The organism is Pseudomonas sp. G5001 (assembly GCF_013385475.1).
Lineage (GTDB): Bacteria > Pseudomonadota > Gammaproteobacteria > Pseudomonadales > Pseudomonadaceae > Aquipseudomonas.
Genome location: NZ_JACAPZ010000016.1, coordinates 65,905 through 147,492, shown reverse-complemented (window position 1 = coordinate 147,492; position 81,588 = coordinate 65,905). Strand labels below are relative to the sequence as shown.

80 protein-coding genes (1 of these 80 only partly in view) are annotated in these 81,588 nt (G+C 61.9%); 46 read left to right on the top strand and 34 right to left on the bottom strand.

Going from position 1 to position 81,588, the window contains the following annotated elements:
* Window positions 1-252 precede the first annotated feature (252 nt).
* The 4 genes from HX805_RS14885 to HX805_RS14870 all read right to left on the bottom strand — a co-directional run bounded on the left by HX805_RS14885 (window position 253) and on the right by HX805_RS14870 (window position 4,351).
* Window positions 253-1,320 (bottom strand): ABC transporter ATP-binding protein, encoded by a 1,068-nt coding sequence (locus HX805_RS14885; protein ID WP_008430152.1) that lies wholly within the window; start codon window positions 1,318-1,320, stop codon window positions 253-255.
* A gap of 5 nt (window positions 1,321-1,325) precedes the next feature.
* Window positions 1,326-2,117, bottom strand: a complete 792-nt coding sequence (locus tag HX805_RS14880) for an ABC transporter permease (RefSeq protein ID WP_008430153.1) — start codon at window positions 2,115-2,117, stop codon at window positions 1,326-1,328.
* A 28-nt stretch (window positions 2,118-2,145) separates the two neighbouring features.
* Window positions 2,146-3,081, bottom strand: a complete 936-nt coding sequence (locus HX805_RS14875; protein WP_008430156.1) for an ABC transporter permease — start codon at window positions 3,079-3,081, stop codon at window positions 2,146-2,148.
* Between the two features lie 109 nt (window positions 3,082-3,190).
* Window positions 3,191-4,351, bottom strand: a complete 1,161-nt coding sequence (locus tag HX805_RS14870) for a PotD/PotF family extracellular solute-binding protein (protein WP_177116987.1) — start codon at window positions 4,349-4,351, stop codon at window positions 3,191-3,193.
* Window positions 4,352-5,112: 761 nt separating this feature from the next.
* Between HX805_RS14870 and HX805_RS14865 the strand changes: the two genes are divergently transcribed.
* A complete protein-coding gene (locus HX805_RS14865) occupies window positions 5,113-6,204 on the top strand; it encodes a thiamine pyrophosphate-dependent enzyme (protein WP_177116986.1) in 1,092 nt (363 codons plus the stop codon).
* Here the strand turns inward: HX805_RS14865 and HX805_RS14860 are convergent.
* Window positions 6,195-7,061: a helix-turn-helix transcriptional regulator gene (locus HX805_RS14860; RefSeq protein WP_032899479.1), complete on the bottom strand. Its 867-nt coding sequence runs from the start codon at window positions 7,059-7,061 to the stop codon at window positions 6,195-6,197. The two genes, HX805_RS14865 and HX805_RS14860, sit on opposite strands and share 10 nt — an antisense overlap.
* Before the next feature lie 439 nt (window positions 7,062-7,500).
* Here HX805_RS14860 and HX805_RS14855 point away from each other — a divergent pair, with 439 nt between their 5' ends.
* The 5 genes from HX805_RS14855 to HX805_RS14835 all read left to right on the top strand — a co-directional run bounded on the left by HX805_RS14855 (window position 7,501) and on the right by HX805_RS14835 (window position 13,291).
* Complete coding sequence (locus HX805_RS14855) at window positions 7,501-8,667, top strand: Gfo/Idh/MocA family protein (protein ID WP_177116985.1); 1,167 nt, start codon at window positions 7,501-7,503, stop codon at window positions 8,665-8,667.
* A gap of 64 nt (window positions 8,668-8,731) precedes the next feature.
* Window positions 8,732-9,763: a glycoside hydrolase family 3 N-terminal domain-containing protein gene (locus HX805_RS14850; protein ID WP_177116984.1), complete on the top strand. Its 1,032-nt coding sequence runs from the start codon at window positions 8,732-8,734 to the stop codon at window positions 9,761-9,763.
* Entirely contained in the window at window positions 9,750-10,790 is a 1,041-nt protein-coding gene (locus HX805_RS14845) for a glycoside hydrolase family 3 N-terminal domain-containing protein (protein WP_134326922.1), read from the top strand. Before HX805_RS14850 ends, HX805_RS14845 begins: the two co-directional genes overlap by 14 nt.
* Window positions 10,774-11,655 (top strand): sugar phosphate isomerase/epimerase, encoded by an 882-nt coding sequence (locus HX805_RS14840; protein ID WP_134326921.1) that lies wholly within the window; start codon window positions 10,774-10,776, stop codon window positions 11,653-11,655. The genes HX805_RS14845 and HX805_RS14840 overlap by 17 nt, the downstream gene beginning before the upstream one ends.
* Before the next feature lie 49 nt (window positions 11,656-11,704).
* Complete coding sequence (locus HX805_RS14835) at window positions 11,705-13,291, top strand: GMC family oxidoreductase (protein ID WP_008436028.1); 1,587 nt, start codon at window positions 11,705-11,707, stop codon at window positions 13,289-13,291.
* A gap of 41 nt (window positions 13,292-13,332) precedes the next feature.
* Here HX805_RS14835 and HX805_RS14830 read toward each other — a convergent pair whose 3' ends face one another.
* From HX805_RS14830 to xylA, 5 genes are all read right to left on the bottom strand, one after another.
* A complete protein-coding gene (locus HX805_RS14830) occupies window positions 13,333-13,512 on the bottom strand; it encodes a hypothetical protein (protein ID WP_032899468.1) in 180 nt (59 codons plus the stop codon).
* A gap of 91 nt (window positions 13,513-13,603) precedes the next feature.
* Complete coding sequence (locus tag HX805_RS14825; RefSeq protein WP_003219656.1) at window positions 13,604-14,740, bottom strand: sugar ABC transporter permease; 1,137 nt, start codon at window positions 14,738-14,740, stop codon at window positions 13,604-13,606.
* Entirely contained in the window at window positions 14,741-16,300 is a 1,560-nt protein-coding gene (gene xylG, locus HX805_RS14820) for a D-xylose ABC transporter ATP-binding protein (RefSeq protein WP_177116983.1), read from the bottom strand.
* Between the two features lie 68 nt (window positions 16,301-16,368).
* Window positions 16,369-17,370, bottom strand: coding sequence for a D-xylose ABC transporter substrate-binding protein (gene xylF, locus HX805_RS14815; RefSeq protein WP_177028798.1), 1,002 nt, complete (start codon window positions 17,368-17,370; stop codon window positions 16,369-16,371).
* Between the two features lie 57 nt (window positions 17,371-17,427).
* Complete coding sequence (gene xylA / locus HX805_RS14810) at window positions 17,428-18,744, bottom strand: xylose isomerase (protein ID WP_003219661.1); 1,317 nt, start codon at window positions 18,742-18,744, stop codon at window positions 17,428-17,430.
* A gap of 153 nt (window positions 18,745-18,897) precedes the next feature.
* Between xylA and HX805_RS14805 the strand changes: the two genes are divergently transcribed.
* From HX805_RS14805 to HX805_RS14795, 3 genes are all read left to right on the top strand, one after another.
* Complete coding sequence (locus HX805_RS14805) at window positions 18,898-20,109, top strand: DNA-binding transcriptional regulator (RefSeq protein ID WP_003219663.1); 1,212 nt, start codon at window positions 18,898-18,900, stop codon at window positions 20,107-20,109.
* 54 nt (window positions 20,110-20,163) lie between these two features.
* Window positions 20,164-22,314 carry a phosphocholine-specific phospholipase C gene (locus HX805_RS14800; RefSeq protein WP_102369418.1) on the top strand — a complete coding sequence of 717 codons (2,151 nt, stop codon included), beginning with the start codon at window positions 20,164-20,166 and terminating at the stop codon, window positions 22,312-22,314.
* A gap of 139 nt (window positions 22,315-22,453) precedes the next feature.
* Window positions 22,454-22,729, top strand: a complete 276-nt coding sequence (locus HX805_RS14795) for a hypothetical protein (protein WP_003219667.1) — start codon at window positions 22,454-22,456, stop codon at window positions 22,727-22,729.
* Here HX805_RS14795 and HX805_RS14790 read toward each other — a convergent pair.
* Window positions 22,720-24,435 (bottom strand): amidase, encoded by a 1,716-nt coding sequence (locus HX805_RS14790; protein WP_177116982.1) that lies wholly within the window; start codon window positions 24,433-24,435, stop codon window positions 22,720-22,722. The two genes, HX805_RS14795 and HX805_RS14790, sit on opposite strands and share 10 nt — an antisense overlap.
* 152 nt (window positions 24,436-24,587) lie before the next feature.
* Between HX805_RS14790 and HX805_RS14785 the strand changes: the two genes are divergently transcribed.
* Both HX805_RS14785 and HX805_RS14780 read left to right on the top strand, forming a co-directional pair.
* Window positions 24,588-24,893 (top strand): putative quinol monooxygenase, encoded by a 306-nt coding sequence (locus HX805_RS14785; protein WP_003219672.1) that lies wholly within the window; start codon window positions 24,588-24,590, stop codon window positions 24,891-24,893.
* 86 nt (window positions 24,894-24,979) lie between these two features.
* Complete coding sequence (locus HX805_RS14780) at window positions 24,980-25,234, top strand: hypothetical protein (protein ID WP_003219674.1); 255 nt, start codon at window positions 24,980-24,982, stop codon at window positions 25,232-25,234.
* 14 nt (window positions 25,235-25,248) lie between these two features.
* On the opposite strand, the gene HX805_RS14775 is transcribed toward HX805_RS14780, so the two are convergent.
* Window positions 25,249-26,049 (bottom strand): SDR family oxidoreductase, encoded by an 801-nt coding sequence (locus HX805_RS14775; protein WP_087693038.1) that lies wholly within the window; start codon window positions 26,047-26,049, stop codon window positions 25,249-25,251.
* A 120-nt stretch (window positions 26,050-26,169) separates the two neighbouring features.
* On the opposite strand from HX805_RS14775, the gene HX805_RS14770 reads away from it, so the two are divergent.
* Window positions 26,170-26,694, top strand: coding sequence for a MarR family winged helix-turn-helix transcriptional regulator (locus HX805_RS14770; RefSeq protein WP_003219677.1), 525 nt, complete (start codon window positions 26,170-26,172; stop codon window positions 26,692-26,694).
* 74 nt (window positions 26,695-26,768) lie between these two features.
* Window positions 26,769-28,097 carry an LLM class flavin-dependent oxidoreductase gene (locus HX805_RS14765; protein ID WP_003219678.1) on the top strand — a complete coding sequence of 443 codons (1,329 nt, stop codon included), beginning with the start codon at window positions 26,769-26,771 and terminating at the stop codon, window positions 28,095-28,097.
* Window positions 28,098-28,359: 262 nt separating this feature from the next.
* Here the strand turns inward: HX805_RS14765 and HX805_RS32610 are convergent, their stop codons facing one another.
* From HX805_RS32610 to HX805_RS14750, 3 genes are read right to left on the bottom strand one after another with little or no spacing between them, the layout of a single operon-like run.
* Window positions 28,360-28,881, bottom strand: coding sequence for a hypothetical protein (locus HX805_RS32610; RefSeq protein ID WP_043225000.1), 522 nt, complete (start codon window positions 28,879-28,881; stop codon window positions 28,360-28,362).
* 60 nt (window positions 28,882-28,941) lie between these two features.
* Window positions 28,942-29,580: a helix-turn-helix domain-containing protein gene (locus HX805_RS14755; RefSeq protein WP_008436005.1), complete on the bottom strand. Its 639-nt coding sequence runs from the start codon at window positions 29,578-29,580 to the stop codon at window positions 28,942-28,944.
* Window positions 29,581-29,584: 4 nt separating this feature from the next.
* Window positions 29,585-29,743: a hypothetical protein gene (locus HX805_RS14750; RefSeq protein ID WP_003219684.1), complete on the bottom strand. Its 159-nt coding sequence runs from the start codon at window positions 29,741-29,743 to the stop codon at window positions 29,585-29,587.
* A 216-nt stretch (window positions 29,744-29,959) separates the two neighbouring features.
* On the opposite strand from HX805_RS14750, the gene HX805_RS14745 reads away from it, so the two are divergent.
* Window positions 29,960-32,107: a TonB-dependent receptor domain-containing protein gene (locus tag HX805_RS14745; RefSeq protein WP_177116981.1), complete on the top strand. Its 2,148-nt coding sequence runs from the start codon at window positions 29,960-29,962 to the stop codon at window positions 32,105-32,107.
* Between the two features lie 51 nt (window positions 32,108-32,158).
* Here HX805_RS14745 and HX805_RS14740 read toward each other — a convergent pair whose 3' ends face one another.
* Window positions 32,159-32,470, bottom strand: a complete 312-nt coding sequence (locus tag HX805_RS14740) for a hypothetical protein (protein WP_102605590.1) — start codon at window positions 32,468-32,470, stop codon at window positions 32,159-32,161.
* A 174-nt stretch (window positions 32,471-32,644) separates the two neighbouring features.
* Between HX805_RS14740 and HX805_RS14735 the strand changes: the two genes are divergently transcribed.
* From HX805_RS14735 to HX805_RS14720, 4 genes are all read left to right on the top strand, one after another.
* Window positions 32,645-33,190, top strand: a complete 546-nt coding sequence (locus HX805_RS14735) for a sigma-70 family RNA polymerase sigma factor (RefSeq protein ID WP_003219688.1) — start codon at window positions 32,645-32,647, stop codon at window positions 33,188-33,190.
* Window positions 33,187-34,131 carry a FecR family protein gene (locus tag HX805_RS14730; protein WP_008435992.1) on the top strand — a complete coding sequence of 315 codons (945 nt, stop codon included), beginning with the start codon at window positions 33,187-33,189 and terminating at the stop codon, window positions 34,129-34,131. Before HX805_RS14735 ends, HX805_RS14730 begins: the two co-directional genes overlap by 4 nt.
* An 89-nt stretch (window positions 34,132-34,220) precedes the next feature.
* Window positions 34,221-36,710 carry a TonB-dependent siderophore receptor gene (locus HX805_RS14725; RefSeq protein ID WP_177116980.1) on the top strand — a complete coding sequence of 830 codons (2,490 nt, stop codon included), beginning with the start codon at window positions 34,221-34,223 and terminating at the stop codon, window positions 36,708-36,710.
* A gap of 224 nt (window positions 36,711-36,934) precedes the next feature.
* A complete protein-coding gene (locus HX805_RS14720; RefSeq protein WP_003219694.1) occupies window positions 36,935-37,573 on the top strand; it encodes a hypothetical protein in 639 nt (212 codons plus the stop codon).
* A 62-nt stretch (window positions 37,574-37,635) separates the two neighbouring features.
* Here the strand turns inward: HX805_RS14720 and HX805_RS14715 are convergent, their stop codons facing one another.
* Complete coding sequence (locus HX805_RS14715) at window positions 37,636-38,181, bottom strand: hypothetical protein (protein WP_003219695.1); 546 nt, start codon at window positions 38,179-38,181, stop codon at window positions 37,636-37,638.
* Window positions 38,182-38,394: 213 nt separating this feature from the next.
* On the opposite strand from HX805_RS14715, the gene HX805_RS14710 reads away from it, so the two are divergent.
* Complete coding sequence (locus tag HX805_RS14710; protein WP_023658946.1) at window positions 38,395-38,724, top strand: hypothetical protein; 330 nt, start codon at window positions 38,395-38,397, stop codon at window positions 38,722-38,724.
* Window positions 38,725-38,727: 3 nt separating this feature from the next.
* Here the strand turns inward: HX805_RS14710 and HX805_RS14705 are convergent, their stop codons facing one another.
* The gene (locus tag HX805_RS14705; RefSeq protein WP_003219697.1) at window positions 38,728-39,279 is read right to left on the bottom strand and encodes a DUF4262 domain-containing protein; all 552 of its coding nucleotides are present in this window, start codon (window positions 39,277-39,279) and stop codon (window positions 38,728-38,730) included.
* A gap of 172 nt (window positions 39,280-39,451) precedes the next feature.
* Here HX805_RS14705 and HX805_RS14700 point away from each other — a divergent pair, with 172 nt between their 5' ends.
* The 4 genes from HX805_RS14700 to HX805_RS14685 all read left to right on the top strand — a co-directional run bounded on the left by HX805_RS14700 (window position 39,452) and on the right by HX805_RS14685 (window position 41,886).
* Window positions 39,452-40,147, top strand: a complete 696-nt coding sequence (locus HX805_RS14700; RefSeq protein WP_177080944.1) for a fumarylacetoacetate hydrolase family protein — start codon at window positions 39,452-39,454, stop codon at window positions 40,145-40,147.
* A gap of 36 nt (window positions 40,148-40,183) precedes the next feature.
* The gene (locus HX805_RS14695; protein ID WP_177080945.1) at window positions 40,184-41,083 is read left to right on the top strand and encodes an AraC family transcriptional regulator; all 900 of its coding nucleotides are present in this window, start codon (window positions 40,184-40,186) and stop codon (window positions 41,081-41,083) included.
* A 91-nt stretch (window positions 41,084-41,174) separates the two neighbouring features.
* Window positions 41,175-41,621 carry a GNAT family N-acetyltransferase gene (locus HX805_RS14690; RefSeq protein ID WP_003219700.1) on the top strand — a complete coding sequence of 149 codons (447 nt, stop codon included), beginning with the start codon at window positions 41,175-41,177 and terminating at the stop codon, window positions 41,619-41,621.
* Window positions 41,622-41,625: 4 nt separating this feature from the next.
* Complete coding sequence (locus tag HX805_RS14685; protein WP_003219703.1) at window positions 41,626-41,886, top strand: hypothetical protein; 261 nt, start codon at window positions 41,626-41,628, stop codon at window positions 41,884-41,886.
* A 287-nt stretch (window positions 41,887-42,173) separates the two neighbouring features.
* Here the strand turns inward: HX805_RS14685 and HX805_RS14680 are convergent, their stop codons facing one another.
* Window positions 42,174-43,118: a sensor domain-containing diguanylate cyclase gene (locus HX805_RS14680; RefSeq protein ID WP_177080946.1), complete on the bottom strand. Its 945-nt coding sequence runs from the start codon at window positions 43,116-43,118 to the stop codon at window positions 42,174-42,176.
* A 243-nt stretch (window positions 43,119-43,361) separates the two neighbouring features.
* On the opposite strand from HX805_RS14680, the gene HX805_RS14675 reads away from it, so the two are divergent.
* A complete protein-coding gene (locus tag HX805_RS14675) occupies window positions 43,362-43,610 on the top strand; it encodes a DUF1652 domain-containing protein (protein WP_008435982.1) in 249 nt (82 codons plus the stop codon).
* Between the two features lie 4 nt (window positions 43,611-43,614).
* Here HX805_RS14675 and HX805_RS14670 read toward each other — a convergent pair whose 3' ends face one another.
* The gene (locus tag HX805_RS14670) at window positions 43,615-43,758 is read right to left on the bottom strand and encodes a hypothetical protein (RefSeq protein WP_166742173.1); all 144 of its coding nucleotides are present in this window, start codon (window positions 43,756-43,758) and stop codon (window positions 43,615-43,617) included.
* 270 nt (window positions 43,759-44,028) lie between these two features.
* Between HX805_RS14670 and HX805_RS14665 the strand changes: the two genes are divergently transcribed.
* The 5 genes from HX805_RS14665 (at window position 44,029) to HX805_RS14645 (ending at window position 46,329) form a co-directional block, all read left to right on the top strand.
* Window positions 44,029-44,349 carry a YXWGXW repeat-containing protein gene (locus HX805_RS14665; RefSeq protein WP_003219711.1) on the top strand — a complete coding sequence of 107 codons (321 nt, stop codon included), beginning with the start codon at window positions 44,029-44,031 and terminating at the stop codon, window positions 44,347-44,349.
* Window positions 44,350-44,396: 47 nt separating this feature from the next.
* A complete protein-coding gene (locus HX805_RS14660; RefSeq protein WP_102607490.1) occupies window positions 44,397-44,978 on the top strand; it encodes an RNA polymerase sigma factor in 582 nt (193 codons plus the stop codon).
* Window positions 44,975-45,406 carry a hypothetical protein gene (locus tag HX805_RS14655; RefSeq protein ID WP_003219715.1) on the top strand — a complete coding sequence of 144 codons (432 nt, stop codon included), beginning with the start codon at window positions 44,975-44,977 and terminating at the stop codon, window positions 45,404-45,406. The genes HX805_RS14660 and HX805_RS14655 overlap by 4 nt, the downstream gene beginning before the upstream one ends.
* Complete coding sequence (locus tag HX805_RS14650; protein WP_003219717.1) at window positions 45,403-45,879, top strand: periplasmic heavy metal sensor; 477 nt, start codon at window positions 45,403-45,405, stop codon at window positions 45,877-45,879. The genes HX805_RS14655 and HX805_RS14650 overlap by 4 nt, the downstream gene beginning before the upstream one ends.
* A 240-nt stretch (window positions 45,880-46,119) precedes the next feature.
* The gene (locus HX805_RS14645) at window positions 46,120-46,329 is read left to right on the top strand and encodes a YXWGXW repeat-containing protein (protein WP_080673247.1); all 210 of its coding nucleotides are present in this window, start codon (window positions 46,120-46,122) and stop codon (window positions 46,327-46,329) included.
* Between the two features lie 72 nt (window positions 46,330-46,401).
* Here HX805_RS14645 and HX805_RS14640 read toward each other — a convergent pair whose 3' ends face one another.
* Window positions 46,402-47,343 carry a LysR substrate-binding domain-containing protein gene (locus HX805_RS14640; protein WP_177080947.1) on the bottom strand — a complete coding sequence of 314 codons (942 nt, stop codon included), beginning with the start codon at window positions 47,341-47,343 and terminating at the stop codon, window positions 46,402-46,404.
* Between the two features lie 118 nt (window positions 47,344-47,461).
* Here HX805_RS14640 and HX805_RS14635 point away from each other — a divergent pair, with 118 nt between their 5' ends.
* The 3 genes from HX805_RS14635 to HX805_RS14625 are packed head-to-tail and all read left to right on the top strand — an operon-like array spanning window position 47,462 to window position 49,726.
* Complete coding sequence (locus tag HX805_RS14635; RefSeq protein WP_177019750.1) at window positions 47,462-48,466, top strand: aldo/keto reductase; 1,005 nt, start codon at window positions 47,462-47,464, stop codon at window positions 48,464-48,466.
* Between the two features lie 16 nt (window positions 48,467-48,482).
* Window positions 48,483-49,280 carry an SDR family NAD(P)-dependent oxidoreductase gene (locus HX805_RS14630; RefSeq protein ID WP_003219722.1) on the top strand — a complete coding sequence of 266 codons (798 nt, stop codon included), beginning with the start codon at window positions 48,483-48,485 and terminating at the stop codon, window positions 49,278-49,280.
* A gap of 29 nt (window positions 49,281-49,309) precedes the next feature.
* A complete protein-coding gene (locus HX805_RS14625) occupies window positions 49,310-49,726 on the top strand; it encodes an SRPBCC family protein (RefSeq protein WP_177080948.1) in 417 nt (138 codons plus the stop codon).
* Window positions 49,727-49,852: 126 nt separating this feature from the next.
* Here the strand turns inward: HX805_RS14625 and HX805_RS14620 are convergent, their stop codons facing one another.
* Together HX805_RS14620 and HX805_RS14615 are read right to left on the bottom strand one after the other, a co-directional pair.
* The gene (locus HX805_RS14620) at window positions 49,853-51,250 is read right to left on the bottom strand and encodes a cell wall metabolism sensor histidine kinase WalK (RefSeq protein ID WP_008435962.1); all 1,398 of its coding nucleotides are present in this window, start codon (window positions 51,248-51,250) and stop codon (window positions 49,853-49,855) included.
* On the bottom strand, window positions 51,228-51,911 hold the full coding sequence (locus HX805_RS14615) for a response regulator transcription factor (RefSeq protein WP_003219726.1): 684 nt from the start codon (window positions 51,909-51,911) through the stop codon (window positions 51,228-51,230). The genes HX805_RS14620 and HX805_RS14615 overlap by 23 nt, the downstream gene beginning before the upstream one ends.
* Before the next feature lie 368 nt (window positions 51,912-52,279).
* Between HX805_RS14615 and HX805_RS14610 the strand changes: the two genes are divergently transcribed.
* From HX805_RS14610 to HX805_RS14590, 5 genes are all read left to right on the top strand, one after another.
* Window positions 52,280-53,185 carry a hypothetical protein gene (locus HX805_RS14610; protein ID WP_177080949.1) on the top strand — a complete coding sequence of 302 codons (906 nt, stop codon included), beginning with the start codon at window positions 52,280-52,282 and terminating at the stop codon, window positions 53,183-53,185.
* 300 nt (window positions 53,186-53,485) lie between these two features.
* Entirely contained in the window at window positions 53,486-53,830 is a 345-nt protein-coding gene (locus HX805_RS14605) for a hypothetical protein (protein ID WP_177028787.1), read from the top strand.
* Between the two features lie 96 nt (window positions 53,831-53,926).
* Entirely contained in the window at window positions 53,927-55,165 is a 1,239-nt protein-coding gene (locus tag HX805_RS14600; RefSeq protein ID WP_177080950.1) for a TolC family protein, read from the top strand.
* Window positions 55,158-56,429 (top strand): efflux RND transporter periplasmic adaptor subunit, encoded by a 1,272-nt coding sequence (locus HX805_RS14595; RefSeq protein ID WP_177080951.1) that lies wholly within the window; start codon window positions 55,158-55,160, stop codon window positions 56,427-56,429. Before HX805_RS14600 ends, HX805_RS14595 begins: the two co-directional genes overlap by 8 nt.
* Window positions 56,426-59,539, top strand: coding sequence for an efflux RND transporter permease subunit (locus HX805_RS14590; RefSeq protein WP_177080952.1), 3,114 nt, complete (start codon window positions 56,426-56,428; stop codon window positions 59,537-59,539). The genes HX805_RS14595 and HX805_RS14590 overlap by 4 nt, the downstream gene beginning before the upstream one ends.
* A 102-nt stretch (window positions 59,540-59,641) precedes the next feature.
* On the opposite strand, the gene HX805_RS14585 is transcribed toward HX805_RS14590, so the two are convergent.
* Complete coding sequence (locus tag HX805_RS14585; protein ID WP_177080953.1) at window positions 59,642-60,757, bottom strand: Gfo/Idh/MocA family protein; 1,116 nt, start codon at window positions 60,755-60,757, stop codon at window positions 59,642-59,644.
* A gap of 427 nt (window positions 60,758-61,184) precedes the next feature.
* On the opposite strand from HX805_RS14585, the gene HX805_RS14580 reads away from it, so the two are divergent.
* From HX805_RS14580 to HX805_RS14560, 5 genes are all read left to right on the top strand, one after another.
* Window positions 61,185-62,225: a YCF48-related protein gene (locus tag HX805_RS14580; protein ID WP_003211203.1), complete on the top strand. Its 1,041-nt coding sequence runs from the start codon at window positions 61,185-61,187 to the stop codon at window positions 62,223-62,225.
* Between the two features lie 15 nt (window positions 62,226-62,240).
* Complete coding sequence (locus HX805_RS14575; RefSeq protein ID WP_003211205.1) at window positions 62,241-64,616, top strand: RND family transporter; 2,376 nt, start codon at window positions 62,241-62,243, stop codon at window positions 64,614-64,616.
* Window positions 64,617-64,734: 118 nt separating this feature from the next.
* The gene (locus HX805_RS14570; protein WP_008435940.1) at window positions 64,735-65,031 is read left to right on the top strand and encodes a DUF5629 family protein; all 297 of its coding nucleotides are present in this window, start codon (window positions 64,735-64,737) and stop codon (window positions 65,029-65,031) included.
* Window positions 65,018-66,193 (top strand): lactonase family protein, encoded by a 1,176-nt coding sequence (locus HX805_RS14565; RefSeq protein WP_087694109.1) that lies wholly within the window; start codon window positions 65,018-65,020, stop codon window positions 66,191-66,193. Before HX805_RS14570 ends, HX805_RS14565 begins: the two co-directional genes overlap by 14 nt.
* A gap of 156 nt (window positions 66,194-66,349) precedes the next feature.
* Window positions 66,350-66,529 carry a hypothetical protein gene (locus tag HX805_RS14560; RefSeq protein WP_003211212.1) on the top strand — a complete coding sequence of 60 codons (180 nt, stop codon included), beginning with the start codon at window positions 66,350-66,352 and terminating at the stop codon, window positions 66,527-66,529.
* Between the two features lie 131 nt (window positions 66,530-66,660).
* On the opposite strand, the gene HX805_RS14555 is transcribed toward HX805_RS14560, so the two are convergent.
* The 4 genes from HX805_RS14555 to yegQ all read right to left on the bottom strand — a co-directional run bounded on the left by HX805_RS14555 (window position 66,661) and on the right by yegQ (window position 73,655).
* Window positions 66,661-67,254 (bottom strand): glutathione S-transferase, encoded by a 594-nt coding sequence (locus HX805_RS14555; protein ID WP_177080954.1) that lies wholly within the window; start codon window positions 67,252-67,254, stop codon window positions 66,661-66,663.
* Window positions 67,251-70,889 carry an SbcC/MukB-like Walker B domain-containing protein gene (locus HX805_RS14550; RefSeq protein ID WP_177116979.1) on the bottom strand — a complete coding sequence of 1,213 codons (3,639 nt, stop codon included), beginning with the start codon at window positions 70,887-70,889 and terminating at the stop codon, window positions 67,251-67,253. The genes HX805_RS14555 and HX805_RS14550 overlap by 4 nt, the downstream gene beginning before the upstream one ends.
* Window positions 70,886-72,127 (bottom strand): exonuclease SbcCD subunit D C-terminal domain-containing protein, encoded by a 1,242-nt coding sequence (locus HX805_RS14545; RefSeq protein ID WP_177080956.1) that lies wholly within the window; start codon window positions 72,125-72,127, stop codon window positions 70,886-70,888. Before HX805_RS14545 ends, HX805_RS14550 begins: the two co-directional genes overlap by 4 nt.
* Window positions 72,128-72,335: 208 nt before the next feature.
* Complete coding sequence (gene yegQ / locus HX805_RS14540) at window positions 72,336-73,655, bottom strand: tRNA 5-hydroxyuridine modification protein YegQ (RefSeq protein WP_008435935.1); 1,320 nt, start codon at window positions 73,653-73,655, stop codon at window positions 72,336-72,338.
* 149 nt (window positions 73,656-73,804) lie between these two features.
* Here yegQ and HX805_RS14535 point away from each other — a divergent pair, with 149 nt between their 5' ends.
* A complete protein-coding gene (locus HX805_RS14535) occupies window positions 73,805-74,866 on the top strand; it encodes an AI-2E family transporter (protein ID WP_003211223.1) in 1,062 nt (353 codons plus the stop codon).
* On the opposite strand, the gene HX805_RS14530 is transcribed toward HX805_RS14535, so the two are convergent.
* From HX805_RS14530 to HX805_RS14520, 3 genes are all read right to left on the bottom strand, one after another.
* Entirely contained in the window at window positions 74,863-75,042 is a 180-nt protein-coding gene (locus HX805_RS14530) for a hypothetical protein (RefSeq protein WP_003211225.1), read from the bottom strand. The two genes, HX805_RS14535 and HX805_RS14530, sit on opposite strands and share 4 nt — an antisense overlap.
* A 103-nt stretch (window positions 75,043-75,145) precedes the next feature.
* Window positions 75,146-75,340, bottom strand: a complete 195-nt coding sequence (locus HX805_RS14525) for a hypothetical protein (protein WP_003211226.1) — start codon at window positions 75,338-75,340, stop codon at window positions 75,146-75,148.
* 232 nt (window positions 75,341-75,572) lie between these two features.
* Window positions 75,573-75,926, bottom strand: a complete 354-nt coding sequence (locus HX805_RS14520; protein ID WP_008435927.1) for a hypothetical protein — start codon at window positions 75,924-75,926, stop codon at window positions 75,573-75,575.
* 241 nt (window positions 75,927-76,167) lie between these two features.
* On the opposite strand from HX805_RS14520, the gene HX805_RS14515 reads away from it, so the two are divergent.
* A complete protein-coding gene (locus tag HX805_RS14515; protein ID WP_003211230.1) occupies window positions 76,168-76,986 on the top strand; it encodes a shikimate 5-dehydrogenase in 819 nt (272 codons plus the stop codon).
* A 166-nt stretch (window positions 76,987-77,152) separates the two neighbouring features.
* Here HX805_RS14515 and HX805_RS14510 read toward each other — a convergent pair whose 3' ends face one another.
* The gene (locus tag HX805_RS14510) at window positions 77,153-77,800 is read right to left on the bottom strand and encodes a YceH family protein (protein WP_003211232.1); all 648 of its coding nucleotides are present in this window, start codon (window positions 77,798-77,800) and stop codon (window positions 77,153-77,155) included.
* 126 nt (window positions 77,801-77,926) lie between these two features.
* On the opposite strand from HX805_RS14510, the gene HX805_RS14505 reads away from it, so the two are divergent.
* Window positions 77,927-78,436 (top strand): DUF1993 family protein, encoded by a 510-nt coding sequence (locus HX805_RS14505; protein WP_003211233.1) that lies wholly within the window; start codon window positions 77,927-77,929, stop codon window positions 78,434-78,436.
* Between the two features lie 70 nt (window positions 78,437-78,506).
* On the opposite strand, the gene sstT is transcribed toward HX805_RS14505, so the two are convergent.
* A complete protein-coding gene (gene sstT, locus HX805_RS14500; RefSeq protein ID WP_003211235.1) occupies window positions 78,507-79,727 on the bottom strand; it encodes a serine/threonine transporter SstT in 1,221 nt (406 codons plus the stop codon).
* 214 nt (window positions 79,728-79,941) lie between these two features.
* Between sstT and HX805_RS14495 the strand changes: the two genes are divergently transcribed.
* Complete coding sequence (locus HX805_RS14495) at window positions 79,942-81,096, top strand: MFS transporter (protein WP_177116978.1); 1,155 nt, start codon at window positions 79,942-79,944, stop codon at window positions 81,094-81,096.
* Between the two features lie 4 nt (window positions 81,097-81,100).
* Here the strand turns inward: HX805_RS14495 and nhaR are convergent, their stop codons facing one another.
* Window positions 81,101-81,588, bottom strand: the 3' portion of a protein-coding gene (gene nhaR / locus HX805_RS14490; protein WP_003211241.1) for a transcriptional activator NhaR. 415 nt of this gene lie beyond the right edge of the window; only the last 488 of its 903 coding nucleotides appear in the window; its start codon lies off the right edge, out of view; its stop codon occupies window positions 81,101-81,103.

Sequence of the window (81,588 nt, the reverse complement as noted above, 5' to 3'; positions counted from 1 at the left end):
CGGAGTGAGGGAACGCCGAGCCTAGGCGAGGCGCCGACAGGCGGGGCAGAGCCCTAATGAGATGGTCAGCCCGGCACGGGCCCCCGGTAAATCTAGACTTACCGGAGGGCCCACTTCCCGCTCAATAAAACCGACCATTACTCTCTTCCCCCCGGGCAAAAAAAACGCCAGACCAGCCTCCCGTGAAAGAGCGCATGATCCAGCGTAAAAATGAACCTCGGCTGCTTCAGCCAGGCCCCATGTTCAACCCCTTCAGACCGGAATCACCACAAAGCTTTCCGGTTTGCAGGTCAACGCCACGTTCGTACCCGGCGGCAGTGCGTGGCTGCCGGGAGTCGGCAGTTGCTGGCATTTGAGATCAAGCGTGCCACCGGCCACCTCCACGCGGTAGATCACCCGATTACCGATAAACGAAGTGTCCTTGACCTTCCCGGCAAACGCACCGTCGGCCAGTGCGGCGCCCAGAGCCGGCTCAAGGCCGATGGTTTCAGGCCGGATCGACACATTCACCGGCCCTGCACCCACGCCGCTTTTAGCGGTGTGGGCATAACGCCCAAACGGCAACTCGACCACGCCACCGAGCCCATACGTGCCGTTGACGATATTGGTATCGCCGAAAAACCTGGCGGCAAACAACGTGCGCGGCGACCAATACATCTCCTGCGGCCCGCCGATCTGCTCGATGCCACCCTTGTTCAGCAATACCACACGGTCCGACAAGATCATCGCTTCGTCCTGGTCGTGAGTCACATACACAAACGTGGTGGAAGTCTCTTCGTGGATGCGCTTGATCTCGTTAAGCATGTGATGGCGAATCTTCAGGTCCAGGGCCGCCAGCGGCTCGTCCAGCAGCAACACCGCCGGGCGATTCACCAGCGCGCGGGCCAGGGCCACACGTTGCGCCTGCCCGCCACTGAGCTCGGAGATCCAGCGGCTCTTGAAGCTTTCCAGTTGCACCAGTTCCAGCGCCTTGTTCACTTCACGCTTGATCTCATCCTTGGGCTTCTTCTTCAAACGCAACCCGAAGGCCACGTTGTCGAACACGTCCAGGTGCGGGAACAGCGCGTACTTCTGGAACACCATATTCACCGGGCGGTGTTCAGGCGCCAGGGCGGTGGAGTCCTTGCCGTCGATCACCACTTTGCCGGTGGTGGGCTCTTCGAAGCCGGCAATGATCCGCATCAGGGTGGTCTTGCCGCAGCCACTGGGGCCGAGCAGGGTCAGGATCTCGTTGCGTTTTACCGTGAGGTCGACTTTGCCCAGGGCAGTGAGGTTGCCGTAGCTCTTGGAAATTCCGGTCAGTTCAATACTGTTGGTCATGGTGATTACTCTGCAGTTTCAGCACGTTCAAGTTCGAGGCGGCGACGACGCAAGGTCATGACCAGGCCGGCAATGGCGATGATGGCGATGGTCACCACCAGCATGAATACCGAGGCGGCATTGATGGTGGGGCTGACGGCGCGGCGCATCATCGAAAGAATCATGAGGGGCAGCGTGGTGTCGCTGCCGGTGACGAACACGGTGATCAGGAATTCATCCATCGACAGCGCCACCGCGAGGATCGCGGCGCCGGCGATGGTTGGCCCGATGATCGGCAGCGTCACCAGCCAGAACGCTTTGAGGGGCGAGGCGCCGAGGTCACGCGCGGCCTCCTCGAACGACAGGTCGAAATACTCCAGCCGTGAGCGCACCGACTCCACGAAGAACGGAAAGGTGAACAGGGTGTGGCCGATGATCACCGTCAGCAGCGAGCGGGGCAGGCCGACCAGTGAGAAGAAAATCACCAGTGCAATCCCCAAAAATAAACCGGGCAAGGCGATGGGGGCGAAGTTCATGAACGCGAACACCGCTTTCACCCGGCCTTTCATGCGCATCAGCGCCAGGGCCGAGAACGTGCCCAGCAGCGTGGTGAGAATCGCCGAACCGGCGGCGACGATCGCACTGTTGGTCAGGGCTGTCATGAAGTCTGAACTGCTGAACAGCGCCTCGTACCAGCGCGTGGAAAAACCCTCGAACGGGAACGACAGCGAGGCGGACGAGTGAAAGCTGAACAGCGCGATAATCGCGATGGGCGCGTAGAGGAACAACATGTAGACGTAAGTGAATAACCGGATCATGGCGAGTTACCTTTTTTATGAGCGGCAGTCAGTCGTGGTAACGCTTGCCGGGTGCCAGGTTGGCTGCGCGCAACACCCCCAGCAGCAACGCGTACACCAGCATGAACACGATCAACAGCAGATAAGCCATCGCCGCACCGAGTGGCCAGTTACCTACCGAGCGGAACTGGTTGGCGATCACCAGCCCGGTGGTCATCGCATCCCGGCCGCCCAGCAGTTGCGGGGTGACGTAGTCGCTGGCGGCCAGCACGAAGGTGAACATGAAGGAGCTGACGATGCTCTTGTGGGCCATCGGCATGATCACCCGCCACAGAATGGTGACACCGCCGGCGCCCAGGTCGGCAGCGGCCTCCAGGTAGTCCTTCTTGATGTCCCGCAGGCCCGACACCAGCAGCAACAGAGTGAAAGGCAGCATGATGTGCACCAGGGTCAGCACCACGGCGAACTTGCTGAACACCAGCCACTCCAGCGGCTGGTCGATCAGGCCGAAGTGCAGCAGGGTGGAGTTGATCACGCCGTTGGTGCCCAGGATCGAGCGCCATGCGTAGACCCGTACCAGGTAACTGGAAAACCACGACACCAACGCCAGGTACAACACGGCGTTGGAGCGTGTGCGGTACACGATGTAATAGGCCACCGGCGCACTGATCACGGTGGAGAGCAGGGCGGTCCAGAAGCCGTTTTGCAGGGCGATCCACAGCGAGTCATAAAACCCGCTGGCGCTCAGGGCCTTGGCATAGTTGGCCAGGGTGGCGGCGGGCTCCATGCTGAAGGTCTTGGCGGTCCAGAAACTGGCAATCAGCAACAGTGCCGACGGAACCAGAAAGAACACCACCAGAAACAGCAACGGCGGCGACGCCAGCCAATACCCGCTGAGGGTTCTCTTATCCATCTTCACGTGTTTACCGACCCTTGAATCGCCGTCGTCCAGGGGCATGGACTCGGTGTTGTTGACTACGGTCATGATGAGGTTGCCTTTGCGTTTTTATTCGAGAGTCAGGGCGCGTTGACCCGTGGGGCGCGTGTTGATGAACACCCACCCCACGGTTGCCAGCGCCGGCGTGCCAAGCGCTCTAGAACGAGCCTTTGAAGTTCGCCCACTGATCGATCCATTCCGCATAGGTCACATACTTTTCGGAGCTCAGGGGCGGTTGGCCATAGAGTTTGGATTTCTCGAAGAAGCTGTCGAGGTTCGCGTAGTCAAAGGTGTTTCTCAGGTCCTCCGGCAGCAGCGGCACGGCCTTGGGGTTGACCACGCCGGAGAACATCGTGGTTGCCATCTTGGCCTGGGTATCGGGCTCCAGGGTCTTGTTGATGAACTCCAGGGCCAGGGGAATATCCTTGGCGGTTTTCGGGATGAACAACGCATCGCACCACAGCGCTGCGCCTTCGCTGGGCACCGACAGGGCAGTGGTCACGCCACGCTTGATGGTTTCGCTCGGGGTGTTGGCGGAGGCCGAGAACACCGCGTCCACTTCACCCGATACCAGCAGCGATACCGCGTCACCCGACGAGGCCGCGAACACGCGGCACTGATCACGGTACGGCTTGAGTTTTTCAAAGGCGTCGTTGAATTCGGCGCGGGTCAGGTTGGGGTACTTGTCGCCGTAGCCGGCGATAGTTGCGATCAGCGACCAGTTCGAGGTGCCGTCATCGACAAAGGTCAACTTGCCCTTGAGCTTGGGGTCCAGCAGGTCGGTGTATTGGGTGGGCTTTTTGACGTTCTTGGGGTTGTAGATGATGGTGTTCATCCCCCACAGCAACGGGATGCCCCATTGCTTGCCGTTCCAGTACCAACGGCTGCCCTTGTAGAACAGCGCGAGGGTATTGTCGGCGGAATAGTTGGGGATCTTCGTGGTGTCGATGGCCTTGAGCAGGCCCATTTCCTGATAGATCTTTTCGTAGCCCAAGGCGTACATGGTCAGGTCGAGCTGCACTGGATCGGAGCCTGCCAGCCGGGCGGTGATGTCGTCCTGGTTGCTGGCATAACTGGAGCGCACGGTAACGTTGCGTTGCTTGCGCCAGTCGGCGAGTTCGGCGTCGCCGGTTTCGCCTTCCCAGCCGAGGATTTCCAGGTGCCCGGTGGTGGCGGCAAATGCGCTGGGCACGAACGAGCCGAGGTACAAGCCTGCGGCAGAGGCGGCAGCGCCCAGCAGGAACGAGCGTCGTTTCAAGCTGAGGGAATTGAAGTCAATGCCGGTCAAACCATAACCCGTCTCTATTTCTTTTTTCATTTCGAGTTCCTGCCTGGGTGGTGGGTGCAAATGTTGAGCGACTTGCAAGGCATGGGCCTGGTGTCGATGCCAGGTGCGTCCTTTTGTATGCAGTCAGTTGGATCGGCAGTGTTATGGCCAGCATTGATTCCATGCTGCTGGGGAGGGTGGTAAGGCCTCCACTGTTCCGATTGACTCTTCCTTGGCGGGGCGACGCACGCTTATTCCGGGCTGCAGGGTGTTGCGGGCCTGAAGCGGTGCGCCCAGCGCTTGATAGGCTCGGCTTGTTGTTTTCATGGGTTGAGTATTGAGCGGGGAGGCGGGGGGCTCAATTTCGCAGGGGGGTTAAAAGCGACGCACTCTGACGCATTGGAGTGACCTAAGCGGCGCACGTGGGGGCCCAGGGGTTTCTGGGGGGGGATCCGTAGCAAGAGCACGGCGGCCTGAAAGCCGACCTGCAGGTTAGAAACCAGAGCAAAAGCAGAGCGGCTTTTCTGTAGGCGCTGGCTTGCCTGCGATGCAGACAACTCGGTACATCAGACACACCTGGGCGATGCCATCGCAGGCAAGCCAGCTCCCACATTTGACCGTGCCCGCTTTAGCTTTTGATTTGGCTTCTAACACTCAAGCCGGCCTGTAGGCCGCTGTGCTGTAGTGAGCCCCAATATCTGCGTCAATCTGCGTCTCTTTTACCCAAGGTGCGAAATTGAGCCCACCCCGCACCAGGCGAATACTCCAAGCCTGATCCCGGCCCAGACGCCGCGCATTCGCTGGAGTATCGAGTGAAATTCACAGGTGGCCAAATCATCGCCAAGGCACTCAAGGCCAACAGTGTCGACTACGTAGCCGGGCCCCCGGGCGACGGCGCCCGGGCCCTGGTGGAAGCGCTGCTGACCCCGGGCACCGACATCCCCTTTATCCACGTCATCCAGGCCCACAGCGCCGTGCACCTCGCCGACGGCTACTACCGTGCGTGCGGTCGCCCCATGGCCGTCGTACTCACGGGCCCCCTGGGCATCCCCTCAGCCCTGGGAGCCCTCGCCACCGCGCACCAGGACGCCTGCGCGCTGCTGGTCATCAGTAACGCCCAGCCCGAAACGATAGCCGCCAACGTCATGAAAGATCACGCGACGGTTTCGACACTACAACAGCTACCCCAAGCCCTGCGCCAAGCCTTCGACACCATGCTGAGCGCCCATCCCGGCCCTGTCAGCCTGTCCATTGACGACGCCCTCCAAGGCGCCTCCACCAACGCCAGCCTGCAACCCGCCACCCTGCGTGCAGAACCCCAACCCACCCCGCGTAAAATCAGCGTACTGCGCGAAGGCCGCGCCTCATCCTCCGTGCTGGAAAACGACGCCATCCTCGTCTTCGGTAGCGGCCCCACCCAGCCCATGGCCCGCAAGATGTTCCCGGTGCATTACCCCGGCAGGCACTTGTGCGCCGGCAACCCCGCCACCCTCGGCTGGGCCGTCCCGGCGGCTATCGGCGCCAAGCTCGCCATGCCCGCCCGCCAGGTGGTCTGTGCGGTGGGCAGCCGGGATTTCCTGCAGTCGATGCAAGAGATGGCCGTGTGCGTGATGCACAGCATTCCGGTGGTATTCCTGGTCTTCAACAGCAACGGTGACGAAGCCCTGGGCGACGTACAGACGTCGCCCATCGAGCAGCACCGGGCCGGTGAATTCAACCTGCCGGATGGCAAACCCTATGCCCCGGACTTCGCCGGCATCGCCCGAAACTTCGGCCTTGAAGCCTGGCGCGTCGAACACGCGTCACAACTCAGCGCGACCCTCGTCAAAGCCCTCAACAGCAAGGGCCCGTCGCTGGTTGAAATGATGACGGCACGCCAGCCCCTGCAGGTCCCTCAGTCCTGACCGCCCCAGACAATGGTGGCGTTGTCGCCGGTCATGTATTCACGTACGTCCAGCGGGATCGACTGGTCGCTGGGCAACAGCACCGTTGCATTGCGCAAGTGATGCTTGCGGATCTTGCCCTTGTCCACCAGTCCCAGCGCCATGCGCGTGGAGAAGGGCTGGCGGAACGAGGACGACGCCACACCCGTCACCAACCCGTAGAGAAAACGGATCGGCCGACGATGCTGCGGCGTCAGGATCGAGAACGTCATTTCGTTACGTTGCTTGCCTTCGAAATCCACCATGAACAGGCGATCGCCCAGCAGCAGGCAGAACCCGTGGTAGGTGAATGAATACCCGATCTTGCCGCTGCCATCGCGCAGCGGAAAGCGCTCGACGGTGACGTACTGCACCATCGAGTCGGCGCGGTACAGGCAGGTGACCGAACGCAGGATCCGGCCCTTGTAGATCGATGAATTGTGGTAGCGGTAATACACCCCCAGATAGTCTTCGAGCACGTCAGCCGACTGCTTGGCCAGCGGCAGGAAATGATTGAACTGCTCCGAAGCCCGCAAGCCGGTCGGCAGTTCGTTTTCATAGCCTTCATAGAACTTCTTGAACTCGGCGGGCGGGCGGAAGAGGTCTTCGGCTTCCATCATGAAATAGCGGCCGATCTTTTGCAGAATCTTCTGCGACGGCACGTGCTGGCCCACCAGGTACTTGTTGAACTGCTGGCGGTTCACATCAACTTTGCGGCACATGTCGGCCACCGACCGGCAGGACTCCACCAGCGTGCTCAGATTCTTTTGCACATTGGCCTGCAAGTCGCTGCGCGCCTGCTGTCGCTCGGGGTGGGAGGTGGCGGCGGCTAATGACAGGGGCGATGAATCCGGGCGGCTGGGCATTATTATCTCGATGTACTTGGCTGGGTTAAGGCGCCAGTTATTAAAGTTATAGCGCAGTTATCGAATAACCTTGGGCATAACCGTAATAACCGTTTAAGCGTTTGAAACTTCCGATCATTACCAAAGCATCTTTCATGCCGTTTGTTTAAGTTCAAACATGAAGTTTGAGCATAACTGAATGCGTCAGATTGTAAGCGCTTTTGCTGAAGGTTCGGCGCCAGTGCGTTGTGGTTTTCACGGGTCAATCGTGACGGTGGCGGTCCGCCCAGTAACACATTCGATAGCGACGGGTAACACCCCGTGCTGCGCAGGAGTGCTTCAGTCCGCGTCAGGTATCGCCAAGGGTGCGAAATGGTGGAAACACCGGTCACCCCTGATACTCGGGCCAATGCTTTTTGCGGAGGATTGGGCGATGGCAAGGTTGACCGGCGACATTCCCGGAAAGAGGCGACTCAAGGTCGGCATGGTCGGCGGCGGGCAGGGCGCTTACTTCGCCAGTTACCACCGCGCCGCGATGCGCCTGTGTAATCGCTTCGATATCGTCGCCGGCGCATTCTCTGCCGACGCAGATAAATGCCGCGAGGCGGGCGCAGCGCTCACTATTGAACCCGAACGTATCTACTTGTCGTTCGAGGACATGGCGGCCGCCGAGTCTCGCCGCCCCGACCCGATCGAGGCGGTGGTTATCGTGACGCCCAACCACTTGCACTTCGAACCGTGCCGGTTGTTCCTGGAGGCGGGCATCCCGGTGATCTGCGACAAGCCCCTGGTCAACCACCCTGACGAAGCCCGTGAGTTGGCGAGCCTTGCCGAGCGCCATGGGACATTTTTTGCGCTGACCTACACCTACCAGGGCTACCCGATGGTCAGGGACGCCCGCAGTCGCATCCAGGCCGGCGAGCTGGGTGAGCTGCGCTTCCTGTACGTCGAATACCTGCTGGAGTGGCTAGCCCCCGGCGTGTCCGGCTTGAGCAATAGCCTGGCGTGGCGCGGTGACCCGCAAAAGGCCGGCCCCACCGGCGCGCTGGGAGACGTCGGCACCCACGCCTTCAACCTGTTGGAGTTTCTGTCCGGGCAGCGCTGCACCCAGCTCAACGCCAAGTTGACCAGCGTGGTGCCGGGTTGGGGCCTGGACGATACCTGCGTGGTGCAACTGGAATTCGACGGCGGCGTGGATGGATTGTTGTGGGCCAGTTTCGCCGCGCCCGGGCATCGCAACGGCTTGCGCTTCAAGGTCGTCGGCAGCCTGGCTTCGCTCGAATGGTGCCAGGAGTCACCGGAAACCCTGTTGTTCACGCCCACTGACGCTGCAGACCGCATCTATCGGCGAGGCCAGTCCGACAACAGGCCGCAGACGCTGACGTTCACCAGCTTGCCGGCGGGCAATACCGAAGGTTATCTGGAAGCGCTGGCCGTGCTGTACGCCGACTTCGCCGAGGCCCTGGACGCCGGGGCGCAATGGCGCACAGCGACCAGCGTCCCGTTGCCGGATATTCACGAAGGCGTGCGCGGGGTGTTGTTGTCCCAGGCCAGCCTCGAATCCCACCAGCAGCGGGCCTGGGTGCCTTTCCCGCGGTAATTGATTTCATGCGTGGCACCGCTGCGCATCCAACGACTCACCCAAACGCTGTTGAGGAAAAACAATGTCAAGCGAACTGCATCGCGCCGCGTATTCGGTACTGCTTCCCGCATTCGGGGATTTGCACCTGGACGACAATGTGCGCCGTTACCTGAGCCGTGGTGGTGTGTCCCTGTTGCTTGGGGAAACCCGGGATGAATACGTGGGCCGAGGCATGAGCCCGGCGCGCAAGGCGGCCGAGTCCAAAGCTGATTTCAACAGTATCGTCAAGGAAGCCACGGCGCTGGCGGGCTCTGCGGTGCTGATCGCGGTAGACCAGGAACTCGGCGGAATCGAACGCCTGCACCAACTGGTCCCGGCGGTCGCCACCCGGGCGCAGCTCCAGGACCTCGGCGCCGAGGACCTCGAGCAACGTTGCTTCGAGATGGCCGCCGCGGCCCGCGGGCTGGGTGTGAATCTGTTCCTGGCGCCCATCGTGGACGTGGTCACCGGCGTCAATCCATGGCTGCACAACCGGCACCTGGGCGCGGATCCAGTGGAAGTCAGCCGAGTGTCCTGCGCGTTTATCCGCGGGGTGCAGCGCGCGGGTGTGATCGCCACTGCCAAGCACTTTCCCGGGCACTACGTCACCGAGCACGATCCGGCCATTGCCGAAGCCACCGTGCCGGGGCCGCTGGAATTGCTGCATGACAATCTTGAAGTGTTCAAGCAGGTCATCGCCTCCGGCGTAAAAGCCGTCATGCCTGGCCCGGCGGTGTTTCCTGCGATTGATGCGCAGCAGTCGGCGTCCACCTCGTCGAAGGTCATCGGCGTACTGCGTGACACCCTCGGCTTCGAAGGCCTGATCATTTCCGATGACCTGGACGCCGTGTCGATCCTGCGCGGCAACACCATCCCCGATACCGCCGTAGCCTCCCTGGTGGCCGGTGCGCACCTGTTGCTGGTGTCCAGCGAGTCAGGCCTGGACAGCATCGCCGAGGCGATTGTCGCCGCCGTCCACGAAGGCACCCTGGACCGCCAGGTTCTGTTGGACGCCGCTGCCAAGGTTCGTCAACTGGCAATTGCCACCCAGGAAACCAGCCATGAGCGCGAATGACCGCAAGGCCTACGGCGTGCTGTTCCCGGTATTGCTGGACGTGCAGATGACGGATGACGTGCGTCGGTTCCTCGGCAATGGCGGGCGCAGCCTGTTGTTTGGCGAGACGGGAGAGGAATACGTCAGCGGAAAAATGAGCGCCAGCCGCCTGCAAACCGAAACCCTGGACATCTGGCAGCGTTTTACCGGCACGGCCACCGAACTGGGTGGGCCGCTGCTGCTGGCAGCCGATGCCGACATCTCCGCCGTGCACCGCTTGCAAGGGGTGACCCCGGCGCTGCCGGAGCCCGATGTGGCCCGGGCGATGGATTGTGCGGCGCTGGAACAGGCGTGCTTCAAGGTCGCCACCGCCGCGCGGGCGACCGGGGTCAACCTGCTGCTGTCGCCGACGGCGGATGTGGTCGGCGGCCGTAATGTGTGGCTGGCGGGGCGCACGCTGTCGGGCGATGTCCACCAGACGGCGGCGATGGTCGGTGCGTATGTGCGCGGCGTGCGGCGGGCCGGGATGGCCAGCACCCTGAAGCACTTCCCCGGGCACCCGGTGCTGTTTCAGCAGCCGTCGACTGAAACGGCGGTGGTCAGCGAGTCCATGCAGCAACTGCGGGCCTTCTGGCCCGGGTTTCAGGCCGGGATCGACGCTGGCGCCGATGCGGTGATGATGGGCCCGGCGATATTCGCTGCGTGCACACCGCCCACGGCAGCCTCGGTGTCGCCTGAATTGATCGGCGTGTTGCGCCAGGAGTTGGGCTTCAAGGGGCTGGTCATGACCATCGACCTCGATCACCGCTCAATCATCGGCCAGATGTCCCTCGGCGAGGTCGCAGTGGCCGCGCTGAATGCCGGGGCCGACTTATTACTGATTTCCGCAAAGGCTATGCCCCACGTGCCGCAGATCGTTCGGGCGATTGTCGCCGCCGTCGCCGAGGGCCTCTTGCCCCAGGCACGGCTGGACGCCGCGGCGTTGGCCGTTGGTGCCTTGGCTGATCGCTGTTCAACCGTAGGAGCGCCATATGGCAACCCAAAATAACGTCCTCGCCCTGCATTCCACCGTTGCGAAACACTCGACCCTGGCGATGGATATCGACATCGCCCGGACGCTGGGTTTTGACGCGCTGGAGATCAACAGCGGCAAGCTGGAAGCGTATCTGCAGGCCGGCTATACCGAGTCGGAGCTTCAAACACTGCTCAAGCATGTGCCCGTCACCGGCATCGGCTACCTGCGGGATATCGAACGCCAGGGCGCCGAGCGCGAGGACCTGTTCAAGGAAGCCCGGCGGCTATTTGAGCTGGCCAATCTGGTGGGCGCCAAAGGCGTGCAAGTCCTCACCGGTCCGATCAATGTACAGGCGGTGATTGATTTTCAGGCGACCGGCAAGAGCCTGCATTACTCAGGCTTGCTGGGCCTGGATCAGGCCGAACAGTACGCCCGCACGGCAAGCAACCTGGCGGAGTTGGCCGATGTGGCCCGGCAATACGGTCTGCTGCTCTACCTCGAAGCCTTGTCCTGGACGCCACTCAACACCCTGGATCACCAACTGCAGTTGATTGAACGCACCGGGCGCAGCAACGTGAAGATGGTGATCGACTATTGGCATTGCTTTACCAGCGGCGTGACCCCTGCGGACGTCGCCCGGCTCGACAAGGACGTGATCTACGGCGTGCATGTCTGCGACTCACTGGCCTTCGAAGGCGGTATTCCGAATGAGGAAGTGCTGCGCGATGTGCCCACCGGCAGCGGCGTGCTCGACCTGGTCGAGTGGACCGCCGCGGTAAAGGCCACCGGTTACGCCGGGTGGTGGAGTTGTGAGTTGTTCTGCAAAAAACAGCAGCAGCAGAACAGCTACGCCGTCGCCCAACAATTGAAGACGCTGTTAACCGGCCTGGTCGGTTGATAACGCGCGTTTCGACACTGGCTGAATACTAAAAAGATCTGAGGTTGTCATGGTGGATTTCATCGTAATCGGGGGCGGCTCCACGGGCTGCACAGTCGCATCGCGCCTGAGTGAGGATGCGGGAGCGTCGGTGGTGCTGTTCGAGGAAGGCCCGCGGGATCGCAGCCCTTACATCCATATTCCCGGCGCCTACTACAAGACCGCCCAGGGCCCGCTGCTCAAGCGTTATGCGTGGGAGCCGACCGAGGACCAGCACCGCAGCGAAACGCCGACCATGGTCCAGGCCAGCGTGCTCGGGGGCGGCAGCTCGGTGAATGCGATGATTTATATCCGTGGCGTGCCCGCCGACTACGACGGTTGGGCCGAACAGGGCGCCGCCGGGTGGTCGTATAAAGACGTGTTGCCGTACTTCAAAAAGGCCGAGGACAACGAGCGGTTCTGCAACGAGGTGCACGGTGTCGGCGGGCCGCTGGGGGTGTCGGACCCGATCAATATCCACCCCTTGACCAAAGTCTGGCTGCGGGCCTGCCAGCAGTTTGGATTGCCCTATAACGAAGATTTCAACTCGGGCCAGCCCGAGGGCTGCGGGCTGTACCAGATCACCGCCAAAAACGGCTTTCGCAGCAGTGCCGCCGTGGCCTACCTGGCGCCGGCCAAGTCGCGCAAGAACCTGACGGTGAAGACCGGCTGCCGGGTGCTGCGTATCCTGATGCAAGGCAACAAGGCCGTCGGCATCGAATACCTGGAGAAGGGCGTGCGCCAGGTGATGCACGCCGACAAGGAAATCATCCTGTCCTGCGGCGCCATCAACTCACCCCGATTGCTGATGTTGTCGGGGATCGGGCCCGCTGAGCAACTGGAAAAACACGGGATCAAAGTGGTTCAGGATTTGCCCGGTGTAGGGCAGAACCTGCAGGACCATATCGAAATTTCACTGGTGTATGAGCTGACCGGCCCCCACAGCTACGACAAGTACAAAAAACCCTGGTGGAAGCTTATGGCGGGGTTGCAGTACGCGTTGTTCCGGCAAGGCCCGGCGGCGTCCAACCTGATTGAAGGCGGGGCGTTCTGGTGGGGCGACAAGACGGCGGTGCATCCGGATATCCAGTATTTCATGGTGGTGGGCGCGGGCATCGAGGAGGGTGTGGATTCGGTGCCCGGCGGCAATGGCTGCACGTTGAACCTGGGGCAGATACGGCCAAGGTCCAGGGGCTATGTGGAGCTTTACTCCGCCGACCCGATGTCCCCGCCGCGCATCGTGCCCAACTACTTTTCCGATCCGTACGACATTGAAAGCCTGGTGGACGGTTGCCTTGTGGGCGAACAGATCATGGCCCAGGCGGCCTTCAAACCCTACGTGGCTCGTCGGCATGTACCGGAACCCACCGTGCGTTCGCGCGAAGCGATGAAGCGGTTTTGCCATCAGGAAGCCCACGCCGCACTGCATCCATCCGGCACCTGTCGCATGGGTGTGGATGAGCGGGCAGTGGTGGGGCCGGACCTCAAGGTGCATGGCATCGAAGGGCTGCGGGTGGCCGATGCGTCGATCATGCCGACCCTGATTTCAGGCAACCCCAACTCGGTGTGCATCATGATCGGCGAAAAAGCTGCCGACATGATCCGGACCGCCCGATAGGGTTGCCCGGGCGGTAACACCGGCCTCTTTTTGGGGCAGGCTCAGGCGCCGATCAACCACAGCGCGAAACAGCTGCCGAGGGCCAGCAGCCCAAGGGCGATGCCAAGCTTTGCCTGCAGTTCAAGGGGCATTGCCCTAGGGTCCGGATGTTTGTCCATGGAATCAACGGACTGTACGCGGCCGTTGATCATCTGAGCGGTTGCAAAGAACAAACTGTGCATGGCATGTGCCTCGTGGGTCGTTTCTGCTCAAGTCGAGGCCGATATCGGCCGCCTGCTGGTCAAGAGCAAGCTCCATGCCATTGCCCCAACCTCAGCGACGCCCCGTCCGCGTACTCACATCCACCCACACCGCCAGCACCAGGATGCTGCCCTTGACGATCATCTGCCAGTAGCTGTCCACGTCGAGCATCGACATGCCGTTGTCCAGGCTGCTGATCACCAGTGCGCCGAGCAGGGCGCCGTACACCGTGCCCGAACCGCCGCGCATCGATGTACCGCCGATAAAGCACGCCGCGATAGCATCCAGTTCGCCCATGTTGCCCGCCGAAGGTGAACCCGCCGCCAGGCGCGCGGTGTTGACCAGCCCGGCAAGGGCGCACATCACGCCCATGATCCCGAAGATCCACAGTTTGACCGCCTGCACGTTGATCCCCGACAGGCGTGTGGCTTCCATGTTGCTGCCCACCGAGTAGATGCGCCGGCCAAAGACGGTCTGGCTGGTGACGTAACTGAACACCCCCAGCAGCACCAGCAGAAGCAGCACCGGCACGGGAATGCCGTCGTAGCTGTTGAGGGTGTAGACGAAGCCGGCCAGCACGAAACCGATCAACACCACGCGCACGCTGTCGCGCAGCATCGACGGCAGCGCCAAGCCGTGCAGGGCGCGGTTGTGGCGTTGGCGCCAGGTCAGGAATATCGCCAGCCCGAACAGCAACACGCCGAGAATCACCCCGACCACCGTCGGCAGGTAACCCTGGCCGATGTACACCAGTTGTGGCGAAACCGGTGCAATCGTGGTGCCGCCGGTAATGCCCAGCAGCACCCCGCGAAACGCGAGCATGCCGCCCAGGCCGACGATGAAGGAGGGGATGCGCAGGTACGCGGTCATGTAGCCGTTGCCCAGGCCAATCAGCAAGCCACAGAGGGCGACGATGGCCAGGTTCAGCGGCAGGGGAATGTGATAAACCACATCCAGGATCGCCGCGACGCCGCCGAGCAAACCGAGCATCGAGCCCACCGACAGGTCGATCTCGCCGCTGATGATCACCAGCACCATGCCGCAGGCCAGGATGCCGGTAATGGACATCTGCCGCAGCAGGTTCGACAGGTTGCGCGGGGTCAGGAAACCGCCTTCGGTCTGCCAGCTGAAAAACACCCAGATCAGCACCACGGCGATCAACAGGGCGAGCATTTTGTAGCGGGTGAAGAGCTGTTTGACCTGGTTCATTTACGCGGACTTCCGATCATTATTATTGTCATGCCCGTTCGGTTGGCTGAGGGCGGCGGCGAGCACCTGTTCCTGGGTCAGGCCCTGGTTGATGAAGTCGCCGCGCAACTGGCCCTCGCCGATCACCAGCACCCGGTCGGAGACCCCCAGCACCTCGGCCAGCTCCGAGGACACCATGATGATCGACACGCCTTCGGCCGCCAGCGCGCCCATCAATTTGTAGATCTCATATTTGGCGCCCACGTCCACGCCACGGGTCGGTTCGTCGAGGATCAGCACCCGGGGTTTGGTCAGGAGCATCTTGGCCAGTACGGCCTTCTGCTGGTTGCCGCCGGACAGGCTGGTGATCGGCAGGAACGGGTTCGCCGTCTTCAGGTGCATGCGCTTGATTTCCTGCTCGATGCTGCCCAGTTCCGCCTCGGCATCGATGCGCGTCAGGTGCGAGAAACGGTCCAGCACCGCCAGGGTGATGTTTTGCCCAACGCCCAGGTCCGGGACGATGCCCTGGCGCTTGCGGTCTTCCGGGACCATGCACAGCCCGGCGCGAATCGACTTCAGCGGCGTGCGTGTATCAATCGGTTTGCCATCCAGCCACACCTCGCCTTGGTAGCGCCCGGGGTAGCTGCCGAACAGCGCCGAGACCAGTTCCGTGCGGCCGGCGCCCACCAGCCCGGCGATGCCGAGGATTTCGCCACGGCGCAGGCTGAACGAGACATTGTCCACCCGCTTGCGGCTCGGGTTATCGACGTCGTGGCAGGTGATGTTGCGCGCCTCAAACAGCACCTCGCCGACCGCATGGGGTTCGGTGGGGTAGAGGTTGCTCATCTCACGGCCGACCATCTGCGTGATGATGCGCGACACGTCCATCTCGGCCATGGCCGTGGTCGCGATGTGTTTGCCGTCGCGGATCACCGCGATGGTGTCGCAGATGGCCGAGACCTCATCGAGCTTGTGGGAGATGTACACGCAGGCGACGCCCTTGGCCTTGAGCCCACGGATGATGTCCAGCAGCACCTCGATTTCCGAGCGGGTCAGCGCCGAGGAGGGTTCGTCGAGGATCAGCAGGCGCGCCTGCTTGTTCAGGGCCTTGGCGATTTCCACCAGTTGCTGGTAGCCGCCGCCGTATTGCGAAACGGGCAGGGCGACGTTCATGTCCGGCACTTTCAGCTCGCGCATCAGGGCTTCGGCACGGTGCATCATGGCGGGGTAGTTCATGCGCCCGCCGGGCAGTGTCAGTTCGTGGCCCATGAAGATGTTTTCGGCCACCGAGAGGTCGGGTACCAGGGTCAGTTCCTGGTGGATGATCACGATGCCGCAGGCTTCGGTTTCGGCGATGGAGTGGGCGCGCAACGGCTGGCCGTCCCAAAGGATTTCACCGTCCCAGGTGTCATGGGGATACACCGCCGACAGCACTTTCATCAGGGTCGATTTGCCGGCGCCGTTCTCGCCGCACAACCCTACGCATTCCCCGGGTTTTACCTTGATGTCGATGCCATTCAGGGCTTTGACGCCGCCGAAGGTCTTGACGATGTTGTTCATTTCCAGCAGGTAGTCGGACATGGCGGGCACTCATTCCACAGCGAAAAGGCAGGAGCGGCCTCAAACCGCCCCTGCAGTGAGCCGTACGCTTACTGCCCGGCGATTTGCGCTTTGGTGTAGAACCCGTCTTCTTCCAGCACGTTGACGTTGTCCTTGGTCAACGCGGTCGGCTTGAGCAGGATGCTCGACACCTGCTTGCTGCCGTTGTCGTACTGCGAGTTGTAGGCCGGTTTCTCGTCACGCACCAGTTGCACCGAGAGCTTGGCCGCCTCGGACGCCAGCAGCTTCAGGGGCTTGTAGACGGTCATGGTCTGGGTGCCGGCGATCACGCGCTTGATCGCGGCCAGGTCGGCATCCTGGCCCGAGACCGGCACCTTGCCCGCGAGTTTTTGTGCCGCCAGGGCCTGGATCGCGCCGCCGGCGGTGGCGTCGTTGGAGGCGACGATGCCGTCGATCTTGTTGCTGTTGGCGGTCAGGGCGTTTTCGACAATGCTCAGGGCTTCGGTGGGGTTCCATTCCTTGACCCATTGCTGGCCGACAATCTTGATGTCGCCCTTGTCGATCGAAGGCTGCAGCACCTTCATCTGGCCCTGGCGCAGGATCTTCGCGTTGTTGTCGGTAGGTGCGCCGCCCAGCAGGAAGTAATTGCCTTTAGGCTGCGCGCTCAACACGCCCTGGGCCTGCATCTCGCCGACCTTTTCGTTATCGAAGGAGATGTAGGCGTCGATATCGGCATTCAAAATCAGCCGGTCGTAGGACAGCACTTTCACCCCGGCTTTCTTGGCCTCGGCCACCACGTTGTTCAGCACCGTGGCATTGAACGGCACGATCACAATCACGTCGACGCCCCGGGAGATCAGGTTTTCGATCTGCGAGATCTGCCGTTGCTCGTTGGCGTCCGCCGACTGCACGTAGACCTTGGCCCCCAGTTGCTCGGCGGCGGCGGTGAAATAATCGCGGTCGCGGGCCCAGCGTTCAAGGCGCAGGTCGTCGATGGAAAAGCCGATTTTCGGGTGGGCCGCGTCAGCCATGACCGAGTTGGAAAGCAGTGCCAGAACGCTGGTGAGCAAGACGGTTTTCAGGTGTTTCATGATGGTGAGTCCCTTTTATTGTTGTTTAGACGCACTGCTGGACCTGGAGCGTAGCGGTCATGGGTAGATAAAGCGATTCACTACGCCTTCGAGCATCTCCTGGCGGCCACTCACAGCTTGTGGGTTCAGTTGGTGGCTGAAGGCATGCTCGGCCAGCGACGCCAGGCTGAAGTCGCCGCCAAGCACGGCACGCCCGAAGGATTGGTCCCAGCCGGCATACCGCTGGGCCTTGAACTGTTCGAGGGCGTCGTTCTGCACCATGGCGGCGGCACGTTCCAGGGACAGCGCCAGCACGTCCATTGCGGCCACGTGGCCATGGAACAGGTCAACTTCGTCGAGGCTTTGGCGGCGTACCTTGGAGTCGAAGTTGTAGCCACCTCCCTTGAAGCCACCGGCCTTGAGTACCTCGTAGGTGACCAGGGTCAGCTCCTCGACGCTGTTGGGGAACTGGTCGGTGTCCCAGCCGTTCTGCGGGTCGCCACGGTTGGCGTCGATGCTGCCGAAAATCCCCAGGGATGCGGCGGTGGCGATCTCATGGTGAAAGCTGTGGCCGGCGAGGGTGGCATGGTTGGCCTCGATGTTGACCTTGATCTCTTTCTCCAGGCCGAACTGATGCAGGAAGCCAAACACGGTGGCGCTGTCGTAGTCGTATTGGTGCTTGGTGGGCTCCTGTGGCTTGGGCTCGATAAACAGCTCGCCGGTGAAGCCGATCTTGTATTTGTGTTCGACCACCATGCGCATGAACCGCCCGAGTTGCTCGCGCTCGCGCTTGAGGTCGGTATTGAGCAGGGTCTCGTAGCCTTCGCGGCCGCCCCACAACACATAGCTGGAGCCCTTGAGACGGTGGGTGGCATTCATCGCGCTGAACACCTGGGCCGCCGCATAGGCAAACACTTCCGGGTTCGGGTTACTGGCGGCGCCGGCGGCAAAGCGCGGGTTGCTGAAGCAGTTGGCAGTGCCCCACAGCAGCCGGATACCGGTCTGTTCCTGATGGCCTTCGAGCTGGTCGACCATTCGCGCAAAGTTGTCGCGGTACTCCGCCAGGCTTGCGCCTTCTGGGGCCACGTCGGTGTCGTGGAAGCTGTAGTAGTCGATGCCCAGCTTGGAGAAAAACTCGAACGCCGCTTCGGCCTTGCCGCGTGCCACTTGCAGGGCTTCCCCCGGTTGCTGCCAGGGCCGCTGGAAGGTGCCGGAGCCGAACATGTCACTGCCGGGCCAGACGAAGTTGTGCCAGTAACACGCGGCCATCCGCAGGTGCTCGCGCATCGGTTTGCCGAGGATCAGCTTGTTTGCATCGTAGTGCCGGAAGGCCAGGGGAGAGTCGCTATCGGGGCCTTCATAGAGGATTTTTTCGACCGCGGGAAAGTAGGGCATCGCCAGATCCTTGTTGTTATGAGTGCACGTTAACCTTGCCTCGATACTAGCAACGGCCCCCGGCCAACCGATTATGAAAATCACCAGAGCGGGGTTCGATTTTGAGTGGTTTTGCGCGCATAGTGGCGCGACATATCGCATGGAGCCGCCCCTGTGAAAACTGTCCCGCCTGTGCACCGGATTGCCCTGCTGTTCAATGGCAACAAGATCTACGATCGCGGCATCATCACCGGGATCGGCAACTACCTGAGCAGTACGCGGGTGTCGTGGGATCTGTTCCTGGAAGAGGACTTCGTCTGCCGGCTCAAGGGTATCGAGCGCTGGCATGGCGACGGGATCATTGCCGACTTCGACGACCCGGCGATGGGCCCCGCGTTGGCGGGTGTGCATGTGCCGGTGGTGGCGGTGGGCGGGTCTTATGAGGATGAGCGGGCTTACCCACGGCATACTCCGTATGTGGCCACTGACAATTTTGCTTTGATCAAGCTGGCCTATGAACACCTGATCGAAGCCGGGCTGACGCGCTTTGCCTGTTTCAGCCTGCCTGAAGCCGATATCAACCGTTGGGCCCAGGAGCGCGAAAAAGCCTTCCGCCGCCTGCTGGAGCGCGATGGCTTGCCGGTGGAGGTGTATCGCGGGCTCGGCACCAGCGCGCCGCTGTGGGACTCGGCGGTGGAGCAACAAATTGCCTGGTTGCACAGCCTGCCCAAACCCATCGGCATCATCGCGGTCAGCGACGCCCGTGCCCGCCAGTTGCTGCAGGCCTGCCTCACCGCCGGCATCCCGGTGCCGGAGCAAGTGGCACTGATCGGCATCGACAACGACCCCTTGACCCGCACCCTGACCCGTGTACCGCTGAGCTCGGTGATCCAGGGCACTGAAAAAATGGGCCGCACCGCCGCGCGCCTGCTGCACCAGATGCTGCACGGCATGCCTTCGGCAGGCAGCCAGATCCTGGTGCCGCCGGAAGCGGTCAACGTGCAGACCTCAAGCCTGCACCAACCCCTCGGCCATCCCTACGTGATGCAGGCGCTGCATTTCATTCGCCAGTACGCCTGCCAGGGCATCAAGACCGCCCAGGTCGCCAACTACGTCGGCGTGTCGCGGTCGTCCCTGGAAGCGCATTTTCGCAGTGAACTGAACCGCAGCGTCCACGATGAAATCCTGCGCTTCAAACTCGCGGCTGCGGTTTCCAGCCTGGAAAATACCAGGGCCGCGATTGCGGATATTGCCTATGACTGCGGGTTCAAATCCGCCCAGTACCTGCACACGGTGTTCAAGCGCGAGTTCGGGTGTACGCCGAGGGAGTACCAGGTGGGGCAGGTCGAGCGCGATTCGAGCGATGTCATTTCTTTGTCGCCTTGAGTCCCTATTTTGTCCTGAGCTTCGCTCCAGAACTTCAAGGGATTGAATCGTCTTATGCCGACTCTTACACGCAGAACGTTGTTGCAAGCAGCTGCCATCGGATCCGCCTACACCCTGTTGCCCGACTCCATTCGCCAGGCCCTGGCGATCCCCGCCAACAACCGCACCGGCACCCTCATGGACGTCGAACATGTGGTGATCCTGATGCAGGAAAACCGCTCCTTCGATCACTACTTCGGCACCTTGCCGGGTGTGCGCGGGTTCAGTGACCGCTTCACCATTCCACTGCCGGGCGGGCACCGGGTGTGGGAGCAGCAGGGCGTTGGGCGGCGGATCCTGCCCTATCACCTGGACAGCTCCCGTGGCAACGCGCAGCGGGTCAGCGGCACGCCGCATTCCTGGGTCGACGAGCACGCCGCCTGGAGCAGCGGCCGGATGAACGCCTGGCCAACGTTCAAGACACCCACCTCGATGGGTTACTACCGTGAGCAGGAAGTGCCGTTCCAGTTCGCCCTGGCCAACACCTTTACCCTGTGCGACGCCTACCACTGTTCGGTACACGCAGGTACCAATCCCAATCGGCTGTTCCACTGGACCGGCACCAACGGCCCGACCGGTGCAAATGTGGCGGCGGTGGTCAACGAATGGGACGGCCCCGGCGCGGTGGGCGTGGGCTACACCTGGAAAACCTATCCCGAGCGCCTGGAAGAAGCGGGTGTGAGCTGGAAGGTTTACCAGTACCTGCCGGATAACTTTGGCGACAACCCCTTGGCCGGGTTTCGCCAGTTTCGTGCGGCCAGCGTCGCGGCCGGCAACCCCGCCGTGCCACCGAAAGACTTCAAGGATTTTGTGCCCTACAGCGATCAACTGAACGCCCGCGTGCCGTTGTATAAAGGCAATGGCAACACCCTGCCGGCGGTCAGCGGCAGCGACCTGGAATCGATCATCCAGGGCTTTCGCAAGGACGTGAACGACGGGCGCCTGCCACAGGTGAGCTGGCTGGTGGCGCCGGCCGATTACTCCGAACACCCCGGGCCTTCCAGCCCGGTGCAAGGCGGCTGGTTCACCCAGGAAATACTCAAGGCACTGACCGCCAACCCGGACGTGTGGAGCAAGACCGTGCTGCTGGTCAACTACGATGAAAACGACGGTTTCTTCGACCACGTGCCGTCGCCGTCAGCCCCGTCCAAACGCCTGGACGGCAGCTTTGCCGGAAAGTCCACGGTGAAGTTCGACAGCGAGATCTTCACCCACCCGGCACCGCCCGGTTCAAGCCAGCAACCCGCGCCGGACGGCGGGGTGTACGGCCCCGGGCCGCGAGTGCCAATGCTGGTGCTGTCGCCGTGGAGCCGTGGTGGCTGGGTCAATTCCCAGGCGTTTGATCACACCTCCGTGCTGCAGTTTCTGGAGAAGCGTTTCCACGTGCGCGAACCCAATATCAGCGCCTGGCGCCGGGCGGTGTGCGGCGACCTCACCTCGGCCTTCAACTTCGTCAACCCCAACACCGAGACCCTGCCGCCGCTGCACACCATCAGCCGCCAGGCCGCCGACTCCCTGCGTCAACGCCAGGAGCAACTGCCCCAGGTCGCCCTGCCGACGGTGGGCCAGCAACAGGCGCCTTTCCAGGCGCGAATGGCGCGGCCATCCCGGGCGCTGCCGTACCAATTGAACGTTGAAGGCTCGGTTGACCGTCGCGCCAGTTCGGTGAGCCTGGACTTCTTCAACAATGGCGAACAGGGCGTGGTGTTCCACGTCTACGACCGCCTGCACCTGGACGAGGTACCGCGCCGCTACACGGTGGAAGCCGGCAAACACCTCAGTGACACCTGGCAAGTGGCGGGCGCCTACAAGCTCTGGCTGTTGGGGCCGAATGGGTTCCACCGTTCGTTCAAGGGGCACCTGCAGCGTCGCGAGCCGGAGTTATCCCTGGCGTATCACGGCGACACCTTGCTGCTGACCCTGGTCAACCCCGGCAAGCGTGCGGCCTCAATCACCATCGAGCGTTGCCCTTACACCAAGCAGGGGCCGTGGCTGCTGGAGATTGCGGGCGGCAGTACCGTGCAACGAACGTTCTCCTGCCAGCCGAATGGGGGCTGGTATGACTTCAAGCTACGTGACGAGCATGGCTGGGTTCGGCGGGTGGCGGGGCGGATCGAGACGGGGGCGCATAGCATCAGTGATCCGTTGATGGGCAAGCGTGTGTGAAAGGCTGTTGATCTGCGGGGTGATTTCGTGGGCTTTTTCCCTGTTTTGTGTAGGAGCAGGGCTTTCTCCCCATGCAGCGCTTGAAACGCCACCCCTCTGGGCCATAGCCTCACGCTTTTCCTGACACTGAGGCCCGGCATTGGGTAAGCGAAAAACGGTTTGGCCCACGGAGCGGGAAGTTCGACTGCGCTTTATCCTGCTGGCAATCATTGAAACGGCCTGTATTCGAGGCGTTCCCCTCGAACGCCTGCTGCTTTCATACATACTGTTGCGCAACAAGCCGACCCAGGAGCAACTTTGGGAGGCCATCAGCGATTGCCTGCTCCTCGATGAGATGCGTGGCTTTCGATTTGAACCCGGGTCGGAAGCCGATCGGTTGATGCGCAAGATCAGCAGCGAAATCAATCAGTCCTGACGAGCCACCAGCGCCGGCGTGCGCGGCGGCACCAGGCGCTTGCTGCCCGTCGACTCATAGGCCGATGCCAATCGCAGCAGCGCCGAATCGTCATACGCCCGGCCGGCAAATGTCAGCCCCACCGGCATGCCGATGTCGGCCATGACGCCCATGGGCACCGTCACTGTCGGCACGCCCAAATGGCGGATGGCGAGGTTGCCGTTGGCGACCCACACTCCGTTGCTCCAGGCGATATCCGCCGACGCGGGATTCACATCCGCATCCGCCGGACCTACGTCGGCGACTGTCGGAAAAATCACCGCATCCAGCCCCAGGTTATCCATCCAGTCTTCAAGGTCGATGCGTCGTGTCTGTTCCAGGCCGCGCAGGCCGTCGGGCACGGTGCTGATCTTGTCCCACGGCGTGATGCCGCGCTCGGCCATGCGCACGTATTCGTCCATGCCGGCGGCCAGGTCGTCTTCGCGGTTGGGCAGGGTGCCGGGGTCGTGGGGGAAGATCTTCGGGCCGTCGACATCCGCCAGGCGGTTCAGCGCAGGGTCGCCATTGGCCCGCAGGAAATCATCGAACGCCCAGGCCGACAGTTCCCACAATTCATCGTGGAGGAATTCCTTGGACACCAGGCCTCGGGTAAACACTTTCGGTGCGCCCGGGCGATCGCCTTCGCAATTGGAGACCAGCGGGAAATCCACCTCGACCACTTCTGCGCCGGCGGCTTCAAGTGCCTTGCGCGCAGCTTCCCAGAGCTCGATCACCGAGGCCCGGGTTTTGATTGGCTGGCCAGTAGGGCCGCCGATTCCCGGGGCGTCGCTGGTGCCTGCCTCGGGGTCGGCGTTGATGTACATGCGCGGCACGCCGAAGCGTTTGCCGGCGAGTGCATCGCCGGTCGCGGCCAGGTCTGCGTAGGATTGCGGGCGTACCGAGGCGACGCCGGGGATCGGCACCCAGGGTTGCATCCGCCACAGGTCGCCGCGTGTGTCGGGGTCTTCTGCGACCACGACGTCGAGCACTTCAAGCAGGTCGGCCATGGTCCGGGCGTAAGGCACGACCACGTCCATGGTCGGGGTCAGCGGCCAGTTGCCGCGCACCGAGATCACGCCACGGGACGGGGTGTAGGCACACAGGCCATTGTTGGACGCCGGGCCGCGCCCGCTGGACCAGGTTTCTTCCGCCAGGCCAAACGCCGCGAAGCTCGCCGCAGTGGCCGTGCCGGCGCCGTTGGAGGAGCCCGAGGCGAACGGTGCGGTGAGGTAGTCGGCGTTGTACGGGCTCTCGGCCCGGCCATATACGCCGCGCTGCATGCCGCCGTTGGCCATCGGCGGCATGTTGGTCTTGCCCAGGCAAATGGCGCCTGTTGCCCGCAGTCGCTCGATGGTGAACGCATCGCGGTAGGCAACCAGGTTCGCGAAAGCCGGGCTGCCGGAAGCGGCGGTGAGGCCCTTGACCAGGTAGCTGTCTTTGGCCGTGTAGGGAATGCCGTCGAGCGGGCCCAGGGTTGTGCCGCTGGTCCGGCGTGCGTCGGATGCCCGGGCTTCCTCCAGCGCTTGCGGGTTGCGCACCACCACCGCGTTGAGCGCGGTGGCAGTCGTGGGGGCGTCGTAGGCGTCGATCCTGGCGAGGTAAGCCTCGACCAGTTCAACCGCCGTGGTCTGGCCGGATTCGAGCGCAGTGCGCAGCTGGGCAATGGAAACTTCGGTTACTTCGATCACGTGGTTATCGCCGGGTGCAGAAAAGGGGGAGGGCTTGAGTGCTGACTCAATCCAATCAGTGAAAGTAGCTTACTGATAGATTTTTCATAGCGCCAGAGAATGGCATCCCTTACTGTGGCGCCTCAATTTCCTTATCGATAACGGTGCTGTTTATGTCCGATGAAGTGCGGCTTGTCGTCATCATCAATACCCAGCCTGGCCGGGGTGCGGACCAGTTGGCGGCCTTTGCCGGGCTCGCTCCGCTGGTCCGGGCCGAAGCCGGTTGCATCCAGTACGACCTGCATCCGGTCGAGGGCAACAGCGACAGTTTTGTGTTGATCGAGACGTGGGCTTCAAAGGCGGCGCTCAAGGATCACCACGCAGCGCCGCACATGCTGGAAGCCGCGAAGCACAACCCGACATTCCGTGCGGGCCCCTCCAACGTATTGGTGCTGGAACCTGCCGTCCAGGCACGTTGACTTCAACCCGGCAGCTCAAGGGGTTATCATTGCCCCTTCATTTTTTGCTGCCCGGAAAGATTTCGATGTTGTTTACAAGGACTGTCATGGCGAGCGCACTGCTCGCCGTTCTGGCCACCCAGGCCCACGCGTCCAGCCTGGACCTGACCTACGAGGCACCTGTCCTCAGCGCTGTACCGCTCACGCCGCAGGCTGAGCCCAAGCCGCGCTTTCCGGTCAAAAGCCTTGCGCCGGTGACCGTGGAAAACAGCTGCACCGGCCGCGAGTGCACCTACGAAGGCGACATCAGCCTGCCCCGTGAGGAGCAGACTGTGCGGCGCATTTCCATCGGTATTCAATAAAGCCGGCTGGCGCCTCAGACAATCCCATACCGGGGCGCCGGCTTGCCTGTTTGCGTGGCCGCAAACAACGCACCACGCGCCGCATCATAGGTCTCCCACAACGAACCATCGGCCACCGACGGCCAGGTGATCGTCTCACCCTGATCCAGCCCGGCCAGTGCCGCGTCCACCAGGTTTTCGGTGGTCATGACCGACTCCTGTTCCAGGGCGGAAAGCGGAATGCCCGACGCGTCCCAGATCTCGGTAGCGGTGGCTGCCGGCAACACGATCTGCACCTTCACCCCGGTTTCCGCCAGTTCCGATTGCAAGCCACGGCTGAATGCCAGGACATAGCTCTTGGTGCCGCTGTACACCGAGCTGACCGGCAGCGAGTGCACGCCCAACACCGATGCCACGTTGATGATCAAACCTTCATTGCGCACCAGCATGCCCGGCAGCGCCGCGTGGGTCAGGCGGGTGAGGGCGGTGATGTTCAGGGCGATCTGGGTCGTGGAATCCTCGACCGAGGATTGAGCCAGCGGATGCAGGCGGGCCAGGCCGGCGTTATTCACCAGCACCTGGATCGCCGGGTTGCCGGCGAGCAGGCTTTCAACACGGGCCAGGTCCGCGGGGTTTACCAGGTCGGCGCCGATGGTCTGGACCTCGCGCCCGTAGGCTTGAGTGATCTTCGCCGCCAGGGCTTCGAGGCGGTCTTCACGACGGGCGACCAGGATCAAGTCGTAGCCACGGGCTGCCAATCGGTCGGCATACACGGCGCCAATACCTGAAGAAGCACCCGTGATCAGGGCAATTTTTGTGGAAGCAGGGATCGACATGAACGGCTCCAATAGATGAGTACTCAACCAATATTGTTGAGGGCTCAAGTTATAGGCTTGGCGTTTGTCCTTGTCAATGGTTTAGTACTCAATCATTCTACCGGCATGGAGGATCTGAAAATGCCAACACACAAGACTGACAAGCCTGATGCCCGTGCCGACCTTTTGAGCCTGCTGGGGGACGTGGCGTGCACCAACAACGCACTGCGCCGTGCCGCCCGGCGGCTGGGCCAACTGTATGACGAAGCGCTGGCGCCGATTGGCCTGAAGGCTACGCAGGTCGGCTTGCTGGGTGAAATCGCCCGGTGGGCGGCGGTGGATGAGCAGGCAGGGCCGACGTTGCAGGAGCTGGCCGGACGCCTGGCGATCCTGATGTCGGCGCTGACCCATGCGATGAAGCCGCTGGTGCGCGACGGGATTGTCGAGCTGCGCCCGGATGCCCTGGACAAGCGCACCAAACGCTGCGTGCTCACGCCCAAGGGCGAAGCGCTGTTCAGTGAGGCGCTGGTGTATTGGGCGGCGGCCAATAACCGGGTAGAGGAGGTGCTGGGGCATGATTCGGCCGCGCAGCTGCGGGGCATGGCAGACCATGTCGCCTCCGAAGAATTTCTGGCGGACTACAACAGCCGATCCGCGCAGGCATAAGTCAGATCCTTTGGTTATTAGACAGACGCCGTTCGCCCATCCGATGCTGGGCCCCTCTCGATCAGGGGCTTTCCATGACCACTCAACGCCAACTGAAGCTGGGCGCGTTCATGCGTCCGGTCAGCATCCACACCGGCGCCTGGCGCTATCCCGGCGCTTACCGTGACGCCAACTTCAACTTCACGCACCTCAAGCAGTTTGCCCAAACCCTGGAGAAAGCGCGTTTCGATGCGTTCTTCATGGCCGACCACCTCGCCCTGCTCAACATGCCTATCGACGCGTTGAAGCGCAGCCACACCGCCACCTCCTTCGAACCGTTCACCTTATTGTCGGCCCTGAGCCAGGCCACCGAGCACATCGGCCTGGTAGCCACGGCCTCGACCACCTACGACGAACCGTTCCACATTGCCCGGCGCTTTGCGTCCCTGGATCATTTGAGCAACGGCCGCGCCGGCTGGAATATCGTCACCACTGCCAACCCGGATGCGGCGCAGAATTTCGGTCTGGAGCAGGCCTATGCCCACGACGAGCGCTACGCCCGTGCGCGGGAGTTCTACGATGTGGTCACCGGGCTCTGGGACAGTTGGGCCGATGATGCCTTCATCCGCGATGCCGACAGCGGTGTGTACTTCGACCCCGACAAGCTGCACACCCTCAATCACCAGGGCCGCTACCTCAATGTGCGCGGCCCGCTGCACATTGCCCGCCCGGTGCAGGGCTGGCCGGTGATCGTGCAGGCCGGCGCCTCGGAGCCCGGCCGGCAATTGGCGGCAGAAACCGCCGAGGTGATCTTCGTGGCGCCCGGCACGCTCGAGGAAGGGCGTAAATTCTATGCCGATATCAAGCGCCGGATGCTGGCGGTGGGGCGGCATCCCGACCATCTGAAGATCTTGCCCGGGGCGTTTGTGGTGGTCGGCGATACGCTGGAAGATGCGCGGCGGATTCGTGCGCATCTCGACAGCCTGGTGCATTACGAAAGTGCGATTGCCTCGCTGTCGATCGCGCTGGGTACCGACGCGACGAAGTTTGATCCCGACCAATACCTCCCGGCGATTCCCCAAACCAACGCCAGCCAGAGCTCCCGCGAACGGGTACTGGCGCTGGCTGATCGCGAACAGTTGACGGTGCGCCAATTGGCCCAGCGTCTTGGCGGTTATGCAGGTCTCTCGTTTGTCGGCACCGCCCACAGTATTGCCGATGAGATGCAGCAGTGGCTGGAAGAAGAGGGCAGCGATGGCTTCAACATCATGTTCCCGTGGCTGCCGGGCGGGCTCGATGACTTTGTGGCCAGGGTGGTGCCCGAGTTGCAGGGGCGCGGGATCTTCCGGCGCGAGTACGAAGGCTCTACCCTGCGGGAAAACCTCGGACTGCCGCGTCCGGCGAACCGCTTCTTCGCCGAATGAGCGGGTATTTCTACCGTGGTTAGATCGTTTATTTCCTTCTGATTGGGGGCCATTCCCCAATCGCATATCCATCGCGCCGGTTTGGCCCTGATAGCGGAGCCGGCCGGCGTGATCACGCCAAAGCATCTGTCATCGCGGAATTATCCGCTGCCGCGCCCCGGGAAATCCCCATGCAGCGTCTATTCCTGCTGCTGGGCCAGCGTCTTGCGCCGTTGTGCGGCCTCTCTAGAATCGGCCCCAGAACTTACTCATTTCCTGTCGATTACGGAGTTTCGAAGATGATGAACGCCATGCAGATGCCAATGAACAACGCGATGCCGATGATGCCGATGATGGGCATGCCGATGATGATGGCAACCATGACCTGCAAGATGACCGAAGAGGCCATGATGTGCACCATGAAGCCGGCCGCGGGCATGGACATGGCGATGTTCAAGAATAACGCCGAAATGATGGCGATGATGATGAACTGCGGCATGCCGATGATGATGCAGTGCGCCAACATGTCGATGATGTGCATGTCTGAAGACGGCATGGCGATGATGAACAGCATGTCGACCATGAACATGCCGATGATGATGCCGATGGGCATGCCTATGCCGATGATGAAGTGCGTCATGGAATGCAAGATGGAAGCCGACTGCATGACCTGCAAGATGATGCCGATGCCTGGCATGAGCATGGACATGATGAACAACTGCTGCATGCTGATGATGAAGATGATGAACGACTGCGCCATGCCGATGATGATGAGCTGCAACGGCATGCCGATGATGTGCTGCACCTGCTGATTGGTTTGGCGTGAAATCAAAAAGCCCCGGCGTGTGCCGGGGCTTTTTGCGTTTCAGTCCAGGCGTTCCGGGTAGGTGATCACCAGGAACGCCACCGCCTCACTGTCTGCGGGGTTGCGGTAGCGGTGGGGCTGGTCGGCGTAGAACAGGATCGAATCACCGGTGGACAGCAGGTAGCGTTCCTCGTTGACGCTGACTTCCAGCACGCCCTGGGCCACCACCAGGTTTTCCTGGATGCCGGGCCCGTGACCTTCTGAAATCTCCTCGCCGAGGGCCTTCAGGCGTATCTCGTAGAACTCCGACTGGCGCGCCATATCGTAGGGAAACAGCGCCCGGCTGATGAAGCTGCCATCGGCACTCACCAGGCGTTTGCTTTGTTGCGCCGGCAGCAGCTCAACCCCTTCGAACGCTCGATTTTCCAGGAACGCCGCCACCGACACTTTCAAGCCTTTGGCGATCTTGCACAGCACCTTGATCGACGGCACGCTGCGCCCGGACTCGATCTGCGCAAGCATCGCCCGGCTTACGCCGCAGTTGCGCGCCAGGGCATCCAGCGACAGGTAGCGTTTACTGCGCAGGCGCTGCAGGTTCTGCGCGACGCACTGGCCGATGGCGTCATCGTCGCCGCTGTTACAGTCCTTGGGTTTGGTGGGGAGGTCGGGCACTTCGGGTATCGCGTGCAGGAAATTCATCGCCTCACGCCCGGCGGGTATCGCTGGACGTGGTGACGTGTGCGGTAAACAGCGCGACCCCGGCCCGTGCCGCATACATCGCCCACATCAGTTCAGCCGCTGCGCGAGCCTGGCGGCGTTTGCGGTGGAGGGTGAAATCGATGACGGTGGCGGATGTTTGCATGACGTAAATCTCTGGGGACTCAATGGCTCTACAGTAATCGGTGCCGCTTATTTCCATAAATACTGAGTTTGCATTTGGTAATTCTATTTTGGACTTAACACCAATGGGGGCCTGTGCGTTCATCAATGGTGACCCGCCGCGCTTCACGGGCTTCCCACCACAGACCTTGTGCCGGACCGAGCCCGTCGCAAAAACGAATTCCAAGGATTTACCCCCATGCCCCCCGCGTTTCCGTTCACCTCCCGAAAAGCCTGGCCCTTGCTGGGCTTTGGCGCCGCCCTGAGCTTCAGCCCGGTTTCCCAGGCTGACGACACATTGCAACTGGCACCCGTCGAAGTCAGCAGCGCCGAACTCAGCGCCGACGAACTGGCCGAGGTCCAGCTCAAGAGCGTGCCCGGCGCTACCAACTACATCGACATGGGCAGCGTCGATCAGGGGCGGGTGAGCACCAACGAGGACGTATTCAAGTACCAGGCCGGTGTTTATGCCAAGGCGGCAAACAACGAAGGGGTGAAGCTTTCGATCCGTGGCTCGGGTATCAACCGGGGCCCAGGCGCCCACGCTTCCGGCCTGTATGAAACCTTCGACGGCCTGCCACTGACCGGCCCGGGTGGCACGCCCTACGAACTCAAGGACCCGTTGTGGCTCAGCCGCGTTGAAGTGCTGCGTGGCGCCAACGGTTTTGACCAGGGCGCATTGGCCCTGGGTGGGGCAGTCAATTACGTGACCCACACCGGCTACGACGCGCCCAGGCTGCAAGTACGCTACGAAGCCGGCAGCCATGGCTACGGCCAGCGGGAGATCAGTTCGGGCCAGGTGCTGGGGGATGCCGACTACTACATCAGCCTCACCGACTCGCAATACGACGGTTTCCAGGACCACAGCGCCGGCAGCGGCAAGGGCATCGCGGCCAACTTCGGCTACCGCTTCAACCCCGACCTGGAAACCCGCTTCTACTTTCGCTACCGCGAAACTGACAACGATTCCCCCGGCAAACTGACCCGCGACCAGATCAGCCACGACCCGCGCGCCGCCGCCAGCCTCAACGTGGCGCGAGACTCGAAACGCACGCAACCGGGCTCGACCTGGATCGCCAACAAAACCACCCTGCACCTGGACGACAACGCCCGGGTCGAGGTCGGGCTGGCGTATCACGATTATCCGATGGACCTGCGCGAGGGCACCAATCGTCTCAAGGTTGCCTACACCGACGTCAGCGGCACCCTGAATTACATCCGCCAGGACACATTGTTCGGGCGTGACAGCAAGACCACCCTCGGCCTGCGCACCACCCAGGCGATGCCGAACAACGGCGGCTCGGAGTTCGTGCGGATCCCCACCGGCAATACGGCGGGCTACGCGCCCGGCACCAGGACCCGCGACTACAGCTACCTGGGTTCGGACAGCGTGCTGCATATCGGCAATGACCTGGAACTGCTGTCGGACCTGTGGCTGACCACCGGGCTGGCGGCGATCTACACCCGTCGTGAAACCGAAGTCAGCTACCCGCAGACCCACACACCCGTCAGCCAGCACGATTGGGATTACGCACCAAGGGTTGGCCTGCGCTACGACTTCAGCCCCCAATTGCAGGTGTACGGCAACCTGAGTCGCTCGGTGGAACCGCCCCATGCGTGGTCGATGATCTGGGGCTCCAACAAGTACTTCCCCGTGGGCAGCGGCCCGGCCAGCGGTTTGCAGCGTGAAGGGGTGAAGCTGAAAAACCAGACCGCCACCACCCTGGAAGTCGGCGGTCGCGGTGAAGCGTGGTTCGGTCAGTGGGACCTGGCGCTGTACCGCTCCGAGGTGCGCCACGAACTGCTCAGCGTCGAAACCCAGGCCGCGACGTCCACCACGTCCGCAATAATCGCCGAATCCAACGCCAGCCCAACCGTGCACCAAGGCCTGGAGCTGAGCCTGATCAGCCCGCTGTGGGACGGTGGCCGCACGGGCCAGCTCGCCCTGCGCCAGGCCTACACCTACAGCGACTTCCACTACCGCAACGACGACCGCTTCGGCGACAACACCTTGCCCGGCATCCCCAGGCACTACTACCAGGCGCAATTGCGCTACAGCCACCCGAGCGGTTTCTACACCAGCCTCAATGGCGAACATTCATCGCGGGTCGCGGTGGACTACGCCAACTCCTACTACGCGGCGGCCTACACACTGCTCGGCGCGACGCTCGGGTACGACGCGCCGAAGCACGACTGGCAAGCCTGGGTCGACCTGCGCAACCTGACCAACCGGCGTTACGCGAACACGGTCACGCCGGGTTATGACGACAAGGGGCTGGACGTGGCGCGGTCGACGCCGGGGGATGGCATGGGGGTTTACACCGGGGTTTCCTGGAACTGGCGTTAATCCGTAAAGTGTTTGATGTTGGCAGTGGGTGATTGCGGGCAAAGCGTACGTTCAGCGAACGAAGGCTGCATGCACCAGGCGCTGCAGCTGCGTTCGCTCCCACAGGCTCATCAGATCGAGCGGATTGGTGCCGTAACGTTGCCAGGTGTCCAGTGAACCTTGCCTGTTATCCGGTGCAATACAGCGCAGGCAGCACTCCAGAGCCGTCCCGCAGGTTGACAGCGTGACCTGCCAGCCGTCGATGTCGACAACCATTTGCTCGTCGCTGGAGCTGACGGGTTTCAGCGTTCGAACCTCTAATGCCACGTCCTTGAGCAGTTGATAGGCCTCGCGGGTGGAGACCGTGTTGGCGAAGGTTGTCATGCGTGATGTCCTTGTATGAGTCGCAGAAGTGTCGCGTGCGCACTGGTCGCTTTCAAGGTGGGCACAGCAAGTCGCAGATTCGTTGCAAGCCATCACTCCATCCTTGCTCCCCCTTCGTTTTACTGTCATCGTTCGCGCAATTGGTAATCTTTCTTGTTTGAGAAATTTTTGCGCATGCATGACTTTCCTGTAGCTGATGGTGATATAGCCCGTCGCCAGCAGACCATCACCACCCTCTACAGCGACCATCATTCCTGGTTGCACGGTTGGCTGCGCAAGAAACTCGGCTGCTCGCAACATGCCGCCGACCTGGCCCACGACGCGTTTATCCGCATCCTGCTGCTGGCCGACCCCCATACCATCAAGGAACCCCGCGCCTTCCTGGCCACCACGGCGGGGCGCTTGATGATCGATGGCGCGCGTCGGCGGCGCATCGAAAAGGCCTACATGGAAGCCCTGGCGATCCAGAGCGAAGATGCCGGCATGCCGGACCCGGCGGCGATTCATGTGGCACTGCAGGCCCTGGAACGCATTGCCGAAATGCTCATCGGCCTGCCCGCCAAGGCCCGCGAGGCATTCCTGCTCAGTCGCCTCGACGGGCTGACCTACAGCGAAATCGCCGAACAACTGCAGGTGTCTTCCAGCACCGTGAAGAACTACATCTCCAGTGCGTTGGTGCATTGCTATCACACCCTGCACGGGGCGGACCCGCTGTCGTGAGTTCCGAGCAGATCATCAGTGAAGCCGCCCGCTGGCTGACGTTGTTGCACGACGACCACGTGACCGAGGCCGACCGCGCGGCCTTCGAGAAATGGTGCCAGGCCGATCCACGGCATGCCGTCGCCATCGAGCGCATGCGCAGCCTGTGGGGCAGCCTCGACGAGTTGCCCGCTGCCCCGGCGCGCATGGCCCTGAACCGTGCATTTGCCCCACAGAAAACAAGGTTCGCCGCCCGTAGCACCCAGGCCGTCGCGCTGTTGGGTGTGTTGCTGTGCGGCTGGGCCGGGATTGAGCGCCTGCCGGTGTGGATGGCCGACCAACGCACCAGCGTGGGCGAACGGCGCCAGGTGGCACTGACCGACGGCAGCCAGGTGCAGCTCAACAGCAACTCGGCACTGGACGTGAAGTTTGACGGCCACCAACGGGTGATCGAACTGTTGCAGGGCGAGATGTGGGTCGAGGTGGCCAAGGACGCGCAACGGCCGTTCGTGGTGCACACCGACCAGGGCACGGCCACGGCGTTGGGCACGCGGTTCCTGGTGCGCAAGGCCGAGGATGGCGCGACCGTGGTCACCGTGATCGAGTCCACCGTGGCCGTCAAAGGCACCGTTGCGGGCGACGTGAAAGTGCCGGCGGGGCAGAAGTCCACGCTCCAGGACGGCCGTGCCGGCACCCCACAACCCATCGGCAACGCCGACCCGGACGCCTGGACCCGTGGTTTGCTCAAGGTCGACGACCAACCCCTGAGCGAGGTCCTGCAAACCCTCGCCGGTTACCGCCATGGGCTGGTGCGCTTTGATCCGCAGGCGCTGCAAGGGATGCGCGTGTCCGGGGTATTCAAGCTCGACGACACCGGCGCGGCCCTGGCGTCACTGGCGGATAACCTGCCGATCAAGGTCGAGTACTTCACCGATTTGGTGGTGGTGATCAAGCCGCTGTAAAAAGTCTGAATAAAAACTGCTCTCATTCATACCCGATTTTCCGACATGGCCGTCATGACTAATAGAACCCCCATTTCCCAGGACTTCTCATGTCGCGCCTTGCTCGTCCTTTACAGCCATTGACCCTTTCAGTGGCGATGGCGTTTGCCGCCGTACCCCTGCTGACCGTTCAAGCGTCCTACGCGGCTGAAAGCGCTGCGTTCTCCATTCCCGCCGGTGACCTGAGCCAGGCCCTCAACAGCCTCGCCGAACAGGCGGGCCTGGTATTGGCCTTTGATTCGAGCCTGACCCGTGGCAAACACAGCAATGGCCTGAACGGGCAATACAATACCGACGCCGCCCTGGCCCAAGTGTTGGCCGGCAGCGGCCTGCAAGCCCTGAAGATCGCCGACGACCGCTACCGTCTCGAAGCCATCCCGCACACCGATGGCGCCATGGAGTTGCAGGCCACCACCATCAGCGGCGCGTACCAGTCGGAAAGCCCCACCGGCCCGGTGTCTGGCTACGTGGCCACCCGCAGCCTGTCGGGCACCAAGACCGACACCGCACTGATCGAAACCCCGCAGTCGATCTCAGTGGTCACCAAAGACCAGATGCGCGCGCAGAACGCCGAGAGCCTCAACCAGATCCTGCGCTACAGCGCTGCCGTGATCCCGGAAACCCGTGGCTCCACCGCCTCGCGCCTCGACCAGTTGACCATCCGTGGCTTTGCCCCGGCGACCTACCTCGACGGCCTGCGCATGCCGTCGAGCCGGGATGCCTTGCCGCAAAAAGACGCCTTCGACCTGGAGCGCGTCGAAGTGCTGCGCGGGCCGGCGTCGGTGCTGTACGGGCAGGGCACCCCCAGCGGGGTGATCAACATGGTCAGCAAACGCCCGCTGGACACACCGTTCCATGAAGTCGGCGTCGAGTACGGGACCTTCAACAAGAAGCGCACGACCTTTGACTTGAGTGGCCCGCTGGACGATCAAGGCGTGTATTCCTACCGCGTTGCCGGCCTGTTCGACGATGCCGACGGGCAGATCGAGCACACCGAAACCCGTCGCCAGTCCCTGTCCAGCGCCTTCACCTGGCGACCGGACGAGAATACCTCGCTGACCTTGCTCGGGCACTTCCAGAAGGACCCCAAGGGCGCGTCCTACGGCTCGATGCCAGCCTGGGGCTCGGTGCTGCACAGCCCGACGGGGCGCAAGATCGACGTGGATTTCTACGACGGCGAGAAAAACTTCGAGAAGAGCGACCGCGAGTATTACTCCATCGGCTACGCCTTCGAACATCACTTCAACGATGTCTGGACCTTGCGCCAGAATGCGCGCTACCTGCGCAGCGAAGGGCAATACCGCAGCCTCTACAGCAACTACCTGGAGAGCGATTACCGCACCATCCGCCGCTCGACCATCGCCAGCGACGTGAACATCGACGCCTATGCCCTCGACAACCAGTTGCAGGCCAAATTCGACACCGGGCCGTTGCAGCACACCGTGCTGATGGGCGCCGACTACCAGAACACCAGCACCGACACCAAGTCGGGCAGCGGCGTGTACACGGCAGGGCCTACGCTGGATATTTTCGACCCGGTCTACGGCGCGGCCGTGCCGGTGCCGGCGTACACCAGCGACGCCACCTCGCGCAGCGAGCAAACGGGGGTGTACCTGCAAGAGCAGATGAAGTGGGACAAATGGGTGCTGTTGATGGGCGGGCGTTATGACTGGGCCAGCACCGACAACAGTACCCTGGCGATGACCACCCAGAAAAAGACCAAGTCGTCCCAGGACAGCAAGGCCTTCACCGGCCGCCTGGGCCTGGTCTACCTGTTCGATAACGGCCTGGCGCCGTATGTCAGCTACTCGGAATCCTTCCAGCCGCAATCCGGCACGGGCTACGGCGGTTCGACGTTCCAGCCGACCGAGGGCAAGCAGACGGAAATCGGCATCAAGTACCAGCCGCCGGGCAGCAACAGCTTCATCACGGCTGCCATTTTCGACCTGCGCCAGACCAACGTACCGACGCTGGACCCGGACGCTTCCCACCTGTGCAACGGCTCGCGCTGCCAGATTCAGGACGGTGAAGTGCAATCCCGCGGGTTTGAACTGGAAGGCAAGGCCAGCCTGAACGACAACCTGGATATCACTGCGGCCTATGCCTACCTGGATAACCGCATCAGCAAATCCAACAACACCGTGCGTTATGCGCCCATCAGCGACATCGGTGTCGGCCCGGCCATTGCGGCCGAAGGCACCACCACCTACGCGGTGCCGCGTCATACCGCGTCGGCCTGGGCGGATTACACCCTGCACGACGGCACGCTGAAGGGCTTCGGCGTGGGGGCCGGTGCGCGCTATGTCGGTTCTTCCTGGGGCGATACCGCCAACACCCTGAAGGTGCCGGGCTACACCTTGTTCGATGCAGCGGTGCACTACGACATCCCGCACATCAATCGTCAGGGTGACAACCTGCGCCTGGCAGTGAACGCCACCAACCTGGCGAATAAAGAGTACGTCGCGTCCTGCTATTCCTACTCGTGGTGCTGGTATGGCTCACAGCGTACCGTGCAGGCCAGTGCGACCTATCAGTGGTAAACACCCATTTACTGTAGGAGCGAGCTTGCTCGCGAAGAACCTGAGAGCAGCGCGCTAAGCCAGACACGCTGCGTTATCGTTAACGATTTTCGCGAGCAAGCTCGCTCCTACAGTGATCGTCAGTATTTTATGGGAGGTGGCCTTTTAACATCGCCGCCCACTCTTTATCATCCGCCCCCAGCAACTCCGGCCATGGAGACGCTCCATTCACTAAGGAAGTCGTAATGCACATTGGAAAAATGCTGGGGTTGGCCCTGATCACGTTGTCGATGGGCGGCTGCGCCAGCTTCACGAAAGACGAAGTGGCACCCGTCACGCTGCCATCGAAGGCCAGCTACGCCAACAAACCGAACGTCTACGTAGACTTCAAGTTCTACCAGGGCGAGCCGACAAATGCCGCCGCGGCCGAAGTCCCACAAGCGCGTGAGATGCTCAAGCCACAGCTGCAGAAAGTCCTGACTGACTCCGGCCTGTTTGGTCGCGTGACCCTGGATGAGTTCCAGAAGCAGCCAGGCGATTACAGCCTGCGCCTGAAGGTCTACAACCATCCACCGGGTGGCGGCCAACTGGTACTGGCCTTTATCAGCGGCTTTACCTTCACCATCATTCCGGCGCTGGGGACTGATCAGTACACCATGAAGCTGGAATCGGTGGACGCACAAGGCCAGGCACTGAGCACCGGCTCCAACCACGACTCGATCAATACCTGGATGGGCATCTGGTTCATCCCGTTGATGGCCAATACGCCGAAAGACGCGGTGACCGATACCTTCACCCGCCAGGTCAATGCCCTGCTCAAGCAAATGGTCGACGGTAATAACCTGAAGTATTCGGCGCTGGATGCCGGCGTGCCACGGGCGTGACACGTAACTGAACGTTTGAAACAGCTGCGAGGGCAGGGTGGCCGATCCTCGCAGCCCAGGCCTTACTTAAGCGCCTTGATGAACAACGGGTCGCTGTACAGCGACTTGAGCAAATCCCGCACCATCGGGTTGTAGGCGTTGGCGGCATTCGGGATCGCAATGAACCCGAAGAACGAACTGGGCCAGGTGTGATTCACTTCCTTGGTCGCGTCGTACACCACGTCATTGCCCTTGAGCAGGGTAAACCGCGCGGCCAGGGTGCCGTTGCCGGAGCCCATGCCTGCCGACAGCGAATTCTTCACCACCAGCACTTGCAGATGACGTTCTGCTTGCGGGTTCAGCAGGCCTGCCAGTTGCAGTTCCTGGGTGATTGCAGCCTGGATATGCGCCGGGATGCTGCCACTGGGCGAGCGGATCGGGTTGGCACGTACAGACAACGAGCCTTCGCCCGACGCGGCCGTCACCTGGGCATTGCTGACGGGTTGCAGCGGCGCTGCCTGCTTGAGGACCTGGACGTTATCGAAGTTCGGCTCGTATTGCGTCATGGTGACGCCGCAGCCTTGCAACAGCAGCGCGAGCAATGGGGTCAACAGTAGAAGCTTTTTCACGGCGTTTCCTTGCGTGAGTGTGGGAGAGCGCCGCGATTATCGTCAGGCAATGGGCCATCGGCAACCAATAGTGGCAAAATGCCTGAATGGCAACGCTGTTACTCGGTTCGGTTTCAGGTCGGAAAATTCACCGATAAGGCAATTTGCTGGCCCCTTTGTAACAAAATCCTCGCCAAAATCACTTTTATTTTCAGGTGGTTAGGCGGGATGCAAATGCGCAATGTTGGAATCATGCTGATCGCCTGTTCCCTGGCGGGTGGGGCGGTTTCGGTTGAGGCACGGGAGCTGCGGGACAACGACAAGTACATGTGCAGTTGGGGGGCTGGCACCGCCGCCCGGGCCCAGGAATTGAAGCTGTCGGGCGTCTCGCTGTACGCCGCGCGGCAGAAGCTGAAGACCTACCAGTTCAAGAAACCCTGGATGCACATGATGGCCATGGGCATCACCGAACAGACCTACGACAGCCGTTCGCGGGTCAAGCCCGAGGTGATTCGCCAGAGTTTTTATCAGGACTGTTTGCGCTACAAGCTGGCGCGTAAATAACCCTTATTTATCCAGCAGCAATTGGAGCCTTGAGAACGACTGGTCGTAGTTGGGCTCCCACGGAAAGCGCCCTTGTTTGTCCGGCCAGACCATTTGCAACGCAGGGAAATCAGCTTTGATCGAGGCGTAGAACCAGCCGGCATAACCGAGGTACTCGCGGTAGTGCCTGCGGTCTACAGGAATGAAGGCGATGCGCATGCCTTCGGCAATATCGTCATAGGGCTTGTAGGTTTCATAGGCGGCTTTTGCACCGGCAAAGCGGATCGCGGCGATGTTCAGCAACTGCTGGGCAATCTGCGGGGGCAGCCCGAATACGATGATTTCCGGTTGGCCGAAGTTGGCGTAGAACCCCAGGGAGTAGGCGAACGAAGGCTCACCGTCTTCAGCCCGCACATGCACATGGTGCCAGCCGATCTTCTTGATATCCGCCAACACCTTCTCGTCATATTCCGAATCTGCCTTGGGCAACTGGAATCCCGGAAGCGGGGCCTTGGCTGAAGTGTTCATCGAGAACAATGAGGCGGCGAAGAGGGCGACGGCGCGAATGATGTTCATCAGAGTCCTTTCTGCGGGATCAGGGGTTGAAAGCGCGATGAGGCTAGCAGTGTTGGGTTCGCTCGGCAAAGTGACCGATGCACCGCCCAGTACAAAATCTGCGTAAGCCTGTCCAACTTCGCCCCGGAGCCCGTCCGCATACTGGCCCCAGGTAATCGAAGAGGCACATGCCATGACCCGCTACGTCATCACCCCCAACGAAACCCCGTCCCTTGCCATCCTCGGCGACGACGCCCGCTTCCCGCTGCGCCGGGTGTTCTGTGTCGGGCGCAACTACAGCGAACATGCCCGCGAAATGGGCCACGACCCCGACCGCGAGCCGCCGTTCTTTTTCATGAAACCGGCGGATGCCGTGGTGCCTGCCGAGGGCGTGATCGCCTATCCGCCATTGACCGCCGACCTGCACCATGAAGTCGAGTTGGTGGTGGCCATCGGCAAGGGCGGCGTGGACATCGCCCCGGAAGATGCGTTTGCGCATATCTGGGGTTACGGTTTGGGCATCGACCTGACCCGCCGCGACCTCCAGGCCCAGGCGAAAAAGCTGTCGCGGCCGTGGGAATGGGCCAAGGCCTTCGATGAATCGGCACCCTGCACCCCGTTGCAGCCGGTGAGTGCCGTCGGCCATCCGGTCAGCGGGCGTATCTGGCTCAAGGTCAATGGCGAGCAACGCCAAGTGGGCGATCTGGCAGACCAGATCTGGTCGGTCAGCGAGGTGATCAGCCACGCGTCCAAATCGGTGGCATTGAAGGCCGGCGACCTGATCTTCACCGGCACCCCGGCGGGCGTCGGCGCCTTGCAACCGGGCGATGTGGTGACCGCCGGGATCGACGGCCTGGCGGAGCTGAGCTTCACCCTCGGCCAGGGTTGACGCTACAGTGGTGCCCAGGCCCTCCGAGAAGTACGTATGCCCGGCACCAGCATCACCACCTATGGCATGGAACAACGCAGCGACCGCTCTGACTTCTACATCCGCGACAAGCGGGGCAGGGCGGCGCTGACCAGTCCCCATCGCCACGAATACTTCCAGATCCAGATCAACCTGGGTGGCGACACCGTGCAGCACATCGGCGGTGCGGTGCGCCCGTTCCCGAAAAAGGCCCTGGCCTTTATCCTGCCCCATCGCCTGCACGTGATTCCCCATCCCGACGACGGCGACTTCATGCTGATCAATTTCAGCCAGGGTTTTTTCCTGCCGCAACTGACCTGCGACCCGCTGGACCTGGAAGACATCCCCATCGGCCAGGCGCCGGAGCTGTCGCCGTTCCGCTTCCAGGAGCAGTTGGACTTCATCCTCGACGACGCGGCCTTCGAAGAAGTCAAAACCTGGCTGGAACACATGCGCACCCTGGACGCCCACCGCAGCTTCGGCGCCCGGGAGCGGCTCAAGGGTTACCTGTTCCAGTTGATCGGGCTGGTGTGCCAACAGTACGCCGAACCGCTCCAGGCGTTCGCCGCCAACAACGCCACCCGGCGTGGGCGCAAGGATGCCCTGGCCCGGGTGCAAGGCTACATCCGCGAGCATTTGCACGAGCCGTCGCTGAACCTGACGGATGCAGCGGCGGCGGCGTTCCTGTCGCCCAACTACCTGACCCACCTGTTGCGCAAGGAAACCGGCAAACCCTTCTCCCAGTTGGTGCTCGACCGGCGCATGCAACTGGCGCGCACGCTGCTGCTCAACAGCCCGCAGATGATCGGCGCGATTGCGCACCGTTGCGGGTTTACCGACGAGGCGTATTTTTCCCGGTGTTTCCGCAAGGCCCACGGGCTGGCGCCGGGGCAGTTCAGGCGGCGTGAGCAGGATTAACGCGCAATCCGGCTGACTGTTTTACAAATCCACCACAACCGATGTGTTTCAATTTACATACAATTGAGCGTCTCATCGGGAGGCGGTGCACATGGGTTCGGTTATACGGTTGGCAACTCCGGGCGATATCAATGCCATTTTCGACATTCGCACCGCTGTGGTGCAGAACCACTTAAGCCGCGAGCAGATGGCTGAGCTGGGCATTACCCCGCAAGTCGTCGCCGACAGCATGCGCGAGGCGCCTTGCGTATGGCTTGCCGAACTGGACGGCAGGCCTGTCGCGTTTGCAATGGTTGATCTTGCCGAAGGCGAGGTGTTCGCCCTGTTTGTATTGCCGTCTCACGAGAACCTTGGGTTGGGCCGCCAATTGATGGCAGTGGCCGAGGCCGCGCTGTTCGAGCACCACGACACGCTCTTCCTGATCACGGATGGGCGGGATCAGATCCGTGCCAACGGTTTTTACCAGCGGCTTGGCTGGGCAGTGGTCGACACGGCCGAGGGCGACGATGTTCGCTATCAGAAACACAAGGTGCAATGAGTGTATGAGTGAGCTGGAACCCCCTCAATCCAATGCCTTGCGCTATTTTGGCGTCGGCGTTCTATGTGTCGCGGTGTTGTTGGGGACTTATTTCGTTCGGCTCAATGCCCAGGTCGACCGGCAGCGGGAAGAGGCGGCGGAGCGCCTGGCGTTATGCCGCCAGGCGGCGAGTGTTTCGCGCGCCACGCCCCAGGACGAACTTGTGTTGGTGGATCCGTGCAAACACCTGTATCAGCACTATTTGAAGAAGCCCACGCACTTTTAATCAATAACCTTATTTTTATCGCGGAATTAAACAGCGAAGTTTGTTTAACGATGCACTGTTATTGCACCAAAAAGTGGCATTTCCAATAATCGGATCCATTAAAAAAGTGTGGTTATTGAATGACTTAGCGCTGTTTTAATCCGACGAAAGGTTGAAAATTATCTTGTTACAAGTTTTCCCGCTGGGTAATATAGCCGGGCGTTCACCTCCCACGGTTTATGCATTTTTAAATCCCAAGTTTCCATCAGCTACTTGGGATTTTTTTTGCCCGCGATTCGGCTTTTGTGTCAATCCGCCACGTTGGCAAACTCTGCACGCATCCGGCCATTGCGCTTGGCCTGGTACAGCAACTTGTCGACGGCTTCGACAAAGGCCAGCGCCGCGCCGCCCGGCGTTACCGTGCAAGTGCCTACGCCCAGGCTCAGTGTCAGCAGGTCCGACACCGCCGAGTGCTCATGCGCGATCTGCTGCTGGCGGATCAAGTGCAGGCAGCGTTCGGCCACGCGCCGTGCCGACTCGGCATCGGTTTCCGGCAGCAGCCACACAAATTCCTCACCGCCGATGCGCGCAATGAAGTCCCGTGGCCGGTTGGCCGCTTGCGACAGCGTGCGTGCCACCTGGCGCAGGCATTCGTCGCCCTTGATATGCCCATAGAGGTCGTTGTACTGCTTGAAATAGTCGATATCCAACAGGATCAACGTCAGCGGCAACTGGCTGCGCTGGGCGCTGGTCCATTCCCGCGCCAGCACGGTGTCGAACATGCGCCGGTTGGCGATGCCGGTGAGGCCGTCCTGGAACGAATACTCCTCCAGCTGCTTCTGCAGGCGAATCAGGTGTTCTTCGGTCTTCTTGCGCTCGCTGATGTCGAACATGAAGCCGATCAGCGCCTGCACCTCGCCGTCCTTGCGCTCCACGTGCACCACGTCGCGAATCCACACGTACTCACCGCTGGCGGTCAGCGCCCGGTAATCGGCTTCATGATCGACCCCGGCGCGGGACTGCGAGACGCAGAAGTTGACTACGTATTCGCGGTCATCCGGGTGCATGCGTTCCACCCAGTCGTCCACGGTGGCCCAGCTCTGTGGCGTCCAGCCCAGCAGCGCCTCGATTTGCGGGCCGATGTAGCTGAAGGTCATGGTCGGCCAGTCGATGCGCCAGGGGATGGCCTTGGTCGATTCCAGCAACGTCTTGTACACAGCACTGTCGGGTTCGATCAAAGGTTCGATACTCATGCGGGGTGCTCTCGGTGTCGGAAAAAACCAGAGCATCTGGCCATCATCGCCAGGAAGCAAGCCCTTCGCGTGGCATCGGATAAGAGGGGGGCTGTGTGGTTTTTCTGGCGTCAGCCGGCCAGCGGTTTTAGCCGAAATGCGCACCAAGTATCACTTTTGAATTAATTCCCGGGCAGTTTGAAAAAGCTCATCTACCCTAGACGGATCACGTGCTCCGAGCCCCGTACAGGGAAGGGTGCCCGCATGATTTCGATCGCCGAGTTTCGCCACATCATGGAGTCGGGCTTCCTGCCCCTCGCCTGTGACTGCTCATTGAACAGCGACGGTTCGCTGCGCATCAACATCTTCGACCCGGCCTCCGGGCGCGTCGACCTGCTGCTGCCCCGTGTGTCGCCCCAGGGTCTGGACAGCATCCGTTCCATCTCAAACCTGATTGGCGAACTGCGCACCGAGATCAAGGCCGGGCGCAGGGGGTTTGCAGCGGTCAGTTAGCGGATCAGGAGATCGCTTGTGCCGTCGGGGTAGTCACTACCCCGTAACCGCGCCAGCAGCAATGCTCGCGGTGCCCCGGCAGGAACACGCAGCCGCCAAGGTTCATGAGCAGGACGGCGGCAACCAGCAGTGAAATTCGACGAGACATGGTGATTTCCTCAAGGTGATGGGCGTCGCCAACCAACAGAACGCGCCTGTCGATTACCAACGGTTAACCCTTGAACGCGGCCACATGGATAATTCCGTCGCGGCCTTTCAACAATTTCATCAACTCCCCGCAAACCCTGGGCAATACTGGCCCTGCCTGCCGTCCTGAGCGGTCGCGATAAAAAGTTCTTTTTGTTGCGACGGATTTTCGGACACCTGCCGTTCAACCCTACAACTGCGATCACTGGCGATCGCCGATGAAGGAGTTGTCATGAGACTTGCACGACCGCTGGCCAAATTACGTTATGCCCTGTTGATCCCGCTGGCACTGGCCGCCCTGGTCAGCACGCCGACGTTTGCCCAGACCGAAGTGATCATCCGCGAAGCGCCACCGCCGATGCGCGTCGAGGCCGTTCCCGTCGAACGCCCTGGCTATGTGTGGGATCGCGGGCACTGGCGCTACGAAGGGCGCGGTTATGCCTGGGTACCGGGCCACTGGCAGCCGGTGATGCGCAACGCCCGTTGGGAACCTGGCCACTGGGAATCGCGCGGCCCCAACTGGTACTGGAGAGAAGGGCACTGGATCCGCTGAGCATTCCGTCAACCTGACCCTTAGCCACCGGACCGAGACTTGCCCTATTGAAAGACACTGATCCGGACGTTGAGCTGTTGGCCCGCATCGGTAACAACGAACCGGCGGCCATCAACGAAATGGTGACGCGCAAACTGCCGCGTTTGCTCGCGCTCGCCAGTCGGATCCTCGGGGATGCCGACGAGGCCAGGGACGTGGCCCAGGAAAGCTTTCTGCGTATCTGGCGCCAGGCTGCAAGCTGGCGCAGTGGCGAAGCGCGTTTCGACACCTGGCTGCACCGCGTGGCACTCAACCTGTGCCACGACCATTTGCGTCGGCGCAAGGAGCGCCCGTTGCGCGATGAGGAGGCGATGAGCGAGGTGGTCGACACAGCGCCTGCGCCCGATGAACAGCTGGAAGCGGCCGCCCGCAGTGAGCACATGGCGGCGGCGTTAGCGTCGCTGCCTGATCGCCAGCGTGAGGCGATTGTGTTGCAGTATTACCAAGAGCTGTCGAATATCGACGCCGCGGCGCTGATGAACATCAGCGTCGAGGCACTGGAGAGCTTGCTGTCACGGGCCCGGCGCAACCTGCGCAGTTACCTTGACGACACACCCGGGCCCGCCCGCCCAGGAAGGGGAAAACCATGACGCCTGAACGATTTGCCCAATTGGCCGAGGCTTACGGCGGCCACTTGCACCGTTGGCCGCGCGCCGAACAGGCCGAGGCCCAGGCCCTGCTGGACGCAGGCGATGCCAGCCTCCTTGAGGTGCTGCATCAGGCGCGATGGCTCGACGGCCAGCTGGACGGCTATCAACTGGCACCCGTCGACCCGGCGCTGGCGCGGCAGATTCGCCAATCGTTTCCCCAGCGCCAGTCCTTCTGGGCGCGCTACGCCGGCTGGCTGTCGCCGGCCGGTTTTGTTGGCGTGGGCATCGCCGGGGTCGCCGCCGGAATCCTGGTGGCATCGTTGAGCGTGCCGTTGCCCATGCTTGGCCCTGAAGTACTGCCGAGTGTCTTCGACCAGGGCGACGCCGAAGTCGTCTTCACCGTCAACGCCGAGGAAAGCGAGCAATGACCCCGTCACCCAAGTACCTGAAGCCGCTGCTGGTTGTGTCGGTGTTGTTCAACGTGTTTTTGATCGGCGGGGTCGGCGGAGGCTTGTACCACTGGTTGGCGAACACCAAGCCCGCCGAGGCGGTGGTGAACCAGCATGGCCTGCGCCAGGCGATGGTCAAGCTGCCGCCGGAACGGCGCAAGGAACTGCGCCAGTTGTTGCGCCAGAACCGCGCCGACAGCCAGCCGCTGGTGCTGGCCGGGCGTGAGGCGCGGCTGGACGTGATCAAGCAACTGGAGGCGCCGACTCTCGACCGTGAGGCGTTGGTGACGGATTTGGGCAAGGCCCGGGAGGCGGACATGGCGCTCAGGGCGCTGGTGGACAACACCCTGGCGCAGTTCGCCAGCACCTTGCCCCGGGATGAGCGCCAGCGGTTGGTGGAGGCGTTGTATATGAAGGGGCAGGCGAAGGGCAAGGTCGCCAAGAGCCACTGATGATGATCGTTCCCACGCTCTGCGTGGGAATGCCGCCCCGGACGCTCTGCGTCCAGTTGGCGATGCAAGGTTCAAGTCTTAAGCAGTGGTGACGCGGAGCGTCACGGGATGCGTTCCCACGCAGAGCGTGGGAACGAGCATTAATGACCGAGACGGGCGACGGATTTTCCCGGTTGGCGGCGTTTAACCCGGGTAGGCCCGCCACTCAGGCGAAGGCCAATCTCATTGGGGAACCGTGCCATGTCCCGCCTATTCAAAGCTACGCTGGCCGCCACGTTGATGGCGGCTGCGTTGTCCGGTTGTATTGTCGAGCCTGTTCATCCGCGGCGTCCGCCGCCTTTGGTCGAGGTGGTGCCGGTGGCGCCGGCGCCAGGGTATCAGTGGGTGCGGGGGCACTATCGCTGGGGGAACGGGCAGTGGTTATGGGTGCCGGGGCATTGGCGGTACTGATCCACCACACGTTCAACTGCGACACCAAAACCCTGTGGGAGCTGGCTTGCCTGCGATGGCATCACCGCGGTCTTACTGACAGACCGAGGTGCCTGCATCGCGGGTAAGCCCGGCTCCCACAGGTGACAGGGGCTCTGTCAGGACTTTCCTGAACGTCTCCACCAGCGGCCGCAGATTGATCCGATGCCACGCCGCCCACAGCGGCGTGGTGTAGGTCAGCCACGGCAGTTCTCGCAGCACAACGCCCGGCGGTGCATTGCGGCTCAAGCCCTTTTGCACCATCGCGACACCCAGCCCCGACGCCACCAATCCCAACGCGGTAAACGGCTCGCTGGCTTCCATCGGAATCTGCGGGGTAAACCCTGCCCGAATGCACGCCGCGACAAAGTCATCCGCCGGGTTTGCACCCGCTTTGCGCTGCACGCCAATCCATTGCTGCTCGGCCAGATGCTCAGGCAGCAACTCGCTGACGCTGGCCAGCGGATGCTGCTCGGGCAGCGCCAGCAGCATCGGATCGTCCAGCACTTGCAATGCAATCAGGTCCGGGTCATCCGCCGCCGGTGGTTCACCCACCAGAGCGATATCCAGGCTGCGTTGGCGCAGGCCTTCCAGTTGCTCGATGGAGGGCAGGTTGTACAGGGCGATATGCACGTTGGGCCGCGCGTCACGCAGTACCTTCAGGCCGTTGGGCAGCACCCCCGCGTGCATGGCGTTTTCGATGTAGCCGATGCACAGTCCGCCTTCTTCGCCTTTACCCAATCGCCGGCCCAATGACTCCAGGCGGTTGGCGTGGGTCAGCAGCGCCTTGGTTTCGGCGAGGAACGTCTGGCCGTCGCGGGTCAGGCGGATGCGCTGTTGGCTGCGCTCGAACAGGGTCAGGCCCAAGCGTTCTTCCAATTGGGCAATCTGCCGGCTCAGGGGCGATTGGGAGATGTGCAACCGTTCGGCAGCACGCCCCACGTGTTCTTCTTCAGCGACTACAACGAAGTAGCGCAATTGGCGGAAGTCGATCATGTCAGACCTTAAGGGACTCAAGTTGGTCGCAGTATGTCTTGGACGGTCCGATCTCTGCAATCTACGATCTGCTCAACGGTCAACACAGCGACCTTGAACAATCTTGAGGATTTACCCCATGAGCTTGAAAGACAAACTGCCCGGCGTGCTGGGTTTTGGCACCGCCCCCTTGGGCAACATGTTCCGTGCGATTCCTGAAGAGGAGGCGCAAGCCACCGTTGAAGCGGCCTGGAACCAGGGCGTGCGTTACTTCGACACCGCACCGTTCTACGGCTCGGGCCTCTCTGAAATCCGCCTGGGCCAGGCCCTGTCCAAGTACAACCGTGACGACTATGTGCTCAGCACCAAGGTCGGCCGGGTGATCCTGGATGAAGTGGAAGAAAGCGCCCGCGACCTCGGCGAGAAAAGCGGCGTGTTTGAACATGGCCGGCCGAATAAGATGGTCAACGACTACAGCGCCGATGCCACCCTGCGCTCCATCGAAGACAGCCTCAACCGCCTCCAAACCGACCGCCTCGACATCGTGTGGATTCACGACATCGCCCAGGACTTCTACGGTGATCAATGGCTGGACTACTTCAATCAGGCGCGCACCGGTGCTTTCAAAGTACTGACCCGCCTGCGTGAAGAAGGCGTGATCAAGGCCTGGGGCCTGGGCGTCAATCGGGTCGAGCCTTGCGAGTTGACCCTGGACCTGGCCGAAGCCCAGCCCGACGGTTTCCTGCTTGCCGGTCGCTACACCTTGCTCGACCATGAACGCGCCTTGCAGCGCTTGATGGAGGCAGCCCAGGCGCAGAACGTCGAGATCGTGGTCGGTGGCCCTTACAGCTCCGGGATCCTGGCGGGCGGCGCACATTTTGAGTACCAGAAAGCCAGCCCGGCGATCATCAGCAAGGTCGAGCAGATCAAGGCGATTGCCGCGGCCCATGGCGTGAGTGTGAAAGCCGCTGCACTGCAATTCTCCCTGGCTCACCCGGCAGTGGCCGCAGTGATTCCGGGTGCCAGTCGTCCGGGGCGCATTGCTGAAGACGTCGCGGCGTTGTCAGAGAAGATTCCCGCAGCCTTTTGGCAGGCCCTGCGCGAGGCACGATTGATTTCGGCCCGTGCACCGCTGCCGCTCTAACCACAGGAACGCGAACATGAAAATTGATATCAGTGGCAAAGTCGCAATCGTCAGTGGCAGCACCGCCGGCATAGGCCTGGGCATCAGCCAGGCGCTGGCGCAATCCGGCGCTACGGTGGTGGTGATCGGGCGTGAATCGGGCAAGGTCGACGAGGCGCTGGCGACCATTCGCCAGGCCGTGCCCGGCGCGGATCTGCGTGGGCTGGTGGCGGACCTCGGTACGGCCGAGGGCGCTGAAAAGCTGTTCGCCGCCGAGCCGCGCGCCGACATCCTGGTGAACAACCTCGGGATCTTCAACGACGTCGATTTCTTCGACGCCCCCGACAGCGAGTGGACGCGTTTCTACGAGGTCAACGTGATCTCCGGTGTGCGTTTGTCGCGGCATTACACGCCGGGCATGGTCGAGCAGGGCTGGGGCCGGGTGATCTTTGTGTCGTCGGAATCCGGGGTGGCAACGCCGGCTGACATGATCAATTACGGCGTGACCAAAAGCGCCAACCTGGCGGTGTCCCATGGCTTGGCCAAACGCCTGGCGGGCACCGGGGTGACGGTCAATGCGATCCTGCCGGGGCCGACCTTTACCGATGGCCTGGAGCACATGCTCAAGGACGCCGTGGCCAAGTCCGGGCGCAGTGCGCGGGACGAGGCGGATGTGTTTGTGCGCAATGCGCGGCCGACGTCGATCATCCAGCGCGCAGCGAATGTGGATGAAGTGGCGAATCTGGTGGCGTACATTGCTTCACCGTTGTCCTCTGCCACCACCGGTGCCGCGTTGCGGGTCGACGGCGGTGTTGTCGACAGCATGGCGATCTGATTTTTCTTGAATGGTTTGGAGTGTTAATCGTGGCAAAAGCATCTGCTGTTATTGAAATCCCGGTTTCGGCCGAACAGGTTTGGCAATTGGTCGGCGGCTTCAATTCGCTGCCGGACTGGCTGCCCTTTATCGTCAAGAGCGAGCCGAGTGAAGGCGGGCGCGTGCGTCATCTGCAAACGGCGGATGGTGGTGTGGTGGTGGAGCGGCTGCAACGCTTTGATAACGCGGCGCGTACTTACAGCTACTCCATAAGCGAGTCGCCGTTTCCGGTGAGTGAGTATTTGGCGACGTTGAAGGTTGAGGCGCTGGGTGACAGCTCCGCGAAGGTGACCTGGTCAGGCGTGTTTACTCCGGTGGCCGGTGTGACGGATGCGGCGGTGGAGGAGTTGTTCAGCGGTGTCTACAGCGGTGGGCTGGATGCGTTGCGCGGTAATTTTCCGGGCTGAATGAAGATCAAATGTGGGAGCGGGCTTGCTCGCGAATGCGGTGGATCAGTGCCAGATGGGTTGACTGACACTCCGCATTCGCGAGCAAGCCCGCTCCCACATTGGTTTTGTGGTGTTCTTCAGGCTTCAGGCTTCGGGCATCAGTTGTTGGCGGCATTCGAGGATCAGCTTCGCACCGCCTCGTTCGCTGCTGCCGACTTCCAGTTTGAAACCGTGCAGGTTGATGATCGCGGCCACAATCGACAGCCCCAACCCAAACCCGCCTTGTTGCTGATTGCCTTCGTCCACCCGGTAAAACCGCTGGAACACTGCCGCACGTTCAGCTGCGGGAATCCCGGGGCCGGAGTCGAGGACTTCAATGCGGGTGCTGCCGGCATCGTTCACGCCGCGCAAAATCACTTCGCCGCCCGGCGGGGTGAATTTGATCGAGTTGCTCAGCAGGTTGGCCAGGGCTTCGAACAGCAGCGCGCGGTCACCGGTGATCCAGGGCAATGAGTCCGGCACTTGCAGCAGCAGTTCCATCTCGCCTTCTTCTGCCAGGGGCAGGTAGAAGTCGTGGAGTTCCTGCAGCAAGGGCAGGGGATCAAGCACCAGGAAGCCCGAGCGGCGCTGGTGGTCTTCCAGTTCGGAAATCCGCAGCAGGCCGCGAAAACGCGCCATCAAGGTGTCGGTCTCGGCGATGGCCGCGTCCAGTTGCAGGGCGTGGGGCGCGTCTTCATCAGCCTGTTGCTGGATTCGGTACAGCTGCGCCCGCAGGCGGGTCAGCGGGGTGCGCAAGTCGTGGGCGATGTTGTCGCACACGCCCTTGACCTCGTTCATCAGCTTCTCGATACGGTCGAGCATCGCGTTGACGATGGCTGCCAGCATGTCCAGTTCGTCGCGTCGGTCGGACAATGGCAAACGGTGGGTCAGGTCGCCGGCCACGATGGCTTCGGCACTCGCCTGGATCCCGCGAATCCGCCGCAACGGGCGCCGCCTGAGCAGGTGCCAGCCGGCCGCGCCGGGAATGATCGTCAGGGTGATCCCCCACAGCAAGGCGTGCAGGATGATCCGCGTCACGCCGAACAGCGAGCCGTTGGCCCGCACCAGGATCAGCCAGCGGCCGTCTTCGGTGTGGGTGGCTACGGCGTCGCAGCTGTCGCGCGGCAGTTTCGGGTCGTCGGAGTCGATGCAGTTGGCCAGGGCGTGGATGTGCCCGTCCATTGGCAGGTCGGGCGGTATCACGCGGATCGGGCCGCTGATGGGGTTGAACTGATTATCGAACAGGCCGTAGGCGTCAACGCCCTTCATGTCGAAGGTCATGCTGGTGGTCAAGGCTTCCACCAGCTCTTCGCCGTCAAACCGCTGGAACAGGTGCTGGCGCTGCATCAGGGAGTGGCGCGAGAGGTCGCCCAGGTAACCGGACACCTCGTAGTACAGCACGCCCATGAGGATGCAGCTCCAGGCCACGAACAACGAACTGTAGAGCGCCAGCAGCCGGCTGCTGGAAGAGCGCCAGCCTTTAGAGGGGTTCAGCAATGACATACCCGGAACCTCGTACCGTGCGGATCAGCGGCGTGAGGCCCGGCGGGTCGATTTTTTTGCGCAGGCGACCGATGTGCACGTCGATCAGGTTGGTGCCCGGGTCGAAGTGATAACCCCAGACTTCCTCGAAGATCATCATCCGCGAGAGGATTTGCCCGGTGTTGCGCATCAGGAATTCCAGCAGTTTGTATTCGGTCGGCAACAGGCTCAGGGGCTGTTCGGCGCGGCTGGCTTCACGGCTGATCAGGTTCAGTTCCAGATCCGCTACGCGCAAGGCAGTTTCAAACTCCTTGACCGTGCTTTTGCGCCGCAGCAGCACTTCGACGCGGGCGGCCATTTCGTCGGAGGCGAACGGTTTGGTCAGGTAGTCATCACCACCGGCCCGCAGGCCACGTACCCGTTCATCCACATCGGAGAGGGCGCTGATCATCAGGATCGGCGTGGATACGCCGATGGTGCGCAGGGTGGTGACGATGGCCAGGCCATCCAGTTCCGGGAGCATGCGGTCGAGGGTGATCAGGTCGTAATCACCGCTGACGGCACGGACCAGGCCTTCGCGGCCATTGTCTACCCAGTCTACGTCCAGTCCATGGCTACTCAGCTCGGCAACGATCTCGCGGGCCGTTACGGCGTCGTCCTCGATGGTCAAAATGCGGGTCATAAGGATTACCTGGTGAGCGATTCACACTGAAGTGCGGGCATTTTGCCAAGAAATGATAGCCCGCTTCCTAAATAAAAATTTATGTAGGCACAAACGACACAATTCACCATAACCCGCTGAATCTGAACGAACGCTGTGTGTGTAGGATTTTTTGCATGCCATGGGGGGCGTATGGGTTATTTCCTACGAGGAATGCAATACGCCCGCCGCTCCGGGCCATTTCTTGCAAGTTGCATGGTTCAAATTAGTTCAACTTAATTAAGTTATTGAAATATATGAAGTTTTAATTTTCGAGCTTCTGGCACGTCGCCTGCACTGTCCCTTTTGAGACTTGTAACACTATTTTTCATGCCTGGAGCAAAACAACAATGATTACATCCTCATCCACGCTGCAAGAGTCGAGCACGCTCTCCGGGGTTTCCTGGGGCGCGATCTTTGCCGGGGCCGCTGCCGCGGCTGCGCTGTCCTTGATTCTGGTACTGCTGGGCTTCGGCCTGGGCTTTTCGGCGGTGTCGCCGTGGGCCGACAGTGGCATCAGCGCCAAAGGGCTTGGCATTTCTACCATTGTCTGGCTGGCGGTTACGCAAATCATCGCGTCGGGGATGGGCGGTTACATCGCCGGTCGCCTGCGGGTGAAATGGGCCAATATGCACGGCGATGAGGTGTACTTTCGCGACACCGCCCATGGCTTCCTGGCCTGGGCCGTGGCGACACTGGTGACGGCGGTGCTGATCGTCGGTTCGGTCAGCAGTGTGGTCAGCGGTGGTGTGAAGGCCGGTGCCAGTGTGGCATCGGGTGCTGCCAGTGGCATGAGCCAGGTGGCTGGCGCTGCCTCCAAGGGCGAAGACTTTGGCTACTACGTCGACAGCCTGTTCCGTGATGATCGCCCGGCCGCCGTCAGTGATGACGCGGTGCATGGTGTGGTCGCTCGCATCTTCGCTCGTACCGTGAGCAACAATGGTCAGCTGGCACCTGAAGACCGTGCTTACCTTGCACAGTTGATCAGCCAGCGGACCAACCTCAGCCAGGCCGATGCCGAGGCACGTGTTGACCAGGTCTATGGCCAGGCTCAAAAAGCCCTGGATGACGCCAAGTTGAAAGCCAAGCAGGCTGCCGACACGGCTGCAAAAGTGGCTGCCTACACGTCGCTGTGGACCTTCGTGGCGCTGTTGATCGGCGCGTTTTTTGCCAGCCTCGCTGCAACCTTTGGTGGTCGTCGCCGGGATGCCGTGGTGTATCTGGAAACCACTCCCCACACCACTTCCGTTCGTTAATTCAAGGAGAACGTCATGCGCTCATTACTGCTGTTTTTCCTCGGTGTGCCTATCCCGGTCATTATCCTGATCGCGATCTTCATGCACTGATCCTCAGGCTTGCTCGGTCCTCATGTGGGAGCGGGCTTGCTGGCGAAAAAAGCGGTGTATCAGTCACATATGAACTGGCTGATACACCGCTTTCGCGAGCAAGCCCGCTCCCACATTTTGTTTTGTGTCGTTGCTGCATTCCGGGCGAAGGCGAAATCTCCGGATTTTGTTAATTGTTGCTTAACATCCTTTTAGCTAAGCTCCCGCCCCATGAGCCGCTATCTGCGTTTTTTCCTGGTGCTGATGTTGAGTCTTGCGCTTCCCCTGACCGGGATGGCGGGTGTGCCGTCGAGCACCGAGCCGTGCCCGATGCAGATGTCCGACATGCAGATGATGAGCGACATGGCCCCTGACTGTTGCCAGGACGGCGCAGCCGCCGATCACAGCAAAAGCTGCAAGCCCGGCCAGGAGTGCAAGACTGGCGGCATGCTGCAATTGTCGATGCCGGTGCTCAAGGCCCCGGTGACTGCTTCCAATGCGCTGGTTGTCAGCGTCTCTTCCGACTTCATTCCCGACCGCACGCCGTCCGGCGTCTGGCGCCCGCCCCGTCGCTGAATCCTGTTGCACCTGAAGACTCGTCCCTGAACCGGGACGGCCTTGCTGTGGGCCGCGTAAAGCGGTGCGCAGCGCAACAGAACAGGACACTTCAAGATGAATTTCCTATGCGTGCGTGCCTTGGTGATGGGCGTGCTGGCGTGGCCGACGCTGGCGTCTGCGCTGACCCTGGATGAGGCCTTGCGCCTGGCGCAAAACAACGCGCCGTCGCTGACGGCTGAATCCTCCAAATTGCAGGCCGCGACCCAGGCGGCGATTCCGGCCGGCGAACTGCCGGACCCGAAACTGGTAGTAGGCCTGCAAAATTTCCCCATTGGCGGGCCCAATCGCGGCACGCTGTATGGCGATGACATGACCGAACAAATGATCGGCATCCAGCAACAAGTGCCCAGCCGCGACAAGCGCAAGGCACGGGTTGAGTTGGCGTCGGCCAGCGTGGACACGGCTGCCGCCGAAGGCCGGATCGAGCGCTTGAATGTGCGTCAGGCCACCGCCCAGGCGTGGATTCGCGCCTATGCGGTGGAGCGCAAAGAGGCACTGTTCAAGGACTTCTATCAGCAGAATCGCCTGCTGCAAGACACCGTGCGTGCGCAACTGGCCGGCGGTCGCGGGCAGCCTTCCGACGTCGTGATCCCGAAGCAGGAAGCGGCTGACCTGGCCGAGCGCGAGGATGAGCTGATCCAGCAACGCGCCCAGGCCCGGGCGGCCCTCAAGCGCTGGATCGGCCCGGCCGCCAGCGAAGCCCCCAGCGGGCAATTGCCGAACTGGAAAATCGACACCACCGGCTTCACCCACAACCTGCACCAGCACCCGGTTCTGCAAGCCTTTGCACCGCGCACCCGCGAGGCCGAAGCCCGGCTGAACGAGGCCAGGGCGCAAAAGACCTCGGACTGGAGTTGGGAAGTGGACTACCAGCACCGAGGCCGTGAGTACGGGGACATGGTCAGCCTGCAATTCACCTTCGATTTGCCGATCTTCCCCGGTCGCCGACAAAACCCCGGTATCGCCGCCAAGCAGGCCGAACTCGACCAACTGGACGCCGAACGCGAAGCCAAGACCCGTGAACATACCCAGGAACTCGAAGACGACCTGGCCAACTACCAGCGGCTGGACCGCGCCGTGCAGCGCAGCCAGGACAGCCTGGTGCCGCTGGCCGAGGAGAAATTGTCGCTGAGCCTGGCGGGGTATCGCGCGGGCAAGGGCGACCTGATGAGCGTGGTCAGCGCCCGCCGCGAGTGGGTCGAGGCGCGCTTCAAACAGATTGACGCCATTGAGCAGCGTGCCCTGACCGGCGCCCAGCTGTATTTCGCTTATGGGGAACCCGCCAATGAATAACCGAATCGTGAATATGGCCCTGTTGGGCGGCGTCCTGCTGCTGGGTCTGGGTGGCGGCTATTGGCTGGCGCAGACACGCGAGGCACAGCCGGCCATGGCCGGGACGATGCAGGCGCCGGACGAGAAAAAGGCGCTGTACTGGTACGACCCGATGTACCCGCAGCAAAAATTCGACAAGCCGGGCAAGTCGCCCTTCATGGACATGCAACTGGTGCCGCGCTACGCCGGTGGCGCCGAGGAGAGTACGGCGATTCAGATCGACCCCAGCCTGACCCAGAACATCGGCGTGCGCCTGGCGAGCGTCAGCCGTGGGGTGCTGGCGTCGAGTCTTGAGCTGTCGGGAATCCTCGCCTTCAACGACCGCGATGTGGCGGTGGTGCAGGCGCGCGCTGCCGGATTTGTCGAGCGGGTTTACGCCCGTGCGCCGGGGGATGTGCTCAAGGCTCAGGCGCCCCTGGCTGACATTCTGGTGCCCGAATGGGCCGCCGCTCAGGAAGAGTTCCTTGCTCTGCGACATAGCGATCCAGGTTTGTTGGCTGCCGCCCGCCAGCGTCTGCGCTTGAGCGGAATGCCTGCCGGGTTGATCACGCAGATGGAGCGCAGCGGCCGGGTGCAATCGGTGATGACCATCACCACCCCGCTGGGCGGCGCGTTGCAAACCCTCGACGTACGCGAAGGCATGACTGTCGCGGCGGGCCAAACCCTGGCGCGGGTCAATGGCCTGGGCACCGTGTGGCTGCAGGTCGCCGTGCCTGAAGCCCAGGGCGCCGCGCTGGCCGTTGGGCAAACGGTCGAGAGCCGTTTTGTCGGGTTGCCGGGACAAGTCGTCAAAGGCACCGTCGCCGCGATTCTGCCGGCAACTGCCATGGACAGCCGCACCGTGCAGGTTCGGGTCGAACTGCCCAACCCTGACGGTATGTTGCGCCCCGGTATGACCGCCCAGGTGCGCCTGGCCCAATCCAGCGGCCAATCGGTGCTGTTGCTGCCGAGCGAGGCGTTGATTCGCACCGGCAAACGCGTGCTGGTGATGGTGGCCGAGGAGGGCGGGCGATATCGCCCGGTAGAAGTCCAGGTAGGTGCAGAAAACCAGGACAACACCGTCATCCTCGCCGGCCTGCAGGAAGGCCAGCAGGTGGTGGCCTCCGGTCAATTTCTGCTGGACTCCGAAGCAAGTTTGAAGGGAATTATCACTCAATCGTCCGGCGGTTTTTCAGATGAGGGGGCCATGGACGGCATGAGCATGCAACCGGGAGCCCGGCCATGATCGCCCTGTTGATTCGCTGGTCGGTGGCCAACCGCTTTTTGGTGTTGTTGGCGACTTTATTCGTGACGGCCTGGGGTTTTTGGTCGATCCAGAACACCCCGGTGGATGCCTTGCCGGACCTGTCGGATGTGCAGGTGATCATCCGCACACCGTACCCGGGCCAGGCCCCGCAGATTGTCGAGAACCAGGTCACTTACCCGATGACCACCACCATGCTCTCGGTGCCGGGGGCGAAGACCGTGCGCGGCTTTTCGTTCTTCGGCGACAGCTACGTCTACGTGCTGTTCGACGAAGGCACCGACCTGTATTGGGCGCGCTCGCGGGTGCTGGAATACCTTAGCCAGTTGCAGGCGCGTTTGCCGGCATCGGCCAAGCCGGCGCTGGGCCCGGATGCCACCGGTGTCGGCTGGATCTACCAGTACGCGCTGGTGGACCGCACCGGAAAGCACGACTTGGCGCAACTGCGCTCGTTGCAGGACTGGTTCCTCAAGTTCGAGCTCAAGACCCTGCCCAATGTCGCCGAAGTGGCGACCATCGGCGGCCAGGTCAAGCAGTACCAGGTGCAGATCGACCCGCTGGCCCTGGCCAGTCGCGGCATCACCCAGGCCCAGGTGGTGGAAGCCATCGGCAAGGCCAACCAGGAAACCGGCGGTTCGGTGCTGAACATGGGTGAATCGGAATACATGGTGCGAGCGTCCGGCTACCTGAAAACCCTGGAGGACTTTCGCGGCATTCCCCTGCGGCTCGACACCCACAACGTGCCGGTGACCCTTGGGGATGTAGCGACGATCCAGCTGGGCCCGGACATGCGCCGGGGCATCAGTGAACTGGATGGCGAAGGCGAGGCGGTGGGCGGCGTGGTGATCCTGCGCAGCGGCAAGAACGCCCGCGAGGCCATCGCGGCGGTCAAGACCAAGCTGGAGCAACTGCAAACCAGCCTGCCGCCCGGGGTGGAAATCGTCACCACCTACGATCGCAGCAAACTCATCGATCGCGCCGTGGACAACCTCAGCCACAAGCTGCTCGAAGAGTTCCTGGTGGTGGCGCTGGTGTGCGGGATCTTCCTGTGGCACCTGCGCTCCTCGCTGGTGGCGATCATCTCGTTGCCGGTGGGGGTGTTGATTGCCTTTATCGTCATGCGCTTCCAGGGCATCAACGCGAACATCATGTCCCTGGGCGGGATTGCGATTGCCATCGGCGCGATGGTCGATGGCGCGGTGGTGATGATCGAGAATGCCCACAAGAAAATCGAAGCCTGGCACCACGCGCATCCGAACCAGGAATTGAAGGGGGAGGCGCATTGGAAGGTCATCACCGATGCGGCAGTGGAGGTGGGGCCGGCGTTGTTTTTCTGCCTGCTGATCATCACCTTGTCGTTTATCCCGGTGTTCACCCTGCAAGCCCAGGAAGGCCGCTTGTTCGGGCCGCTGGCCTACACCAAGACCTATGCCATGGCCGCTGCGGCGGGGTTGTCGGTGACCCTGATCCCGGTGCTGATGGGCTACTGGATTCGCGGGCGTATTCCCGATGAGCAACGCAACCCGCTGAATCGCGGCCTGATCAAACTCTACCAACCGGCCCTCGACGCGGTGTTGCGCTGGCCGCGCATGACCTTGCTGGTCGCGCTGCTGATGGTCGCCAGTGCGCTATGGCCGGTGTCGCACCTGGGCGGTGAATTCCTGCCGCCGCTGGATGAGGGTGACCTGTTGTATATGCCGTCGGCGTTGCCTGGTTTGTCGACGCAAACTGCCGGCGCATTGCTGCAACGTACAGACCGCTTGATCAAGAGCGTGCCGGAAGTCGCCCACGTGTTCGGCAAGGCCGGCCGCGCAGAAACGGCCACCGACCCGGCGCCGCTGGAAATGTTCGAAACCACCATCGAGTTCAAGCCGCGAGACCAATGGCGCCCCGGCATGACTCCGGAAAAATTGGTGAAGGAACTCGACCGGGTGGTGCAGGTGCCGGGGCTGACCAACATCTGGATTCCGCCAATCCGCAACCGTATCGACATGCTCGCCACCGGGGTCAAAAGCCCGATCGGCGTGAAGGTCGCGGGTTCCAGCCTGATGGACATCGACGCCGTGACCCAGGCCGTGGAAAAGGTCGCCAAGACGGTGCCCGGCGTCAGCTCGGCGCTGGCGGAACGCCTGACGGGCGGGCGCTACATCGACGTGGATATCGACCGCCCGGCCGCCGCGCGTTATGGCCTGAACATCACCGATGTGCAGTCCATTGTCTCCGGGGCGATTGGCGGGGAAAACATCGGCGAGACCGTCGAAGGCTTGGCGCGGTTTCCCATCAACCTGCGCTACCCGAAAGAATGGCGCGACTCGGTGAGCGCGTTGAGCAACCTGCCGATCTATACCCCGTCGGGTAGCCAGATCACCCTGGGCACCGTGGCCAGGATCAAGGTCAGCGAAGGCCCGCCGATGCTCAAGAGCGAAAACGCCCGGCCTTCCGGCTGGGTGTACATTGACGTGCGTGATCGCGACCTGGCGTCGGTGGTGAAGGACTTGCGCGAGGCGATCAACCAGAACGTGCAACTGCAACCGGGCATGAGCCTCAGCTACTCGGGGCAGTTCGAGTTCCTGGAGCGGGCCAATGAACGCCTGAAACTGGTGGTGCCGGCGACTTTGCTGATCATCTTCGTGCTGCTGTACCTGACGTTCCGGCGGGTGGATGAGGCGCTGCTGATCCTCGCCACGTTGCCGTTCGCGCTGACGGGTGGGGTGTGGTTGCTGTACTGGCTGGGCTTCAACCTGTCGGTGGCGACGGGTGTTGGATTTATCGCGTTGGCGGGGGTGTCGGCGGAGTTTGGCGTGATCATGCTGCTGTATTTGAAAAACGCCTGGGCCGAACGCCAGGGAGGAGGGGACCAGGCCCTGCTCGAAGCCATCACCGAAGGTGCCGTATTACGCGTGCGGCCCAAGGCGATGACCGTGGCCGTAATCATCGCCGGCTTGCTGCCGATCCTTTTAGGCGGCGGCACCGGCAGCGAAGTCATGAGCCGGATTGCCGCGCCCATGATTGGCGGCATGCTCACAGCGCCCTTGCTCTCCCTCTTCGTCATCCCGGCGGCATATAGGCTAATGCGCAAATCCAAAAGCTAACGACAATCAAATGTGGGAGCGGGCTTGCTCGCGAAAGCGGTGTGTCAGTCGCCAGATGCCGTGGCTGACCCACCGCGTTCGCGAGCAAGCCCGCTCCCACATTTAGACCTCATTCAGCCTGACCCACCGCTCCTCCTTGGCCGCCACCCGAATCGCCGCCGCCAACCGCTCAACCTCCCAAGCCGCCGCAAAATCCGTCCCGTCACTGCCCTTGCCGGCCAACGCCATCACCAACTCATGCACCTCCAGCGTCTTCAACTCGTTGTACCCCAACTGATGCCCCGGCGCCGGACTGAACGCCGCATACCCTGGCAACGAAGGCCCCGCCAACACCCGCTGAAACCCCTCCTGCCCAACCCGAAACAGCTGCAATTCATTCAACCGTTCCTGATCAAACAACAACGTGCCCCGCGTGCCACTGATCTCAAAGCTCAGGTGATTCTTATACCCATGCTTCAGCCAGCTACTGCTCACCGTCCCCCGTGCCCCATTGGCAAACCGCAACAACGCATGCACCTGGTCATCCACCGCAATCTCCCGCAGCGTCTCACTCCCGGCGGTGGCAGGCCGCTGCCCGTGCACCGTTTGCGTATCGGCACACACACTCACCACATCCCCCACCAAATAGCGCGCCATGGACAGTAAATGACTGCCCAGATCCGCCAACGCACCGCCGGCATGTCCCACCTCACAGCGCCACGACCACGGCGACGCCGAATCCGCCATGAAATCCTCGCTGAACTCCCCCTGAAAACTGATGATCTCCCCCAACTCACCGCGGGCGATCAACTGCCGGGCCAAGCCAATCATCGGGTTGTGCTGATAGTTGTAACCCACCCGCGTCACCACCCCGGCCTTGCTCGCCGCATCACGCATCGCGGCCGCCTGCTCCAGGCTCACCGCCAGCGGCTTCTCGCAATACACCGCCTTGCCTGCCGCCAGTGCAGCCATGGCCATGGGGTAGTGCAAATGGTTGGGAGTAGTGATGGCGACAACATCCACCTTGGGATCGTCAATCAACTGCTGCCAGTCGCCATGGGCCTGGGCAAACCCCCAGTCAGCGGCGCAGCGTATTGCGCGCTCGGTATCGGCATCGGCCAGGGCGGCCAGCGTGAGCTTCACCGGCAGTTCAAACACCGCCCGCGCGTTATTAAACGCCAAGGCGTGGGCACGCCCCATAAAGCCTGTACCAATCAGGCCGATTCCGAGTTCGCGCATAGCCGGGTTCCTTCGAATTATTGTATTGAGAAGCCTATTTATGGAATAAATATTCCCAAAACTCAACACATAGAATAAAAATTCATTCCAAGGCCCACACCTCACCCGTGGCGAGGGAGCTTGCTCCCGCTGGGCTGCGCAGCGGCCCCAAAAAGCGTAGGAGCGCTGCGCACTCCAGCGGGAGCAAGCCCCCTCACCCCAACAGCCCCCCTCCACGGATCACCGCCGCTGATAGCACTACATTCAGCACCAACCCAAACCCCTCCAGTTAACAAAACATAACGTAGCGCCGATTGTCAGACGATTCCAAAGCCCGCTAGGATGGCCCAGCTTGCCCAAGGCGCTCTAGATTGCAGGTTTCAGGGCTCCCCGCGGCAAGACGACCTAACAATAATAAATGGGAGAAAGGTCTATGAGTGAGCCTGTCATGGGTGTGGTGTTTTTCCGCCCGAAGGCCACGCGCAGGGTCGCATTGCTGGCCACAGCGCTCTCGTTGCTGGGGGTTGTTGCGTTGTCGACACCGGCCCATGCCGCCACAGAAACCACCGCCGCCGCGGTGTTCGCCATTGACTCCCCCAAGGCCGCCAAAAGCCTGATGATCGACGTGGTCCACGCAGGCAAGCGCCTGGTCGCGGTCGGTGATCGCGGGCACATCCTCTATTCCGACGACCAGGGCGCCACCTGGACTCAAGCCAAAGTCCCCACCCGGCAACTGCTGACCGCCGTATTTTTCGCCGACGACCAACACGGCTGGGCGGTGGGCCATGACGCACAGATCCTCGCCACCACCGACGGCGGCGTTACCTGGACCCAACAATTCCAGGACCTCAAGCGCGAAGCACCGCTGCTCGACGTCTGGTTCAAGGACGCCAGCAACGGCTTTGCCGTGGGTGCCTACGGTGCGCTGATCGAAACCACCGACGGGGGCAAGACCTGGGACGACGTCAGCGACCGCCTCGACAACGAAGACCAATACCACCTCAACGCCATCGCCCAGGTGAAAGACGCCGGGCTGTTTATCGTCGGTGAGCAGGGCAGCATGTTCCGCTCCCATGACGAGGGGCAAACCTGGGAAAAACTCGAAGGCCCCTACGAGGGCTCGCTGTTCGGCGTGATCGGCACCGCCCAGGCGCAGACGCTGTTGGCCTACGGCCTGCGTGGCAACCTGTTCCGCTCCACGGATTTTGGCAGCACCTGGGAGCCGGTGGAGCTGAACGCCACTCGTGGCGCGCTGGAGTTCGGTTTGTCGGGGGCGACCCTGCTGGACGACGGTTCCATCGTGGTGGTGGGCAACGGTGGCAGCGTGGTGGTCAGCCACGACGACGGCCTGACCTTCAGCGTATTCAATCGCCCGGACCGCATTTCGCTGTCGGCGGTCACCGCGGCGGGCAACGGCAACTTGATTCTGGCGGGGCAGGGCGGCGTTCGCGTGGCCAGTCCAACCGGCGCCGAGCCGACAAAACAATAAGAAGGCGGGGACACAATGAGCAGTCATCACAACGACAAGGCCACGTTTCTCGAGCGCCTGATTTTCAATAACCGCCCGGCAGTCATCACGATCTGCCTGCTGGTGAGTATTTTCCTGTTCTGGCAGGCGACGTTGATTCGCCCGTCCACCAGCTTCGAAAAAATGATCCCCCTCCAGCACCCCTTCATCGAGAGGATGATGGAGCACCGCAATGACCTGGCGAACCTGGGCAACACGGTGCGCATTTCGGTGGAGGCCAAGGACGGTGACATCTTCACGAAGGAGTACATGGAGACCCTGCGCCAGATCAACGACGAGGTGTTCTACATCTCCGGCGTCGACCGCTCCGGCCTCAAGTCCCTGTGGAGCCCCAGCGTGCGCTGGACCGAAGTTACCGAAGAAGGCTTTGCCGGCGGTGAAGTGATCCCGCAGAGCTACAACGGCTCGCCGGAAAGCCTCGACCAGTTGCGCAACAACGTGCTGAAGTCCGGGCAGGTCGGGCGGTTGGTGGCCAACGATTTCAAGTCGAGCATCGTCGACATTCCGCTGCTGGAGTCCTACCCGGATCCCCAGGACCAGGGCAAGCTGCTGGCCCTGGACTACCGCAAGTTCTCCCATGAGCTCGAAGACAAGATCCGCGACAAGTTCGAAGCGCAGAACCCCAACGTCAAGATCCACATTGTCGGTTTCGCCAAGAAGGTCGGCGACCTGATCGACGGCCTGGTGATGGTGGTGATGTTCTTCGGTATCGCCTTCGTCATCACCCTGGTGCTGCTGCTGTGGTTCACCAACTGCCTGCGCAGTACCGTCGCGGTGTTGAGCACCACGCTGGTGGCGGTGATCTGGCAGCTCGGGCTGATGCATGCCCTGGGTTTCGGGCTGGATCCCTACTCGATGCTCGTGCCGTTCCTGATCTTCGCCATCGGTATTTCCCACGGCGTACAGAAGATCAACGGCATCGCCCTGCAATCCAGTGATGCCGACAACGCCCTGACCGCGGCCCGGCGTACCTTCCGCCAGCTGTTCCTGCCGGGCATGATCGCGATCCTCGCCGATGCGGTCGGTTTTATCACCCTGTTGATCATCGATATCGGCGTGATCCGCGAGCTGGCAATCGGTGCTTCGGTGGGTGTGGCGGTCATCGTGTTCACCAACCTGATCCTGCTGCCGGTGGCGATCTCCTATGTTGGCATCAGCAAACGCGCCATCGCCAAGAGCAAGAAGGATGCGCATCGCGAACACCCGTTCTGGCGCCTGCTGTCGAAGTTCGCCAGCCCCAAGGTCGCGCCGGTGTCGATTGCCCTGGCGCTGATCGCCTTTGGTGGCGGCCTCTGGTACAGCCAGAACCTGAAGATCGGTGACCTCGATCAGGGTGCACCGGAACTGCGCCCGGACTCGCGCTACAACAAGGACAACAATTTCATCATCAACAACTACTCCACCAGCTCCGACGTGCTGGTGGTGATGGTCAAGACTCCGCCCGAAGGCTGCTCGCGGTATGAAGCCATGGCGCCCATCGACCAGTTGATGTGGAAGATGCAGAACACCGAAGGCGTGCAGTCGGCCATCTCGCTGGTGACCGTGTCCAAACAGATGATCAAGGGCATGAACGAGGGCAACCTGAAATGGGAAACCCTGTCGCGCAACCCGGACGTGCTGAACAACTCCATTGCCCGTGCCGATGGCCTGTATAACAACAATTGCTCCCTGGCGCCGGTGCTGGTGTTCCTCAACGACCACAAGGCCGAAACCCTCGACCGCGCGGTGCATGCGGTGCAGGACTTCGCCAAGGAGAACAACAAGGACGGCCTGGAATTCATCCTCGCCGCCGGTAACGCCGGGATCGAGGCGGCCACCAACGAGGTGATCAAGGAGTCCGAGCTGACCATCCTGATCCTGGTGTACCTGTGCGTGGCCACCATGTGCATGATCACCTTCCGCTCGTGGGCGGCGACCCTGTGCATCGTGCTGCCGCTGGTGCTGACCTCGGTGCTGGGCAACGCGCTGATGGCGTTCATGGGCATCGGTGTCAAGGTCGCGACCTTGCCGGTGGTGGCGCTGGGGGTGGGGATCGGCGTGGACTACGGCATCTACATCTACAGCCGCCTGGAGAGTTTCCTGCGGGCCGGCCTGCCGTTGCAGGAAGCCTATTACCAGACGCTCAAGTCCACCGGTAAAGCCGTGCTGTTCACCGGCCTGTGCCTGGCAATCGGCGTATGCACCTGGATCTTCTCGGCCATCAAGTTCCAGGCCGACATGGGTCTGATGCTGACCTTCATGCTGCTGTGGAACATGTTCGGCGCGCTGTGGCTGCTGCCGGCGCTGGCACGCTTCCTGATCAAGCCCGAGAAGCTGGCGGGGCAGAAGGGCAATTCGCTGTTCGCCCACTGATCCAACGCTGTTTGCCAAAACGCCGTGGCCTGTGCCACGGCGTTTTGCATTGCGCGGGCTTAGGCCGATGCAACGATTTGACCTATCATGAGGTCTTTCCTCTTGATGATTGATGGTTATGACTGCCGACACCGCTACCTTGCCCGACGCTTTTGAAGACTGCCAGATGGTCGAAATCGATGGCCTGCACAGCTTCGATTTCAGCCTGGATGACCAGACGTTATTGATCATCTGCATGGACGGTCGCGTCGAGAAGCGCTGGAGTTTCACCCTGGAGCAAGTCAAGGCGGCGACCTTTGATCAAACCCTGCAAAGCTGGACACTTACCGATGACAAGGGCGAACACCGCCTGGTCTGCATGAGCGGCGTCACCGGCAACAATAATGACGAGGATGAAGCGGATGATGATGCGTAAATTCTGGCCCCTGCTGATGGCCGGCAGCGTAGGCGCAATGTCGGTCCAGGCCGCGCCGGTGGACACCTATGAATTGCTCGTTGGCAGCTACACCGCCGGCACCAGCGAAGGTATCTACCGTTTGCAGTTCGACAGCCGTACCGGGCAGTTCAGCGGCCAGCCGGTGCTCGCCGCCAAGGCGGCCAACCCGTCTTGGCTGACCCTGTCCAAAGACCAGAAGCACCTGTTTGTGGTCAACGAAAACGGCCCGGGCCAAAAAGACCCGGTGGGGCGCGTCAGCAGCTACAGCATCGACCCGAAGAACCATCAACTGACCCTGATCAACCAGGTGCAGAGCCTGGGCAACGAGCCGACCCATTCCAGCCTGGCCAGTGACGGGCGCTACCTGTTCGTGGCCAACTATTCGGTGCTGGAAGATCCGGGCGGCAGCCTCGCGGTGCTGCCGCTAGACACCGAAGGCAAGCTGTCGCCGCCGGTGCAGTTGAGCGGGCACCCGGCCAGCCGGGTCAACCCGGAGCGCCAGGCGTCCAACCACGTGCATTCGGTGGTGTCTTCGCCGGACGGCAAATACGTGTTTGTCCAGGACCTGGGGGCGGACAAGATCTTTGCCTACCACTACGACCCCAAGGCCAACCATGAACTGCCGCTGACCCCGGCCGACCCTGCGTTTGTGCAATTGCCACCGGGCAGCGGCCCGCGGCACCTGCTGTTCACCGCAGACGGCAAGCACGCGTGGCTGACCACCGAGATGAGCGCGCAAGTGGCGGTGTTCGACTACAACGATGGCAAGCTGACCCAGAAGCAACTGGTCAACTTCGCGGATGGCCAGCCGGTGTCCGACAAGGCCGGTGCTGCACTGCACACCTCAAGCGACGGCAAGTTCCTCTACGTGAGCAACCGTGGCACCGCCAACCAGATGCTGGTGTTTGCCATCGACCCGGCCACTGCGCAGCTCAAAGAGATCCAGCGCCGATCGGTGGAAGGTGACCATCCCCGGGAGTTCGCCCTGGACCCCAGCGGCAAGTTCCTGCTGATCGCCAACCAGAAGAGCAACGAGATTGTGGTAGTCGAGCGCGATCCCAAGAACGGTCTTTTGGGCAAGACCGTGCAGAAACTGGCGATTGATGCCCCCAGCGACCTCAAGTTCCTGGTGCGGCAATAAGCCACAGGCCCCGCAGTGCGGGGCCTGACTTGTTGTATTAATACTATTAATAGCGGCTAGTGTTTCAATGAATTTCTAAGGCTAACCCCTCGGGCGTAAGTTTGGTTCCAAGGCCAACACAGGCCACCAAGCCAACCGAACACAAGGGTTACCGACATGAACTTCAATCTTTTCTCGATCATCGCCGCTTCCGCTGTTTCCGCCACCGTAGCGTTGCCAGCCAGCGCCAGTGTTGAAATCAGCAGCAAAAAAACCAGCACCAGCGCCTACACCCAGAAATACCTGCAACAAAGCGCCAACTTCTACGCAGCGCTGGACCACAAAATCCAGAACTGATCTTGAAGCTGATGAAGATCAAATGTGGGAGCGGGCTTGCTCGCGAAAGCGCCGGGTCAGTCTATACATGGGCTGACTGATACACCGCCTTCGCGAGCAAGCCCGCTCCCACATTTTGTCCTGCGACAGTCTCAGGTTTTTGCCATCACGGCGATGAACAACGGCGATTCCAGGAAGCGTTGCAACCAGCCCTGCAATCGCGGATAGGGCGCCTGGCCAAACCACTCCCGATCCACATGGGCAAACTGCCGCACAAACGGTGCAAGTGCCACATCCGCCAGGCTCAAATGCCCGGCCAGCAAATACTCCCGCTCCGCCAGCAACCCCTCCAGCTTCATCAAAAATACCTCACCCTCGGCCCGATAATGCTCCATCGGCTGCTCCGGATAGCGCTCGGCATACTTGTATCGATTCAATTGATGTTTGAAGCCCTGATCATTCTCTTCAATCAGCGCCTGCGTCGCCCGATCATCCCCAAGCAACCAACCCTCAGGATCGTTCTGTGCCAGTGCCCAGCGCATGATCGCCAGGCTTTCATCGATCACCCGGCCATCCACGCTCAGCACCGGCACCGTGCCTTTGGGTGACAACGCGAGCATCTCAGCCGGCTTGGCCTTGAGGCTGACCTCGATGATCTGCACCGCCAGCCCTGAATACCGCAGGGCCATCCGCGCCCGCATTGCATAGGGGCAACGGCGGAACGAATACAACACGGCCTCGCTCACTTGACCTCCAGGGTGCTCAAGCCATTGCCCTGGCGCTTGACCTGAATCTGCACCGGAATCCGCTCGTGCATTTCCTGCACATGGGAAATCACCGCGACCTTGCGGCCCTGGGCCTGCAAGCCGTCGAGGGCGTCCATCGCCAGTTGCAGCGACTCGGGGTCGAGACTGCCGAAGCCTTCGTCGATAAACAGCGACTCGATCTTCAACGTGCTCGACGCCATCGACGCCAGGCCCAAGGCCAGCGCCAGCGACACCAGGAACGTCTCGCCGCCGGACAGCGAGTGCACCGAACGCAGTTCGTCGCCCATCTCCGTGTCGAGTACCAGCAGGCCGAGCATGCTGCCGCCGCGCTTGAGGCGGTAGCGGCGCACCAGTTGGCGCAGTTGGACGTTGGCGTGGTGCACCAGCAGGTCGAGGTTGTAGGCCTGGGCGATCTTGCGGAAGGTATCGCCGGTGGCCGAACCGATCAGCGCATTCAGGCGTGCCCAGCGTTGCCATTCTTCGTAGGCCTTGGCGATCTCTGCTGCCAGGGCCTGGTTGGCATCCTGGCGGCGCTGGTCGTCGGCCTGTTGGGCGCGCAGTTCGGCGCAGTGTTTTTCGCCAATGATCAGCGCGGCATTGAGTTCGGCCAGGGCGCTGTCCAGTTGCTCGGCGTCGAGGTTGCCGTTGTGCAGCGCCTGGTGATCCTTGAGCCGCTGTTCGCGCTCTTGCAGCAACACCTTGGCCTGCTCGATGGCTTTTTCGCTGTGTTGCAGTTGCTGGCGTAGCTCGGCCACCTGCGGCTCATCGAAGGCCACCAGGCGCGCCAGGCCTTCGTCATCGAGTTCCGGGTGCAACGCGCGCCAGTCGCTCAGGCGCGTAGTGAGGGCCGCGTGTTCGGTTTCCAGGGACTGTTGGCGTTCTTGCAGCGATTTGAGGTCGGCGGCCAGTTGGATCAACTGGTTGCGGGTGTCCTGCAACTGCTGGTTGGCCTCGCTCTCATGCTGGCGAGCCTGCTCGACGGCCTGGTCCAGCTGCTGTTGCCAGTGCTCGGCGCTGGGGTTTTCGCCCAGCAGGCCGGCGAGCTTTTCCTCGGCCGCGTGTTGCAGGGCGCTCTGTTCGGCGAGCTGTTTGTGCAAAGTCTCCAGCTGCTGCTGGCGGTGTTGCTGGCGGTCCTGCTCTTTCTCAATGGCTTGCTGGCGCTGTAGCTGCTCGGCCAATTCTTCCTTTTGGTTGTCGAGCTGTTCCAGGCGCTGGCTGACCTGCTGGTCGAGCAACATGAAGGTCGCCGCCGGCTCGCTGCGCAGGCCTTCGAGGGTCTCGGTGGGCAGCAGGCTGGCGAAGGCGTTGAGTTCTTCGTCCAGGCGTTCGCGGTCGTTGGACAGTTCCCGTTGCTGGTCGATCAGTAACTGGCGCGCCTGTTGGCTGGCGTCCTGGGCGGCTTGCAGTTGTTGCTGCAAACGCCCGGCGTTCTGTTGCAGGTTGAGCAGGGCGCCCTGGCGTTGCTCGTCCTGGGTGAGGCTTTGGCTGAGCTGGCTCAGTTGCTGGGCGAGCCAGGCATCACGCTTGGCCGCGTCCTGGTTGAACAGCGAGGCCGACAGCGGATGGGCTTCAAGGCTTGGCAGCAAGGCCTGCAACTGGCTGGCGAGTTGCTCCTGTTGTTGCAGGAATTCCTTTTGCTGGGCGATCAGGCCGCCCACTTCGCCACGCAGGTCAGTGAGTTTTTCCTTGAGCACATCCACGGCTTGCTGCGCGTTGGCTTCTTCGCTTTCGTCGTGGCGGGTCAGGCTTTGCAGCATGGCTTCGGGCTGGTGATACGGGTGCTCGACGCTGCCGCACACCGGGCACGGCTGCTCATCCTGCAGCTGGCCGCGCAATTCCTCGACGCTGGCACTGCGGGCCAGGCGCTGGCGCTCCAGCAGTTGCTTGGTGACGGTCAGGGTCTGTTCGGCGACGGCCAACTCGGCCTTGGCCTGCAAGCCGCTCTGGTTCAACAGTTCGCGTTGTTGCTGGGCGAGGGTCTGCTTTTGCGTCAGGGCCTGGCTCTGGCTGTCGAGTTGCTGATGGCTGTTCCACAGCCGCGCCAGGTCCTCAAACGCGCGATGTTGCTTGCGGTTGTCCTGGAGCAGGCTGCCGAGCAACTGGATCTGTTCGGCCACTGCATGGGGTTCGGCGCCGGCTTCGTGGTACAGCAGGTCAAGGGCTTCGCGTTGCTCGGTCCATTTTTCACCGAGACGGGTGGCGCGCTCTTCCAGTTGTGGCAGTTCGGCCTGGCCTTTATTGAGGCGATTGCCGATCAGCATCAGCTGTTGCAAGCGGTCGCGGTAGGCGCTCCAGGCCTCACTCAACGGCGCGAGGGCGGCGCTGCGTTCAAGCTCTGCGGCGAGCCTGTGCAGGCGCTCGGCGACAACTTTCTGCTTGTCGAGCAAGCCGGTCAACGTCGCCTGGCCTTCCACGCAGGCAGCTTCACCCAGCTGTTTCTCTTCGCTGCGTTTGGCCAGCTCGCGGGTCAAGTGGGCGAGGGTGGTTTGCTCCTCGAAGGCCTGGCGCAGCAAGGGCACAGCGTCGGCTTGCTGCTTGAGGGCCTGGGCGAGGGCGGCTTGCACGTCGGCCTGTTGCTGTTGCAGTTGGGTCTGGCGGGTGTGCAGCGCGGTTTGTTGCTCAAGGTGCTGCTGGATCTGCGCGGCAAGGGGCTGCAGTTGCGTGGTCAGTTCGGCCTGGCGGGCGAAGTGGTGACGTTGCGGCGCCAGTTGTTCCAGGCGGCTGAGGTCCAGGCGCTGCGGGCCCTGGCTTGCCCAGTGTTGCTGGGCCTGTTGCAGTTGCTCGACCGCGCCTTGTTGGCGCTCCTGCCATTCCCGCAGTTCCTTCAGCCAGGTGTGCTGCAACTCGAGTTGCTTGAGTTGCACCTGCTGGGTCTTGAGCTGTTGCTGTGCGGAGGCCAGCTGTTCGTCGAGTTCGGCGCGGGCCTCGGGGGCCTGCGGGGTGACGCCGGTGGCCTGGTCCTGCAGGTGTTTGTGGGCGTCCCGGGCGTCCTTGGCCTTGTCGAAGGCGCGGCGACCGAGTTGGGTGTAGAGCGCAGTATCGGTGAGCTTTTCCAGCAGTTCGCTGCGCTCGTTGTCGTTGGCCTTGAGGAACGCGCTGAACTCACTTTGCGCGAGCAACACCGCGCGGGTGAACTGCTCGAAGTTCAGGCCCAGGGCCAACTCCAGCTGGGTCTTGTATTCGGTTTTCTGGCTGGCCAGCAGTTGCTCGCTGTCCAGGTCGATCAGGCTTTGCCGGCTGGCTTGCAGCTTGCCGCTGGCCTTGTCCCGGGCGCGGTTGGCTTCCCAGCGGGCGCGGTAGCGACGGCCACTGACGCCGACAAAATCCACTTCGGCATAACCGCCGCCAGTGCCCCGGCGAATCAGGGTGCGTGGGTCACCGATGGAAATATCGGTGTCGGCATCCGGCATTTTTGCCTGGCCGGTATCGCCCAGGCGCGGCACGGCGCCAAACAGCGCCAGGCACAGCGCATCGAGCAAGGTACTTTTACCGGCGCCGGTGGGCCCGGTAATCGCGAACAGCCCGGCGCTGGCCAGGGGCTCGGCGGTAAAGTCGATTTCAAACGGCCCGGCCAGGGAGGCAAGGTTTTTCAGGCGAATCGCGAGGATCTTCATGGCTGTTCGCCCTCCTGTTGCACTTCCTGGAGCAGCACGGCGAAGTCCTTCAGGGTCTGTTCGTCCACTTCACTGCCGTAGCTTTCCTGCCAGGCGCGGCTGAACAATTCCTGGGGCGTGAGCTGGTCGAGTTCGATCAGGCGGTCTTCCTGGCTGTCTTCACGGCCTCCGCTGCCTGCGTATTCAGCGGCGATGCGCACCAGGCGCACGGCCTTGCCTTGCAGGGCGTTTTCCACCTGCTGGCGCAGGTCGGGTTGCGGTTCGTCGAGGCGCACCCGCACTTCCAGCCACGGTTGGCGCTGGGTTTCGGCCAGCAGGTCGATGTCGGGCAGGTCGGCCAGTTGCTTGAGGATGTCGGCCAGGGGCGCGGCTTCCAGGCGTTGCAGGTTGACCGAGCGCGGGATCAGCCGGGATTCGACGCTGACCAGGGTTTCGCCGTCCAGCTGCACGTCGAGGATCTGGTGCTGGTAGCCGATTTCCGAGAATGACAGCGGAATCGGTGAGCCGCAGTAGCGAATCCGCTCCTCGCCATTCACCCGCTGGGGTTTGTGCAAATGGCCGAGGGCCACATAGCTGACGCTGGCATCGAACAGGCTGGCCGGCAGCGCTTCGGCATTGCCGATGATCAGGCTGCGCTCGGAGTCTTCCGACACCGAGCCGCCGGCCATGTGCGCATGGCTGATGGCAACCAGTGCCTGGCCCGGCTGGCGCTTGGCGTTGGCGGCAGCAATCAGCCACTCGTGAACCTGGCCGATGCCCCGCAGGTAATCGTCCCCCAGTTGTGCGCCGGTCACTTCGGCCGGGCGTAGGAACGGCAATGCCAGGCACCAGCCGGCAATTTCACCGTCGGCACCGGGCAATGGAATCAGCAGGCGTTCGACATCCAGTTGTCCGTCATCCAGCCACAGCACCCGGCCCAATGCGTGGGTGCGCAGGCGGCGCATCAACGGTGCCGGCAGTTCGATGCGCGAGCCGGAGTCGTGGTTGCCGGCGATCATCACGATGGTCAGTGCAGGGTTTTGCTCATGGGCGCCGATGATGAAGTCGTACAGCCGCTCCTGGGCCTTGAGTGGCGGGTTGACCGTGTCGAAAATATCGCCGGCGATCAACAGCACGTCAGGGCGATGCAGGCCCAACTGGCCCAGCAGCCAGTCGAGGAAGCAGGTGTGTTCGAAGTCGCGTTCCTGGCCGTGCAGGTTTTGTCCAAGGTGCCAGTCGGAGGTATGAAACAGACGCAAGGCGATCTCCGTAAAAAAGAGGGTGACCGCTCAAGACAAGGTGGCGGTACGCAGAACCGCCAATTCTACTTTGCAAATGAACCTATTGCGCGTACGCCCTGCTTTTTGTGGTGAGGAGCTTGCTGCGGTGAAGGAGAGTGCTGTGGTGAGGGAGCAAGCTCCCTCACCACAGCAAGCTGTCTCACACTCATTGAGGTGTCTGGCGAAGTTAAACGTCGCGCATCAAAAGGCCGAAACGCAGGTCCATCTCCGCCGGGATCGGCAAATACACCGTATGCCCGTCACCCGGCGCCACCGCGATGGCCTCGCCCTTGGCGTTGTGCAATGAGCCCAGGTCAAAGTGGAAATTCCCCGCCGGGGTCATCAGTTCCAGGTGATTGCCCACGGCAAAACGGTTCTTGACCTTGACCTCGGCCAGTTCGCCGCGCCGTTCACCGGTCAGTTCGCCGACGAACTGCTGGCGTTCGGACACCGAGCTGCCGTTCTGATAGTTCTGATACTCATCGTGCACGTGCCGGCGCAGGAAACCCTCGGTGTAGCCGCGCTGGGCCAGGGATTCGAGGTTGGTCATCAAGCCCCGGTCAAAGTCGCGCCCGGCCACCGCGTCATCAATCGCCTGGCGATATACCTGGGTGGTTCGGGCGCAGTAAAAGTGGGATTTGGTGCGGCCTTCGATCTTCAACGAGTGCACGCCCATGCGCGTCAGCCGCTCGACGTGCTGCACCGCCCGCAGGTCCTTGGCGTTCATGATGTAGGTGCCGTGTTCATCTTCGAAGGCGGGCATCTGTTCGTCGGGGCGATTGGCCTCCTGCAGCAGGAACACCTGGTCGGTGGGCGCGCCGAGGCCCAGGGTCGGCTCGGGCGCATAGTGCTGCACGATGTCGCCGGCGGCGTTTTCCACCGCAGGCGTCGCCTGGTATTTCCAGCGGCAGGCGTTGGTGCAGGTGCCCTGGTTGGCATCCCGCTTGTTCATGTAGCCCGACAGCAGGCAGCGCCCGGAATAGGCCATGCACAGGGCACCGTGCACAAACACTTCCAGCTCCATGGCGGGGACTTGCTGGCGAATCTCGTCGATTTCCTCCAGTGACAACTCCCGGGACAGGATGATCCGGCAGATGCCCTGCGCCTGCCAGAATTCGACGCTGGCCCAGTTCACCGTATTGGCCTGCACCGACAGGTGGATCGGCATGTGCGGGAAGTGCCGGCGCACCAGCATGATCAGGCCCGGGTCGGACATGATCAGCGCATCCGGGCCCATGGCGATCACCGGGGCAAGGTCCTTGAGGAAGGTTTTCAGCTTGGCGTTGTGAGGCGCGATGTTGACCACCACATAGAACCGCTTGCCCTGGGCCTGGGCTTCCTGGATGCCGAGGGCGAGGTTGGCGTGGTCGAACTCGTTATTGCGCACCCGCAGGCTGTAGCGCGGTTGCCCGGCGTAGACGGCATCGGCACCGTAGGCAAAGGCATAACGCATGTTTTTCAGGGTGCCGGCGGGGGCGAGCAGTTCGGGGGCGATAACGGGAGGCATGGGTTCGGGTCGCAAAAGGGCGGCAGGGTAGCCGGGCCGGGTGCGCAGTTTATTGATCCAGGTCTAATAAGTAGGGCACTCGCGGGATTTGCAGTGGACTAAACATCAAGGCGCACATGAGCGCCTGGTGTTTTAGACATGGACCGGACATGAACCAAACCAATCTGCAATTCAAAACCCTGCTGTTACTGCTCGCCCTGGTGACCATCGCGTTTATCTGGATTTTGCTGCCGTTCTACGGCGCGGTGTTCTGGGCGGTGATCCTGGGGATCATCTTTGCGCCGATGCAACGGCGCTTCCAGCAACGTTTTGGCTGGAACCGCAATCTCACATCTCTGGCAACCCTGACGGTGTGCCTGATAATCGCGATTCTGCCGGTGATCATCACCAGTGCCTTGCTGGTGCAGGAGGGCGCGACGCTTTACAAGAACGTCGAGAGCGGCAAGCTCGACGTTGCCGGGTATATCGAGCAGTTCAAGAACTTCCTGCCACCGTATTTCCAGCATCTGCTGGACCGCTTCGGCATGGGCAACCTGGAAGGCCTGCGGGAGAAGATCGTCAAGAGTGCGATGCAGGGCAGCCAGTTTTTTGCGACCCAGGCGTTCAGCTTCGGCCAGGGCACGTTTGATTTCCTGGTGAGCTTTTTCATCATGCTGTACTTGCTGTACTTCCTGCTGCGCGATGGCCCCGAGCTGGTGCGCAAGGTGCGCACCGCGGTGCCGCTGGCCGAACCGCAGAAGCGTCGCCTGCAATTGAAGTTCAACCGGGTGGTGCGTGCCACGGTGAAAGGCAACGTGCTGGTAGCGGTCACGCAAGGCGCGTTGGGTGGTTTGATCTTCTGGTTCCTGGACATTCCCAGCGCGCTGCTCTGGGCGGTGTTGATGGCGTTTCTGTCGCTGCTGCCGGCGGTGGGCGCGGGGATTGTGTGGGGGCCGGTGGCGGCGTACTTCCTGCTGAGCGGGTCGATCTGGCAGGGCGTGGTGCTCGGGTTGTTCGGGGTATTTGTGATCGGGCTGGTGGACAATGTGCTAAGGCCCATCCTGGTGGGCAAGGACACCCGCATGCCGGATTACCTGATCCTTATCTCAACCTTGGGCGGCCTGTCGATCTTTGGCTTGAACGGCTTTGTCATCGGGCCACTGATTGCTGCGTTGTTCATGTCCAGCTGGGCGCTGTTTGTGGAAACCAAACCGCGGGTGCAACTGCCTTAGGCATGAAAGCAATGCGCCATTTTGACCGACAGGGCCTGGGCGGCCGGTAATGAAGTGAGTGGGCCGCTGATGGCTTCGCCATCGCGTACCAGGTACCAGCAGGCGAGCAAGCCAAGCTCCCGCAGAGAGGCGGGAACGGCACTGCCGATGACAGACATGATTTGAATAGTGGGCATGATGACCTCCGATACGCTATGGAGGTGACATTACGGTGCGTAGGCCTTCAGGGAAAATCAACCTGCTCGATAGTCGACATCACTGTTATCGAGCGACCCTCAGTCAGTCGACCACCTGGTCGAGCATATGCACCACTTCCTGTTCACTGAGCAGGCCCTTGCGCACCAGGTTTTCCGTCAGCAAGGACAGGAACTTGGCGTTGCGATGGCCTTCCAGGGCCTTGAGCTCCGTCAGTACGCTATAGACCTTGCTCGAGGTGCAGAGGCCGGCGGTGCGATGTGGGTTTTGCGTGGGCATGGGCAATCGTCCTTGTTGTTATTGGTCGGACAGTGTTGATAGTGGAAGCCTTTTGAGACACAAACATGACAGCGCAGGCCCCGTTCGGGCAAGCGCCTATTGAGATCAATGATGTGGGATTTGGCCACAGCCATTGTCCTTATAACGACCTTGGCGAGATTTATTCAGACCTGCAGGCCAAAAAAAGGCCCCGCTTTTAGGGCGGAGCCTGTTCAGGTGTGTCAGTTGAGGCTTACCAGCCGCGACCGTAATAGCCGTGTGGAGGGCCGTAGTAGCCGCGCGGTGGGCCGTAGTAGACCGGCGCCGGGCGATAATAAACCTGTTGTTGCACATACACAGGCGGTGGCGGTGCGTAGTAGACCGGCGGCGGAGCGGCATACACCGGCTGCGGCTGGACATACACCGGTTGTTGCACGTAGACCGGCCGCGATTGACTGGCGACGATCGAGCCGCCTACCACTGCACCAACAACGGCTCCCAGTGCGAGCGGAGCACCCCAACCACCACCGTGGGCGGAGGCCTGTCCTGCCATAGCGAGTGCGCCGATCAGCAAGGCGATCTTGGGGAGTTTACGAATCATGGTCATTCCTCGGTTAGCCCCTGCGCTCATGGTCTGCAATCAATCGACTCAAGGATTGTCGCGGGGATACTTTTAAGACAGCGTATTTCTAAAAAACAGCACAGCCGATAGGTAAAGGTTGTGTAAGGTCTGTATCGATTGGCTTACACAAGTGGCCGGGCACAGTGCGTATGATCCATGACAACCCGCCGGCGCGGGTATTCCGTCTATCCGAAACCGCCTCTGGAATGGCTTCAAGGAGTTACCGATGCAGATGAACCCCAACAAGGACACCCAACTGTGCATGTCACTGTCGGCGCGCCCCGGGAACTTTGGCCTGCGCTTTCATAACCACCTGTACGAGCAGTTGGGGTTGAATTTCTACTACAAGGCCTTCAGTAGCCAGGACCTGCCTGGCGCCGTCGGTGGCATTCGGGCCTTGGGCATTCGGGGTTGTGGCGTGTCGATGCCGTTCAAGGAAGCCTGTATTGCCCTGGTGGATGAGCTGGACGATTCGGCGCGGGCCATTGCGTCAATCAATACCATCGTCAACACCGACGGGCATTTGAAGGCCTACAACACCGATTACATTGCCATCGAGCAACTGCTGCACAAGCACCAGGTGCCCAAGGACTCGACCTTCGCCCTGCGCGGCAGCGGCGGCATGGCCAAGGCGGTGGCCAGTGCCTTGCGCGATGGCGGCTACGCCAAGGGCGTGATCGTGGCGCGCAATGAAGAAGCGGGCCGGGCGCTGGCCCAGAGCCTGGGGTATGAGTGGCAGGCGCAGTTGGGTGCCTTGCGCCCGCAGATGCTGGTCAACGTGACGCCGATTGGCATGACCGGAGGGGCGGAAGCGGATCAGTTGGCGTTTGAAGCTGACGCGGTTGATGCGGCCGAGACGGTCTTCGATGTGGTGGCGATTCCCTCGGAAACCCCACTGATCCTGCGTGGACGGGCCCAGGGCAAACGAGTGATCACCGGTTTGGAAGTGATCGCCATCCAGGCGTTGGAGCAGTTCGTGCTGTACACCGGCGTGCGGCCGACGGATGAACAGTTTCAGGCGGCGGTGGCATTTGCCCGGAGCTGAGCATCACCGCTGGCGGTGTGGAGAGTGAGCTTGCTGTGGCGAGGGAGCTTGCTCCCGCTGGGTTGCGCAGCAGCCCCAAGAAAATGGGAGCGCTACGCACTCCAGCGGGAGCAAGCTCCCTCGCCACAAAAGCTCCATCACCACAGAAGCCCACTCACCACAAACATTATTCGAGCCGCGAAAGGCGCTCTTCCAGCGCCGCAATCCGCGCTTCCAGCTCTTCGATACGCTCCAGGGAAACCCCACTTCCCGCACCACGCTCCACCGGATTCCCACGCGCCGCCAGGATCGCTTCAATGTCCGCCGGGTCGCCCAGGGCGTGCATGTACCGATCTTCCCGCTGCCCCGACTGACGCGGCACCAACAACGCCAGCCCACGGGCAATCAGGCGTTCCAGTTGATGCACCACCTGCTCGGCGTCTTCAAAGTCATGCATGCGCCCGCTCCGGGTCAGCAGTTCGTTGACCGTCTGCGGCCCCCGCAGGAACAGCAACCCGCTGAGAATCACCTGGGCCGGCACCAGCTCCAGCGCCTTGTCCACCCGATGCTCCCAGCGGTCGGCGCGGCTGCCCATCACCAGCCGGGTAAACCCGCGGCCTTCCAGGGCCCGCAGGCTCTGGCCAACCTGGCCCTGGCTGAGGTTCATCACCGGTTCGCGGCTGGTTTTCTGGTTACAGGCGATCACCAGCGCGTTGAGGGTCAACGGGTAGGTTTCGGGGCTGGTGGCCTGTTTTTCGATCAGGCAGCCAAGGATGCGGATTTCCGTGCTGTTCAGGCGCGGTTCTTCGGAAGTGGTGTCGTGCTCGGTGGTCATCGCGCTTTCCCTAATGCAGTGAGCTCACTAGCCTAATCCTGAAAAAATAAAAGACAAGCGGCGCCGGTGGCCGGCATGTCTATAATCGCGGCTGTTTCAAACCCTGCCACAACTGTCGAGACTGTCATGACTATTTCCCTGTACGCCGCTTCCCTCCCGGTCTTCAAGCAAATGCTCAACGCCCTGAGCGATGTGCTGAACAAGGCCGAGGCCCACGCCACCGCCAAGAACATCGACCCGAACGCCTTCCTGCAGGCACGCCTGTACCCGGACATGTTCCCGCTGGTGCGTCAGGTGCAGATCGCCGTCGACTTCGCCAAAGGCGTTTCTGCCCGCCTGGCTGAAATCGAAGTTCCGAAATACGACGATACAGAAGTCACCTTCGCCGACCTGCAAGCGCTGATCGCCAAGGTCCTGGCGTTTATCGACACCATCACCCCGGCCCAGGTCGACGGTAAAGAAGGCATCGAGATCATCACTCGCCCTGGCACCCCGAAAGAGAAGCGCTTCAGCGGCCAGTCGTACCTGCTGAGCTACGGCCTGCCGCAGTTCTTCTTCCACGTCACCACCGCTTACGCCTTGCTGCGTCACAACGGCGTGGAAGTGGGCAAGCGCGACTACATGGGCGCGTTCTAAGCCTTGTAATAAAAAAGCCCGGGGCGGTTCATTCACGAACTGCCCCGGGCTTTTTTTGTGCGCGCAAGGTCTACGCGGCTTGTTCTTCCTTGCCCAGGCATGCGGCAGCGGTGAACAACACATCGGTGGACGAGTTCAGTGCGGTCTCCGCCGAGTCCTGCAACACGCCGATGATGAAGCCCACGGCCACCACCTGCATGGCGATTTCGCTGGGAATGCCGAACAGGCTGCACGCCAGCGGGATCAACAGCAGCGAGCCCCCGGCAACCCCCGACGCGCCGCAGGCACACACCGCCGCGACCACGCTGAGCAGCACGGCGGTGGGGATGTCCACGGCAATGCCCAGGGTGTGCACGGCGGCCAGGGTCAGCACGGTGATGGTGATGGCTGCGCCGGCCATATTGATGGTGGCGCCCAGCGGGATCGACACCGAGTAGGTGTCTTCATGCAGGCCCAGGCGCTTGCTCAACGCCAGGTTGACCGGAATGTTGGCCGCCGAACTGCGGGTGAAAAACGCGGTGATCCCGCTTTCCCGCAGGCACATCAGCACCAGCGGGTAAGGGTTGCGGCGCAGCTTCCAGAACACGATGGCCGGGTTGATCACCAGCGCGACGAACAGCATGCAGCCGATCAACACCAAAAGCAGGTGTGCGTAGCCCAGCAGGGCGCCGAAGCCGGACGTGGCGAGGGTCGAGGCCACCAGGCCGAAAATCCCCAGGGGCGCGAAGCGGATCACCATGCGCACGATCAGCGTGACGCCGTTGGACAGGTCCCCCAGCACGGTGCGGGTGGTGTCGCTGGCATGGCGAATGGCGATGCCCATGCCGATGGCCCACGCCAGGATACCGATGAAATTGGCGTTCATCAGCGCGCTGACCGGGTTGTCCACCACGCTCAGCAACAGGCTTTGCAACACATCACCGATACCGCCGGGAGGGCTGACGGCCACATCGTGGGTGGCCAGCACCAGCGAGGAGGGGAACAGCGTGCTGGCGATCACCGCGACCACGGCGGCAGCGAACGTGCCCAGCAGGTACAGGAACAGGATCGGGCGGATATGGGTTTCCTGGCCGTGCTTGTGGCTGGCAATCGAGGCCATCACCAGCACAAATACCAGGATGGGCGCGACGGCCTTGAGCGCCGAGACAAAGACCTTGCCAATAAACCCGGTGGCTTGTGCGACGTCGGGCAACAGCAGGGCCAACAGGATACCGGCGATCAGGCCGATGACAATTTGGGTGACCAGGCTGATAGACATCAGGCGTTGAAAGAGGGAAGGGGCAGCAGTCATAAAAAGGTTGTCTCTGGTTTTTTTAATAGATGCAGCTAGGCAGCATGAATCTGGCAGGGGCGAAGTCTAACATCTGTAGGAAACGTCTAATCCGGGTGCGGCGTTCCGTCACCACGATGGGACACATTCTGTTAACATTGCCCATCCTCTTATTTCTTCTCTATCAGCGGGCCCTCCGGGCTGTCGTTGATGTCGCTGTTTTCTGGAGTTTTTGATGTTGTTTCCGATCCTGCTGTTGTCGGCAGCCGGTTTTACCGTGCTGACCACAGAGTTCATCATCGTCGGCCTGTTGCCTTCCATCGCCCGCGACCTCGACGTGAGCGTGTCCCAGGCCGGGTTGCTGGTGACGTTGTTCGCCTTCACCGTGGCGGCGTTTGGCCCGTTCCTCACCGCATATTTCGCCCGGTTCGAGCGCAAGCGGCTGTTTATCACGATCCTGATCATGTTCGGCCTGGCCAACACTCTGGCGGCGATGGCCTCGAATATCTGGGTCATGTCCCTGGCCCGGTTGATCCCGGCGCTGGGGCTGCCGGTGTTCTGGGCCCTGGCCAGCGAGACAGCGGTGGACATTGTGGGGCCGGATTTCGCCGGCCGCGCGATTGAAAAAATCGGCTTCGGCATCGTGTGTGCCACGGTCTTCGGGATCCCGGTGGGCACGCTGATTTCCGATATGTTCGGCTGGCGCACCGCCTTTGGCATTCTTGCGGTGGTGGCGTTCGCCAAGGCCCTGCTGCTGTTTATCTACCTGCCGAAGACCCGGGCAAAGCACGACCAGGTCAGCCTGCGCTCGCAGTTCAAGATCTTGCGCAGCCCGCTGATGCAGGGCCATATCCTGCTGTCGATCCTGGTGTTCAGCGGGATGTTCACCGCCTACACCTACCTGGCAGACATTCTCGAACGCCTGGCGGGTTTTGACGGCACGGTAGTGGGCTGGTGCCTCATGGGCTTTGGCGCGGTCGGCCTGATCGGCAACTCTTTGGGCGGGCGCATGGTCGACCGTCATCCGCTGATTGCGTCGATGGTGTTCTGCGGTTTCATGATCGCCGGCATGGTGGCGCTGGTGCCCGCCATCCATTCCACGATCGGGTTGGCGGCGGCGATGGCGGTATGGGGCGTGACCCAGGCGGCATTGTTTCTGGTCAGCCATGTGCGACTGATGAAGGCCGCACCCCATGCGCCGGCGTTTGCCGCCTCGTTGAACATTGCCGGGGCCAACCTGGGGATTGGCCTGGGGGCGCTGGTGGGCGGGCACGTGATCGACACCCTGGGCCTGGGCAGCCTCGGGTTTGCCGCGGCGGGCTTTATCCTGTTGTCGATCCTGCTGGCGCTGTGGCTGATGACCGCCAAGACCCGCGCCGTCAGCGCCTGAGCCTTCAGGGCAGGGAAGTGAACAGCTCCCGTCTGGCACCTTCGGTAATCGCCACGATGCCGGGGTGCTTGACCTTGCGCTCCACCGAGATTGCATAAAACGATTCGGTCACCGCATCCGTCTGGCCGATCAGCGCCACGCCATACTGGCGCTCCACCTCGTCGGCAATCACGCTCGGCGCGATAAAAATCCCGCTGCCGGATTGGCCAAAGGCCTGCATCAACGCGCTGTCGTCAAATTCCCCGACAATCCGTGGCTGGATCTGCTGCTCGGCAAACCAGCGCAGCAAACGGCTGCGCACCACCGTCTCCGCCCCCGGAATCAACAGCGGCGCACCCTGCAGGCATTGTGGGAAATCGCCGCGATGCTGGTCAGCCAATGCCTGGGTTGCGAAAAAGCTGATGCCGCATTCCCCCAGCTTCTGGCTGTAGCCCTTGATGTCCAGGTGCGGCGGCATCGGGCTGTCGGAGATCACCAGGTCCAGGCGCTGGA

What these genes read in the sequence shown, in the direction of transcription:
- HX805_RS14885 (WP_008430152.1), bottom strand. Translation starts at nt 1,320, where the DNA reads ATGACCAACAGTATTGAACTGACCGGAATTTCCAAGAGCTACGGCAAC.
- HX805_RS14880 (WP_008430153.1), bottom strand. Translation starts at nt 2,117, where the DNA reads ATGATCCGGTTATTCACTTACGTCTACATGTTGTTCCTCTACGCGCCC.
- HX805_RS14875 (WP_008430156.1), bottom strand. Translation starts at nt 3,081, where the DNA reads ATGACCGTAGTCAACAACACCGAGTCCATGCCCCTGGACGACGGCGAT.
- HX805_RS14870 (WP_177116987.1), bottom strand. Translation starts at nt 4,351, where the DNA reads ATGAAAAAAGAAATAGAGACGGGTTATGGTTTGACCGGCATTGACTTC.
- HX805_RS14855 (WP_177116985.1), top strand. Translation starts at nt 7,501, where the DNA reads ATGGCAAGGTTGACCGGCGACATTCCCGGAAAGAGGCGACTCAAGGTC.
- HX805_RS14850 (WP_177116984.1), top strand. Translation starts at nt 8,732, where the DNA reads ATGTCAAGCGAACTGCATCGCGCCGCGTATTCGGTACTGCTTCCCGCA.
- HX805_RS14845 (WP_134326922.1), top strand. Translation starts at nt 9,750, where the DNA reads ATGAGCGCGAATGACCGCAAGGCCTACGGCGTGCTGTTCCCGGTATTG.
- HX805_RS14840 (WP_134326921.1), top strand. Translation starts at nt 10,774, where the DNA reads ATGGCAACCCAAAATAACGTCCTCGCCCTGCATTCCACCGTTGCGAAA.
- HX805_RS14835 (WP_008436028.1), top strand. Translation starts at nt 11,705, where the DNA reads ATGGTGGATTTCATCGTAATCGGGGGCGGCTCCACGGGCTGCACAGTC.
- HX805_RS14830 (WP_032899468.1), bottom strand. Translation starts at nt 13,512, where the DNA reads ATGCACAGTTTGTTCTTTGCAACCGCTCAGATGATCAACGGCCGCGTA.
- HX805_RS14825 (WP_003219656.1), bottom strand. Translation starts at nt 14,740, where the DNA reads ATGAACCAGGTCAAACAGCTCTTCACCCGCTACAAAATGCTCGCCCTG.
- xylG (WP_177116983.1), bottom strand. Translation starts at nt 16,300, where the DNA reads ATGTCCGACTACCTGCTGGAAATGAACAACATCGTCAAGACCTTCGGC.
- xylF (WP_177028798.1), bottom strand. Translation starts at nt 17,370, where the DNA reads ATGAAACACCTGAAAACCGTCTTGCTCACCAGCGTTCTGGCACTGCTT.
- xylA (WP_003219661.1), bottom strand. Translation starts at nt 18,744, where the DNA reads ATGCCCTACTTTCCCGCGGTCGAAAAAATCCTCTATGAAGGCCCCGAT.
- HX805_RS14800 (WP_102369418.1), top strand. Translation starts at nt 20,164, where the DNA reads ATGCCGACTCTTACACGCAGAACGTTGTTGCAAGCAGCTGCCATCGGA.
- HX805_RS14785 (WP_003219672.1), top strand. Translation starts at nt 24,588, where the DNA reads ATGTCCGATGAAGTGCGGCTTGTCGTCATCATCAATACCCAGCCTGGC.
- HX805_RS14780 (WP_003219674.1), top strand. Translation starts at nt 24,980, where the DNA reads ATGGCGAGCGCACTGCTCGCCGTTCTGGCCACCCAGGCCCACGCGTCC.
- HX805_RS14775 (WP_087693038.1), bottom strand. Translation starts at nt 26,049, where the DNA reads ATGTCGATCCCTGCTTCCACAAAAATTGCCCTGATCACGGGTGCTTCT.
- HX805_RS14770 (WP_003219677.1), top strand. Translation starts at nt 26,170, where the DNA reads ATGCCAACACACAAGACTGACAAGCCTGATGCCCGTGCCGACCTTTTG.
- HX805_RS14765 (WP_003219678.1), top strand. Translation starts at nt 26,769, where the DNA reads ATGACCACTCAACGCCAACTGAAGCTGGGCGCGTTCATGCGTCCGGTC.
- HX805_RS14755 (WP_008436005.1), bottom strand. Translation starts at nt 29,580, where the DNA reads ATGAATTTCCTGCACGCGATACCCGAAGTGCCCGACCTCCCCACCAAA.
- HX805_RS14750 (WP_003219684.1), bottom strand. Translation starts at nt 29,743, where the DNA reads ATGCAAACATCCGCCACCGTCATCGATTTCACCCTCCACCGCAAACGC.
- HX805_RS14745 (WP_177116981.1), top strand. Translation starts at nt 29,960, where the DNA reads ATGCCCCCCGCGTTTCCGTTCACCTCCCGAAAAGCCTGGCCCTTGCTG.
- HX805_RS14740 (WP_102605590.1), bottom strand. Translation starts at nt 32,470, where the DNA reads ATGACAACCTTCGCCAACACGGTCTCCACCCGCGAGGCCTATCAACTG.
- HX805_RS14735 (WP_003219688.1), top strand. Translation starts at nt 32,645, where the DNA reads ATGCATGACTTTCCTGTAGCTGATGGTGATATAGCCCGTCGCCAGCAG.
- HX805_RS14725 (WP_177116980.1), top strand. Translation starts at nt 34,221, where the DNA reads ATGTCGCGCCTTGCTCGTCCTTTACAGCCATTGACCCTTTCAGTGGCG.
- HX805_RS14720 (WP_003219694.1), top strand. Translation starts at nt 36,935, where the DNA reads ATGCACATTGGAAAAATGCTGGGGTTGGCCCTGATCACGTTGTCGATG.
- HX805_RS14710 (WP_023658946.1), top strand. Translation starts at nt 38,395, where the DNA reads ATGCGCAATGTTGGAATCATGCTGATCGCCTGTTCCCTGGCGGGTGGG.
- HX805_RS14705 (WP_003219697.1), bottom strand. Translation starts at nt 39,279, where the DNA reads ATGAACATCATTCGCGCCGTCGCCCTCTTCGCCGCCTCATTGTTCTCG.
- HX805_RS14700 (WP_177080944.1), top strand. Translation starts at nt 39,452, where the DNA reads ATGACCCGCTACGTCATCACCCCCAACGAAACCCCGTCCCTTGCCATC.
- HX805_RS14695 (WP_177080945.1), top strand. Translation starts at nt 40,184, where the DNA reads ATGCCCGGCACCAGCATCACCACCTATGGCATGGAACAACGCAGCGAC.
- HX805_RS14690 (WP_003219700.1), top strand. Translation starts at nt 41,175, where the DNA reads ATGGGTTCGGTTATACGGTTGGCAACTCCGGGCGATATCAATGCCATT.
- HX805_RS14685 (WP_003219703.1), top strand. Translation starts at nt 41,626, where the DNA reads ATGAGTGAGCTGGAACCCCCTCAATCCAATGCCTTGCGCTATTTTGGC.
- HX805_RS14680 (WP_177080946.1), bottom strand. Translation starts at nt 43,118, where the DNA reads ATGAGTATCGAACCTTTGATCGAACCCGACAGTGCTGTGTACAAGACG.
- HX805_RS14675 (WP_008435982.1), top strand. Translation starts at nt 43,362, where the DNA reads ATGATTTCGATCGCCGAGTTTCGCCACATCATGGAGTCGGGCTTCCTG.
- HX805_RS14670 (WP_166742173.1), bottom strand. Translation starts at nt 43,758, where the DNA reads ATGTCTCGTCGAATTTCACTGCTGGTTGCCGCCGTCCTGCTCATGAAC.
- HX805_RS14665 (WP_003219711.1), top strand. Translation starts at nt 44,029, where the DNA reads ATGAGACTTGCACGACCGCTGGCCAAATTACGTTATGCCCTGTTGATC.
- HX805_RS14655 (WP_003219715.1), top strand. Translation starts at nt 44,975, where the DNA reads ATGACGCCTGAACGATTTGCCCAATTGGCCGAGGCTTACGGCGGCCAC.
- HX805_RS14650 (WP_003219717.1), top strand. Translation starts at nt 45,403, where the DNA reads ATGACCCCGTCACCCAAGTACCTGAAGCCGCTGCTGGTTGTGTCGGTG.
- HX805_RS14645 (WP_080673247.1), top strand. Translation starts at nt 46,120, where the DNA reads ATGTCCCGCCTATTCAAAGCTACGCTGGCCGCCACGTTGATGGCGGCT.
- HX805_RS14640 (WP_177080947.1), bottom strand. Translation starts at nt 47,343, where the DNA reads ATGATCGACTTCCGCCAATTGCGCTACTTCGTTGTAGTCGCTGAAGAA.
- HX805_RS14635 (WP_177019750.1), top strand. Translation starts at nt 47,462, where the DNA reads ATGAGCTTGAAAGACAAACTGCCCGGCGTGCTGGGTTTTGGCACCGCC.
- HX805_RS14630 (WP_003219722.1), top strand. Translation starts at nt 48,483, where the DNA reads ATGAAAATTGATATCAGTGGCAAAGTCGCAATCGTCAGTGGCAGCACC.
- HX805_RS14620 (WP_008435962.1), bottom strand. Translation starts at nt 51,250, where the DNA reads ATGTCATTGCTGAACCCCTCTAAAGGCTGGCGCTCTTCCAGCAGCCGG.
- HX805_RS14615 (WP_003219726.1), bottom strand. Translation starts at nt 51,911, where the DNA reads ATGACCCGCATTTTGACCATCGAGGACGACGCCGTAACGGCCCGCGAG.
- HX805_RS14610 (WP_177080949.1), top strand. Translation starts at nt 52,280, where the DNA reads ATGATTACATCCTCATCCACGCTGCAAGAGTCGAGCACGCTCTCCGGG.
- HX805_RS14605 (WP_177028787.1), top strand. Translation starts at nt 53,486, where the DNA reads ATGAGCCGCTATCTGCGTTTTTTCCTGGTGCTGATGTTGAGTCTTGCG.
- HX805_RS14600 (WP_177080950.1), top strand. Translation starts at nt 53,927, where the DNA reads ATGAATTTCCTATGCGTGCGTGCCTTGGTGATGGGCGTGCTGGCGTGG.
- HX805_RS14595 (WP_177080951.1), top strand. Translation starts at nt 55,158, where the DNA reads ATGAATAACCGAATCGTGAATATGGCCCTGTTGGGCGGCGTCCTGCTG.
- HX805_RS14590 (WP_177080952.1), top strand. Translation starts at nt 56,426, where the DNA reads ATGATCGCCCTGTTGATTCGCTGGTCGGTGGCCAACCGCTTTTTGGTG.
- HX805_RS14585 (WP_177080953.1), bottom strand. Translation starts at nt 60,757, where the DNA reads ATGCGCGAACTCGGAATCGGCCTGATTGGTACAGGCTTTATGGGGCGT.
- HX805_RS14580 (WP_003211203.1), top strand. Translation starts at nt 61,185, where the DNA reads ATGGGTGTGGTGTTTTTCCGCCCGAAGGCCACGCGCAGGGTCGCATTG.
- HX805_RS14575 (WP_003211205.1), top strand. Translation starts at nt 62,241, where the DNA reads ATGAGCAGTCATCACAACGACAAGGCCACGTTTCTCGAGCGCCTGATT.
- HX805_RS14570 (WP_008435940.1), top strand. Translation starts at nt 64,735, where the DNA reads ATGACTGCCGACACCGCTACCTTGCCCGACGCTTTTGAAGACTGCCAG.
- HX805_RS14565 (WP_087694109.1), top strand. Translation starts at nt 65,018, where the DNA reads ATGATGATGCGTAAATTCTGGCCCCTGCTGATGGCCGGCAGCGTAGGC.
- HX805_RS14560 (WP_003211212.1), top strand. Translation starts at nt 66,350, where the DNA reads ATGAACTTCAATCTTTTCTCGATCATCGCCGCTTCCGCTGTTTCCGCC.
- HX805_RS14550 (WP_177116979.1), bottom strand. Translation starts at nt 70,889, where the DNA reads ATGAAGATCCTCGCGATTCGCCTGAAAAACCTTGCCTCCCTGGCCGGG.
- yegQ (WP_008435935.1), bottom strand. Translation starts at nt 73,655, where the DNA reads ATGCCTCCCGTTATCGCCCCCGAACTGCTCGCCCCCGCCGGCACCCTG.
- HX805_RS14535 (WP_003211223.1), top strand. Translation starts at nt 73,805, where the DNA reads ATGAACCAAACCAATCTGCAATTCAAAACCCTGCTGTTACTGCTCGCC.
- HX805_RS14530 (WP_003211225.1), bottom strand. Translation starts at nt 75,042, where the DNA reads ATGCCCACTATTCAAATCATGTCTGTCATCGGCAGTGCCGTTCCCGCC.
- HX805_RS14525 (WP_003211226.1), bottom strand. Translation starts at nt 75,340, where the DNA reads ATGCCCACGCAAAACCCACATCGCACCGCCGGCCTCTGCACCTCGAGC.
- HX805_RS14520 (WP_008435927.1), bottom strand. Translation starts at nt 75,926, where the DNA reads ATGACCATGATTCGTAAACTCCCCAAGATCGCCTTGCTGATCGGCGCA.
- HX805_RS14515 (WP_003211230.1), top strand. Translation starts at nt 76,168, where the DNA reads ATGCAGATGAACCCCAACAAGGACACCCAACTGTGCATGTCACTGTCG.
- HX805_RS14510 (WP_003211232.1), bottom strand. Translation starts at nt 77,800, where the DNA reads ATGACCACCGAGCACGACACCACTTCCGAAGAACCGCGCCTGAACAGC.
- HX805_RS14505 (WP_003211233.1), top strand. Translation starts at nt 77,927, where the DNA reads ATGACTATTTCCCTGTACGCCGCTTCCCTCCCGGTCTTCAAGCAAATG.
- sstT (WP_003211235.1), bottom strand. Translation starts at nt 79,727, where the DNA reads ATGACTGCTGCCCCTTCCCTCTTTCAACGCCTGATGTCTATCAGCCTG.
- HX805_RS14495 (WP_177116978.1), top strand. Translation starts at nt 79,942, where the DNA reads ATGTTGTTTCCGATCCTGCTGTTGTCGGCAGCCGGTTTTACCGTGCTG.